Annotated in this window: 116 protein-coding genes and 3 riboswitches (1 of these 119 cut by a window edge); of the genes, 50 read left to right on the top strand and 66 right to left on the bottom strand. The window is 62.9% G+C overall.

Features of this window, described 5'->3' with window-relative positions; genetic code table 11:
- Positions 1-193: 193 nt before the first annotated feature.
- The 3 genes from M1L53_RS20410 to thiO form a co-directional block, all read right to left on the bottom strand.
- Entirely contained in the window at positions 194-946 is a 753-nt protein-coding gene (locus M1L53_RS20410; RefSeq protein ID WP_007726857.1) for a thiazole synthase, read from the bottom strand.
- Positions 939-1,154 (bottom strand): sulfur carrier protein ThiS, encoded by a 216-nt coding sequence (gene thiS / locus M1L53_RS20415; protein ID WP_003944402.1) that lies wholly within the window; start codon positions 1,152-1,154, stop codon positions 939-941. The genes M1L53_RS20410 and thiS overlap by 8 nt, the downstream gene beginning before the upstream one ends.
- Positions 1,151-2,230, bottom strand: a complete 1,080-nt coding sequence (thiO, locus tag M1L53_RS20420) for a glycine oxidase ThiO (RefSeq protein WP_003944311.1) — start codon at positions 2,228-2,230, stop codon at positions 1,151-1,153. The genes thiS and thiO overlap by 4 nt, the downstream gene beginning before the upstream one ends.
- Positions 2,230-2,376: riboswitch (TPP riboswitch) on the bottom strand. Its footprint overlaps the gene before it by 1 nt.
- Before the next feature lie 26 nt (positions 2,377-2,402).
- Between thiO and thiE the strand changes: the two genes are divergently transcribed.
- Together thiE and M1L53_RS20430 are read left to right on the top strand one after the other, a co-directional pair.
- On the top strand, positions 2,403-3,098 hold the full coding sequence (gene thiE / locus M1L53_RS20425) for a thiamine phosphate synthase (protein ID WP_003944422.1): 696 nt from the start codon (positions 2,403-2,405) through the stop codon (positions 3,096-3,098).
- Positions 3,099-3,346: 248 nt separating this feature from the next.
- Positions 3,347-3,478 carry a hypothetical protein gene (locus M1L53_RS20430; protein ID WP_003944354.1) on the top strand — a complete coding sequence of 44 codons (132 nt, stop codon included), beginning with the start codon at positions 3,347-3,349 and terminating at the stop codon, positions 3,476-3,478.
- 92 nt (positions 3,479-3,570) lie between these two features.
- Here M1L53_RS20430 and M1L53_RS20435 read toward each other — a convergent pair whose 3' ends face one another.
- On the bottom strand, positions 3,571-4,170 hold the full coding sequence (locus tag M1L53_RS20435) for an NUDIX hydrolase (protein WP_042925897.1): 600 nt from the start codon (positions 4,168-4,170) through the stop codon (positions 3,571-3,573).
- 156 nt (positions 4,171-4,326) lie between these two features.
- Between M1L53_RS20435 and M1L53_RS20440 the strand changes: the two genes are divergently transcribed.
- The 3 genes from M1L53_RS20440 to M1L53_RS20450 are packed head-to-tail and all read left to right on the top strand — an operon-like array spanning position 4,327 to position 9,057.
- Positions 4,327-5,688 carry a hypothetical protein gene (locus M1L53_RS20440; RefSeq protein ID WP_042452116.1) on the top strand — a complete coding sequence of 454 codons (1,362 nt, stop codon included), beginning with the start codon at positions 4,327-4,329 and terminating at the stop codon, positions 5,686-5,688.
- Positions 5,689-5,702: 14 nt separating this feature from the next.
- Positions 5,703-6,689, top strand: coding sequence for a glutamate ABC transporter substrate-binding protein (locus M1L53_RS20445; RefSeq protein WP_003944406.1), 987 nt, complete (start codon positions 5,703-5,705; stop codon positions 6,687-6,689).
- A gap of 7 nt (positions 6,690-6,696) precedes the next feature.
- Positions 6,697-9,057, top strand: a complete 2,361-nt coding sequence (locus M1L53_RS20450; RefSeq protein WP_054186926.1) for a serine/threonine-protein kinase — start codon at positions 6,697-6,699, stop codon at positions 9,055-9,057.
- A 33-nt stretch (positions 9,058-9,090) separates the two neighbouring features.
- Here the strand turns inward: M1L53_RS20450 and M1L53_RS20455 are convergent, their stop codons facing one another.
- From M1L53_RS20455 to M1L53_RS20480, 6 genes are all read right to left on the bottom strand, one after another.
- Complete coding sequence (locus M1L53_RS20455; RefSeq protein ID WP_054186925.1) at positions 9,091-10,290, bottom strand: acetate kinase; 1,200 nt, start codon at positions 10,288-10,290, stop codon at positions 9,091-9,093.
- Positions 10,287-12,371 carry a phosphate acetyltransferase gene (pta, locus tag M1L53_RS20460; RefSeq protein ID WP_042452123.1) on the bottom strand — a complete coding sequence of 695 codons (2,085 nt, stop codon included), beginning with the start codon at positions 12,369-12,371 and terminating at the stop codon, positions 10,287-10,289. The genes M1L53_RS20455 and pta overlap by 4 nt, the downstream gene beginning before the upstream one ends.
- Positions 12,372-12,517: 146 nt before the next feature.
- Entirely contained in the window at positions 12,518-13,531 is a 1,014-nt protein-coding gene (gene fgd, locus M1L53_RS20465) for a glucose-6-phosphate dehydrogenase (coenzyme-F420) (protein ID WP_054186924.1), read from the bottom strand.
- 95 nt (positions 13,532-13,626) lie between these two features.
- Positions 13,627-13,974 carry a YidH family protein gene (locus M1L53_RS20470; protein WP_003944317.1) on the bottom strand — a complete coding sequence of 116 codons (348 nt, stop codon included), beginning with the start codon at positions 13,972-13,974 and terminating at the stop codon, positions 13,627-13,629.
- Entirely contained in the window at positions 13,971-14,444 is a 474-nt protein-coding gene (locus M1L53_RS20475) for an RDD family protein (protein WP_003944375.1), read from the bottom strand. The genes M1L53_RS20470 and M1L53_RS20475 overlap by 4 nt, the downstream gene beginning before the upstream one ends.
- Positions 14,444-15,193, bottom strand: a complete 750-nt coding sequence (locus M1L53_RS20480; protein WP_042452124.1) for a hypothetical protein — start codon at positions 15,191-15,193, stop codon at positions 14,444-14,446. The genes M1L53_RS20475 and M1L53_RS20480 overlap by 1 nt, the downstream gene beginning before the upstream one ends.
- 115 nt (positions 15,194-15,308) lie before the next feature.
- Between M1L53_RS20480 and M1L53_RS20485 the strand changes: the two genes are divergently transcribed.
- Complete coding sequence (locus M1L53_RS20485) at positions 15,309-16,250, top strand: alpha/beta hydrolase family protein (protein WP_003944347.1); 942 nt, start codon at positions 15,309-15,311, stop codon at positions 16,248-16,250.
- Positions 16,251-16,280: 30 nt separating this feature from the next.
- Here M1L53_RS20485 and M1L53_RS20490 read toward each other — a convergent pair whose 3' ends face one another.
- The 16 genes from M1L53_RS20490 to M1L53_RS34895 form a co-directional block, all read right to left on the bottom strand.
- Entirely contained in the window at positions 16,281-16,778 is a 498-nt protein-coding gene (locus M1L53_RS20490; protein ID WP_076948810.1) for a nucleoside deaminase, read from the bottom strand.
- Between the two features lie 28 nt (positions 16,779-16,806).
- A complete protein-coding gene (locus tag M1L53_RS20495) occupies positions 16,807-17,949 on the bottom strand; it encodes an LLM class flavin-dependent oxidoreductase (RefSeq protein ID WP_054186923.1) in 1,143 nt (380 codons plus the stop codon).
- Positions 17,946-18,770 carry a DUF1684 domain-containing protein gene (locus M1L53_RS20500; RefSeq protein WP_054186922.1) on the bottom strand — a complete coding sequence of 275 codons (825 nt, stop codon included), beginning with the start codon at positions 18,768-18,770 and terminating at the stop codon, positions 17,946-17,948. Before M1L53_RS20500 ends, M1L53_RS20495 begins: the two co-directional genes overlap by 4 nt.
- The gene (locus M1L53_RS20505; RefSeq protein ID WP_054186921.1) at positions 18,767-20,137 is read right to left on the bottom strand and encodes an NtaA/DmoA family FMN-dependent monooxygenase; all 1,371 of its coding nucleotides are present in this window, start codon (positions 20,135-20,137) and stop codon (positions 18,767-18,769) included. Before M1L53_RS20505 ends, M1L53_RS20500 begins: the two co-directional genes overlap by 4 nt.
- Positions 20,138-20,161: 24 nt before the next feature.
- Positions 20,162-21,280 (bottom strand): LLM class flavin-dependent oxidoreductase, encoded by a 1,119-nt coding sequence (locus M1L53_RS20510; protein WP_054186920.1) that lies wholly within the window; start codon positions 21,278-21,280, stop codon positions 20,162-20,164.
- A complete protein-coding gene (locus M1L53_RS20515) occupies positions 21,267-22,889 on the bottom strand; it encodes an ABC transporter ATP-binding protein (RefSeq protein ID WP_007726839.1) in 1,623 nt (540 codons plus the stop codon). Before M1L53_RS20515 ends, M1L53_RS20510 begins: the two co-directional genes overlap by 14 nt.
- Positions 22,886-23,776 carry an ABC transporter permease gene (locus tag M1L53_RS20520; RefSeq protein WP_047269463.1) on the bottom strand — a complete coding sequence of 297 codons (891 nt, stop codon included), beginning with the start codon at positions 23,774-23,776 and terminating at the stop codon, positions 22,886-22,888. Before M1L53_RS20520 ends, M1L53_RS20515 begins: the two co-directional genes overlap by 4 nt.
- Positions 23,769-24,767: an ABC transporter permease gene (locus M1L53_RS20525; protein WP_261949265.1), complete on the bottom strand. Its 999-nt coding sequence runs from the start codon at positions 24,765-24,767 to the stop codon at positions 23,769-23,771. Before M1L53_RS20525 ends, M1L53_RS20520 begins: the two co-directional genes overlap by 8 nt.
- Positions 24,768-24,769: 2 nt before the next feature.
- Positions 24,770-26,407, bottom strand: coding sequence for an ABC transporter substrate-binding protein (locus tag M1L53_RS20530; RefSeq protein WP_003944291.1), 1,638 nt, complete (start codon positions 26,405-26,407; stop codon positions 24,770-24,772).
- A gap of 137 nt (positions 26,408-26,544) precedes the next feature.
- The gene (locus tag M1L53_RS34890) at positions 26,545-26,649 is read right to left on the bottom strand and encodes a putative leader peptide (RefSeq protein WP_019749498.1); all 105 of its coding nucleotides are present in this window, start codon (positions 26,647-26,649) and stop codon (positions 26,545-26,547) included.
- Positions 26,643-26,737: riboswitch (SAM riboswitch) on the bottom strand. Its footprint overlaps the gene before it by 7 nt.
- Before the next feature lie 17 nt (positions 26,738-26,754).
- A complete protein-coding gene (locus M1L53_RS20535) occupies positions 26,755-27,345 on the bottom strand; it encodes a GNAT family N-acetyltransferase (protein WP_039972708.1) in 591 nt (196 codons plus the stop codon).
- Between the two features lie 8 nt (positions 27,346-27,353).
- Positions 27,354-28,463, bottom strand: coding sequence for an FAD-dependent oxidoreductase (locus M1L53_RS20540; RefSeq protein ID WP_054186918.1), 1,110 nt, complete (start codon positions 28,461-28,463; stop codon positions 27,354-27,356).
- A gap of 10 nt (positions 28,464-28,473) precedes the next feature.
- Complete coding sequence (locus tag M1L53_RS20545) at positions 28,474-29,445, bottom strand: ABC transporter substrate-binding protein (protein ID WP_007726832.1); 972 nt, start codon at positions 29,443-29,445, stop codon at positions 28,474-28,476.
- Positions 29,446-29,479: 34 nt separating this feature from the next.
- The gene (locus tag M1L53_RS20550) at positions 29,480-30,265 is read right to left on the bottom strand and encodes an amino acid ABC transporter ATP-binding protein (RefSeq protein WP_020968833.1); all 786 of its coding nucleotides are present in this window, start codon (positions 30,263-30,265) and stop codon (positions 29,480-29,482) included.
- Positions 30,262-31,236, bottom strand: a complete 975-nt coding sequence (locus M1L53_RS20555) for an amino acid ABC transporter permease (RefSeq protein ID WP_003944440.1) — start codon at positions 31,234-31,236, stop codon at positions 30,262-30,264. Before M1L53_RS20555 ends, M1L53_RS20550 begins: the two co-directional genes overlap by 4 nt.
- 110 nt (positions 31,237-31,346) lie before the next feature.
- A complete protein-coding gene (locus M1L53_RS34895; RefSeq protein WP_350318888.1) occupies positions 31,347-31,424 on the bottom strand; it encodes a putative leader peptide in 78 nt (25 codons plus the stop codon).
- Positions 31,425-31,431: 7 nt separating this feature from the next.
- Positions 31,432-31,526: riboswitch (SAM riboswitch) on the bottom strand.
- Between the two features lie 199 nt (positions 31,527-31,725).
- On the opposite strand from M1L53_RS34895, the gene M1L53_RS20560 reads away from it, so the two are divergent.
- The 8 genes from M1L53_RS20560 (at position 31,726) to M1L53_RS20595 (ending at position 38,203) form a co-directional block, all read left to right on the top strand.
- Positions 31,726-32,493, top strand: a complete 768-nt coding sequence (locus tag M1L53_RS20560; protein ID WP_003944404.1) for a sulfite exporter TauE/SafE family protein — start codon at positions 31,726-31,728, stop codon at positions 32,491-32,493.
- A gap of 37 nt (positions 32,494-32,530) precedes the next feature.
- Positions 32,531-33,346: an HAD-IIA family hydrolase gene (locus M1L53_RS20565; protein WP_003944345.1), complete on the top strand. Its 816-nt coding sequence runs from the start codon at positions 32,531-32,533 to the stop codon at positions 33,344-33,346.
- 289 nt (positions 33,347-33,635) lie between these two features.
- Positions 33,636-34,193: an alternate-type signal peptide domain-containing protein gene (locus M1L53_RS20570; protein WP_047269467.1), complete on the top strand. Its 558-nt coding sequence runs from the start codon at positions 33,636-33,638 to the stop codon at positions 34,191-34,193.
- A gap of 4 nt (positions 34,194-34,197) precedes the next feature.
- On the top strand, positions 34,198-34,764 hold the full coding sequence (locus tag M1L53_RS20575) for a hypothetical protein (RefSeq protein ID WP_054186917.1): 567 nt from the start codon (positions 34,198-34,200) through the stop codon (positions 34,762-34,764).
- Positions 34,761-35,414: a signal peptidase I gene (locus M1L53_RS20580; protein WP_054186916.1), complete on the top strand. Its 654-nt coding sequence runs from the start codon at positions 34,761-34,763 to the stop codon at positions 35,412-35,414. Before M1L53_RS20575 ends, M1L53_RS20580 begins: the two co-directional genes overlap by 4 nt.
- Positions 35,398-36,000, top strand: coding sequence for a SipW-dependent-type signal peptide-containing protein (locus M1L53_RS20585; RefSeq protein ID WP_054186915.1), 603 nt, complete (start codon positions 35,398-35,400; stop codon positions 35,998-36,000). Before M1L53_RS20580 ends, M1L53_RS20585 begins: the two co-directional genes overlap by 17 nt.
- Before the next feature lie 5 nt (positions 36,001-36,005).
- On the top strand, positions 36,006-37,607 hold the full coding sequence (locus M1L53_RS20590) for a signal peptidase I (protein ID WP_198165710.1): 1,602 nt from the start codon (positions 36,006-36,008) through the stop codon (positions 37,605-37,607).
- Positions 37,607-38,203 carry an alternate-type signal peptide domain-containing protein gene (locus M1L53_RS20595; protein ID WP_047269470.1) on the top strand — a complete coding sequence of 199 codons (597 nt, stop codon included), beginning with the start codon at positions 37,607-37,609 and terminating at the stop codon, positions 38,201-38,203. Before M1L53_RS20590 ends, M1L53_RS20595 begins: the two co-directional genes overlap by 1 nt.
- A gap of 43 nt (positions 38,204-38,246) precedes the next feature.
- Here M1L53_RS20595 and M1L53_RS20600 read toward each other — a convergent pair whose 3' ends face one another.
- The 3 genes from M1L53_RS20600 to M1L53_RS20610 are packed head-to-tail and all read right to left on the bottom strand — an operon-like array spanning position 38,247 to position 40,367.
- On the bottom strand, positions 38,247-39,470 hold the full coding sequence (locus tag M1L53_RS20600; RefSeq protein WP_172403504.1) for an O-succinylhomoserine sulfhydrylase: 1,224 nt from the start codon (positions 39,468-39,470) through the stop codon (positions 38,247-38,249).
- Positions 39,467-39,895 carry a rhodanese-like domain-containing protein gene (locus tag M1L53_RS20605; RefSeq protein ID WP_007726822.1) on the bottom strand — a complete coding sequence of 143 codons (429 nt, stop codon included), beginning with the start codon at positions 39,893-39,895 and terminating at the stop codon, positions 39,467-39,469. Before M1L53_RS20605 ends, M1L53_RS20600 begins: the two co-directional genes overlap by 4 nt.
- Positions 39,896-39,941: 46 nt before the next feature.
- Positions 39,942-40,367, bottom strand: a complete 426-nt coding sequence (locus tag M1L53_RS20610) for a hypothetical protein (protein WP_007726820.1) — start codon at positions 40,365-40,367, stop codon at positions 39,942-39,944.
- 230 nt (positions 40,368-40,597) lie between these two features.
- Between M1L53_RS20610 and M1L53_RS20615 the strand changes: the two genes are divergently transcribed.
- Both M1L53_RS20615 and M1L53_RS20620 read left to right on the top strand, forming a co-directional pair.
- A complete protein-coding gene (locus M1L53_RS20615) occupies positions 40,598-41,995 on the top strand; it encodes an FAD-dependent oxidoreductase (protein WP_003944405.1) in 1,398 nt (465 codons plus the stop codon).
- 109 nt (positions 41,996-42,104) lie between these two features.
- Positions 42,105-42,944: an amidohydrolase family protein gene (locus tag M1L53_RS20620; protein ID WP_223304639.1), complete on the top strand. Its 840-nt coding sequence runs from the start codon at positions 42,105-42,107 to the stop codon at positions 42,942-42,944.
- On the opposite strand, the gene M1L53_RS20625 is transcribed toward M1L53_RS20620, so the two are convergent.
- The 6 genes from M1L53_RS20625 to M1L53_RS20650 form a co-directional block, all read right to left on the bottom strand.
- On the bottom strand, positions 42,848-43,330 hold the full coding sequence (locus M1L53_RS20625; RefSeq protein WP_007726816.1) for a DUF456 domain-containing protein: 483 nt from the start codon (positions 43,328-43,330) through the stop codon (positions 42,848-42,850). The two genes, M1L53_RS20620 and M1L53_RS20625, sit on opposite strands and share 97 nt — an antisense overlap.
- Complete coding sequence (gene purT / locus M1L53_RS20630) at positions 43,327-44,562, bottom strand: formate-dependent phosphoribosylglycinamide formyltransferase (protein WP_003944342.1); 1,236 nt, start codon at positions 44,560-44,562, stop codon at positions 43,327-43,329. Before purT ends, M1L53_RS20625 begins: the two co-directional genes overlap by 4 nt.
- Before the next feature lie 40 nt (positions 44,563-44,602).
- Positions 44,603-46,108, bottom strand: a complete 1,506-nt coding sequence (locus M1L53_RS20635; RefSeq protein ID WP_218960350.1) for a GGDEF domain-containing protein — start codon at positions 46,106-46,108, stop codon at positions 44,603-44,605.
- Positions 46,109-46,348: 240 nt separating this feature from the next.
- Positions 46,349-46,495, bottom strand: a complete 147-nt coding sequence (locus tag M1L53_RS20640; RefSeq protein WP_007726811.1) for a hypothetical protein — start codon at positions 46,493-46,495, stop codon at positions 46,349-46,351.
- 362 nt (positions 46,496-46,857) lie between these two features.
- Positions 46,858-46,980, bottom strand: a complete 123-nt coding sequence (locus M1L53_RS20645; protein ID WP_019749478.1) for a hypothetical protein — start codon at positions 46,978-46,980, stop codon at positions 46,858-46,860.
- A 210-nt stretch (positions 46,981-47,190) separates the two neighbouring features.
- A complete protein-coding gene (locus M1L53_RS20650; RefSeq protein WP_003944443.1) occupies positions 47,191-47,313 on the bottom strand; it encodes a hypothetical protein in 123 nt (40 codons plus the stop codon).
- 320 nt (positions 47,314-47,633) lie between these two features.
- On the opposite strand from M1L53_RS20650, the gene M1L53_RS20655 reads away from it, so the two are divergent.
- The 3 genes from M1L53_RS20655 to M1L53_RS20665 all read left to right on the top strand — a co-directional run bounded on the left by M1L53_RS20655 (position 47,634) and on the right by M1L53_RS20665 (position 52,638).
- Complete coding sequence (locus tag M1L53_RS20655; protein ID WP_021333951.1) at positions 47,634-49,367, top strand: ABC transporter ATP-binding protein; 1,734 nt, start codon at positions 47,634-47,636, stop codon at positions 49,365-49,367.
- Positions 49,364-51,430, top strand: coding sequence for an ABC transporter ATP-binding protein (locus M1L53_RS20660; protein WP_003944426.1), 2,067 nt, complete (start codon positions 49,364-49,366; stop codon positions 51,428-51,430). The genes M1L53_RS20655 and M1L53_RS20660 overlap by 4 nt, the downstream gene beginning before the upstream one ends.
- Positions 51,431-51,537: 107 nt before the next feature.
- Positions 51,538-52,638 (top strand): CaiB/BaiF CoA-transferase family protein, encoded by a 1,101-nt coding sequence (locus M1L53_RS20665; protein WP_042924245.1) that lies wholly within the window; start codon positions 51,538-51,540, stop codon positions 52,636-52,638.
- A 60-nt stretch (positions 52,639-52,698) separates the two neighbouring features.
- Here M1L53_RS20665 and M1L53_RS20670 read toward each other — a convergent pair whose 3' ends face one another.
- Both M1L53_RS20670 and M1L53_RS20675 read right to left on the bottom strand, forming a co-directional pair.
- Positions 52,699-53,802 carry a bifunctional 2-polyprenyl-6-hydroxyphenol methylase/3-demethylubiquinol 3-O-methyltransferase UbiG gene (locus M1L53_RS20670; protein WP_003944389.1) on the bottom strand — a complete coding sequence of 368 codons (1,104 nt, stop codon included), beginning with the start codon at positions 53,800-53,802 and terminating at the stop codon, positions 52,699-52,701.
- A 47-nt stretch (positions 53,803-53,849) separates the two neighbouring features.
- Entirely contained in the window at positions 53,850-55,325 is a 1,476-nt protein-coding gene (locus M1L53_RS20675; RefSeq protein ID WP_019749471.1) for a PLP-dependent aminotransferase family protein, read from the bottom strand.
- Between the two features lie 61 nt (positions 55,326-55,386).
- On the opposite strand from M1L53_RS20675, the gene M1L53_RS20680 reads away from it, so the two are divergent.
- Positions 55,387-55,617 (top strand): hypothetical protein, encoded by a 231-nt coding sequence (locus M1L53_RS20680; protein ID WP_003944349.1) that lies wholly within the window; start codon positions 55,387-55,389, stop codon positions 55,615-55,617.
- Positions 55,618-55,662: 45 nt separating this feature from the next.
- Positions 55,663-56,133 carry a 5' nucleotidase, NT5C type gene (locus M1L53_RS20685; protein ID WP_054186913.1) on the top strand — a complete coding sequence of 157 codons (471 nt, stop codon included), beginning with the start codon at positions 55,663-55,665 and terminating at the stop codon, positions 56,131-56,133.
- Positions 56,134-56,184: 51 nt separating this feature from the next.
- On the opposite strand, the gene M1L53_RS20690 is transcribed toward M1L53_RS20685, so the two are convergent.
- On the bottom strand, positions 56,185-57,474 hold the full coding sequence (locus M1L53_RS20690; RefSeq protein WP_003944351.1) for an adenylosuccinate synthase: 1,290 nt from the start codon (positions 57,472-57,474) through the stop codon (positions 56,185-56,187).
- Positions 57,475-57,757: 283 nt separating this feature from the next.
- On the opposite strand from M1L53_RS20690, the gene M1L53_RS20695 reads away from it, so the two are divergent.
- The 3 genes from M1L53_RS20695 (at position 57,758) to M1L53_RS20705 (ending at position 59,758) form a co-directional block, all read left to right on the top strand.
- A complete protein-coding gene (locus tag M1L53_RS20695) occupies positions 57,758-58,432 on the top strand; it encodes a hypothetical protein (protein WP_080726714.1) in 675 nt (224 codons plus the stop codon).
- Positions 58,429-59,199: a site-2 protease family protein gene (locus M1L53_RS20700; RefSeq protein WP_054186912.1), complete on the top strand. Its 771-nt coding sequence runs from the start codon at positions 58,429-58,431 to the stop codon at positions 59,197-59,199. Before M1L53_RS20695 ends, M1L53_RS20700 begins: the two co-directional genes overlap by 4 nt.
- Positions 59,200-59,269: 70 nt before the next feature.
- Positions 59,270-59,758 (top strand): GNAT family N-acetyltransferase, encoded by a 489-nt coding sequence (locus M1L53_RS20705; protein WP_007726792.1) that lies wholly within the window; start codon positions 59,270-59,272, stop codon positions 59,756-59,758.
- A gap of 100 nt (positions 59,759-59,858) precedes the next feature.
- On the opposite strand, the gene M1L53_RS20710 is transcribed toward M1L53_RS20705, so the two are convergent.
- Together M1L53_RS20710 and M1L53_RS20715 are read right to left on the bottom strand one after the other, a co-directional pair.
- Entirely contained in the window at positions 59,859-61,097 is a 1,239-nt protein-coding gene (locus M1L53_RS20710) for an HNH endonuclease signature motif containing protein (protein ID WP_256520474.1), read from the bottom strand.
- A 92-nt stretch (positions 61,098-61,189) separates the two neighbouring features.
- Positions 61,190-61,687, bottom strand: a complete 498-nt coding sequence (locus M1L53_RS20715; RefSeq protein ID WP_003944415.1) for a helix-turn-helix domain-containing protein — start codon at positions 61,685-61,687, stop codon at positions 61,190-61,192.
- Between the two features lie 58 nt (positions 61,688-61,745).
- Between M1L53_RS20715 and M1L53_RS20720 the strand changes: the two genes are divergently transcribed.
- Entirely contained in the window at positions 61,746-63,161 is a 1,416-nt protein-coding gene (locus M1L53_RS20720) for an MFS transporter (RefSeq protein ID WP_054187141.1), read from the top strand.
- The gene (locus M1L53_RS20725; RefSeq protein WP_054187140.1) at positions 63,158-64,327 is read left to right on the top strand and encodes a thiolase family protein; all 1,170 of its coding nucleotides are present in this window, start codon (positions 63,158-63,160) and stop codon (positions 64,325-64,327) included. Before M1L53_RS20720 ends, M1L53_RS20725 begins: the two co-directional genes overlap by 4 nt.
- A gap of 28 nt (positions 64,328-64,355) precedes the next feature.
- Here the strand turns inward: M1L53_RS20725 and M1L53_RS20730 are convergent, their stop codons facing one another.
- Positions 64,356-65,012 carry a class I SAM-dependent methyltransferase gene (locus M1L53_RS20730; RefSeq protein WP_042452162.1) on the bottom strand — a complete coding sequence of 219 codons (657 nt, stop codon included), beginning with the start codon at positions 65,010-65,012 and terminating at the stop codon, positions 64,356-64,358.
- Positions 65,013-65,253: 241 nt separating this feature from the next.
- Between M1L53_RS20730 and M1L53_RS20735 the strand changes: the two genes are divergently transcribed.
- Entirely contained in the window at positions 65,254-66,195 is a 942-nt protein-coding gene (locus tag M1L53_RS20735) for a DUF808 domain-containing protein (RefSeq protein WP_007726787.1), read from the top strand.
- On the opposite strand, the gene M1L53_RS20740 is transcribed toward M1L53_RS20735, so the two are convergent.
- Entirely contained in the window at positions 66,192-67,145 is a 954-nt protein-coding gene (locus M1L53_RS20740; RefSeq protein WP_054187139.1) for a YafY family protein, read from the bottom strand. The genes M1L53_RS20735 and M1L53_RS20740 overlap by 4 nt on opposite strands.
- A 64-nt stretch (positions 67,146-67,209) precedes the next feature.
- On the opposite strand from M1L53_RS20740, the gene M1L53_RS20745 reads away from it, so the two are divergent.
- On the top strand, positions 67,210-67,674 hold the full coding sequence (locus M1L53_RS20745; RefSeq protein WP_054187145.1) for a pyridoxamine 5'-phosphate oxidase family protein: 465 nt from the start codon (positions 67,210-67,212) through the stop codon (positions 67,672-67,674).
- Here the strand turns inward: M1L53_RS20745 and M1L53_RS20750 are convergent.
- The 3 genes from M1L53_RS20750 to M1L53_RS20760 form a co-directional block, all read right to left on the bottom strand.
- A complete protein-coding gene (locus tag M1L53_RS20750) occupies positions 67,664-68,593 on the bottom strand; it encodes a cation diffusion facilitator family transporter (protein WP_054187138.1) in 930 nt (309 codons plus the stop codon). The genes M1L53_RS20745 and M1L53_RS20750 overlap by 11 nt on opposite strands.
- A gap of 91 nt (positions 68,594-68,684) precedes the next feature.
- Positions 68,685-69,830 (bottom strand): aromatic acid exporter family protein, encoded by a 1,146-nt coding sequence (locus tag M1L53_RS20755; protein ID WP_003944297.1) that lies wholly within the window; start codon positions 69,828-69,830, stop codon positions 68,685-68,687.
- Positions 69,817-70,233, bottom strand: coding sequence for a DUF3151 domain-containing protein (locus M1L53_RS20760; RefSeq protein WP_042452165.1), 417 nt, complete (start codon positions 70,231-70,233; stop codon positions 69,817-69,819). Before M1L53_RS20760 ends, M1L53_RS20755 begins: the two co-directional genes overlap by 14 nt.
- A 125-nt stretch (positions 70,234-70,358) precedes the next feature.
- Here M1L53_RS20760 and M1L53_RS20765 point away from each other — a divergent pair, with 125 nt between their 5' ends.
- Positions 70,359-71,213: a nuclear transport factor 2 family protein gene (locus M1L53_RS20765; protein WP_054187137.1), complete on the top strand. Its 855-nt coding sequence runs from the start codon at positions 70,359-70,361 to the stop codon at positions 71,211-71,213.
- 79 nt (positions 71,214-71,292) lie between these two features.
- On the opposite strand, the gene fbaA is transcribed toward M1L53_RS20765, so the two are convergent.
- Complete coding sequence (gene fbaA, locus M1L53_RS20770) at positions 71,293-72,330, bottom strand: class II fructose-bisphosphate aldolase (protein WP_007726777.1); 1,038 nt, start codon at positions 72,328-72,330, stop codon at positions 71,293-71,295.
- Between the two features lie 181 nt (positions 72,331-72,511).
- Between fbaA and M1L53_RS20775 the strand changes: the two genes are divergently transcribed.
- Entirely contained in the window at positions 72,512-73,249 is a 738-nt protein-coding gene (locus M1L53_RS20775) for a VTT domain-containing protein (protein ID WP_003944390.1), read from the top strand.
- Between the two features lie 29 nt (positions 73,250-73,278).
- Positions 73,279-73,941: a DedA family protein gene (locus tag M1L53_RS20780; RefSeq protein ID WP_003944306.1), complete on the top strand. Its 663-nt coding sequence runs from the start codon at positions 73,279-73,281 to the stop codon at positions 73,939-73,941.
- Between the two features lie 11 nt (positions 73,942-73,952).
- On the opposite strand, the gene M1L53_RS20785 is transcribed toward M1L53_RS20780, so the two are convergent.
- A complete protein-coding gene (locus tag M1L53_RS20785; protein ID WP_054187136.1) occupies positions 73,953-75,080 on the bottom strand; it encodes a GTP-binding protein in 1,128 nt (375 codons plus the stop codon).
- Between the two features lie 44 nt (positions 75,081-75,124).
- On the bottom strand, positions 75,125-76,477 hold the full coding sequence (locus M1L53_RS20790; protein WP_007726771.1) for an LLM class flavin-dependent oxidoreductase: 1,353 nt from the start codon (positions 76,475-76,477) through the stop codon (positions 75,125-75,127).
- A gap of 91 nt (positions 76,478-76,568) precedes the next feature.
- Here M1L53_RS20790 and M1L53_RS20795 point away from each other — a divergent pair, with 91 nt between their 5' ends.
- Positions 76,569-77,567, top strand: coding sequence for a GNAT family N-acetyltransferase (locus M1L53_RS20795; protein ID WP_232319004.1), 999 nt, complete (start codon positions 76,569-76,571; stop codon positions 77,565-77,567).
- Here the strand turns inward: M1L53_RS20795 and M1L53_RS20800 are convergent.
- The 5 genes from M1L53_RS20800 to M1L53_RS20820 form a co-directional block, all read right to left on the bottom strand.
- Positions 77,530-78,237 (bottom strand): alpha/beta fold hydrolase, encoded by a 708-nt coding sequence (locus M1L53_RS20800; protein WP_054187134.1) that lies wholly within the window; start codon positions 78,235-78,237, stop codon positions 77,530-77,532. The two genes, M1L53_RS20795 and M1L53_RS20800, sit on opposite strands and share 38 nt — an antisense overlap.
- 11 nt (positions 78,238-78,248) lie before the next feature.
- On the bottom strand, positions 78,249-79,370 hold the full coding sequence (locus tag M1L53_RS20805) for a glycoside hydrolase family 76 protein (protein ID WP_003944321.1): 1,122 nt from the start codon (positions 79,368-79,370) through the stop codon (positions 78,249-78,251).
- Positions 79,371-79,427: 57 nt separating this feature from the next.
- Positions 79,428-80,120 (bottom strand): TrmH family RNA methyltransferase, encoded by a 693-nt coding sequence (locus M1L53_RS20810; protein WP_042452183.1) that lies wholly within the window; start codon positions 80,118-80,120, stop codon positions 79,428-79,430.
- On the bottom strand, positions 80,120-80,719 hold the full coding sequence (locus M1L53_RS20815) for a DUF6636 domain-containing protein (protein WP_003944380.1): 600 nt from the start codon (positions 80,717-80,719) through the stop codon (positions 80,120-80,122). The genes M1L53_RS20810 and M1L53_RS20815 overlap by 1 nt, the downstream gene beginning before the upstream one ends.
- 67 nt (positions 80,720-80,786) lie before the next feature.
- Complete coding sequence (locus M1L53_RS20820; RefSeq protein WP_054187133.1) at positions 80,787-81,569, bottom strand: SDR family oxidoreductase; 783 nt, start codon at positions 81,567-81,569, stop codon at positions 80,787-80,789.
- A gap of 34 nt (positions 81,570-81,603) precedes the next feature.
- Here M1L53_RS20820 and M1L53_RS20825 point away from each other — a divergent pair, with 34 nt between their 5' ends.
- Complete coding sequence (locus M1L53_RS20825) at positions 81,604-82,047, top strand: hypothetical protein (RefSeq protein ID WP_007726759.1); 444 nt, start codon at positions 81,604-81,606, stop codon at positions 82,045-82,047.
- A 4-nt stretch (positions 82,048-82,051) separates the two neighbouring features.
- Here the strand turns inward: M1L53_RS20825 and M1L53_RS20830 are convergent, their stop codons facing one another.
- The gene (locus M1L53_RS20830) at positions 82,052-82,765 is read right to left on the bottom strand and encodes a lysoplasmalogenase (protein WP_007726757.1); all 714 of its coding nucleotides are present in this window, start codon (positions 82,763-82,765) and stop codon (positions 82,052-82,054) included.
- 49 nt (positions 82,766-82,814) lie between these two features.
- Positions 82,815-83,495 carry a 1-acyl-sn-glycerol-3-phosphate acyltransferase gene (locus tag M1L53_RS20835; RefSeq protein ID WP_003944312.1) on the bottom strand — a complete coding sequence of 227 codons (681 nt, stop codon included), beginning with the start codon at positions 83,493-83,495 and terminating at the stop codon, positions 82,815-82,817.
- A 63-nt stretch (positions 83,496-83,558) separates the two neighbouring features.
- Here M1L53_RS20835 and M1L53_RS20840 point away from each other — a divergent pair, with 63 nt between their 5' ends.
- Genes M1L53_RS20840 through M1L53_RS20850 form a run of 3 tightly spaced genes read left to right on the top strand, consistent with a single transcriptional unit; the run spans position 83,559 to position 85,879 of the window.
- A complete protein-coding gene (locus M1L53_RS20840) occupies positions 83,559-84,122 on the top strand; it encodes a TetR/AcrR family transcriptional regulator (RefSeq protein ID WP_054187132.1) in 564 nt (187 codons plus the stop codon).
- Positions 84,123-84,155: 33 nt separating this feature from the next.
- Positions 84,156-84,599: a MarR family winged helix-turn-helix transcriptional regulator gene (locus tag M1L53_RS20845; RefSeq protein ID WP_003944339.1), complete on the top strand. Its 444-nt coding sequence runs from the start codon at positions 84,156-84,158 to the stop codon at positions 84,597-84,599.
- Positions 84,600-84,622: 23 nt separating this feature from the next.
- A complete protein-coding gene (locus tag M1L53_RS20850) occupies positions 84,623-85,879 on the top strand; it encodes an MFS transporter (protein WP_047269490.1) in 1,257 nt (418 codons plus the stop codon).
- 51 nt (positions 85,880-85,930) lie between these two features.
- Here the strand turns inward: M1L53_RS20850 and pyrE are convergent, their stop codons facing one another.
- The 5 genes from pyrE to clpB form a co-directional block, all read right to left on the bottom strand.
- On the bottom strand, positions 85,931-86,464 hold the full coding sequence (gene pyrE / locus M1L53_RS20855; protein WP_003944385.1) for an orotate phosphoribosyltransferase: 534 nt from the start codon (positions 86,462-86,464) through the stop codon (positions 85,931-85,933).
- Positions 86,465-86,538: 74 nt separating this feature from the next.
- Complete coding sequence (locus tag M1L53_RS20860) at positions 86,539-87,339, bottom strand: SDR family oxidoreductase (protein WP_037131478.1); 801 nt, start codon at positions 87,337-87,339, stop codon at positions 86,539-86,541.
- 46 nt (positions 87,340-87,385) lie between these two features.
- Positions 87,386-88,273, bottom strand: a complete 888-nt coding sequence (locus tag M1L53_RS20865; protein WP_054187144.1) for a hypothetical protein — start codon at positions 88,271-88,273, stop codon at positions 87,386-87,388.
- Positions 88,274-88,359: 86 nt separating this feature from the next.
- Positions 88,360-89,331: a hypothetical protein gene (locus M1L53_RS20870; RefSeq protein ID WP_042452195.1), complete on the bottom strand. Its 972-nt coding sequence runs from the start codon at positions 89,329-89,331 to the stop codon at positions 88,360-88,362.
- A 158-nt stretch (positions 89,332-89,489) separates the two neighbouring features.
- Entirely contained in the window at positions 89,490-92,042 is a 2,553-nt protein-coding gene (gene clpB, locus M1L53_RS20875; protein WP_007726750.1) for an ATP-dependent chaperone ClpB, read from the bottom strand.
- A 182-nt stretch (positions 92,043-92,224) separates the two neighbouring features.
- On the opposite strand from clpB, the gene M1L53_RS20880 reads away from it, so the two are divergent.
- Positions 92,225-93,421, top strand: a complete 1,197-nt coding sequence (locus M1L53_RS20880; protein WP_007726748.1) for an FAD-binding oxidoreductase — start codon at positions 92,225-92,227, stop codon at positions 93,419-93,421.
- 16 nt (positions 93,422-93,437) lie between these two features.
- Positions 93,438-94,184, top strand: a complete 747-nt coding sequence (locus tag M1L53_RS20885; RefSeq protein ID WP_003944435.1) for an FAD-binding oxidoreductase — start codon at positions 93,438-93,440, stop codon at positions 94,182-94,184.
- 3 nt (positions 94,185-94,187) lie between these two features.
- On the opposite strand, the gene M1L53_RS20890 is transcribed toward M1L53_RS20885, so the two are convergent.
- Positions 94,188-95,348 (bottom strand): globin domain-containing protein, encoded by a 1,161-nt coding sequence (locus M1L53_RS20890; RefSeq protein WP_003944359.1) that lies wholly within the window; start codon positions 95,346-95,348, stop codon positions 94,188-94,190.
- Between the two features lie 235 nt (positions 95,349-95,583).
- Here M1L53_RS20890 and M1L53_RS20895 point away from each other — a divergent pair, with 235 nt between their 5' ends.
- Positions 95,584-96,771 carry a nitric oxide synthase oxygenase gene (locus M1L53_RS20895; protein ID WP_042924169.1) on the top strand — a complete coding sequence of 396 codons (1,188 nt, stop codon included), beginning with the start codon at positions 95,584-95,586 and terminating at the stop codon, positions 96,769-96,771.
- Between the two features lie 6 nt (positions 96,772-96,777).
- Here M1L53_RS20895 and M1L53_RS20900 read toward each other — a convergent pair whose 3' ends face one another.
- Both M1L53_RS20900 and M1L53_RS20905 read right to left on the bottom strand, forming a co-directional pair.
- Positions 96,778-98,163: a CitMHS family transporter gene (locus tag M1L53_RS20900; RefSeq protein ID WP_003944372.1), complete on the bottom strand. Its 1,386-nt coding sequence runs from the start codon at positions 98,161-98,163 to the stop codon at positions 96,778-96,780.
- 93 nt (positions 98,164-98,256) lie between these two features.
- Complete coding sequence (locus tag M1L53_RS20905; RefSeq protein ID WP_007726742.1) at positions 98,257-99,309, bottom strand: tripartite tricarboxylate transporter substrate binding protein; 1,053 nt, start codon at positions 99,307-99,309, stop codon at positions 98,257-98,259.
- Between the two features lie 112 nt (positions 99,310-99,421).
- Between M1L53_RS20905 and M1L53_RS20910 the strand changes: the two genes are divergently transcribed.
- Both M1L53_RS20910 and M1L53_RS20915 read left to right on the top strand, forming a co-directional pair.
- A complete protein-coding gene (locus M1L53_RS20910; protein ID WP_232319003.1) occupies positions 99,422-101,074 on the top strand; it encodes an ATP-binding protein in 1,653 nt (550 codons plus the stop codon).
- Entirely contained in the window at positions 101,071-101,754 is a 684-nt protein-coding gene (locus tag M1L53_RS20915; RefSeq protein WP_042452198.1) for a response regulator, read from the top strand. The genes M1L53_RS20910 and M1L53_RS20915 overlap by 4 nt, the downstream gene beginning before the upstream one ends.
- A 24-nt stretch (positions 101,755-101,778) precedes the next feature.
- Here the strand turns inward: M1L53_RS20915 and M1L53_RS20920 are convergent, their stop codons facing one another.
- The gene (locus tag M1L53_RS20920; protein WP_042453457.1) at positions 101,779-103,353 is read right to left on the bottom strand and encodes an AMP-binding protein; all 1,575 of its coding nucleotides are present in this window, start codon (positions 103,351-103,353) and stop codon (positions 101,779-101,781) included.
- Between the two features lie 222 nt (positions 103,354-103,575).
- Here M1L53_RS20920 and M1L53_RS20925 point away from each other — a divergent pair, with 222 nt between their 5' ends.
- The 5 genes from M1L53_RS20925 (at position 103,576) to M1L53_RS20945 (ending at position 108,641) form a co-directional block, all read left to right on the top strand.
- Positions 103,576-104,121: a hypothetical protein gene (locus M1L53_RS20925; protein ID WP_003944299.1), complete on the top strand. Its 546-nt coding sequence runs from the start codon at positions 103,576-103,578 to the stop codon at positions 104,119-104,121.
- 126 nt (positions 104,122-104,247) lie between these two features.
- Positions 104,248-105,444, top strand: a complete 1,197-nt coding sequence (locus tag M1L53_RS20930; RefSeq protein ID WP_003944428.1) for a Rieske 2Fe-2S domain-containing protein — start codon at positions 104,248-104,250, stop codon at positions 105,442-105,444.
- A 51-nt stretch (positions 105,445-105,495) separates the two neighbouring features.
- Entirely contained in the window at positions 105,496-106,677 is a 1,182-nt protein-coding gene (locus tag M1L53_RS20935) for an acyl-CoA dehydrogenase family protein (RefSeq protein ID WP_003944352.1), read from the top strand.
- 39 nt (positions 106,678-106,716) lie between these two features.
- Entirely contained in the window at positions 106,717-107,628 is a 912-nt protein-coding gene (gene bphC / locus M1L53_RS20940) for a biphenyl-2,3-diol 1,2-dioxygenase (RefSeq protein WP_007726736.1), read from the top strand.
- Between the two features lie 230 nt (positions 107,629-107,858).
- Entirely contained in the window at positions 107,859-108,641 is a 783-nt protein-coding gene (locus tag M1L53_RS20945; RefSeq protein WP_007726735.1) for an IclR family transcriptional regulator, read from the top strand.
- A 1-nt stretch (position 108,642) separates the two neighbouring features.
- Here M1L53_RS20945 and M1L53_RS20950 read toward each other — a convergent pair whose 3' ends face one another.
- Entirely contained in the window at positions 108,643-109,344 is a 702-nt protein-coding gene (locus M1L53_RS20950; protein WP_003944324.1) for a PadR family transcriptional regulator, read from the bottom strand.
- 240 nt (positions 109,345-109,584) lie between these two features.
- Here M1L53_RS20950 and M1L53_RS20955 point away from each other — a divergent pair, with 240 nt between their 5' ends.
- From M1L53_RS20955 to M1L53_RS20965, 3 genes are all read left to right on the top strand, one after another.
- Entirely contained in the window at positions 109,585-110,085 is a 501-nt protein-coding gene (locus M1L53_RS20955; protein WP_007726733.1) for a flavin reductase family protein, read from the top strand.
- 112 nt (positions 110,086-110,197) lie between these two features.
- Positions 110,198-110,584 carry a nuclear transport factor 2 family protein gene (locus M1L53_RS20960; protein WP_003944423.1) on the top strand — a complete coding sequence of 129 codons (387 nt, stop codon included), beginning with the start codon at positions 110,198-110,200 and terminating at the stop codon, positions 110,582-110,584.
- Complete coding sequence (locus M1L53_RS20965; RefSeq protein ID WP_007726731.1) at positions 110,584-110,829, top strand: hypothetical protein; 246 nt, start codon at positions 110,584-110,586, stop codon at positions 110,827-110,829. The genes M1L53_RS20960 and M1L53_RS20965 overlap by 1 nt, the downstream gene beginning before the upstream one ends.
- On the opposite strand, the gene M1L53_RS20970 is transcribed toward M1L53_RS20965, so the two are convergent.
- Positions 110,802-111,287: a flavodoxin family protein gene (locus tag M1L53_RS20970; protein WP_003944338.1), complete on the bottom strand. Its 486-nt coding sequence runs from the start codon at positions 111,285-111,287 to the stop codon at positions 110,802-110,804. The two genes, M1L53_RS20965 and M1L53_RS20970, sit on opposite strands and share 28 nt — an antisense overlap.
- A gap of 119 nt (positions 111,288-111,406) precedes the next feature.
- Here M1L53_RS20970 and M1L53_RS20975 point away from each other — a divergent pair, with 119 nt between their 5' ends.
- Positions 111,407-111,775, top strand: partial view of a nucleotidyltransferase domain-containing protein gene (locus M1L53_RS20975; RefSeq protein ID WP_039972698.1) — the 5' portion only. The gene runs 66 nt beyond the window's last position; the window shows 369 of its 435 coding nt (coding positions 1-369); it begins with the start codon at positions 111,407-111,409; its stop codon lies off the right edge, out of view.

A 111,775-nucleotide genomic window follows, 5' to 3' on the forward strand; every position in this document is an offset into this window, starting at 1 on the left:
ACGACAAATCGTCCACCGCTTTCGTCGGTCCGTAAACCTTGGTCAATCCCCTCAGTTCAATCATGAGGAGAACTTTGCCCTACCGGCAATGACCAGCACATCGGCCACAGGTCTAGTTCCGAGTGGTACTCAGGTAGGACACGAAGCCGGACAATCTGGGCATAACCCTGAGAAAACACCCGGAAATGGTCCGTCAGGACGATGCTTGGGCCCAGAACCGCTTGGGAATCCGGCCGGCGTGACGCGCTTCGAAACCTGCTACCACTGCGTGCCGCATCGCCGACGCCATCAACGCGGGATTCTTGGCCCGCGTCACCGCTGTCGCAAGTAGGACGGCGTCGCAGCCCAACTCCATGGCAAGGGTGGCGTCGCTGGCCGTTCCGATTCCGGCGTCGAGGATGACGGGCACGCCGGCGCGCTCGACGATCATCTCGATATTGTGCGGATTCGCGATACCCAGCCCTGTCCCGATGGGTGAACCGAGCGGCATGACTGCCGCGCAGCCGACCTCTTCGAGGCGAAGCGCCAGCACCGGATCGTCCGTCGTGTACGGCAGGACGGTGAATCCGTCGTCCACCAATTGTTCTGCGGCGGAGACGAGTTCGATTGCGTCGGGCAGCAGAGTCCGCTCGTCGGCGATGACTTCGAGTTTGACCCAGTTCGTCTCGAGCGCTTCGCGTGCCAACTGCGCCGTCAGGACCGCTTCGGCGGCGCCCCGACACCCGGCGGTGTTCGGCAACGGTTCGATTCCGAGGCGACGAAGCAGGTCCAGAACGCCGGTGCCGCCTGCCGCGTCGACTCGCCGCATCGCGACGGTGGTCAGTTCGGTACCGGAGGCGACAAGCGCTTCCTCGAGCACCGCAAGGTTGGCGGCGCCGCCTGTCCCCGTGATGAGCCGGGAACCGAAACTGCGGCCCGCGATAGTGAGAAGGTCCTGCTCAGCCACCCTGCACCGCCGTGAGGATCTCGATTTCCCAACCACGTCCGACGGATTCGTCCCAACGCCCGCGAGGAAAGAGCGCACCGTCGACGGCGACGGCGATGCCTTTGCTCGGCAACTCGAGGTGCGTCAGAAGTTCGGTCACCGTGACTGCTCGATCGAACTCGAGATCTTCGCCGTTGACGGTGATCCCGATCGGGACCTGCTCACTCATGAATTTTCCTTAGCTACTGCGAACCGCTCGGGTTCGGTTCCTTTTACCTCGACCAAAGATGTGCCGTTCAGCAACGCGACCGTCGCATCGGCGGTGACGGGCGTCAGCAGGACCCCGTTGCGGCCGTGCCCGGTGGAGACGACAACACGATCGGACACGCGCCCGATCAACGGCAGGTTGTCCGGCGTCATGGGACGCAGACCTGCCGCGCACTCGTACAGTTCGTATTCGCCGATCGCCGGCATCAGTGCCTCGGCGTCGTTGATCAGGTCCCGTACTCCGGCCATCGTGACCTGTGTGTCCTCACCAGACTCGTATTGTGTTGCGCCGACGACGATTCCGTCACCGCGCGGGACGAGGTAGGCGGGCCGCCCGTGGACGCTTCCGCGGATGGTGCGGCTGGGCGCCGGGGTGACTCCAGGCCTACTGCGCAAGCGAAGGATTTCGCCCTTGACCGGGCGTACCGGTAGCCCGGGCCACAGCTTGGGTGACGCGATACCGGCGGTGAGCACTATCTGATCGGTATCGAGTTCGGCGAGGTCGTCGACGGCCCGCGCGATCAATTCGACGCCGGATTCCGCACAGGCCTTCTGCAACGCCGCCAGCAGAAGTCTGTTGTCGACGGCGGACTCACCAACAGCCATCAACCCCGACCGGATGCCCCGGCCCAGCATCGGTTCGAGTTCACGGATGCGCGCGCGACCGAGAACTTCGAGTTCGTGCCCCTGCGAGCTCACCCACTCGGCGATGGTCTGCAGGTCCTGCGCGTCGGCAGCGTCGAGTGCAACCGTCAGCGAGCTGTCCGCGGTGAAGACCGATTGCCCGAATTTTCCGAGCTCCTCACCGAACGTCGGCCACCGTTCCAGGGACGCTGCACCGATTGTCAACGCGGTTTCTTCACCCGGCCAGCCTTCGGAAAGCGGGGCAAGCATTCCGCCCGCCACCCACGAAGCACCTGATCCAATGGACGGGTCGTACAACCGAACGGCCCACCCGTCGCGGGCTGCTCGCCACGCGATAGCGAGACCGATGACACCGCCGCCGACAACCGACACCGTACGAGCGTGTGTACTCACGAAACTCCACCTCCACTTCCTGCGCCGGCATGATCCGGGTCAGGTCTGACGGTCGGGATCTGGTCGCGATCCCCTCTCAGCCCTACGAACCTCGCAGTCACGACAAAAAGTGACGACGACGTTTCAGGACTCCCGTGTCGAACCTTGCTCCCTAGAGGCTACCGTTTGCTCCGTGCACCCCACACATCCCAGTAACGACATCGACCGGCGCGAGCGCCTGGCAGCAGCACGGCTGTACCTGTGCACCGACGCGCGCCGCGAGAAAGGCGACCTCGCGCAGTTCGCCGAGGCAGCATTGTCCGGCGGAGTCGACATCATCCAATTGCGTGACAAAGGCTCTGCCGGTGAGCGCGAGTTCGGCCCGCTCGAGGCCAAGGACGAACTGGTGGCGCTGGGCATTCTCGCGACCGCAGCGCGACGCCACGGCGCATTGTTGGCCGTCAACGATCGCGCGGATCTCGCGATGGCTTCCGGCGCCGACATCCTCCACCTCGGCCAGAACGACATTCCCGTCCCCTACGCGCGAACCGTTGTCGGTGAAGACGTAGTCATCGGCCGTTCGACGAGCAGTCGCGCGCAGGCGAGTCTGGCCGCCATCGAAGAGGGCGTCGACTACTTCTGTACCGGGCCGGTCTGGGCGACACCGACCAAACCGAATCGAAGTGCGTCCGGTTTGGAACTGGTTCGATCGACCGCCGACGCCGCACCGCCGCGGCCCTGGTTCGCGATCGGCGGCATCGACGAGGAACGTCTGCCAGAGCTGCTCGACGCCGGCGCCACGCGCATCGTCGTCGTGCGTGCAATCACGCAAGCATCGGATCCCCAGGCGGCCGCGCAACGCCTCGCCGCAGCCGTCGCTGGGCGCTGAAAGCCGGTAACTGGCGTTCGTCAAGTGTTTGCCGGGCGATTTCCGCACAGTTACGGGTCAGCACGCCTGACTCGAATTATGAACGGAAGTTGTCCGATCAGACAACAAACTCCCAGTTCCTAGGTGCGATTGGATGTCCGAAAAGTCGGATTAAGTGATCTTACTCACAGTTGCTTCGATTGCGTGTCACATCCCATTCGGTTTGTTGTAGTTTACCTCCAGTTACTAACTGAACCTAGGAGCACTAAATGGGATCCCTCGACACCGGCTCGCTCAGCACCGAATCGCTCGAAGACCTGAACCTCGGCAAGATCAGCGAGCTGCTCAAGCTCGGTATCACCGCGGTCAGCTTCATCACGGCGCTGAACTCGCTCAGCTGAGCCTCGTTTCGGTCGACGACCGAAACACCGAAGGGCCGGACTCCCGCGGAGTCCGGCCCTTCTGCTGTGTATGAACTGTGAAGACTCGAGTGCTACGACTGCGTACTCGACGCCTCGGACAGGTTCTGGTCACTGCCTGACTGCTCACTGCCTTGGTGGGAACTACCCGACAACCATCCGAATCCGCCGTCCTCGAGCACGACGGTGTGCGGATCGCCGTCCACGGCCACAACAGGCTCGGTCCGGAGGTCGGGCCATGAGGAACCGAAGCCCGGATGCAGCGGCAGTGAGTCGACGTCGGCTTCGCGTACCCACCGCAACTCGGTGCTCTCACCATTGGCAACCGTCGACAGTGGATGCGCCGCGTCAGCCACGACGGTGGTGTAAGTCCACCCGCTCTCGGCGCGCATCGTCACTACTTCCCCGCGGACACGGACGGCGTCCTCGGCGATACCTGCTTCTTCGTGTGCTTCCCGGACGGCAGCGTGCGTCGTGCTCTCGTGTGAGTCCCGCGCACCGCCGGGCAGTGCCCACGTTCCGCCCTGATGGCTCCACGCCGCACGATGCTGCAGCAAGACCATGGGTGATCCGTCCGAATCGGGGGCACGCAGAAGCAGTCCTGCGGCTCCGTGTTTACCCCAATGCCGAGTACCGTCCGATCCGATGGACCAACCGTCACCGTCACCACGCATCGACTACCTCGCTCCGCCTGCTCTCGCCGTTGTCCCACACTAACCGTTTCAATCTGCTCCAGGTGTAGGTGATGCTTATATGCTCGCGAAGATGCCCTGAATCATTTCTCGGCGGCATCATTTCTCGGTCCCGCCTACAGCGAAGTGAGGTGCTCGATGGTCGACCGTGTCGTCCCGTCCATCGAACCCCGGTCGCTGCCGCCCTCCGAGGCCACATCAGTGTCGGCGGAGGACGAGCAGGCACTTCTGCGGCGCGAACTGCAGGCCTTCATGTCCTCGACGCCTGGCCGGTTGACCGTCGTCGGACTGATCCTGATCGCGATCACTTTGATCGCCGGACTCCTCGCCACCGCAGCGATCGAGAACCGCCAGGCGAACCTCGACCTCCTCCTCGTCGAAACCGAGCCTCTCGCCAACTCGGCCCAGAATCTCTACAGTGCGTTGTCCTTGGCAGACGCCGCCGCGGCCACCGCCTTCATCTCCGGCGGCCTCGAACCCGCCGAAGTCCGCGACCGATACACGCAGTCGATCGGTGAGGCCTCTGCGGAGATCGTCCAGGCGTCGGCCGGTCTCGACTCGACCGATCTTGCCGGTCACAGCGCGTTGACCACCATCTCGACCGACCTCTCCGTCTACACCGGGCTGGTCGAAACTGCACGGGCGAACAATCGCGTCGGAAACCCGGTCGGGGCAGCATATTTGAGCGAGGCCTCGCAGTTGATGCAGACCTCGCTGCTGCCGATGGCCCAGCAACTGCACGCCTCGCAGGAGACGCTGGTCTCCCAAGTACAGCGCGATTTCGAGACTCCACCGTGGTGGCCGATCGTGGCGTTCGTCTTCGTGCTGTGCGCGCTGGTGGCGACACAGATGTACTTCTCCCGCAAGAGTCGCCGACGCTTCAATCTCGGGTTGATCCTTGCCTCGCTCGCGGTCGCTGCAGCTCTGCTGTGGCTGCTCACGGTCGGACTGGTCTCCGCACTGGCCACCGGGCGCGCGCTCGACGCCGGGGCCGAGCCACTGCACGAACTGACCGAGGCACGAATCATGGCGCAGCAAGCACGCACCGTGGAAACCCTCACGCTGGCGAGGCGGGATTCGACCGCCGAGGACAACGTGACGTTCACCCGCAAGGTCGATGCTCTGCGGGACATCCTCGAGGGCCTGCAAAGCGACGAACGCGCCCGAGTGAACAGCGAAGTGCTGACCGCCGCACTCGACTCGCGCCAGCAGTGGGTGGCTGCGCACACGCGCATGTACGACCGTCTCGGAAACGGCGACTTCACGTCCGCCGCAGCCATCACCATCGGCGCCGGAGAACAGGATTCGGCCGCGGAGTACGGAAAGCTCGATCACGAACTCTGGCAGGGAATCGTGGATTCGCGCACGAATCTTCGGTCCGACGTCTCGTACGCCTCCCGGGTGTTGGCTGCCTCTGCACCGGGCATGTCTGTATTGGCAGTTCTCGGAGTTGCCGGAATCTTCATCGGATTCTGGCCTCGACTGCGGGAGTATCAGTGACGGGAGTACCGGTGATGCGGAGGAAGAGCCCGGCCGTATGTGTCGCGGTTCTGGCAGCGGCCATGCTGGTGCTCGCCGGTTGCGGTGCGGATCGAGCCGAAGACTTGGACAACGCAGGCGCCACGTCGTACACGGAACCGCCGCTGCCTGCCGAGGCCACCATCGCTCCCAGCCCGACACCGACGACTACCGCGTCGTGCACCAACCTCACCGCGAGCCTGCGGCCCACCCCCGCAGACGCATCTCCGCAGCCACCCACGCCGAGCCTCGACGCCATCCGCGCCCGCGGGCGGCTGATCGTGGGCCTGGACACCGGTTCCAACCTCATGAGCTTTCGCGATCCGGCCACCGGGCGCCTCGAGGGTTTCGACGTGGACATCGCCCGCGAAATCGCCCGAGATCTGCTCGGTGACCCGGAGAAGATCGAGTACCGAATCCTGACGTCGGACGATCGGATCGCCGCACTCCAGGAATCGATGGTCGACGTGGTCGTCAAGACCATGACCATCACGTGCGAGCGGCGCGAGAAGGTCGACTTCTCGACGCAGTACTTCTCCGCTGAACAACGAATTCAGGTCTTGCAGGGGTCATCCGTCCGCGGCATCGACGACCTCGCAGGCAAGCGGGTCTGCGCTGCCCGGGGAACGACCTCGGCGACTCGAATCCAGCAACTCCAACCCGAAGCCACCGTCGTCACCGTCCCGATGTGGTCCGACTGCCTCGTCGTCCTCCAGCAGGGGCAGGTGGACGCGATCAGCACCGACGACACGATCCTCGCGGGCCTCGCCTCGCAAGACCCGTATCTGATGATGGTCGGTGGCTCACTGGGCGTCGAACCGTACGGAATCGGAGTGAACAAGGACAACCCCGACTTGGTCCGATTCGTCAACGGAACACTGGATCGGATCCGGAGCGACGGGACCTGGAACCGTATCTACGACCGCTGGCTCAGCGTCCTCGGTCCTTCGCCCGGTCCCCCGCCGGCCGTCTACCGGGATTGAGGCTGACATGACCGAAGAAACCGGCCCCGAGCCCGACGCCACGCAGGCTTCCATGCGTCCCGAACCCGAAGCCACCGGCGCCTACGAGCGGCCCGAGCCCGAAGCCACCGGCGCCTACGAGCGGCCCGAGCCCGAAGCCACGGGCGCCTACGAGCGTCTCGAACCGACCTCGGCCCAGATACGAGCAACCACGCCGTCCGCGTCCTCCTCCCCTACCGGCCGCTCCACTCGATCCCGCCGCAGCCGGTCGGGGCGAAAGCTGCGCCTCGGCGGCGGCCTGGTCGAGGTTCCCCCCGTCCCGCAGATCGACCCCGCATCTGCGGTGATGAGTGACCCGACCGTCCCCGAGCGGAAACGCTTCTGTTGGAAATGCAACGAACCAGTCGGTCGTAAGAGCGCAAGCACCAAGGCAACTCAGCACGGCACCTGCCCCAAGTGCGGTTCCACTTTCGACTTCCGCCCACTTCTCGAAGAGGGCGAATTGGTGTCCGGTCAGTACGAGGTTCAAGGGCCCATCGCGCACGGCGGCCTGGGATGGATCTACCTCGCGATCGATCGCAATGTCAGCGACAGGTGGGTAGTTCTCAAGGGGCTCTTGCATTTCGGTGATTCCGAAGCGCAAGCCGTTGCGGTGGCCGAGCGTCAGTTCCTCGCCGAGGTCGCCAACCCCAGCATCGTCAAGATCTTCAACTTCGTCGAGCATCCGCGCCCGGACGGCACACCCATGGGGTACATCGTCATGGAGTACGTGGGTGGGCGATCATTGCGCGAGGTGCTGGCCGAATTCCCGGACGGCAAGCACATGCCGATCGAGCAGGCAATCGGCTATGTACTGGAAATCCTTCCGGCGCTGAGCTATCTGCATTCCACCGGCCTGGCCTACAACGACCTCAAACCCGAGAACGTGATGGTCACCGAGGATCAGTTGAAGCTGATCGATCTCGGCGCCGTGTCCGGAATCGAAGACTACGGGTACCTGTACGGTACCGCCGGCTATCAAGCACCCGAGATCATCGAGACCGGTCCGACCATCGCCTCCGACATCTTCACCGTCGGAAGAACACTCGCGGTTCTCACCCTCGACATGCCTTCGAAGCACGGACGGTACCTCGACGGCCTTCCCGAACCCGAGGACGAGCCACTACTGCGCGACCACGAGTTCTTTCACCGTCTCCTGCTACGCGCTACCGACCCGGATCCGAAGAAGCGATTCCAGTCCGCCGAGGAAATCGCGGGACAACTCACCGGCGTTCTGCGAGAAATCCTCGCCGAGCAGACCGGGCAGGAGAATCCCGGACTCTCGCTCGTGTTCAGCAGGCAGCGAACGTCTTTCGGCACCGATGAATTGGTCGGGCAAACCGATGTGTACGTCGACGGTATCAGCCACGACGCCGCTCTCGATCCGCGCGAAGTTGCGCACGCACTTCCCATTCCGTTGGTCGACCCCACCGATCCCAGCGCGCCGTTGCTGGCAGCGGCGGTGCACAGCGAACCGTCTCAGACTCTCGATGCTCTCAAGCATGCCCGCGAGAACGGAATCGACCGAACGTCGGGCACACCCGCGGCCGCCGTCTCGGGCGAAGTTCGACTGGCCGAGGCCAAGGCTCATCTCGATCTCGGTGATCCGGAAACCGCACTGACAGTTCTGGGCGAACTCCAGCAGAACATCGGGGACCACTGGAAGATCGAGTGGTATCGAGGACTTGCGGCGTTACAACTGGACCGATTCGAGCCCGCTTTCAGTCACTTCGAGACAGTTCTCACCGCACTGCCCGGCGAGGCTGCACCCAAGCTGGCGTTGGCAGCGACGGCAGAACTGATTCTCCAGCACTGGGAGAGCGACGACCCGGACCAATGGTGCCGCTTCTCCGAGAAGTACTACCGCACCGTCTGGCGGACCGAACGGAACTACGTCAGCGCAGCATTCGGGCTCGCCCGACAACTCGCCGATCACGGCAACAAGAAGGCAGCCATCGCCGCCCTCGACGAAGTACCCACGTCTTCCCGGCACTACAACGTCGCACGGATGTCCAGCGCTCTGACGATGCTGTCCGGCGTTCCGATCGCCGAACTCGACGAATCGACTCTGCGGGAAGCCGCCCGTCGTGTTCGGGCGCTGCCTGCTGAAGAGAGCCGAAGCCTGCAGATGCGAACCCTGGTGTTGGGCACGGCACTCGATTGGATTCGCTACGGCAATCGCTCGCACACCGAACTCGAACCCATCCTCGACCTGCCCTTCACCGAGCAAGGTCTGCGCACCGGAGCCGAAGCCTGCCTTCGAGCCCTCGCTCGCGCCACGACCTCCCGCACGCACCGCTACGCCCTCGTGGACCGGGCGAATGCGGTGCGTCCGCGCAGCAATTTCTGACGGACGCCCCGAGGTTTACAGTGCTGCAGAAACCTACAGTGCGGCCACCAAAGCCTTCGCCGCGCGGGCGATCGCCAACTCCTCGTTGGTGGGGACCACCAGCACCTCGACGGCCGACGAGGATGCGGAGATACGACGCTCGTCGCGATTCTTCGCCTCGTTGAGAGCCGGATCGACCTCGATACCGAGACGGGAAAGCCCGGCCAGGCTGTCGCGTCGCACGTCGATGTTGTTCTCCCCGACGCCACCGGTGAAGGTGATGACGTCGACGCCACCGAGTTGAACGATGAAGGCACCGATGTACTTACGGAGCATGTGTACGTAAACGTCGTACGCAAGTTGTGCGTCTTGGTCGCCGCCCTCGATCAGTGCGAGCAGGGCACGGAAATCGTTGACTCCCGACAGTCCCTTCAAACCGGAGCGCCGGTTGAGGAGGTCGTCGATCTCGTCGACCTTCATTCCCGAGTTGCGGTTGAGGTGCAAGATGATGCCTGGATCGATGTCGCCGCTGCGGGTGCCCATGACAAGACCCTCGAGCGGGGTGAGGCCCATCGTGGTGTCGATGGCCTTGCCGCCCTTGATTGCCGAGGCCGAAGCGCCGTTTCCGAGGTGCAGGACTATCTGATTCAGCTCGGCCGGATCCTTGCCGAGGAACTCCGCGACCCGTCCAGACACGTATTCGTGTGAGGTCCCGTGGAAGCCGTACCGGCGAATCTGGTTGGCCTTGGCCACATCCCGATCGATCGCATAGGTGGACGCCGCCGCGGGCAGTGTGTGAAAGAAGGCGGTGTCGAACACTGCGACGTGCGGAACGTCTGGCAGTTCTTCGCGCGCCACCTCGATACCGATCACGTTGGCCGGATTGTGCAGCGGCGCAAGGTTCGACAAATCCGCGATGGCTTTCACGACGCCGTCGTCGATGAGAGTCGGCGAATAGAAGATGTCACCACCGTGCACGACTCGGTGACCGACTGCGATGATTCCGGCCTCACTCAGCGGCCGCCCGACCTCGGCGACGATGTCGAGCACCATCTTCAGACCTGCGCGGTGATCGGCGATCGGAAGGCTCCGGTCTTCGACTCCGGTGCGGTGGTTGTAGACGATGTGGCCGTCGGGCTCACCGATGCGCTCGATGAGACCGTGCGCCACCGATTCCGCCGTATCCGGATGCACGAGTTGAAATTTGATGGATGACGAGCCGGAATTGATGACCAGTACGGTGCCGTCGCTCACGCTTGCGCTCCCTGTGCCTGTATTGCCGTGATAGCCACGGTGTTGACGATGTCCTGGACCAACGCTCCACGCGAGAGGTCGTTGACCGGCTTGTTCAGTCCCTGCAGAACCGGCCCGACGGCGATAGCACCGGCGCTACGCTGCACTGCCTTGTACGTGTTGTTGCCGGTGTTCAGGTCCGGGAACACGAACACCGTTGCTTTGCCCGCCACCAGCGAATCCGGCATCTTCTTGTCGGCGACACTCTGCTCGACGGCGGCGTCGTACTGAATGGGCCCTTCCACCAACAGATCCGGTCGACGCTCGCGCACCAAAGCGGTCGCGGTGCGAACCTTGTCGACGTCGGCTCCGCTGCCCGAATCGCCGGTGGAGTACGAGAGCATCGCGATGCGCGGATCGATCCCGAACTGCGACGCCGTCTGTGCGGACGAGATCGCGATGTCCGCCAACTGCTCCGACGTCGGGTCCGGAACCACGGCGCAGTCACCGTAGGAGAGAACGCGGTCGGCCAGGCACATCAGGAAGATGCTCGAGACCGTCGAGACACCGGGGGCGGTCTTGATGATCTCGAACGAGGGTCGAATCGTGTGAGCGGTGGTGTGGGCGGCACCGGAGACCATGCCGTCGGCAATTCCCAAGTGCACCATCATCGTTCCGAAGTACGAGATGTCGGCGATCACCTCGCGGGCCCGCTCGATGGTCATGCCCTTGTGAGCACGCAGCGCGGTGTATTCCTGTGCGAAGCGCTCGGTGTACTCGGACTGCGCGGGTGCGAGTACCTGCGCGCCGCTGATGTCGACGCCGAGTTCCGCTGCGCGTCGACGCACACTGGGTTCGTCACCGAGGATCGTCAGGTCGGCAACCTGGCGCTGCAGCAGCCGGCCGGCCGCGCGCAGGATCCGGTCGTCGTCACCCTCAGGCAGGACGATGTGCTTGCGATCGCGTCGAGCACGATCGATCAGCTTGTACTCGAACATCTGTGGGGTCACGACGGACGGGATCGGCAGTGCCAGTCGGTCCATCAGGACGTCGGCGTCGACGCGCTGTTCCATCAAGCTCAACGCGGTGTCGACCTTGCGCTGCGAACCGACTGCCACGCGTCCGCGGGTTTGGGCTGCGGCGCTTGCGGTGTCGAAGGTACCGAGGGTTGTCGTCAGGATCGGAAGACGCTGTTTGAGGCCGGCCATCAACGCCGCGATGGCCGGGTGCGGCGTGATCCCGCCATTCATGATGATGCCCGCGAGCGACGGAAATCCCTCCGCCTCATGCGCATTGAGCAACGCGAGCAGTACGTCCGAGCGATCGCCCGGTGCGATGACGACCATGCCCTCGACCAGACGCTCGAGGATGTGCTCGGCGGTCATGCCGCCCACCATCACCTTGAGCGCTTCGCGGTGCAGCAGTTCCGGGTCACCCGAATACAACTCGCCGCCGGTGGCCTCCATCAACTCGGCCATCGTGGGTGAGACGAGCAACGGAATCTCCGGCAGGCTCCACGTCGGAACACCGATGTCGGACAGCGCTGCGGTGACCTCGTCGAGCTTGTCGGGATCGCAACGATTGGCGACGACCGCGAGCAGATGAGCGTGGTTGGCGGCCAACTCGGCGGCGCATAGATGCGCGAGCTGGGCGACCTCCTCGACACTGCGCCGAGCGCCGCGTACCGCCAGCAGAACCGGCGCGCCGAGGTTCACGGCGATGCGGGCGTTGAAGCTCAGCTCGCTCGGGCTTGCTACGTCGGTGTAGTCACTTCCGATGATGACGACGGCGTCGCACTGCTCGGCCACGGTGTGGTACTTCGCGACGATGTCGGCCAGCGCGGCTTCAGGATCGGCGTGAACCTGCTCGTAGGTGACGCCGAGTGCGTCGGCGTAGGAGAGATCGGCGGTGGTGTGCTCGAGCAGCAGTTCGAGGATGTAGTCGGTTTCCTCGGTAGAGCGGGCGATCGGGCGGAAGACACCGACCCGGGCGACGGTCGCGCACAGCATCTGTAGCACGCCAAGCGCGATGGTGGATTTTCCGGTATCACCTTCAGGAGAGGCGACGTAGACACTCGACACGGCAGCGGGCGCTTCTGGCATGCCCAACAGCCTAGTGTGGGCCGCCGCCCACCTTGCCACTGATCGTGGTCACGCTCACGCTCGTGCCGACAACCGGCGGCTACGAGAAAGACGAACGGTGCCTGCCACACGTCGAGTGGCAGACACCGTTCAGTTGATCTCGAGGATCAGCCCAGAGCACGCAAGCGAGGCGCGAGGTCACGCTCGAACAGTTCGAGGAACCGGCGCTGATCATGGCCCGGTGCGTGGAACACCAGGTGATTGAGACCGGCATCGACGTAGGCCTTGACCTGCTCGACGGCGTCGTCCGGATCGGAAGCGACGATCCAGCGCTTGGCCACCTGCTCGATGGGCAGAGCGTCGGCAGCGGCTTCCATTTCGATCGGATCCTCGATGCTGTGCTTCTGCTCCGGCGTCAGGGACAGCGGAGCCCAGAAGCGGGTGTTCTCGAGTGCAGCCTCCGGATCGGTGTCGTAGCTGATCTTGATCTCGATCATCTTGTCGATGTCGGCGACGTCGCGCTCGGCCTTGGCTGCGCCCTCGGTAACGGCTGGAAGCAGCTTCTCGGTGTAGAGCTCCATGCCCTTTCCGGAGGTGCAGATGAAGCCGTCACCGGCACGTCCCGCGTACCGGGCGACAACGGGTCCGCCGGCCGCGATGTACACGGGAATGCCACCCTCGGGAACGTCGTAGATCGACGCGCCACGAGTGGTGAAGTACTCGCCTTCGAAGTCGACACGATCGCCCAGCCACAGCTCACGCATCAACCGCACGGACTCACGCAGCCGCGCGAAGCGTTCCTTGAACTCGGGCCACTCGCCCTGGAAGCCGGTGGCGATCTCGTTGAGAGCCTCACCGCTGCCGACGCCGAGCATGATGCGTCCCGGGTAGAGACATCCCATCGTCGCGAACGCCTGAGCGATGACTGCCGGGTTGTAGCGGAACGTCGGCGTCATCACGGACGTGCCGATCTGCACGCGCTCGGTGCGCTCACCGACGGCGGTCATCCAGGCGAGCGAGAACGGTGCGTGGCCACCGTTGTGGCGCCACGGCTGGAAATGATCGCTCACCGCAACGGAATCCATGCCGTGCTGCTCTGCCAGAACTGCCAGCTCTACCAGTTCGCGAGGGCCGAATTGCTCAGCCGATGCCTTGTATCCGAGCTTGAGTTCCTGCGCCACCGTGCACTCCCTTGTCGTCTGTTTCGTTTACTTCTCTGACATGCTTCACGTTCTTTGCAGACTATCCAGACACCGCTGGGACTTCTCTGCGTATCTCAGCGAGCGAGGCTGGTGACCACCGTTGCCACGCCGGCTGCGACGGCAACCCCGGCCAGTGCCAGTGCAAACAGCCACAATGCGTGCGGTTCCGGCATCGCCGCTCCGTCCTCGAGCGCCTTCTTCACCTGTAGCCAGCGTCGCATACCTACCAGTGCGGCTGCCGCCGCGAGTGCGATAAGGGTCAGACCGAGAGTCGTGCGAACCCACCCGGTACTCCATTCCGGTACCAACTGGACGACGGCGATGCCTCCGGCCAGCAGGGCGAGTGAGCTACGCATCCAGGCGAGGAAGGTGCGCTCGCTGGCAAGGGTGAAGCGCTCGTCCGGGCGGTTCGGTTCACTCATGCGTGCTCACCTCCGTGCGGTGCCACCAGATCCGGGTCCTGACGCCAGTCGTAGACGACCTCGGTGCGCAGAACGATGTCCTGCAACGAACGTCGTCGTCGATCGACCGCCGACCACAGCAATCCGAAGGCGAAGAGCACGCAGAGCACCGCACGGATGAAGGCCAACGGCCAGCGCACGAGGCGATGCCCGGACGTGATCACCCGCAGCCCCATCACGAGGGACCCGACGGTCCGACCGGTGGTCGCCCAGCAGGCGGTCAGATACGCCACCGAGACACCGAGAAATGCCGTCGTGGACAGGAAGATTCCCGGTTCCGAGAAAGTGAAACTCTGTGGCGAGAAGAGCAGTCGGACGAAGGCGAAGCCCACGTACACGGAACCCATCAGGAGCAGGACGACGCCCAGATCGATCAGTCCGGCGAGTCCACGGGTGACGATGCCGGCTGGGCCGGAACTCTCCTGGGCCACTAGCGTTCGCCTGCGTTCGTCTTCGGATCGGTCTCTGTCGACGGTTTTTCTGGTGACGGTTTATCTGATGACGGTTTATCTGATGACGGTGCGTTGTCGCGGCCGAAGAGTCGCCCGACGAAGCCGGCGACAGCGTCGTCCGCCTGCATGCCCTGCACTCGAGCTCCGTGCACGGCTTCCGTGGAGAGTGAACCGGTCGATTCACGAATCATCTGGGGCAGGTCGACGCCCTCGATGACCTGGTCGGCGATCTTGACGAGGTCGATGCGGTTGACCTGGCGTTCGAGGTCGACCGTGTCGACTATCCCGTCGAGATCGAGGCGATCGATCACCGCTTTGACGTCGAGGCGGCTTGCGATCTCGTCCACGTCGACCCGGTCGATGATCGGTTCGAGCGAGACCCGTTCGGCAATCTTGTCCACGTCGATGTTCTCGGCGATCTTGTCGATGTCCACGTGGTCGACGACGATCTTGGTGATGTCGACTTCGGACAGAGCAGCGTCGACGACAGCTTTGATCACCGTCCGCAAGGTCGAGTCGGCGAACTCCACGGTCGAGTGCATCGCTTCCGTGCCGCGAGTGGTGACCTGGGTGATCGCGCCGTCGAGTGCGTCACCGACGACAGGGATCCGCTGCACGGAATCAAGTGCGAGACCAGCGGTTCTGCGCGCCGCACCAGCCGTGATCGCGGCCAGCCCGAAGGCCAGCCGAATCACGTCGGATTCGGGGTGGTGCGACTGCGATCCCACGCAATTGTCTCCATCTTCTTATACGACTGTTACCCGGACATTCGTCACTCCTCTTCGCATTGTGCCACTGTTGGAAGGCACAAATACGCTGTCCGGCTTGCGCCTGGGGGGAAATATGAAGACACGTCGTTTCACGGTTCGGCTGACGATGGCGGTGGCCATGGCCGCCGGCTTTCTCGGCCTCAGCGCGCCGACCGCGAGCGCGGATTCCGTGGTCAGTCGCATCGACGTCTACTCCCCCTCGATGGACCGCTGGATCGCCAACGACGTGATTTCGCCGGCCGGAGGAGGCCCGGCCCCGACCTTCTATCTGTTGACCGGTGTCGGCGGCGGCGAGGACGGGATCTCGTGGTTCAACAACACCGGAGTTCGTGACTTCTTCGACGACAAACACGTCAACGTGGTCATGCCGGTCGGCGGCAAGTTCAGCATGTACACCGACTGGAACGCCGACGATCCGGTGCTGGGCCGTAACAAGTGGCAGACGTACCTCACCAAGGAACTACCGGCGGCGGTCAACGCTCGGTACAACACGACCGGTGTCAACGCACTCGGCGGTGTGTCGATGGCCGGCGGACCGGTTCTGGACCTCGCGATCCAGTCGCCGGGCACCTACCGCGCAGTCGGCTCGTACAGCGGCTGTCCGCGCGCCGGCGACCCGCTCGGCCAGGCAGCGGTGCGCTCGATGGTCGAGATACTCGGCGGCGGCAACGCGGCCAACATGTGGGGGCCGTGGGGTAGCCCGCAGTGGGCGGCGCACGACCCGTTGATCAACGCCGAGAAACTGCGTGGCACAGCGCTGTTCATCTCGACCGGCAACGGCCTCCCCGGCCCGGTGGACGGAATCAACTCGCTGGCTATGGCCGCCGGCGTCGTTCCCGGCGCGGTCCTCGAAGGCATCACCAACATGTGCACCGCTGCCCTGCAGGGGCGATTCGGTCAGCTCGGCATTCCCGCGACGTTCAGCTTCCGACCCGAAGGCACCCACACCTGGGGGCTCTTCGAAGCCGACATGCGCGCGTCGTGGCCGATGATCGCGGGCGCTATCGGGGCGTGAGCCTCACGGCCCTCCTTACAAGCCATGGCGTCAGGTGAGACTGCGCGCCCAGTCCCGCATCCCGGCGGGGCCAGTGCCGGTGGCGTATTCAGCGAACAGATTTCGCGCTTCGTCACGGCGGATGCCGCCGAGGACTTCACGCGGCTTACAGAAAAACGGAAGTTCCACAGGCGGCGCCCACAGCTGCACGAGTTCCGCCGCACCGTCGTTCGGGGATTCGAGAGCGAACCACACCCGGGTCACACCGAGCGTGATCGCGGCACCCATACACATGAGACATGGTTCGAGATTGACCGCCAATGTCAATTCACCGGACGCTCGAGTGAATCCGAGAGCCTCGTCGGCCTGCAAGAGCGCTTGAAGGTCCGCATGGACTACCCGTCGGCCGAGTGCCCGTTCTTGCGTATACGCCCGCCCGAGCACACGGTCGTCGTCGAACACGACTGCGCCGATCGGCATTTCCCCGAGCTCCATGCCCTCACGCGCTACGTCAAGAGCAACCGCAAGGGCATCTCGAGGTGAAAACATCACTCGACACTAATGGACCAAGGCAAACTCACGCTGCCAGTAGTGCGGGTAGTCCCCATTCCTTGGCAAGCAGCTCGTACGAGCGCAGACGATCCTCGTGCCGATGGGTCACCCCGGTGATTACCAATTCGTCCGCTCCGGTGAGCTTCTGCAAACTGTCGAGCCTGTCGGCGACGGTAGACGGTGAACCGACGAACTGCGTGATCAGCCGATCCTCCACCACTGCTTCGTCGGCGTCGGAAAGTGGGAGCGCTGTCGCGGGATCGGGGTACGGGATGGCGCCGTGCCCGCTGCGAATGCTGTGCGTCCAGTGCCCGAACGTAGACGCCAACTCTCTCGCCGTCGCATCGTCTTCCGCAGCAACAACATCCGCGGAGACGACGACATACGGCTCCGACAGAACTGCCGACGGTCGGAATGCTACACGGTATGCCTCGACGGCATCGAGCGTACTCGAGGGCGCCACATGGTAATTCGCACCGAACGGCAATCCGAGTCGTCCGGCGAGCTCGGCACTCGGGCCCGCACTGCTTCCGAACACCCACAGTTCGACGTCGGCATTCTCGCCGGGACTGGCGTGCAATTCGATGCCGTCGCGGGTTCTGTAGGTACCGTTCAGGAGCGAGCGTATGTCGTCGACCTGCTGCTCGAAATCGGGCGCCTGCGCGCCCGGAAACGCCAATGCCTCGAACGACGCCTGCAATCGCGGTGACGTGAGAAGACCGGTTGGATCGAAGGGCGCCGGGATCACGACGCCGTCGCGTACGACGTTCTCTCGCTTCGATTCTGCCGGCGCAGGCGTTCCGGCAGCGACCGCGCGAAGTGCCTCCACCCGACGCTGTCCGCTGCGCCCGATGCCGAGATCGATACGACCCGGATACAACGCTTCGACGGTACCGAAGGCCTCGACCACCTGAGCCGCCGTGTTGTTGCCCAGCAGCACGGCGGCCGAGCCGACGCGAATGGTGTTGGTGGCGGCCGCGATCAGCCCGACAAGCACTGCTGGCGACGAAGAGGCAACACCGACGAAGTGGTGTTCGGCGACCCAGTAACGCTTGTATCCCCACGCTTCGGCAGAACGAGCGAGGTCCAGCGAGTTCCGCAAAGCCTGGCGGGCCGTTCCGCCCTCACTGATCGGCGAGAGGTCGAGTACGGACAGCGGCGCGCTCACCTCGGTCCGCTTTCGGAGCGGGTGTCCGGTGTCTTCTCGCCGGCTTCCACCGCGAACGCCAGGCGGTTCTCGGCGGGGGCCACCGGGCACGTCGCGTAATCGGTGAACGCGCAGGGCAGGTTCGACGCCCGATTGAAATCGAGGACTACCGCGCCACCGGGTTCAGGTGCGCTCACGTGCAGCGAGCGGGCGGCCGGGTAGGTGGACACACCACTGGTCGCGTCGGTGAACAGGATGTGAAAGCCGTTGTCCCTGCCCGCGAACGCAATCAGCGTATGCGTTGCACCGTCGTGTTCGAAGCTGATGGTTCCTCGGGCGTCGTGATGATGCTCGAGGCGCTCGACGACCGCGCCCGTCGTCACCGTGCGAGCCTCCTCGAAAGCTGTGAAGACACCCTCGATGCGCCACTGCGGGTTCGGCTCGAAGGTCGGGATACCACTGAATTGCGCCAATGCCGGGGCCGACGAATCGTGGATCCGCAGAGCCACCTCGCCAGTGCGGCGGATGACCTCGACCAACCGCGCGCCCTGCTTGACGATCAGTCCCGGCGCCCCCTCGATCGGATTCAGAGTGGCCGCACCGTCCACTGCGACGCCGTCGATCGACAAGTCGTCTGCGGGCGTCGCGGTGACGACAACGGCATTCGCGTCGGCGCGCCATGCACCGGGCAGGTCGGCGAAGGTGGAATCGGTGTCCACCAGCCAATGCAACGCAGTCAGGCTCAGCCAGCCGAGGGGTTCGCCGAAGGTGGCGTCGCGCGAGGCGTGCCAGGCATTCCAATCGCCGGTGAAGGTGCTGGTGGAAGTGTCGGTAACGGTCATGATGCGCGGACTCCTTCAGCCTGCTCGTGCGGGTGGCGCAGCCCGAGATGGCTGCGCAGGGTGGTTCCTGAGTACTCGGTCCGGAAACTGCCGCGGTCCTGAAGTTCCGGTACGACGGTGTCGATGAACTCGTCGAGGCCCGCGGGGGTGATGTGGGGAACGAGGATGAATCCGTCGCTCGCGTCGCCCTGGACGTAGGTGTCGATCTCGGCAGCCACCTCCGCTGCACTACCCACGAACTGTTGGCGGGCAGTCACTTCGATGATGAGTTCACGGATGCTGAGGTTTTCGGCCTCGGCCTTGGCACGCCACTGATCTGCGACCGCTCGCGGATCCTTGACGTGGCGGACGCGTCCGCGAGTGATGTTGACGTCGTCCGACGGATCTTCCTTCGGCAACGGGCCGTCGGCGTCGTACTGCGAAAGGTCTCTGCCCCAAACCTGTTCGAGAAAAGCGATGGCAGTCTGGGGTCCGACCTGCTGCCGCCGGATGTGATATGCCTTCTCCTGTGCGTCCGCGGCGTTGTCACCGAGGACGAAGGTGGCGGCGGGGAGAATCTTGAGGTCTGCGTGCGTGCGTCCGTACTTGGCCAGGCGTCCCTTCACGTCGGCGTAGAAGGCCTTGCCTGCTTCGAGGGTTCCGTGTCCGGTGAAGATGGCGTCAGCCTTGGCGGCGCCGAACTCGCGTCCTTCGTCGGAGTCACCTGCCTGCAACAGAACTGGGTGCCCTTGTGGACTCCGAGGAACTTCGAAGCGCCCGGTGATGTCGAACTGCCTGCCGGAGTGTTGGAACTGGCCGACCTGTTGGTCGGTGACAAAAATACCGCGCTCACGGTCGACGATCGGACGATCGATGCTCCAGCTGTCCCACAGCGTCCGTACTGCGTCGACCAACTCGTTTGCGCGTGCATACCGCTCGGAATGCTCCAGATACCCACCGCGGCGGAAGTTCTCACCGGTGAATGCGTCCGAGGAGGTGACCAGGTTCCAGGCGGCGCGGCCGTCGGAGAGATGATCGAGCGTCGAGAACTGCTTGGCCAACTCGTACGGTTCGTTGAACGTGGTGTTGATCGTCCCGGCCAGGCCGAGATGCGTTGTCACACCGGCAACCGCATTGAGAATGCTGAAGGTGTCCGGGCGACCGACTACGTCGAGGTCGTGAATTTTGCCCTGATGCTCGCGTAGGCGCAAACCCTCTGCGAGGAAGAAGAAGTCGAACAATCCGCGTTCGGCACTGCGGGCGAGATGCTCGAACGAGCTGAACTCGATCTGGCTCTTGGACGCCGGATCGGTCCACACCGTGGTGTTGTTCACGCCGGGGAAGTGAGCGCCCAGATGAACTTGCTTGCGAATCCTGTTCTGTGTCATCGGTGTTCCTGTTCTCTGCTCGCGCTACGCGAACTGATTGACGGGCAACTCGAAACCCAACCGCTCGCGCAGCGTCGGGCCGGTAGTCGGTCGCGGATTGAGATTCGGCACCACGTCCGCCGCGATCTTCTCCACTGCGGCAGCCAAAGCCAAGGGACGCAGGACAACACCGTCGACCCCGGCCAGCCCACCGATCTCGCGAAGGAGGACAGTCAGGCCGGCACTGTCACCGCGATAGAACAGCGAGTGCGGGGCGTACGGCGCTCCCGCCCATTCCTCGAGTTCGGCCAGAGCGTCGTCGGCGGCACCGCGATCAGCGCCGAGAAGCACGTCGACGTCGAGGAGAACCCTGACGCTGCGCCCGAGGGCGGCGGCACTCGCGTGGACCAGCTTGGCCGTAGTTTTGGCCTCGGCGAGATCGGTTGCCGAGATCCGAATCAGATCTCCGCGCGCAACCGCGAGTTCGCGTGCCTCCGGCCTGCTCGCGTCGACGGCGATCAGCGGCTGCCCCTGCGGGGAGCGCGGCGTGATGGACGGCCCTTTGACGGAAAAGTTCTTTCCCTCGAAGTCGATGTAGTGCAGCTTGTCTCGATCGATGAATCGTCCGCTCGCAGCGTCCCGTATCTCGGCGTCGTCCTCCCAGCTGTCCCACAGCCGACTGACCACCTCGACAGCCTCGGACGCTTCCTCCCACGCGGACTCGGGGCCCTGCACTGCCTTTCGGCCGAACAACGACGCCTGCTCAGCGGTGTCGGACACCGCGACCTGCCAGCCGGCCCGCCCCGCTGACGAGTAGTCGATACTCGCGACGGCCTTGGAGATGTGGAACGGCTCGGTGTGCGTGACTGTCGCAGTGGGGATCAGGCCGATACGCGAGGTCACAGCACTCAGCCGCGCCGCAGTTGCAACCGCCTCCAATCTGCCCCGCACTGCGTGCTGGCCCTCGGATTGCAGTCCGAACGAGTCAGGGAGGAACGCCAGATCCACCCCACCCCGATCCGCGGTGGCCACCAGGTCCACCCAGTACGACGGTGTGAACAGATCTTCGGCGCGTGAGTCCTCGCGTCGCCAGGAGTACGGATGAGCTCCGGTGCCCTCGAATTCGAGACCGACCAGGAATGCTCCGGAACTACGCTCGGACATGTTCGGCCTTTCGTGTCGAATGATCCCGCCCGGGGATCGCGTCGAGAAGTGTGCGTGTGTACTCGTTTCGGGGATTGTCGAAAATCTCGGTGGTAGTACCGATTTCGAGCAATCGCCCGGCCTGCATGACGCCGACGACGTCGCTGATCTGGCGAACAACCGCAAGATCGTGGGAGATGAAGAGATAGGTCAGGCCCAGTTCGCGCTGCAACTCGTCGAGTAGCGCCAGAATCTGCGCTTGCACCGAGACGTCGAGAGCGGACACAGGTTCGTCGAGAACGAGCAGGTCCGGCTTCAAAGCGAGCGCACGAGCGATCGCCACCCGTTGACGCTGGCCGCCCGAGAGTTCGGCCGGTTTGCGGCTCAGAAACTGCTCGGGAAGTGCAACCTGATCGAGCAACTCTGCCGCACGAGTCTGCTGCTGGCTGCGTCCACCAACCTTGAAGGCCCGCAGCGGCTCCGCAACGATGTCCTGGACGGACAATTTCGGGTCTAGTGATGCATAGGGGTTCTGGTACACGAGCTGGATCTTTCGGCGCAGCTCGCGCAGATCGCTGCCCTTGACCTTCGTGATGTCGTGTCCGTCGAAGGAGATGGTGCCGGCATCCGCCTGCTCCAACCGCACGGCGATGCGCGCCGTGGTCGACTTGCCGGAGCCCGACTCCCCCACCAGCGACACCGTCTGACCCCTCGGAACAGTCAGCGACACTTCGTTCACCGCGGTGATCGAACTCCCGCGTCCGACGTTGAAGTGCTTGGTGATTCCCGTCAGGGTCAGCAGCGGGCTGGTGTCCTGGCGGACCGGGCGAACGACTGGTCCCGAGGACAGGCTCGGCGCAGAGCTCAGAAGTTTCTTCGTGTACTCGTCTCGCGGGTTGTCCAGAATATCTGCGGTGCGGCCGGATTCGACGATCCTGCCGCCCTGCATCACCAGGATCCGGTCCGCGCGGTCTGCGGCCACACCCAGGTCGTGCGTGATCAGGAGCACGGCGGCACCGGATTCGGCGATTCGCTCGTCCAAGTGGTCGAGGATGCGTCGTTGAACCGTGACGTCCAGAGCACTGGTCGGCTCGTCGGCGATGACGAGGGCCGGGTTCGCGACAAGCGCGATACCGATCAGAACTCGTTGCCGCATACCGCCGGAGAGCTCGTGTGGGTACTGGCGTGCTCGGATTTCCGGCCGGTCGATACCCGCACGCTCGAGCACCTCGACGGCGTCCAACCGGGCTTTGCGGCGGTCTGCGAGGCCATGGATCCGCAGGACTTCTGCAACCTGGTCGCCGATCCGGGTCACCGGGTTGAGCGAGGTCGTCGGATCCTGCGGCACCAAACCGATACGCGCGCCGCGGATTCGCTGCCACGCACGGTCGGAATACGAGTCGATCTGTTCACCCTCGAACTCGACGGTCCCGCCGGTGACGTGGCCACTGCCGGCGAGCAGACCCAATATCGCGTGGGCCGTGGTCGACTTACCGGAACCCGATTCCCCGACCACCGCAACTACTTCGCCCCGACCGACGGTGAAGCTCACACCGGATACCGCGGGCTCGGCGCCGTAGGCGATCTGTAAGTCGGTGACGGAAAGCAGCTGTTCTTCGGTCGTGCTCATCGCCGGTTGTTCCTTTCGATCTCGTGGCCGATACGGTGTGCCGAGATGACCACGGCGACAATCGCGAGACCGGGAAGTGTTGTCATCCACCAGGCATTGGCGAGGAAGTTACGCCCCTCGGATACCAGCGATCCCCATTCCGGGGTAGGCGGTACCGCGCCGAATCCCAAGAAGCTCAGTGCCGACACTGCAAGAACTGCCTGCCCGAACTCGACTGCGGACAGCGCGACCACGGGCGCGTACGAGTTGGGAAGCACGTGCCGACGCAGGACACCGAGCCACCGCACACCCGAACCGAACGCGGCCTCGACGTACTGAGCGCCGCGCACCCGCATCACTTCGGCACGCATCACTCGCGCAAAGTTCGCGACCATGCTGACGCCGACCGCGATGGCGACGTTGATGGTGCCGAAGCCGAGTGCGGTCACCAGTGCCAACGAGAGCAGCAGCGCCGGAATGGACAGCAGCACGTCGACGATACGCATCAGCACGGCGTCGACGACGCCACCGACAAAGCCCGCGAGCAAACCGATTATCGATCCCGCCACCAATGCGATTCCGACCGCCACCAAGGTTGCGGTCAGGGACAGCGCGGCGCCGTGCACGAACCGTGTGTACAGGTCACGTCCGAGATTGTCGGTTCCGAACCAGTGAGCCAGGCTCGGGCCCTGCAGTTTGTCCGCCGGGACACCGGACAACGGATCGCCGCTGGCAAAGAATCCGGGTGCGACGGCAAAGCCGATGGCAAGCAACACGATCAACACCGGAATCACCAAGCCGGGCTTTCGGATCCAGCCGATGGCCGTGGACTTTCGGCGCGAAACAACAGGTGCCTTCGCCTCGACGCTCGGATCGAGGAGTAGGGGTTCGATCAATGTGTCAGACATGAGCCGGCTCCAGATCGGTCGAGCTTTCGGTATTCGACTTTTCGGTGTGACTCTTCTTCGTCTGGATGATCCGTGGATCTATCAAGGGGTAGAAGAGGTCGACCGCGAGGTTGACGAGCACGAACACGAGAGAGGCGAACACAACGACTCCCTGCACCACCGGGATGTCCTGCGCCATCACCGACGTCTGTGTCAGACGGCCGACGCCCGCGCGGGAGAACACCGTTTCCACAACCACCGAGCCCGCCAGCAGCGTGCCGACCAGCACACCGGCAATGGTGAATGCCGGAATGCTCGCCAGTCGCAACGCGTGACGGGTCTGCACGCGCCAACGGCTTGCGCCCTTGGCGTACGCAGTCTCCACGTGCGGCGAACGTAGCGTCGACTGCAGGCTGGTCGTGAGCACCTGCGCGATCACCGCGCCGGTCGGGATCGCCAAGGTGATCACCGGAAGAATCACCGTTGCGAATCCCTTGTCTCCGAATGCCGGGAAGATGTGCAGACGGAACGAGAAGAGTTGCAGAAGAATCAGGCCCACCCAGAAAGTGGGCACTGCCACACCCAGCGGCGGCAGCGAGAACAACAGGTTCGCGAGCCACCGCCTGCGGGTGTAGGTAGCGAAGAACGCGATCGCCACTCCGAACAACACGGCCAGAACCAAAGCGGTGGTTGCCAAGACCAGAGTGCTCGGCAGCGCCGAGAAGATGGCATCCGTCACCGACTGACCGGTGGAGATGGACGTTCCGAAATCGCCGCGAAGAGCATTCGTCAGCGATGTCCAGTACTGCACCCACACCGACTGGTCCAAGCCGTACCGTGCCCGAAGCTGATCGAGCGCAGCCTGATCCACTGCAACACCCTGACCGGACGAGTCGGCAGCCATGCTGACGGGATCACTGGGCAGGAGGAACAGAATCACGAACGAGATGGTGAAGGCGGCCCACAGAACCACTGCGGCCTGGCCCAGTCGGGTGAGTACGTATCGAGTCATGATTACTTACCCGACAACCATGCGTCGTAGAACTGCAGGCGCGAGGAGGCTTCGAAGTTCAGGTCCTGCACACTCGATCCGGCGCCGATGGCCTGCGAGAGCTCGATGGTGGGGATGGAGAGTCCACGGTCGAGGATCAATTCCTGTGCGGTGGATACCAGTTCGCCGCGTTGGCCGTTGTCCGTGGCTGCAAGCTGGTCTGTGAGTACCTTGTCGAGCTCCGGATCTGCGCCGCGACGGTTCAGGTTGCGGCCTTCGGTGCTGAACGATGCCCGCAAGATGTCGGCGTCCGCGCGAGTGCTGTTGTAATACAGCGAATCGTAATCACCCGATACTCCCTTCTCGGTCCATTCACCGTTCGAGACCAAGTTGAGCTGCAGGTCGACGCCGACCTTCTTGAGCTGCTGCTGCACGAGCTCGAGGATGGCCTGGTTACCCGAGAACACCGGACTGAAGGTGACGCTGAAAGTGAGCTTCTGCCCGTCCTTCTCGCGGATACCGTCGCTGCCGGTCTTCCAACCAGCCGCGTCGAGGAGTTTCGCCGACTTGTCGGCGTCGTACGTCACGACACTGGATTCGTCGCTGTAGAGCGGAGTGGTGTGAGCCAGCGGGCTCGTGGCCGGGAAGAACGACGGATCCAGAACGGTGTCGACGAGTTCTTGGCGGTTGATCGCGGGAATGATGGCCTGACGAACAGCCTGATCAGCGAGAACGCCGCGACTGACGTTGGGCTGGAAGAAGAAGCTCACACCCGGGTTCGGCCTTGTGAGGATTCGTCCACCCGCGCCCTCGATTTGCGGCGCATCCTGCGGAAGCGCATCGCTGACCGCATCGAGCTGGCCGGAGGCCACGCTGCCCGCCCGCACACCGGATTCGGGAACCACCGTGAAGTCGACGCCATCGAGGTACGCCTCGCCCTGATGCGCGACCGCATCCGAGGCCCAGTTGTATCCCGCACGCTTGGCGATCTTGACGCTCTTGTCCTGCTGCCAGTCGGTGTACACGAACGGTCCGGAGGCGATCACCGCTGCACCGGGGCAGCGCTGCTCGGATGCCAGCGCGGTGGTGGAATCGGCGAGGATTCCGAGCTGTGGCGTCGAAGTTGCTTGCAGGAACTGAACATTGGGTCCGGAGAAATTGATCTTCGCCGTGTGAGCATCTACGACGTCGGTACCGGTGTACGAGGACAGGTAACTCTTCGCCAACGACGCGTTCGGTCCCAGGTTCTTGACCGAGTCGAAGGTCTTCTTCACCGAATCCGCCGTCACCGGTGTGCCGTCACTGAAGGTGGCGTCGTCGCGAAGGACGAACGTGAAGCTCGCGGCGTCGGGGCTGATCTCCCAGCTCTTGGCGAGCCACGGGGTGATCTCTCCGGTGTCGGGATTTTGATCGGTAAGCGAATCCACCACTGTCCGAGTGACATACACGGTCTGGTTACTGCCGGCCTGGGCCGGATCGGCGCACGTCGGCGCCTGCGACAGACCGTAGCGAAGGGTTCCGCCGGACTGGGCGGGGCCTGCGTCGGCAGCACTGTCACTCCCGCTGCTGCAGCCGGCGAGGACGGTGCCGAGAACCGAGACAGCACCGATACCGGCGATTACGGTCGCGCGTTTGCGGGCACCGAATGAGGGCGAAGACACCAAGAACTCCTAAAGAGGCATGCCGAAGAGCGCACCCGTCGCCTGAGACGAGAAAGGCGATCGAGCACGAATCACTTGTGAGAGAAGAGAAAACAGACTTGTCGACGACTCGCCTGAGTGTGAATGACTGACCGAGGTCAGTTGGTACAGAAAGATCCCGCGGTGCGGCACAGGTCTACGTGACGACGCGACCAGGCGGTATCGAAACCGCCTTCGACTGCCTTCATTTCGTGTTCCTCCATCGGTCCTGGCGGTAGCACCCGCACCCGATCACTCGGGGGGTTGCTGCGACTTCAATGAGCCAGGTCTCTCGGTCGCTCTGGATGGTCGTTCGCAAGTCTACGAGGTTAAACCCGGGTGTTGTCAACCCGGTCGGTAGGAATTGCTGCTCGAGTCACATTTTCGAGGACCCGAAGTTGTTTCTCGAACGGGTGGATGCCCACCTCTTCGGGCGAGAGTGACGCGTCGTAAAGCGGTGTGTATCCACTGGACAGATACAGCGCGACGGCCTCGGGTTGCCGAGGACCCGTCGTGAGAAACACCCGGTTGTATCCACGAAGTTCGATCTCTCGTTCCAACTCGCGAACGACGGCCTTGCCGAGGCCGCGCTTCCGATGGTCGACCGATGTCCAGATTCTCTTCAGTTCGGCAGTGGTGGAATCGAATTGACGAAACGCACCACCGGCGATCGGCAGACCGTCGTGGGTGAGCACCAGAAGCGCACCCTGCGGGTAGGCAAATTCTTCTGCCGGATACGTCGTGAGATCCTCGAGCATCGCTTCGTGAGTCCCGCCGTAACGCGAACTGTATTCGAGTGCCAACTCCGCGATCAGTGGAGCTGCCAAGGGATCGTCCTGCGATACCGAATAGACCTCTACCGCTCCGACACCCTCGAGCTGTCGAGTTCCGAGCTCCAGTGCCACAACACTTTCCTCCATGAATCTGGTCAACGCTCCCCCAGCCTGAAAACTTCCGGAGCGAGGGTGGTTCCGTCGACGAGGTCCGCCACAAGTTCACCCAGGGCCGGACCGAACTTGAACCCATGCCCCGAGAATCCCGCTGCCACCGTGACGGCGCCGACTCGGTCGATGACGAAGTTACTGTCCGGCGTGCTCGTGTACAGGCAGGTGAGCGACTCGACACGGGTGGTGTCGACACCGGGTAACCACGACTCGGCGTACTCCACCAATCGCTGCTCTCCGTCGACACCAGGGGTGTAGTCACGGGTCTGCGGAGTCACCACCGGCCCGGTCGCGTGTTCGCCGATCTTGATCCCGTCCTCGGAACCGAGCCCGTAGATCCCCGCGGTCTCCAATTCTGCGCCGGTGTGGTGAACGAAACTCGGCCACTCGACTCCGGGATCGAGCGGTGCGAAGTGTGCCGGTTGTTCCTGTGTCGTGCGCAATGTCGGCAGTACGATCTCGGAGCCGAGACCGCTGTCTGCGATCAGATCTGCAGTCCACGCACCGGCCGCGATCACGACCTGACGAGCTGCGAGCGTTCCACTGTCCGTCACCACGTCCACGCCGTAGGACGCCCGCGCGAGTGCCAACACCCGAACATCGTGACGGACCTCGGCGCCCGCAAACACCGCTCCTGCCTTCAGAGCGGTCACTGCGCGGTCCGCGTGCAACCGGCCTGCGTCGGGATGATGGAGCACCGTGGTGTCGAATCGCAGCCCCGGCCAACGGGCGGACGCCTCGGCAGGAGTGAGGATCTCACCCTTGATGCCCGCCTCGCGAAGTATCTTCGCCTTGGACTGCACTGCCTGCGGCAGGCCGTGATCAACGGCACCGGTGAGTTCCAGGAACCCGATGTCCGTCGTGGTCTCCAACTCCCGCCACAGCGGCAGCGCGCCGGCCGCCAAACCTGTGTACCGGTGATTGTCGTAGGCCTGCCGGTAGATACGCGAAGTACCGTGCGACGCACCGTGCTTGTGACTCGGCCCGAACTGTTCCAACTGAATGACGCTACGTCCGCGTGCCGCGAGCCGCCATGCGGCGGAGGACCCGACGAGTCCTCCGCCGATGACGATCACATCGAGAATCTCACTCATGGACGAGAGCTCACTTGGTCTTCGGAAGGCCGGGCGGGTTGATCAGGGACGTGTCGACGGCTTCGCTGGTGATGTTCCAGCGCTCGAGGATCTGCTGGTACGTGCCGTTCTCGATCGTGTGGTTGATCGCGTCGTTGATCGCCTTGATCAGGCCGTTGTCCTTCTTCACCAGCACCGCGATCTGCCCCTGCAGGGTGTCGCCGGCCCCGGAGAACTCACCGACAACCTCGGTCTCCCCCGACTGCTTGGCGTGGAACTGCGATGACGGGTTCGGGCCGAAGTAGGCGTCGATCCGGCCGGACTGCAGCGGGAGGTAGTAGTCGGTGGTGTTCTGGTAGTAGGAGATGTCGGTAGGCGCCAGGCCGGCCGCGACGTTCTGCTCACTCCACTTGACCAGCAGCGCTTCCTGATTGGTGCCCGAGGAGACGGCGATCTTCTTGCCCGCGACGTCCTTGGGTTCCTTGATGGAGATTCCGGCACCCTTCTTGGCTTCGAAGGCGAGGGTGTCGAGACGGTAAGTCGCGAAGTCGTACTTCTCCTTACGCTCTTCTGTGACAGTCACATTGGAGAGGAAGGCGTCGGCCTCACCGGAGTCGATCCGGACGAAGTTCTGTGCCCAATCTGCTGTCTGCAGGTCGACCTTCAAGCCGAGAACGTCACCGATCAGATAGGCGAAGTCGGTCTCGGAACCGATGAGGGTGGTGTCGTCGTCGGCGTAGAAACGGAGCGGCGGAGCGGAACCGGCACTACCGGTGACGCGCAGCGTGCCACGATCGCGGATGTCCTGAGGTAGCTCGGCGGCGATGGAATCCACCTTGTCGGTGGTGATGCGGTTCTGATCGGCCGTGAGGTTGTAACCCGCAGCAGCCGTGACCTGGGCGCCGTCGGACTCGGCGTCCGCGCTGCTGCATGCAGCGCTGAGCAATCCGACGGTGGCAAGCGCCGAGATCAGAAAAGTCGCGCGACGGGATGTGGAGAACATCAATTTTTCCTTCCGGGAATGAGTCTGGGTCGCGTCAGAGGACGCGGGAGAGAAAGGCTTTGGTCCGTTCGTGGACCGGATTGTCGATCACCTGCGAAGGCGGGCCCTGTTCGACGATGACGCCGCCGTCCATGAAGACCGCAGTGTCCGCCACTTCCCGAGCAAATCCGACCTCGTGTGTGACGATCACCAAGGTGGCGCCGTCACGGGCCAGCTGAGCGAGGACTTCGAGAACCTCGCCCACCAGTTCCGGGTCGAGCGCCGACGTCGGCTCGTCGAAGAGAATGACCGCCGGCCGCAGTGCCAGCGCTCGCGCTATCGCGACGCGCTGTTGCTGGCCACCGGAGAGTTGGCGCGGATACTCGTCCGCCTTGTCGCCTACCCCCACTCGCTCGAGCAGCGCGCGGGCCTCGCGGTACACCTCGTCACGATCACGCTTCTGGGCCGAGAGCGGCGCTTCCACCACGTTTTCCAACGCGGTCAGGTGCGGAAACAGGTTGAAGTTCTGGAACACGAATCCGATGTGCGAACGCTGTTTCAGGATCTCGCGGTCACGCAGTTCGTGGAGTCGATTTCCCTTGCGCCGGTATCCGATCAGCTCTCCGTCGATCCGTACGGTTCCGCGGTCGACCTTCTCGAGGTGATTGAGGGTTCGCAGCAAGGTGGACTTACCGGAACCCGACGGACCGAGAATGACGGTCACTTCGCCCTTGCGGACCAGGAGATCAACGCCGGCAAGTACTTCCAGCGTGCCGAAGGACTTGTGAATTCCGCGCGCTTCGACGGCATACACCGTCTCTTCGGCCAGTTCTGCGGTCATCGGGTCGCACCTCTCGGAATATCGAGACGCGCATCGCGAATCTCTTCGAACTTCTTGCGCGCCTTCTGTACCGGAGTCAACGGAAGCGCACGGGCGGATCCTCGTGCATAGTGGCGCTCCACGTAGTACTGACCGATCGAGAGCAACGTCGTGAGGATGATGTACCAGATCGTGGCGACCATCAGCAGGGGCACGACTCGTCCGTTGCGGCCGAAGATGACCTGCACCTGGTAGAACAGTTCGGCGATTGCCATGGTGGAGACGATCGACGTTCCCTTGAAGAGTCCGATGACCTCGTTGGCGGCGTTGGGGAGGATCGCTCGCATTGCCTGCGGGAGAACGATCTTGAAGAACTGGCGACTGCGCGGAATACCGAGCGAGTGAGCAGCTTCGATCTGACCGTGATCCACCGAGATGATTCCGGAGCGGATGATCTCGGCCGAGTATGCAGCCTGGTGCAGCGCCAAACCGATGACTGCCGCGGTGAATCCGCCGATCACACCGCTGACCTGGAAGGTGAAGAACTCGGGCCCGAAAGGTATTCCGAGAGAAAGCGTCTGGTACAGGTATGTGATGTTGAACCAGAAGAGCAGCTGCACGATGAGTGGAATCGAGCGGAAGGCCCAGATGTAGGTCCAGGCGATCACCTGCAGGACCGGGTTTTTCGACAACCGACCGAGTGCCAGGAAAACACCGAGACCGAATCCGAGGATCGTCCCCCACAGGGTCAGTTTGATCGTCATCCACAGCGCGGCGAGCACTGATTTCGCGGTGAAGTACTGCGCGAACGTCGGCCAGTCCCAGCCGGGGTTGACGACGAGCCCGTGGATGAACTGAGCAAGCAGGACCAGCACGACCGCACTGATCACCCAGCGCAGCGGGTGCCAGGTGCGAGCGACGACAAGCTCCGAGTCGGGTAGTTGCGACTCGGACACCGACTTTTCGGGGCGGACATCGGTGGGCGCGCTCACGGCGCGCTACCTGACGGAGTGGACATCACGAATAGACCTTTCGGGGAAATGGGAACGCAGCTGTGTCCTCGAGTTGGTGTGCTCGAGTTGCGAAGACGACGAGAGTTCGGTCAGCGACAGTGACACGAAGCGGTGCGGCACAGATCGATGTGACGTCGCTTGTGCGCAGCGTGCGAAGTGGTACCCATGTGATGCCTTCCATCGGTCCTGGCGGTAGCACCCGCTCCCGATCACTCGGGGGGTTGCTGCGACGTCGACGAGCCAGGTCTCTCGGTCGCTCTGGATGGTGAGCAAAGACTAGACGCGAAATGTCGAGTCGTCAAATGTTGTATTTCCCTGCACTGCAAGGGAAATGAAGGGTCCACGATGTTGAAATCGCATTGATTCCAACGGTGTCCGAAGCCGCGTTCGGCGTGTTGAATGGAGCGTTCGAATGAAGACCGGGACCGCCGTCCGGACTGACTTTTCCTCTGCCGTACCGTCTGCGGAGTGAGTGGACTCGACGCTTTCTTCATCTTGTTGGCCGGTATCGGCGCGGGCGCGATCAACGCCGTGGTCGGCAGTGGAACGCTGATCACGTTTCCCACCCTGGTCGCCTTCGGCATGCCGCCCGTGACCGCAACCATGTCCAACGCGGTCGGGCTCGTCGCCGGCGGAGTTTCGGGTACCTGGGGCTACCGACGTGAGCTGTCCGGACAGTGGGACCGACTGAAGTGGCAGATTCCGGCGTCCCTCGCCGGAGCACTACTCGGTTCGTGGTTGCTCATGCACCTACCCGAGAAACTGTTCGAGACCATCGTTCCGGTGCTCTTGGTCCTCGCTCTCGCGCTCGTCCTCCTCCAACCACGCATCCAGGCGTGGGCCAAGAAGCGTTCCACCGAAGAAACGACGCTGTCCACCAAGAGGCTGATGCTCCTGACCGCCGGCACTTTTGCAGTCGGCATCTACGGCGGATACTTCACTGCCGCGCAGGGCATCCTTCTCATCGGTGTGATGGGTGCCATCCTCCCGGAAACCCTCCAGCGCATGAACGGCGCGAAGAACCTGCTGTCGCTGCTCGTCAACATCGTTGCAGCAGGGATGTACATCACTCTGGCATTCGATCAGATCAATTGGGCAGCAGCCGGTTTGATCGCCGTCGGCTCACTCGGTGGTGGCGTCCTCGGCGCCCGCTACGGACGGCGCCTGTCCCCCACTGCATTGCGCTACACGATTGTCGTCGTCGGCCTGATCGGCCTGTGGCGCCTTCTCGCTTGACCGCCCACATCGGGCGCCACCCGCACATACTGGAGTAATGACCAGTACAGAAGATCAGACCGGTTGGACCTACCTCATGGACATGGACGGGGTTCTCGTCCACGAGGAGCACTTGATACCTGGAGCGGACACGTTCCTGGCAGAGCTGGCGTCGAACGACATCCCGTACATGGTGCTCACCAACAACTCCATCCGCACCCCGCGTGACCTGCGAGCACGCCTGCTCAATTCGGGACTCGACATCCCGGAGAAGTCGATCTGGACGTCAGCGCTCGCAACCGCGACGTTCCTGGCCAACCAGCGGCCAGGCGGCAGCGCCTACGTGGTCGGCGAATCGGGCCTGACCACTGCCCTGCACGACATCGGTTACGTCCTGACGGACAGCGACCCCGACTACGTCGTCCTCGGCGAGACGCGAACGTACTCCTTCGAGGCAATCACCACCGCCATTCGCCTGGTCGAGCGTGGATCGCGGTTCATCGCCACCAACCCGGACGCCACCGGGCCGTCGCGTGACGGCTCGCTGCCGGCCACCGGCTCGGTCGCGGCACTCATCACCAAGGCAACCGGACGCGATCCCTACTACGTCGGCAAGCCCAACGCCTTGATGATGCGCTCAGCCCTGCGGTCCATCGGCGCTCATTCCGCCAATACGTTGATGATCGGCGACCGCATGGACACCGACATCGTCTGTGGCCTCGAAGCCGGACTGCAGACGATTCTGGTGATGACCGGGATCTCGACCCGCGCGTCGGTAGAGCTCTATCCCTACCGCCCGACCATCGTCCTCGAGTCGGTCGCCGATCTTGTGGGAACAACAACCGATCCATTCCGTAGCAACACAAACAATTGATTCAAATTGCAAAACAAAACCGAAACTCGGTAATTAACTGGTAAAAACAGCAGATTTGCCAAGTTCCGACTCGTCCGCTTTGTCCAACTGAACAAACCAACGGTTTTATTCGCACCAAACTTACAAACGAGTAGTTAGACGCAGGTCAAAGATCATTTCGACACCGAGTGACAGTTGGACTCCAGTCGTAAAATTGATTTTTCGAAAAGTGGTAACGAATCGTTTGCCGTGTCTGATACTCATGTCTGAATGGCCCCATTTCGGGTCCCAGACATGAAATGAGATTTTCATGAAGAAGCAGACCAAGGGTGCGATCGCTGCTGCGGCGGCCGGTGCCCTCCTCCTCGGCGGTGCCGGCTCGCTCGCAGTCTGGAGCGATTCGGCCGACGTCAGTGGCGGCGGGCCCGTCACGTCCGGCGCCCTCGACCTGAGCTCTTGCGCACCGGTCGGTGGCGGGTGGAACTCCCTCAACCCGACGAAGACCGCGATCACCAACATCTCGGCTTACCGAATAGTCACCACCGAGAGCATCGAATACACCTGCGACGTCACTGTGACCGCAGTGGGCGATCGTCTCGCGGCTGTTCTGACCGCTGATACGGCCGGAATCGTTCCGGGTGCGAACAGCGCCGAGCTTGCCGCTGCTGTCGTGCCCGTGACGACAATCAAGGACACTGGCGGCAACCCGATTTCGCAGATCACCAAAGCCCAGAACGGAACGATCGTCCACGTCGGAGTCCGGCTGAACTTCAACGAGGTGGCCAATCAGGTCGCGCAGAACCAGTCGCTGAACTTGTCGGCGATGAAGTTGGTCGTCACTCAGACAGCACTGACACCGGCCCCGTAATTTCATGAGGAAAAAGGTCTGGGGAGCGATCGCAGTCGCGGTGGCTGCTGTAGCGGTGTTTGCATCGTCACAGCAGTCGCTCGCGCTGTGGTCCGATTCGGCGAGCGCGAATGGCGGTACGGCGACAGCCGCCAGCGTCAACCTCACGGTTGGTACATCTGCCGGAACCAGTGCGGCGTACACCCTGGCGAACTTGACGACGGCCGCGACGCCCGTTGTCCCGGGAAACACGGTGCAAGCACCGCTCACCGTCAAGAATTCGGGGGCTGATCCTCTGCAATGGCGAATGCAGTCGACGACCGCATTTACGGGATTCACGTTGACCACGTACGGAGTCGCCAACGAAGGCGCCTGCCCTGCCGGCGTCAACACCGCGGCTCCGGCAGTGACCCCACTGACGTCCGGATCGATGAATGCATCGCTGCAGTACCCGGTTTCACCGGCGTACATGCCGAGTCCGCTGGTCTCAGGCGGTACGTACATTCTGTGCTTGCGACTCACGGTAGGCGTCGGGGCGGTCTCAGGTGCAACAAGCACCACGACCTTGACCTTCCAGGCAGGTCCGGTATGACAAAACACTCCACGAAGCGCACCGATCGCACCGATCGCACCGGCCCACTCTGGTGGATCACCTCTATCGTCAGTTGGACACTGCTGCTGGCAATTTCGGCAGTCATCGTCGCAACCATTGTCGTTCCCTTCTTTGCCGGAGCACAGCGCTTCACGATTCTGACCGGTTCGATGCGCCCGACGTACAACCCTGGATCACTGGTAGTCGTCAAACCTGTCGATCCGTCCGAACTGGGGATCGGTACACCTATTACGTACCAGCTGGAATCGGGTCAGCCGACCGTCGTCACGCACCGGATCATCGCCACAAGTGAAAACCAGAAGGGTGAAAGAACTTTCATCACCCAGGGCGATGCGAACGGTGAGCCTGACGAGAAGGAAGTACGGCCGGTGCAGATCCGGGGAAAGGTCTGGTACAGCCTGCCTTATCTCGGTTACGTGAACACCTGGCTGACGGGAGAGCAGCGCACCGTGATCGTGGTGATCGTAGTGACCGCTCTACTGCTGTACGCGTCGTACATGATGATCAGCGGCATCCGTGACGGCCGGAAGGAGCGAGCTCGAGCCCGATTCGCTCCTGACCCTGCAACTTTCGCGCCCGCAGACTCCGCCCAGATCGAGAAAGGCCAGCACGATGCCCTCGCGCCCTGACCGTCCGGCCCACCGGATTCGTCACCTGTTGACCAGCACGCGTTTTCGCGCGCTGCTCGCACTGGGGATGGTGCTTGGCGTCGGCGGTGTGACCACGCTCGCGGCCTGGACGTCTTCCGCCACGGCAACCTCGGGCAACATCACGACGGGTTCCATCAATCTGCAGTTGAACAGCATTGCCCAGCCCATTCTGACCAGGTCTCTGAATTTCAGTGAGCTTGGCAAGTCCGGAATGATTCCCGGCGATTCGAATACCGCTCTGATCAAGGTCAACAACCTGGGCACAGGGACAACTGTCCCGCTGAAGTACACGATCACGTCTACGAGTAGTGGTGCGTTGACGACCTCTCTACGAATGACGGTTTCCTCCAACGGAACTGTTGCCAACAAGTGCACTGACGGCGCCAACGTGGTGTCCTCGCTCGCGCTGACACTCACCGCGAATCAAGCCATCGGTAGCCCCGACCGCCCACTGGTGGTCGGGGCTACCGAGAATTTATGTGTCTCGGTGCAGCTTCCGACAACACCGACACCGCCGACGAACAGCACGTCGAACATCGTCCTGACCTTCGCGGCAAAGGTGTGATGGCAATGGCCCGACACACGAAAAAACATGCAAAGGCCTCGATGCCGAACCGGGTACGGGAAGTCCTACTCAGTCTGGGAGCCCTCGCAGGCTTGGTATCCATCATCATTTTCATCGCCGGTCTGGCTTTCGGTATCACCCCGCTGATCTTTCGGAGTGGATCGATGTCACCCACGATCGATACCGGTGCTCTCGCATTCGCGCGCACCGTGCCTGCTTCGGAAGTGCTGGTCGGTGACATCGTCAGCGTCTCCGACAGCCAAGGCACGCGCATCACCCATCGTGTGGAATCAATAGATCAGCAGGGCAACAACCTTGCCGTCGCACAACTGCGTGGTGATGCAAATCCGATCGCCGATCCCGATCCCTACGTCATCACCGAAGCCGATCGCGTCTTCTTCAGCATCAACCGCCTCGGCTACGTGGCAGTCTGGCTGTCCGGACCGAGTGGGCTTGTGCTTGGTGCGATTGCCGTCGGCGGGCTCCTGTACATCGCGTTCCGTCGACGTGAGGCTTCCGACGCGGAGGAACCTCAGCGGGATCGTCAGGACATACGCGGCGACTCCCATGCCCTCAAGGCCATCGTCGCCTTGGCTACGGTCGGTCTCACGGTGGTCGGTGTGTCCCAGATCGGTGGTACCAAGGCGGGGTACACCGACACAGCCACGGCAACAAGCATTCAGTTCGGCACTGCTGCAACCTTTCCCACGTCGCCAAGCACAGCCAGTTGCGCGGTGAATTTTGCGCTCGTTGTTCCGGTCGCGGTGACAATCACCTGGCCCGCGACTGTCGGAAGCTCATACCGTCTAATTGCCCGCGATAGCAACGGATCCTTGTTGGGATCGAATGACTACACCGCAACGTCTACTACAGGCTCCATGAGATACGGCTCGGGCGGTACAACAGTCGCGTTCCCGCTCATAGTCGGCACCTACAACATCGAAATCCATGGACTGAGCGGCACGTCGGTCACGCCGTCGTACTCCGGCTACCAATTCAGCATTCTCGTCGGCCTGCTCTACTCGTGTGGCGGTCCGATCAGCGGGACATCTGCTCTCAGTCGATCGGCAGCGCCGGCACTGGCGGCAGACGCTCCGAGCACTCCTACTACGGCCGTCACTTCCACGACCGCCTCATCCACCACGCCCACCACGACATTGGCGCCGGCTGTGACAACCACCAGCACAACTGCACCGTCGACAACCACCAGCACAACTGCACCGTCGACAACCACCTCGTCACCGGCTACAACTACGGCGCCCCAGACGACGACCGCTACAACGACAACGACAACGACAACGGTGCCACCAACTACGACCACCCCGAGCGAGGTTCCCGTCGACGCCCCGGCGACCACGACCGGTCTCAGCGCCCAGAAGCTCTCGACTTCCACTGGAACCGTTGTGTCCGTGTCGAATTCATCAGGTACTGAAGTCTATCGAGGTACCGTCGACAGCGACGCTGTCCTGCATTGGCTCACCGGTACCGATCAGCTATACGTAATCACCCCTTCCGGAGTCGCCGTCATCGACACGTCAACGGGAGTCTGGGCCGAATCTCCTACCCCGAGCGAACTGCCGGACGAGATCAAGGCGCTGGTGCCGTGATGAGAAAGACAACGAAAGCTGCCATGGCAGTTGCCGCGGCCGGAGCCGTATTGCTCGGCGGTTCGGGCACATTGGCGAAGTGGACCGACAGTGCGACCCTGACAAGCGCCGCTGTCCAGTCCGGGACCCTGGATCTGGGAGCGTGCGTGACCACGAGCGGCGGGGGCTGGTATTCGCAGGTCTACGTCAACGCGCCCACCAATCCGAATCCACTCGTATATATCCCGGACATCACTACCTACCGGCTCAAGCCCGGATTCAACTACACGTATTTCTGCGATTCGAAGGTGATGGCCACCGGCCCACGTCTGAAAGCGAACGTGACAGTCGACAAGACCAAGTTGAGCGGCGGGCTCGCAGCCGCCAACATCGACCTTCGCACGTACGTCACGGATCAGAGCAACAATCTGCTGTACGACAGCACAGCACCGACGCCGAACCTCATCGCGGTCACGTCGGCGCTGAACAACACCAATCTGACGGCGCAGGTGTTGTTCACGATCTACCCCACCGACACGACAAGCTCAGGTCTCACACTGAATACGACGGCGTTGACGATCGACGTCAAACAACTGGGTCTCACGCCCGCACCGTAGAACGCCTTGCCGTCGGAAGTTCGAGGCAAGGCGCTCCAGCGATTCAGCCGAGTGCTCGCTTCAGATCAGCCAACAGATCAGCCGTGTCTTCGAGCCCGACGGACAGACGGACAACGCCGTCTGTAAGACCCACTGCTGCACGGCCTTCCGGACCCATGGCCCGGTGCGTTGTCGTGGCGGGGTGAGTGATCAACGACTTGGAATCTCCCAAGTTGTTGGAGATGTCGATGACGCGCAGACCGTTGAGAACCTCGAACGCCCGCTTCTTGCCCTCTCCGTCAGGCGCATCGAGCTCGAACGTGACAACCGTTCCGCCACCGCTCATCTGAGACTTCGCGAGCTCGTGCTGCGGATGCGACGTCAGGTACGGATACTTGACCCACTTGACGCCGGAGTGTCCTTCGAGGAATTCGGCGATCTCGAGTGCCGAAGCCACGGAGTGCCGAATACGGACCGGCATCGTCTCCAGGCCCTTGAGCAGAGTCCACGCATTGAATGGACTGAGCGCAGGACCGGTGTGCCGCATCAGTTCTCGAACGGGACCGCTGATGTATTCTTCGGTACCGAGGATCGCGCCACCAAGCACGCGGCCCTGACCGTCGATGTGCTTGGTGCCGGAGTACACCACGACGTCGGCGCCCAGATCGAGGCTGCGCTGCAGAAGCGGCGTCGCGAAGACGTTGTCCAGCACTACCTTTGCACCGGCTGCATGAGCAAGCTCCGACACCCGTCGAACGTCGACGAGAGATTGCATCGGGTTGGACGGAGTCTCGAAGAACACTGCCGTGGTAGGCACGGACAGCGCCTCTTCCCACTGCGCGTTGTCCTCACCGTCGACGAAAACAACCTCGACCCCCCAGCGCGGAAGGATCTCGTTGCACACCACGAAGCAGGATCCGAAGAGGCTGCGCGCGGCAACCAATCGGTCGCCGTTCGCCAACAGTGCGCCCAACGCCGTGAAGACTGCCGACATTCCGCTGGCCGTCGCAAAGCACGCTTCTGCACCTTCGATGAGACGCAGACGCTCTTCGAACATCTTGACGGTCGGGTTGCCGTAGCGGGAGTAGACAAAATGATCCACCTCGCCGGTGAAGGCTTGTTCGGCGGCTTCTGCACTCTCGTAGACGAATCCGGAGTTGAGGAACAGCGCTTCGGAAGTCTCCTCGAACCCGGTACGCATCAGTCCGCCGCGAACACCGAGAGTGCCGAGACCGACGTCGTCCGGCAGCGCCCGTTGAAATGCGCCACCCTGGGGAATTCCGCTCACTGCTGCCTCCACGGCAAGCCGATGGCCCGCCAACCTACAAGTCCGCGATGTCCGTCGGCACCCAATGCGCCTTCGAACCCGTCGAGCACGTTGTACGACGGGCCGATGCCCGCCGCAGTCGCAGCTTCCGCCGCACCGATGGAACGCTGTCCGGATCGACACAGGAAAATCACCGGACGCTCCGACCCGGAGGAATCAGCAGTGATGCCGGCTTCCTTCAACTGGTCGACGAAGTTGTCATTGCGCGCGCCGGTCGGGTGGCTCACCCATTCGATCAGTGCGGCCTGCTTGCCGAGGGAGGACACATCGGGGACACCGACGTACTTCCACTCCGCATCGGTCCGCACGTCGACCAGCACGGCGTCGGGGTTTTCGCGGAGCAGCTCCCAGGCTTGCTCCGGCGTCAGATCGCCTGCGTAACTCACGTAGTCCATGTTTTCACAAGACTGCCGTGAGCGCCTGAGCGGGCCGTCAGTTGCAGACGACCCAACGGTTGCCGTCACGGGTCAGGGCCCAGGTCGAGACTCGCTCGCCCGCTCCGCCACCGGTGATCGTCACGTCGGCCCGGGCGCGATCGCCGTTGACCGCGACCCCGTCCACACCCTTCAGCTCGACCGTCCCGTCGACGCCGGCCATAGGACCGTTGCTCGAATTGAAGCTCGCGCAGGTCAGGGTCTTGATCGTCTCCGCGTCATTCCGATTCTCGGCATCGACGTAGTCGGTGACGGAGCGGCTCACGCGGTCCGACTCGGTGACGTTCTCCTCGGCCGGCGAGATCCACGATGCGACGAAGATTCCACCCAGGATCAAGGCGACGATGGCGACAGCCAAGAGGAACGGCCCCGCAGACGCCTTCTTGCCATCGATGTTGTCGGATTCGCGCAGCTCGTCACTCATAACGCCAATAGTCCCCCACAACTTGAAATTGTGGCCCGTCAAGGATCAGGCCCCTACCCCGGATACCCGAGACAACAGGAGAATGGGAGGAAAGAATAGGTTTACCCACAACCGATCGAGTGAGAGTGTGGATCCGTTCGGCCGCAACCGAGGCACTGTGCTTAGGTTCGGCTAAATTGGATACTTGTCGATATGTTGTCCGAACTTCGAAGAAGGTAGCTGTCCTCACGATGACTGACTCCAACCGCCCACTCCGGGTCGCGATCGTCGGCGCCGGCCCCGCCGGCATCTACGCCGCCGACGCCCTCATGAAATCCGACACCGCAGTTTCCGGCCGCGGCGTCAGCATCGACCTCTTCGAGCGCATGCCCGCGCCCTTCGGCCTGATTCGTTACGGCGTCGCGCCTGATCATCCGCGCATCAAGGGCATCATCACCGCCCTGCACAAGGTGCTCGACAAGCCTCAGGTACGCCTGCTCGGCAACATCGACTACGGCACCGACATCACCCTCGACGACCTGCAGTCGTTCTACGACGCGGTCATCTTCTCCACCGGCGCCAACGCCGACCGTGCGCTCGGCATCCCGGGCATCGAACTCGACGGCAGCTACGGCGCGGCCGACTTCGTCTCCTGGTACGACGGCCACCCCGACGTACCGCGTACGTGGCCGCTCGAAGCCGAGAAGGTCGCCGTCCTCGGCGTCGGCAACGTTGCCCTCGACATCGCCCGCGTTCTCGCCAAGACCGGCGACGAACTGCTGCCGACCGAGATCCCCGCCAACGTCTACGAGGGCCTCAAGAACAACAAGGCCGTCGAGGTTCACGTCTTCGGACGCCGCGGCCCGGCCCAGGCCAAGTTCACCCCTCTCGAACTGCGCGAACTCGACCACTCGCCGACCATCGAGGTCATCGTCGACCCCGAGGACATCGACTACGACGAGGGTTCCGAGCAGGCTCGCCGCAACTCCAAGCAGGTCGACATGGTTGCGAATACGCTGCAGGACTGGGCAATTCGCGACGTCGGAGCCCGTCCTCACAAGCTGTTCCTGCACTTCTTCGAATCTCCCACGGAGATCCTCGGTGAAGACGGTAAAGTCGTCGGCCTGCGCACCGAGCGCACTCAGCTCGACGGCACCGGCAACGTCAAGGGCACCGGCACGTACAAGGACTGGGATGTCCAGGCCGTGTACCGCGCCGTCGGTTACCTCTCGCAGAACATCACGCAGTTGCCGTTCGACGACCAGGCCGGCACCGTCCCCAACGACGCCGGACGCGTCGTCGCCGACGACAACGCCGAGGGCGCAGCCCGGTTCATGCCGGCCACCTACGTCACCGGCTGGATCAAGCGCGGCCCCGTCGGCCTCATCGGCCACACCAAGGGTGACGCCAACGAAACCGTCGCGAATCTTCTCGAGGATTCCGTCGACTTCGCGGGCGCCGCGAACCCCGACGAGAACGCAGTCATCGAGTTCCTCGAAGGCAAGCAGGTTCCGTACACGACCTGGCAGGGCTGGTACCGCCTCGACGCGCACGAGCGCAGCCTGGGCGAGCCCGAGGGCCGTGAGCGCATCAAGGTCGTCGAGCGTCACGACATGCTGAAGGCATCCGAGCCCGACCGCGCGAACTGAGTGCGCGGAAGTAACTGAACAGAAGCCCTCCACCGGCCCGACGCGACCCAGGTCACATCGGGCCGGTGGTGTGTGCAGGGACCCAGGGCAACAGGGCAAAATAGACCCCGTGTTTGACGCCCATGTGCATATCATCGACCCGCGCTTCCCGCTGGTCGAGAATCACGGGTACCTGCCTGAGCCCTTCACCGTGGCCGATTACCGGGCCCGGATTGCCTCGCTGAAGGGCCTCAGCGTTGACGGCGGCGCGGTGGTGACCGCGTCGTACCAGGGCAATGACCAGGAATACCTGAAAGCTGCCTTGTCCGAACTCGGTGAAGGCTGGGTGGGCGTCACTGCTTTGCCGCTCGATGCGACGGATGAAGACATCGTTGCTCTGGACGCACTGGGAGTACGTGCCGTCCGGTTCAACCTGCGCCGCGGCGCCACCGACCTGCGTCTGCTCGCCGATCTCGCCAACCGCGCTTTCGATCTGGTCGGCTGGCACGCCGAGTTCTACGTCGATGCCACGCTGTTGCTGTCGTTGGAACCGGTCTTCGCCAAATTGCCCGCGGTGAGCATCGACCATTTGGGAATGTCCACCCGCGGACTGCCGTATCTCCTCAACCTCGTCGACCGCGGAGTGCGCGTCAAAGCCACCGGGTTCGGCCGCACCACCATCTCCGACGTCAGCGATGTGCTGCGCCAGATCCACGCGGTCAATCCCGCTGCGCTGATGTTCGGCACCGATCTACCCGGCACACGGGCACGTCGAGCGTTCGAGGTCCACGACCTGGACGTGATCGCCGACGCTGTCGGCGACGACCTGCCCGCGGTCATGTGCGACAACGCCCGCTCCTGGTACCGCTGCGCTCAGGTGAACGCAACGGCTCCCAGCCACAGCCCCGCCGCGATCAGCGCTCCGAACAGTTCCACCAGCATGGACAATCCGACTGCCTTCACCGCGTGAAGCGTCGACGACCAAGCGATGTCGTAACGGCGCAGCCGCGCTAGTTCCGCGAAATACGTTCCGACGATGAATCCGAGGAACAACCCCACGACCGGAATCACGAAGAACCCGATGATGCCGACGACGCCGCCGACCACCACCGACAGGTTGGGCACTCCCCCGGACTTCATCCGCTTGCCCGGCCACGTGTACTTCACGATCCCGGTGACCACCAGTGCCAGCGTGGACAGCGCGAACACCGTCCACGCCGTGGCACCACCGGTCATGATCGCCCACACCAGAATTGCACCGAAAACGAGAAGCGTCCCCGGGAGAATCGGAACGACGACACCGATCAGACCGACCAGGATGACCAGCCCGACGAGGACCTCGGCCGCTGGACTCATCCGACGGGACGCACCTTCGACGCAGCCTCGCGAGCACGGTCGCGTGCAGTAGGCACATCGGCGGCCGTCGACACTGCAACACCCATGCGACGACGCGTGAAGCTCTCCGGCTTGCCGAAGAGCCGCAGGTCCGTCTCGGGAACCGCGAGCGCCTCGGCGACGCCGTCGAATCCGATCCCCTTTGCCTCCACTCCGCCGTAGATCACTGCCGATGCTCCCGGAGACGTGAGCGTCGTGTCGACCGGCAAGCCCAGGATCGCGCGGGCATGCAGTTCGAACTCCGAAAGTCGCTGCGTCCGCAGAGTCACCAATCCGGTGTCGTGCGGCCGTGGGCTCACTTCGGAGAAGAAGACGTCGTCGCCCTTCACGAATAGCTCGACGCCGAAGATGCCTCGCCCGCCCAGAGCCGTGGTCACCTTCTCGGCGACGTCTCGGGCCGAGGCGAGGGCAACCGCGGACATCTGCTGCGGCTGCCACGATTCGATGTAGTCTCCGGCCTCCTGCAGGTGCCCGATCGGTTCGCAGAACGACGTCTCGACCTGACCGCTCTCACCGACGGCTCGAACTGTCAATTGCGTTATCTCGTAATCGAAATCGACAAAGCCTTCGACGATCACCCGGCCGTGATTCACACGACCTCCGGCCATCGCGTAATCCCATGCGGCGTCGAGATCTTCGGCGGATCGAACCGTCGACTGTCCCTTCCCCGACGAGGACATGACTGGCTTGATGACGCACGGGAAACCGATTCGGTCTGTCGCTGCCTGCACTTCGGCAAGCGAGTCCGCGAAAGCGTACGGCGAAGTGGGCAGGCCCAACTCCTCGGCCGCGAGCCGACGGATTCCCTCACGGTTCATCGTGAGCTGGGTGGCTCGGGCGGTCGGAATGACCACCGCACCCCCGCGTTCTTCGACGAGTGCAAGCGCATCCGTCGCGATGGCCTCGATCTCGGGAACCACGAAGTGAGGCTTTTCCAACTCGATGACGGCAAGCAGTGCTTCCGGATCGGTCATGTCGACAGTATGAGCACGATGAGCCACCTGGTGCCCAGGGGCATCGGGATACCGATCCACCGCAATCACTTCGACGCCCAGACGCTGCAGCGCGATGACAACTTCCTTACCCAACTCGCCTGATCCCAACATCATCACGCGGATGGAGTTCTCGGTCAGTGGGGTTCCGAATCGGAGCGGAAGCGTCGGCAAGGGCGAAGGCGTCGAATCAAGCTGCATGGGTGCGACTATATGCCAATCCCGATGCAGGTCAGCGCGGTTATCGGCCGTCCACCACACCTTCGTGGCCAAATCCTCGCCGGATCGTTCGGGGTACCGCAGGTTTGCGATAGGTGCGGGTGGCAGTATCCGGCTCGGAATTCCGTTGCGGCACGGTGTCGTTGCCGACGCGGTGCACTTTCACGAGGTTGCGCCCAGCACGCTTGGCGTCGTACAGAGCCTCGTCTGCGACGCTCATGAGGGTCGACAGCGCCGGCGTCGCATGATCGACCCACGCGACGCCGACGCTGACGGTGCTCGTCACATCTGATTCGGCCGAGTACTCGACTTGCGCGCCGCGGACCGCCTCGGCGACATCGATTGCTCGCGCGTAGCTGCAGTCCGGAAGCAGAACGGCGAACTCCTCGCCGCCGAGCCTTCCGATCAGATCGCCGTCCGACAATCGGTCAGCGGCCCGCTCGGCGAAGTTCGCGAGAACGCTGTCACCGGTCATATGTCCATGCGTGTCGTTGATGCTCTTGAAGTGGTCCAGGTCGAGCATCAGCAGGCCGACCGGAGATTGTGTGCGAGTCGCGTCGGCAAGTTCCGCTTCCGCGTGGCCGAGGAACGCACCACGCGAGAGGACCCCGGTCAGATGGTCGAATTCGACGGCAAGGAAGAGCTCACGCTCGGCAGCACGGCGTTCCTCGGTCGCACAGGCAACCGCTATCGGCCCCAACGCGATCAGTGTGACCGCTATGGATGTGATGACGTCCTCGTTCCACGTCGAGGCGGCTTGATCTCCGATGTCGAGTCGACCGCTACCCGCCATCATGAGTGACCACACCGACCAGACCACTGAAACGAAGGCAGTGCTCGGAACCGAGATGCGAGTGGCACACCAGAGGAGAGCTGGAATCGGCAAGACCAGCGCAATCGGCCCTTCGATACTGAGGGCGATCGGCACGCAGGCTGCAGTGGCGAGTAGCGGAACGCTCAGAGCGGCGACAGTTCTGGCGGTCAGTTTCCTGCGGAACTCGGCAAGGCTCGACGGGATGGTGAGAGTGAGAATGAGAGGAAGGATCAGCAGGTACGCCATGACCTCGGTGGCACCCCAGTGGAAAAACGTGTCGGCAAAGGACTGACCGCGTAAGAGCCGGTCCAAGGCGCCGGCCGTGGCCGCGGTACCAGTCGCCGCGACGAACGAAACGAAGACCATCCATACCAGCGACTGCGAATCGACCAATCGGAACGGTGTGCGCTTCAAGTAGTACAGAACGAGAACACCGAGCGTCACTCCGGCGAGGTTGGCCCCGTTCAGCTGCAGGGCAAGCGACAGCGAGTTGCCCGTAATCAGGTCAGCGCAGACGTATCCGACGGCCGCGGCGATCCACGTCCGCCATTCGATCAGGACCGGCCATCTGACCATCATTCCCAGCAGAATGGCGTTGGCGCACCAGAAAGTCGCGAGCAAACCTGGTGGGCGCGTGAGGATGCCGATCAACGATGCCGCAAGTACGACGGCCAGCACTAGGAGAAGGCGCAGAAAGCGACTCGTCCCTACCATGCGTCACCTCGCGGTCGGCTACCTCTGAATTCGGGAGCACCGGACGTCGCGGTGACCGTATGCCGATGTCGTCGAACCATCGTACGCAGGTGCTGCCACTCGCAGTTCTGTGTTCACATGCCAAAACGGCAGCTGCGACCATCTCCGCAAACGCGAGTGCCCTCCGGCCACGACAGTGGACAGAGGGCACCTGCATGCAATCCGATCGGCAGAGCCGAATGGACCTGCCGGAAGGGATGACTACTCGGCGGATCCGCTGGACAGACCCGAGAGTGAACCGGTGGACGAGCCCTCGCCCTTGCCGGACAGCGATTCGGTGGGAACGGACTTGAGGAAAGCTCCGAGCGCGGTGAGCAGGGGTCCGAGGGTGCTGAGTGATCCGAACATAGGAGGTTCTCCTGTATGTGAGGTGGTGTGATGTTCCAGCGCCATTCCGGCCGCAGGCGGTGGCCGAGATGGTTCGGGAACTTCTGCCGCACGGATGGCTGAACCGCCCCCCGAACAACATCCCGAGCTGTGATGTAGCGCACTTACTTGGCGCTGCCTGCATTTATAGACCGGCTTTCCACACTTGTCTAGCTACCTAATAGCTATCAATGCAGACTTTCAGGCACACCTTTACGGATAATTGCAGTTCAAAGCGCAAATCCACCCTCTATAATGTCCCATAATGTGATTTAGCTCACAGTGAAAAGCCGAAAAGTGTGACCCGCAGACAACTGCGAGCCACACTTTCGGACAAACTGGACTTACTTATCGGCCGCCGATCCCGTCCCAGGGGTGAGAGAGCCACCACCGAGTGCCGTGAACAGGTCCTTGAGCACCGGAATGAACGTCTTGACGACGCCGCTGAAGTCTTCGAATGAACCCATGTCGGGCCTCCTTTTGTCGGAATGCAGTTGAGATGAAGTGAGGACCGAGAACTACTCGGCGGCCGAACCGGCCGAACCCGAGCCGTCTGCCGATCCCGCGTTCAACTTGGTCACGAATGCAAGAACGCTCTTGAGGAAGGCGTCGAGATTCTGAATCGAGGTCATGCGACTACTCCTGTGTTGTTTCGGAAGATTTCTCGAGGTCGAACGTCAGGAGTTCGAGCTCGCGGTGTCCAGCCCCTGAAGGGTTTTGAGCATGTTGACCAGGGGCAGAAGCTGGAGAATGCCCCAGCCCATACCGTTGGCCTTGAGGAGGTTTCCGAGGGATCCCATATGTGACTCCTTGCATGAATATCTATGACGCGGCGCACGTTTTGTTCGCTGCACGTCTTTGTAGCCAAGCTAAATACGTACGTCCAGTTTGTTTCTGTTCAATCGAAAACGTGACACATTGGATGAATATGTAAACCTGCAGTTCAGGTGCTGTGACCTGAATCCAATCTCGAATTCGAGTGTGTTCGAGATCACAGTCAATTAGGACAAAAGGATGCAATCGTCAGAGTCGGTGCCAACCTCGACCGCGATCTGTCATACCGTGTGCGTGTGATCAATCGCGAACGAGCGGCAACCGAGGCAACTCACCGGGAACCGTCGTGCTAGCAAAACTCCTCAAGACGTACCTGCCGCCGTACCGCTGGTTGCTTGCCGGGGTCCTCGCACTGCAACTCTTCGGGGCCATCGCGTCGTTGGTCCTCCCCACACTCAACGCGCGGATCATCGACGACGGCGTCGCCCGAGGCGACACCGGATTCATCATGTCCACCGGCGGGATCATGCTCCTGGTCTCGCTTGCGTCGATCATCGCGTCGGTCGCATCGACCTATCTGGCTGCAAAATCGTCGATGGGCTTCGGCCACGACGTTCGAGGCGCCTTTTACAAGGCAGTCGGCAGTTTCTCGGATCGCGAATTCAACAGTTTCGGTGCGCCGACGCTGATCACACGCAACACCAACGACGTCCTGCAGATCCAGGCCCTGGTCATGCTGACGTCCTCGATGCTCGTCAGCGCCCCACTTATGTGCATCGGCGGCATCATCATGGCTCTGCGCGAGAACCTGCAGATGTCCTGGCTCCTGACGATTTCGGTACCACTGCTCGGCATCACCGTCTCGGTCGTGGTGGCCAAGCTGATCCCGCATTTCCGGACGATGCAGACGCGGATCGACAACATCAATCGATCACTGCGCGAACAGCTCACCGGTATGCGTGTCATTCGCGCCTTCGTTCGCGAACCCGACGAAACGATCCGCTTCGACAAGGCCAACAAGGAACTGACCGACACTTCGCTCCTCATCGGCCGGTACCAGGCGGTTCTGCTGCCCACCGTCATGTTGATCGCCAACCTGTCGAGCGTCGCGGTGCTGTGGTTCGGCGCGCATCTGGTCGATACCGGAGACATGCAGATCGGCCAGATCAGCGCCTTCCTCGCCTACGTCATGCAGATCCTGATGTCCGTGGTCATGGCGACCATGTTGGCCGTCGTGATCCCCCGCGCGGCCGTGTGTGCCGACCGCATCACCGAAGTGCTCGACACCGAGCCAACCGTGCCCGCGCCGGCCCAGCCCCTTCGCCCGACCAGCCCCTACGGCGTTGTCGAGTTCGGTGGAGCCGGATTCACGTATCCGGGAGCTGAAACGCCGGTCCTGTCGAATGTCTCGATGCGATGCATGCCAGGAACGGTCACCGCGATCGTCGGCAGTACCGGTAGTGGCAAATCGACCCTCGTCTCACTCATCCCCCGACTGTTCGACGTCACGGCCGGCGCCGTCTTGGTCGACGGCTTGGACGTCCGTGGCTGGGATCAGGACGAACTCTTCGCCAACTTCGGATACGTGCCCCAGAAGGCCTATCTGTTCGCCGGCACGATCGCGAGCAATATCCGCTACGGAAACCCGACCGCCACCGACGACGACATCTGGGCAGCCCTCACCATCGCCCAGGCAGACGACTTCGTCCGGGAGCTGTCCGACGGTCTCGAGTCACCGATCGCCCAGGGCGGCGGCAATCTCTCGGGCGGACAAAAACAACGTCTCGCCATCGCCAGAGCGGTGGTCCGCAGACCCCGGATCTTCGTCTTCGACGATTCGTTCTCCGCTCTCGACATGCATACGGACGCCGCGGTCCGACGCGAACTCCGGACGGTTTCGACTCATTCGACGGTCATCATCGTGGCTCAGCGCGTCGCATCCATCATCGATGCCGACCAGATCATGGTCCTCGAAGACGGTGCGCCGGTCGGCCTCGGCGACCATCAGTTCCTTCTGGCCAACTGTCCGACGTACCAAGAGATCGTGGCTTCCCAGATTCCCGCGGAGATGAGCGCATGACCAGCCCGCAGGACCCGACATGGGGCGGCCCCAACAGCCAGTACTTCGACGATGCCCCGACGGTGGTGTTCGCCAAGATCCCGAGCGAACCTGAATCCGCGGACGGGGATGCGAAGTCGAGTAACCCCGAGACCCCCGACAAAGAGCCGAAGCCCGCGCTGACCGCGACTGACACCAAACCTCGCCACTTCAAGGCGACGATGAAACGGCTTCTCTCGCTTCTGCAGCCGCACAAGTTTGCGGTCTTCTGTGTCGTCGTTGCGACGATCGCCAGCATCGCGCTGTCGGTCGCAGTGCCGAAAATCCTCGGTCACGCGACAGACCTCATCTTCGCCGGGTTCATCGGCAAGAGCCTGCCCGCCGGACTGACCCGCGAGCAGGCCGCAGACGCCATCCGGGCATCAGGGAATTCGACGTTCGCCGATCTTGTCGCCAACTCGACCGACGTCGTTCCCGGTGTGGGTCTGAACTTCGACGCCATCGGCAAAGTCGTCATGCTCGCGATCGGCGTGTACTTGCTCTCGTCGCTGCTTGCCTGGTTGGAAGCATTCCTCCTCAACATCATCGTCCAGAAGACCATCTACAACCTGCGTGCCTCGGTCGAGGCGAAGCTTCACCGTCTCCCCCTTCCATACTTCGACAAGACGCCGCGTGGCGAGATCCTCAGCCGCGTCACCAACGACATCGACAACATCTCGTCGACGCTGTCGTCGACGTTGACCTCGCTCCTGACGTCGGTGCTCACCGTCCTCGGCGTCCTGACGATGATGTTCGTCATCTCTCCGATGCTCGCCCTGATCGCACTGATCGCGGTGCCGGTATCGGTGCTCCTCGTTGCCAGGGTCGCCAAGCGAGCACAGGTGTTGTACAAGGCTCAGTGGACCGAGACGGGCAAGATCAACGCGCAGATCGAGGAGAACTACAGCGGTCGCGACCTGGTACGCGTGTACGGGCATCAGGCCGAAGCCGAGCGTGAATTCGCCGAGCAGAACAAGAAGCTCCTCGACGCGTCCTTCGGCGCACAGTTCCTCTCCAGCCTGATCATGCCGGTCATGAACTTCGTCGGAAACATCACCTACGTGCTGCTCGCTGTGGTCGGCGCTCTCAAGGTCGCCAGCGGCAACATGTCACTCGGTGACGTTCAGGCCTTCATCGTCTATTCGCGCCAGTTCAGCCAGCCACTGACGCAGATCGCGTCCATGTCGACCAGCCTGCAGTCCGGAGCCGCGTCGGCGGAGCGGGTCTTCGAGCTTCTCGACGAACCCGAGCAGTCGCCCGACATCGACGTGCCGCTTCTCCCCGAGCCCGCCGGACGTCATCGCAACGTCGGTCACATCGAGTTCGAGAACGTCTCGTTCCGGTACGAGCCGGACAAGCCGTTGATCGAGAACGTGTACCTCACGGCCCGGCCCGGGCAGATGGTCGCCATCGTCGGGCCCACCGGTGCCGGCAAGACCACCTTGGTCAACCTGCTCATGCGCTTCTACGAAGTCGACTCCGGCCGAATCACTCTCGACGACGTCGACATCTCGCAGATGCGCCGCTCCGACTTGCGCAAGCACGTCGGCATGGTTCTGCAGGACACCTGGCTCTTCGGCGGCACGATCCGCGACAACATCGCATACGGCCGACTCGACGCCAGCGAATACGAGATTCACGAAGCCGCACGCGCTGCCTTCGTCGACCGCTTCATCCACACGCTCCCGGACGGGTACGACACCGTGCTGGACGAGGAGGCGTCGAACATCAGCTCCGGCGAGAAGCAGCTCATCACGATCGCTCGTGCATTCCTGTCGGAGCCGTCGCTGCTGATTCTCGACGAGGCGACGAGCTCGGTCGACACACGTACGGAACAGCTTGTGCAGCAAGCAATGTCCGCGTTGCGCGTCGGGCGGACCAGCTTCATCATCGCGCACCGGCTTTCGACCATCCGTAACGCCGATCTGATCGTCGTGATGGAGGCGGGCAAGATCGTCGAGCAGGGCACACACGACGAACTCATCGCAGCGGCGGGCGCGTACTTCCGTCTCTACAACGCTCAGTTCGAGGGTGCCGCCGTCTAGTGATCGGCGCCTCCCTCGGTGGACACAGTGCCCCGGAGCACACCTGATCGATTCGACACGTTACCGTCGGGTCAGAAGTGTTGTCACCGTCTGAATTGGGAGTGCGTGTGTCTGCAGAAGCTGTGGAGAAGAAGGGCCCGCTCGCGGGCATTCGGATCGTGGAATTCGCTGGATTGGGACCGGGCCCGCACGCCGCGACACTGTTGGCGGACATGGGCGCCGACATCGTCATCGTGCAGCGCGCAGGGCAGATTCCGCAGGACTCGAACGCAACCGACCAGATCAAGCGTGGCCGCCGCATCGTCGAGGCCAACCTGAAGGACCCGGCCGACGTCGCGAAAGTGCTCGATCTCCTGGGCCGCGCCGACGTCCTCATCGAGGGTTTCCGCCCCGGCGTCATGGAACGCATGGGACTCGGACCCGACGTGGTCTCGGAGCGCAATCCGCGCCTCGTCTACGCCCGTATGACGGGCTGGGGACAGGAAGGACCGCTCGCCAACGCCGCCGGTCACGATATCAACTACATCTCACTGACCGGTGTCCTCAACGCCATCGGACGCAAGGGTGAACGTCCCGTGCCGCCGCTCAACATGGTCGGCGATTTCGGCGGCGGTTCCATGTTCCTGATCTTCGGCATTCTGTCGGCTCTCGTCGAGCGCTCGACGTCCGGTAAGGGCCAGGTCGTCGACGCGGCAATGGTCGACGGAACCCTCGCGCTCTCCCACATGATGTGGGCATTCCGCGGTCGCGGCGTCTGGTCCGACGAGCGCGGCGTCAATCTCCTCGACACCGGCGCTCCGTTCTACGACACCTACGAGACCTCCGACGGCAAGTACATGGCCGTCGGATCCATCGAACCGCAGTTCTACGCATTGCTGCTCGAGGGCCTCGAACTCGATCCCGCGACGCTCCCTCACCAGATGGACACGTCCAAGTGGGACGACATGAAGAAGCTCTTCACCGAAAAGTTCCTGTCCAAGACTCGCGACGAGTGGGCCAAGATCTTCCTCGGCACCGACGCCTGCGTCTCCCCTGTCCTGACTTTCGCCGAGGCTCCGTCCAACGAACACATCGCAGCCCGCGGTTCGCTCATCGAACTGGACGGCGTCACCCAGCATGCTCCCGCACCGCGCTTCTCGCGCACGCCCACCACGACGCCTGCTGCGCCGGCGCGTGAGGCGACGGATATCGATACGGTCTGGACCTAGGGCCTTCGGCCCCTGTGCGCCTTTTTGGTAGTTACTGCAACCAAAAAGGCGCACGGGGCGTCAGCCCAACCTGTAGAACCTGAACATCTCGTGCTCGATCGGCAGCACGTCCACCCGCTCGAAACCTGCCGCCTTGGCATAGCTTTCGAGTGTCGAGTGCCTCATCACCGTCCCGGTGGCAATGCTTCCCGGATGCGAAAGACTGTCCGGTAGGCAGCAGGTCAGCGAAAATCCGTACAGCAATTGCTCGATCGGACCCGCCTCGGGATCGAACTCATCCGCCGTTCGTTCGTCCATCACGATCACCGGAGCGCCCGGCTGGGCAATCGCCCGAGCCGTGGAAAGAAAACCCACCGGATCCGGAACGTCGTGAAGGCACTCGAAAGCGAAGACGGCGTCGTAGGTCCCGGCATCGGCTCGCCCGGCCTCAGGAGCCTGTCCGGCGACGTCGACCAACGAGAAATGCACGCGGTCGTCCACCCCCCGATCATGAGCGTTACGACGGGCAGCGTTCACCGACGCCGCGTCGACGTCGAAGCCGTGCACTTCGATCTTCGGGTATCCGAGGGCGAGCGCGATCGACGACCAGCCCTCCCCCATCCCGAGATCAGCGACCTGCCCGCCGTCCGAAAGTGTGGCGTGCAGGTCGGTGACTACCGGCAGAAACTGCTGACAGAGCTGATGGAGATACATCGGCCGATTCAGTAGCGCCTGACCCTCGCGAGCATCGGGGCCCATCGATTCCCACGTGACTCCCCCACCGTGACGATAAGCGTCGAGTAGACGTGGCATCGACGACGTCGTCGCGACGAACAGCCTCGCCAGCGGCGCCAGGAAAAGTAGGTTCTCGTCGTCGACCAGAACATCGGCGTGAGCCTGCGGCAGGCTGTACCGGCGATCGGCATCCGAATTGACGTCCACATAACCGGCGACGGCCTGCTGCTCGAGCCACTCCCGCGCATATCTTTCGACGGTCCCTGTCCGGTCCGCCAGCTCCGTCGACGTGAGCGGGCCGTGATCGCTCAGCGCGCGGTACCAGCCCAACCGGTCGCCCAGATACACGGCCTGCAGCTCCGATGCCCCGAGCGTGGCCGCGAACAATCGTTCTGCGAGCGCTTCCGCCGCACTGGTTCCCGCTGCGCCTGTACCGTCTACCGCCGTCATGCCCTACCTCCTGGTTTCACACCACTTTCAGGGTGTGTACCCAGTTCTCAGACGACGACCATTCGTTGGTCTGCCGTGTCGCGATCCGTCGCGAGAGTGTCGTACGCAGCGGCGATGGATGCAACGCCGCGAATGAGGTCCTCGGGAGAACGTGCGTACGGCACGCGGATGAATCGTTCGAACGCACCTTCTACGCCGAAACGGGGGCCGGCGGCAAGGAGTACGCCGAAGTTGGGTGCCACCGCCGCCAACGCCGTCGAGACGGGCGCGGACATTCGCATCCAGACCGACATTCCGCCGGAACCGATGGTGGGACGCCAGTCCGGCAGATGCTCGGCCACCGCACCGAGGAGTACCGCACGCTGTTCTCGCAGAACTTCGCGACGCTGTTCGAGCAACGAGCGGTCGTCGGCGAGCAAGTAAGCGGCTGCCAACTGATCCATGACGGGAGTACCGAGGTCGACCGCGGCACGCGCCCCCACCAACTGGGTGATGAGCGCGGCATCGGCGCGAATCCAACCGACACGTAGCCCGCCCCACAGCGACTTCGCGGTCGAACCGAGCGTCACCACTTCGGTTTTCGCTGCGCCTCGCCCATGTGAGGCGACCGGCGCCGGCGGTGGTGCGTCGAGCCACAGATCCACCATCGTCTCGTCGACGACCAGAGTCATTCGCGTTTCGTGCGCAATCTTCGCAAGCTCGGCGCGGCCGGAAGAGTCCATGCAGAGGCCGGTCGGGTTGTGAAAGTCGGGGATCAGGTATGCCATTCTGGCAGCGGTTTGCCTTGCTGCACTACGAATCCCGTCGAGATCCCAGGCTCCGGCGGCCGCGAACTCCGGTCGGACCGGAACCGGTACGGGCCGAGCGCCGTTTCGCCGAATCGCTTCCAGCGCATTGGGGTACGTCGGATGATCGACCAGCACTCGCTCGCCGGGTGAGGTGAGCACCGACAGCAACAATCGAAGCGCGTGCTGCGCACCCGAGGTCACCATGATCTGTTCGGCGGTGGTGGGAAGACCCCGCGCCGTGTAGCGCTGCGCGATCACGTCACGCAAGTCGGCGATCCCGACCGGTTCCATCCCGTGTGTGGGAAGGAAGTTCGGAAGTTCCTGCAGCGCAGACGCATACGCCAGTTCGACCTGAGCGGCGGGAGCTGCCATCGCCGCGTAACTGAGGTCGACGACGGGTCCACTCGGCCCGGGTTGATGGGAGCGGAACATCAACCCGTTCGGCCGCGCGCCGGCAGGTAATGCCACGGTGCTTCGCGAACCCTGCCGGCTGATCAGGTACCCCTCGTCTCGCAGCACCGAGTACGACGACGTGATCGTGGTTCGACTGAGTTCGAGTACCGCCGCAAGTTCACGCTCACTCGGCAGTGCGACTCCCAGCGGAACGCGACCGTCGTGCACGAGCAGGCGGATACCGTCGGCAAGCGCACGGTACGCGGGCCTGCGTCCGGACTCTTCCTGCCAGGATCCCAGATCGCGCGCAAGCGAACGGGCACCGAGAACTCGAGTCATCATGCAGTCCAGTATCGACAACTTGGCTATGTAACTCAATACCAGTCGAGTTGATCATATGTCCATGACTACCTTCGCAACCCTGATCGGAATCGGACTCTTCGTGGCACTCGTCTACTTCTTCGCGCCCGCCGAAGGTGAAGGTACATACATTCGTTTGGAGCAGTTTCGCCTGGCAGCACCCCTCGGCGGCATCTTCCACGACAAGACTTCAGACCGCGAGAATGACGCTGTCAGACCCCCGTGCGATTGTGATCAGGGGGAAGAATTCACTGATCTCAGTCCAGTTGCGTGAAACTGGACTCTTTTCGCACTCAGAAAGTCTCCAGAGAGGGTTCCCATGCCGGCTTCCAAAAGGATTCTCTACGTCGATCTCGACAACACCTTGGTCAACTTCCAGTCGGGCATCGATCGCCTGACCGACGGCGTCCGAGAGAAGTACAAGAACGACCTCGATGAAGCGCCGCACATCTTCTCTCGCATGGATCCTCTCGACGGCGCTATCGACGCCTACCACCAACTGGCACAGCAGTTCGACACCTACATCCTCTCGACAGCGCCGTGGAAGAACGCCACAGCCTGGCACGACAAGGTTCTGTGGGTCCAAGAGCACCTCGGCATGGAGGAGGGCAGCGTCGCGTACAAACGTCTGATCCTCTCGCACCACAAGCACCTCAATCGAGGCGATTACCTCGTCGACGACCGCGGAGCAAACGGCGCAGATCGTTTCGAGGGCGAGTGGATCAAGTTCGGCAGCACCAAGTTTCCCGACTGGAAGACCGTCACCGCGCACTTGTCGAAGCTGGCTTGAAACACGAATCCCCGCTCCTGCTTGCAGGAGCGGGGATTTCGAGGAAACGAACTAGCGGACGATCTCGCGCCGGACGATCGTCTCGTCGCGGCCGGGACCGACACCGATGCAGGAGATGAATGCACCCGAAAGCTCTTCGAGCCTAAGCACGTAGTTCTGCGCATTCTGCGGCAGTTCCTCGAAGGTGCGAGCCTCCGAGATGTCTTCCCACCAGCCGGGCATCTCTTCGTAGATGGGCTTGGCGTGGTGAATATCGCTCTGTGACATCGGCATTTCGTCGTGGCGGACACCGTCCACCTCGTACGCGACACAGATCGGCACGGTGTCGAGGCTGCTCAGCACGTCCAGCTTGGTGAGGAAGTAGTCGGTGATGCCGTTGACGCGCGTCGCGTAACGCGCGATGACAGCGTCGAACCATCCCGTACGACGAGCGCGTCCGGTGGTGACACCGACCTCGCCGCCCTGCTTCGCCAGGTATGCGCCGTGATCGTCGAACAGCTCCGTCGGGAACGGACCGGAACCGACACGCGTCGTGTACGCCTTCAGGATGCCCAGCACTGTGGTGATCTTGGTGGGACCGATTCCCGAACCGACCGCCGCACCACCCGAAGTGGGGTTGGACGAGGTCACGTACGGGTACGTGCCGTGGTCGACGTCCAGCAGAGTGCCCTGCGAACCTTCGAGCAGAACGGTCTCGCCGCGCTCGAGGGCGAGGTTGAGTTCCAGGCGCGTGTCCGAGATGCGGTGCTTGAAACCCTCGGCCTGCGTCAGTACTTCTTCGACGACCTGCTGCGGGTCGAGTGCCTTGCGGTTGTAGATCTTGACCAGCACCTGGTTCTTGAATTCGAGTGCTGCTTCGACCTTCTGGGTCAGGATCTTCTCGTCAAGGACGTCCGCGGCACGAACACCGACACGGGCGATCTTGTCCTGGTAGCACGGGCCGATACCGCGGCCGGTCGTGCCGATCTTCTTCGCTCCCAGGAAGCGTTCGGTGACCTTGTCGATGGCCACGTGGTACGGCATGATCAGGTGCGCATCAGCAGAAAGCAGCAGGCGGGACGTGTCCACGCCGCGCTCTTCCAGGCCTGCCAATTCGGTCAACAACACACCCGGGTCGACGACGACACCGTTACCGATGACGTTGTTGACGGCGGGGGTGAGGATTCCGGACGGGATGAGGTGCAGTGCGAACTTGTCACCGTTCGGCAGAACCACGGTGTGTCCGGCGTTGTTACCGCCCTGGTATCGCACGACCCACTGAAGCTGCTCGCCCAGTAGATCTGTAGCTTTGCCCTTACCTTCGTCGCCCCACTGGGCGCCGATCAGGACGATTGCCGGCATGACGTTGTCTCCTACGGTCGACGTGCAGCAGTTGTCCCGCCGCATTGGTACTGCCTGGCTTCCGCGCACATGATGCAGCGCCGAACTGTTGCAGTGACCGAAGGAGCAGTCTAGCCCAGAGCATCAGACCAGACCTGACGGTCCAGAATTTGGCCGGTGACCATCACGATTGCGAGTCGACACAGAGACTCGCACTAAGATCGTCGGCAGTGATTCGGACGGCCATTTCGGGGAAGGGTGGCGAGGTCCCACTACCCGTGAAGAAGTCTTGATCGAGCTAGGAGTGGCTTTGACCCCTGTGGTGCTCAAATGTGGCGATTCGCCGGTTCCACTCCCCCTGGGTGAACTCACGTCGTTCACCGTCCCTGAACTTCCGGAGAAGCAAGACTTCGACGAGGCCCTGTCCCAACTGCAGGTCGTCACGGAACCTCGCTTGATCGTCGTGGGTAACGACGGCGCGTTTGCCGCGGCATTGACGCGGTTGATGCGATTGGAGCGACTCAACGTCGAACTCGCCTACGTCACCGAGAACAGGTCCGACGCAACCGACGCGTACAAACTCGCGACCGGTGCAAGAGCTGCGCGCGCGGCCTTGAAAGGCACAGTCCACACCGTGCCGCTCATTCGCGACGACGCTGGAATCGCGCTGGTAGGCGCAGCAACTGTCACGGGTCCGGCGGATGCAGACGAACTGATCGGCGAGGCCTACGTCGACGACAACAAGCTGTTCTCCGGCACAGTCCCCGGCATCCGGATAGTGCCGAGCCCCAAGCTCCCCGGGATCAAGGCATCAGTCGACCGCAAGAGCCGCTGGAGCGGGCGACGCTGGCTGGAAGGCCGAGCCATTCAACTGGGCTCGCCGGCAGCGCGACTGGTTCGCGACGGGGTGGCCAACCCACGCGATCTCAAGCGTTCGACCTTCTACCGGCACGACAAGACTTGGTTGTTGGTCAGGTGAGAACCGGAGCAGCACGGTCGGCGGTTCGGCCGAGCCCTGTCTTCCTCGGCGTAGTTGCGATCACTGTCATCGCCGGAATCGTCGCTTGGAACTCGACGTGGGGTTCCATCGCGGGCCGCGCGGGTGTTTTTGTCCTCGTGGTTGCCGGCTGGGTGGTCACGCTCTGCTTGCACGAATTCGCGCATGCCTATCTGGCGTGGCGTCATGGAGACACCGACGTCGAGGCTCGTGGCTACCTGACGCTCAACCCGCTCAAGTACAGCCATCCGATGCTCTCGATCGGTCTGCCGGTGCTGTTCATCGCATTGGGCGGCATCGGGCTTCCCGGCGGCGCCGTGTACCTGCGCACCGGGATGTTCCCGCCCAAGGTGCAGGCCCGAATATCGCTCGCCGGTCCGTTCACGAATGCCGTCGCCGCCGTGATCCTCCTCGTCGTCATACGTACGTACGGCTCATCGGCCGAGAATCTGACGTTCTGGGCCGGCCTCAGTTTCCTGGCTTTCTTGCAGGTCATGGCAACAGTTTTGAACCTGCTCCCAGTCCCGGGTCTGGACGGTTACAACGCGCTGGAGCCCTACCTCGCACCCAATACACGGCACCAACTCGACCAGTTCAAGCCGTACGGACTGCTCCTGCTGGTTGCGCTCCTGTTCGTCCCACAGATCAATGTCGTCTTCTTCGACGCGATCTACTGGATCTTCGAATTGAGCGGTGTGTCCGACTACTACGCCATGCTCGGTAACGCCCTCATGCGTTTTTGGACGTGATCGAGTGCGCTGGAGGAGACTCGTGAGAGTCTGACATTTCAGACATTCATTCTTCTTCAGGGGAGCATCGATGATTGCGACGTCATTTCAGTCCGGCGGAGTGGAGTACACCCTCACGCGGGCCGAGATTCGACACGTGGAGGCACTGATCGACTTGCTCGCCGACGACCCGATCGGCAGCACCCGGGAGACGACCAACCCCGAAGCCCGAACGATCTACGAGGACGCGTTCAAGCGAATCGACGAGGATCCGGCTCAACTTCTCGTCACCGTTCTGGTCGGCGACGCGGTAATCGGCACAATGCAATTGACCTTCATTCCGGGTATGAGCCGGATGGGTGCCACGCGACTGCAGATCGAAGCTGTTCGCGTCCACGAGGACTACCGAAGTAAAGGCATCGGCAGTTCGATGATCCGATGGGCCTGCGAAGAAGGTGCCCGGCGCGGCGCGTTTCTGGCGCAGCTCACTTCGGATCAAACTCGCAAGGAAGCTCACGACTTCTACGAGCGACTCGGATTTGTGGCCTCCCATGTCGGGTTCAAGAAGTCACTGAGCTGACGCCCTGCCACAAAACTCCCAAACGCGGGGACTCCCAAACGCGAGCTCGAGCACCGGGGCGTAGAGGTGCCCCGGTGCTCACGTCTTCAGTTGTCGCGATTCACGCCGCTGTGGGTGGGCTGTTCCCGCCGATCGGATGCTGATACGGATCCACCGACATCGGCGGATAGAACACCGTCTTCCGATCCGGACCGATCTCCACCCGCCACTCCGTGTGATGCAGCGTCCGATGATGATGACCGCACAACAGAATCAGATTATCGAGATCCGTTGGGCCACCATCGTTCCAGTGAACAATATGATGGGCATCGCACCACCCCGACGGAGTCCCGCACCCCGGAAACGCACACCCACCATCCCGAACCGCCAACGCCCGCCGCTGCGGCACCGTCGCCGTTCTCGCTTCCTTACCGCAGTCGAGCGGAACACCACTCTCATCCAACAAGATCCGGGTGACCGTGCAGTCGCACGCCAACATCCGGGCAGTATCGATACTGATCGGACCCACCCAATCCGCCCACGCAAACCCGAGTTCCTCCGTCGACGGCAGGAGGTCTTTCAAAGCCTGCAGATCCGTCATGTCTTTCGCGGACGCAGTCACCGTGATGTGCGGTTTCACCCCGCCTTCGATCGGACCCAACCCCGCCCGCTCGTACCGCCGCAGTAGTTCGCAGAACCCGTCCGCCCGCCGCAGCGCCGGCGTACGGGTGTCCTTCACACCGTCCTTCTCCGGTATCGGCGCAGACAGACTCGACAACAACGTGATCAGACGCGCCCCGTTCACCGCATCCAAATCACCCTTCACCCACACGCGCCCGTACAAGCCTTTCGAGGCATAGAACTCGTTACGCTCCGAATCCTCACCCACCGGAACCCCGTCCTCACGCTTGCCGTACTGCTTCTCGATCCGCCGGATCGCCGCCCGCACCGCATCACAATCCGCAATGTTCTTCGACGCCAACGACAACAAAATCCCGCGAGCCTTGTCCACATCCGCCGGCGTCATGTTCTTCGGTGGATGCTGACAAAACGACGCCACCTGCCGCGCTTTCAACGCATCAACATCCCCGCGGTGGAACGCATCCGCGACAACAGGTTCGAGCATCAACAACCGCGCCAACCCGACCAGCAGACTGCACTCACCGATCTTCAAATTCGTCGAACCATGCAACCACTGAGCGATCGCCCGAAAACCCTTTCCACCGAGAACGTCCCGGGAAAACATCTCCACGATCAGCAACACCATCCGCGACTGCAACTCGTGTCGGGCGCGCACCAGATCCAGAACCTCACCCTTGAGGTCCTCGCTATCCAGTTGCCATGCTTCCCGACTGTCCATGCTCAAAGTTTAATCGAACATACTTTCGATAACCAGAGACAAACCGGACAACTTCAAGAAGACCTACACTCGAGAGCTGTTGAGATGCATCGCTATTCGCGCAACCGCCGACGCGATTCGTTGACAGAGACTCGCAACTCCCCCAAAGGCACTTCACGACCCGACTCACTGCGCACCTCGACGCGAACGCGCTCACCAGTAGCGTCGTCGGCCACCTCCAACGGTCCACCTTTTCCGCCGTGCAGATACTTGTCGCCCCACTGCATCAGCGCGAGAACCGCCGGCAGCAGGTCACGGCCCTTCTCGGTGAGCACGTACTCGTGCCGCGTCCGCTTTCCAGGCTCCTTGTACGGCACACGCTCGAACAGTCCCGCCTCAGTGAGTTCTTTCAGCCTCGCCGACGCAACCGCCTCGGTGATGCCGACTCGCGACGCGAAGTCGTCGAAACGCGTTGTGCCGTAATAGGCCTCTCGCAGAATGAGCATCGCGGATCGAGTGCCGACCACTTCCATGGCCCGCCCGATCGAACAGTGCGTGGCCCGCCAGGCGTCGCGATCTTCGAGCACTCCGGTCAGTCGTACAGCGTCCATGCATTTCACCATACCCCCTGGCTTGCCATAACCATAGCCAGAGTCTAGATTGCTGACTATGGAACTTCATAGCCAGCCGGTGCGGATCGGACCCCTGCTCGCGATACTGTCGGGGGCGCCGTTTGTCGCCAGCCTCGATCTTTTTGTGGTCAACGTGGCCTTCGGCGACATCGCCAAGAGCTACCCGGGTCACTCGCTCGGCGAGTTCAGTTGGATCCTCAACAGCTACGCGATCGTCTACGCCGCACTGTTGATACCCCTCGGACGCTGGGCGGACAGGATCGGGCACAAGCGCGCCTTCATCGCCGGCCTCGCACTGTTCACCCTCGCCAGCGCCGCCTGTGCCTTCAGCCCGTCCTTGTGGGCACTGGTGGTCTTCCGTATCGTCCAGGCAGTCGGCGCCGCAGCGCTCACCCCGGCCAGCCTCGGGCTTCTGATCAATGCGCTTCCCGCCGCGAAACGTCAATCCGGCGTTCGCATCTGGGCAGCCGCCGGCGCTGCAGCAGCTGCATTCGGCCCTGTCGTGGGCGGCATCCTCGTAGAGGCCTCGTGGCGCTGGGTCTTCCTGATCAATGTTCCAGTGGGCATCGTGTTGCTCTACTTCGCAGTCCGACTCGTACCGGATACAACACACAAGGATCCCGATGCCGGTATCGACTTCGTCGGCGCTGCCCTCCTCACCGTCGGAATCGGCTCTCTCGCCCTGGCACTCGTCCAGGGTCCGGACTGGGGATGGACCGACAATCGCGTTCTGATCGCCTTCGCCGTGGCTGCCGTGACACTACTCTCGTTCTGGTGGAGCAACTCTCGTCACCGGACTCCGTTGATTGCTCCGGATCTTCTGAAGATCCGCTCGTTTGCCTGGTCCAACGTCACCGCCATCCTGTTCAGCGCAGCATTCGCCGCGGGTCTTCTCTCGAACATCCTGTGGCTCCAGGAAGCCTGGGGATACTCCGCTCTGCGAACCGGTTTCGCCGTCTCACCGGGTCCGCTTCTCGTTCCGCTGTTCGCCATCGCCGGCGGATCGCTGACGCGCAGGTACTCGGCGGGACGCGTCGCCGCACTCGGCAGCCTTCTGTGGGCAGTCGGAACCGTACTCGTTCTCGTCTCGGTTGATACGACGCCCAACTACGCGACCGGACTCCTACCAGGCTGGATCATCGCCGGGATCGGTGTCGGCCTTGCCCTGCCGACCATTCTGTCGCAGGCCACGGCGGATCTGGCACCTGCCAGATCGGCCACCGGTAGCGCAATCGTCAGCATGAGCCGACAGATCGGAACCGTTCTCGGCGTGAGCGTTCTGATCGCGGTTCTCGGCTCTGCTGTCGACTACGACACCTTCCGCCAGGCCTGGTGGGTGATCTTTGGCGTCGCGCTTGTGTCTGCCCTGGCATCACTGGGAATGACGCCTGCGACCACACCCACCCCGGTTGTCCCTGCTGAATCCGCCATCCCTGAAAGGAATTTGTCATGAGAGACGCAGTTATCGTCGAAGCCGTTCGCACTCCGATCGGCAAGGGAAAGGCGAACGGCGCCCTGCACGGCATCAACGCCGTCGACCTCCTCGCCCACAGCCTCAAGGCGGTAGTCGAACGCACTGGAATCGATGCAGCATTGATCGACGACGTCATCGGTGGAGCGGTAAGCCAAGTCGGTGAACAGAGCCAGAATGTCACTCGCACTGCCCTTCTCGCCGCAGGCTACCCTGAGTCGGTACCGGGAACCACCGTCGACCGACAGTGTGGAAGTAGCCAACAAGCAGTTCATTTTGCCGCTCAGGGCGTCATTGCCGGTGCGTACGACATCGTTGTCGCTGCCGGAGTCGAGTCGATGAGCCGAGTCCCTATGGGCTCGAGCAGCATCGGGCGCGAATCACTCGGCGTGGGTTTCGAAGAGCGCTATCCGGACGGTCTGGTACCGCAGGGCATCAGCGCCGAATTGATCGCCGCCAAGTGGGGACTGAGCCGCACCCAACTCGACGAGTTCTCGGCGTCGAGTCATCGGAAAGCCGCGCTGGCAAGCGAGAGTGGTTACTTCACCAAGGAACTCGCCACGCTCCCGCAGCTGTCGGTCGACGAGGCCATCCGCCCCGGCACCACGGTCGAGACCCTGGCCGGCCTACGGACCGCCTTCGAATCCGACTACTACGCACAGCGATTCCCACAGATCGACTGGTCCATCACCGCGGGCAACAGCAGCCCGCTTTCGGACGGCAGTTCGGCGGTGATGATCACGACCAGTGAGATCGCCGCGAAACTCGGCCTCACCCCGAAGGCACGATTGCACAGCTTCGCAGTTGCCGGCGACGATCCGCTCTACATGCTCACCGCGGTCATCCCGGCTACGCAGAAGGTCCTGGCCCGTGCGGGGTTGACGGTCTCGGACATCGATCTGTTCGAGGTCAACGAGGCCTTTGCCCCCGTCATCCTGTCGTGGGCAGCGGACACCGGCGTCGACCTGTCCAAGGTCAACGTCCACGGCGGCGCCATCGCGCTCGGCCACCCACTGGGCGGCAGCGGAACGCGGATCATGACCACCCTGGTCAACGCGATGGAGCAGCGCGGCGCGCGCTACGGACTCCAGACCATGTGCGAGGCAGGTGGGTTGGCAAACGCGACCATCCTGGAGCGCCTGGGCTGAGCGATCCCCGATGGACGGCATTCCGACATCAGTGACCGAGTGCCGTCCATTCGGGATCCGGCTTGCGCGCAACGACCCGAAACACGATTCCGCCCCGGCCGCTGCGCTGCACCTCGTCGATCAGGAAACCGGCGTTTTCGAGGTATTCAACCGGTTCACGGGTGAGATGATCGGCACCGAACCGAACAAAAAGCGGTTCGACGACCTTCATCAACGTACGAGCAACAACGTTCTTGCTCGGTCCGTGCTCGGCGAGGACGAATCGACCACCGGGTACCAGGACTCGAAATGCTTCGTTCGCAACTCGGTCCGGATCGGGGATCGTGCAAAAGGCGTAGGTCGAGACCAACGTGTCCACGCACTCGTCGGGAACATCGAGTGCTTGCACGTCTCCGAGTCGTAGGTCGACTTCGGTCTTCACTCCTTCGGAGACCTTGAGCCTGGCCTGATCGAGCATCGCAGTCGAGATGTCCACGCCGATGACGTAATCGACGTCGTCTCCGTAGAGAGGCAGGTTCAGTCCGGTACCCACGGCGATCTCGACCACGCGGCCATGCGCCTGGTCCACGGCCCATTTCCGGGCGTCACCGAGCACAAAGCGTTCGAAGCGCCCGATCTGTCGGTCGTAGTGCGCCGCCATTGCGTCGAAAGTCTTGGCGACCTGTGCAGTGTCTGGTTCACGCATAGTGCCCCGTTTCGATCGATCTTCTGTGCAGTCTTACACGCGAGCACCGGGTCGGGAAGACCTTTCGTGACGAAGGGCAACCGACCTCGCGAGGTCGTCCCTGACGGATGCCCCCGGTATCGTTCCAGGTGACCCTGACCTCACCTACGACGATCATGGATAGAGACCTCGTGCGATCAAGTAACTGCGTCACCGGTTCGGTCCGGCCACCTTTTTCCACTGATTCCACTGGAGGTCTGTGATGGCCGGCGGACTCTTCGCCCTGCTCGACGACGTCGCAGCCCTGGCTCGCATGGCTGCCGCCTCGATCGACGACGTTGCCGCCGCAACCGGTAAGGCGACCGCCAAAGCGGCCGGCGTGGTGATCGACGACGCAGCCGTCACGCCGCAGTACGTCCGTGGGCTCGCAGCCGAACGCGAGTTGCCCATCATCAAGCGCATCGCCATCGGATCGCTGCGCAACAAGCTGCTGATCATCCTTCCGATCGCTCTGCTGCTGAGTCAGTTCCTCCCCTGGCTGCTGACGCCACTGTTGATGGTCGGCGGCTGTTACCTCAGCTACGAAGCGGTTCACAAGATCTGGGGTGCAATCTTCGGCCACGGTGACCACCACGAGGCCGCTGACGAGCATCCTCGCGACGAAGAAGCAGTGGTTTCGGGCGCCGTCCGCACCGACCTGATCCTGTCCGCCGAGATCATGGTGATCGCACTCAACACCATCGCAGGCGAAGGCTTCTGGAGCCGATTGGTGATCCTTGCCGTCGTGGCGGTCGTCATCACCGTGGTCGTCTACGGCGTCGTCGGACTGATCGTGAAGATGGACGACATCGGATTGAAGATCGCCGAGACGTCGTCTGGCTTCACCCACAAGGTCGGCCGAGGCCTCGTTCGCGGCATGCCTCACGTGATGTCAGTGCTCTCGGTCGTGGGTACCGCCGCGATGCTGTGGGTCGGTGGCCACATCCTGTTGGTCGGCATCGACGAACTGGGCTTCCACCCGCTCTACGACGCCGTTCATCACGGCGAAGAAGCAGTCAGTGACATCGCTGGAGTCGGTGGCGTGCTGGCGTGGATCGTCAACACACTTGCCTCGGCAGCACTGGGCCTGGTGGTTGGCGCCGTTATCGTCGCCGCTCAACTGGGTATCACCCGCATGCTCGCAAAGCGTTCTGCGACGGCTTAGCTGTCGTGCCCGTGGCGGAGCACCATCTGCTCCGCCACGGTGCGTATCCCTTCACGCAAAGACGAGGGTTCGAGCACCTCGACGTCGGCTCCCAGCCCGATCAGCTGCGAGAGCGCGACAGCTTCGCTCTCGAGTTTCAGCTCGGCACTGACCCATCCGTCGTTGTCCTCTGGCCCCACTTCGACTGCAGCGGCAAGCTCGCCCACCACATCGGGGAGCCGGCGCCTGCCCTCTGGTGTCAATCGCACGCGACACTCGAAGCGAAGCAGCGACCGGTCGAACTCGGCCATCGACGCTGCCCACCACGACGGCAGGTCGAAATCCGCCGGGCGGGCGAACGAATCATCCTCTACGACGGCGTTTTTGATGCGGCCGACCCGGAACGAGAGCGTACGTCCGTTCAAACCTGCCACGAGATACCAAATTCCGGCTTTGATGACCAGACCCAGCGGTTCGACCGTCCGCTCGCGATCGCGATAGGCGAAGCGCAGTCGACGCGAGTCCAGCACAGCGGATGTGACGATCGGAAGCGCAGAGATGTCGTCGACGCCGCCGAACCAACCCGGAACGTCCACGAGAATGCGGTCCTGCCACAACCGTGCGCTCTCGCGCAGCGGACCGGGCAGGGAGCGGAGCAGTTTGGCCCCCGCCGAACCGGCGGCGTCTGATCGTCCGAGATCTGCAGCGATGGACGGCACACCCAACAGCATGAGTGCGGACGTCTCGTCGTCCGTCATGCCGGACAACTTGGACTGCCATCCGTCGAGCAGACGGATGCCACCACCGGGGCCGCTCTCGGTCCAGATCGGCACACCGGCAGCCGACAACGAGGCCACGTCGCGGTAGATCGTCCGCACTGACACACCGAACTCGTCGGCCAACTGCTCGGCGACGACGCCGCGACTCCCCTGCAAACGCAGCATGAGTTGGAGTAACCGCGCGGATCTCATGGACCGAACATTACCGAGAATCACTGACAGAAGTTGTCAGGAATAGGGGTGCACAATGACCGTCATGGTCACCTGGAAGCAGTTCTCCGAAGAAGTACCCGCTCTTGCCGACGCGGTCCTAGCGCGGTTCAAAGCCCACAAGCATCACGTCCTCGCAACGCTGCGCAAGGACGGCTCACCACGGGTCAGCGGCACCGAAGTCGAAATCCTCGACGGGCGTCTGGTGCTCGGTTCGATGTTCGGCGCACTCAAGGCGAAGGATCTCATCCGTGACGGGCGCTACGCCCTCCACAGCAATCCCGGCGAGCACACCATGGAGGGCGGTGACGCGAAGATCGCCGGAATCGCACGCGAGGTGACCGGCGACGAGTTCGAAGCCGTGCTCGCAAGCTACACCTACGAGGTTCCGAAACCCCTGCACCTCTTTGTGCTCGACATCGATGAGGTGGTGCACACGACGGTCGACGACGAGCACATGTACGTCGATCTCTGGAAGCCGGGCAAGGAGATCACCCGCTTCACCAAGTGACGTTCTTCTCGCAATGCTCGCCGTTGGCGCACGATTCCACCTGAACGGTGGCGTGGGAAAGACCGTGACTCTCGAGGACGGTGCGCGCGGATTCCAGAACGTTCGACGAATTCGCGTCACTGGTCAGGTGGACCGTCGCGACATCCATGCCGGTGGTGAGCGTCCAGACGTGTAGGTCGTGAACACCCACCACGCTCGGCAGCGCCGCCAGGTCGGCCTCGACCGCTTCGACGTCGACGTCGGCCGGCGACGCCTGCGTCAGAATGCGCAGCGATGCTGCGGCCAGTTTGATCGCACGCGGCACCACCCACAGCGAGATGAGAACACCGACGACGACGTCTGCCCACGTCCAGTTGAACAGCAGGACAAGGCCACCGGCGATCAGAACGCCGACGCTACCGACGGCGTCGGCAAGCACTTCGAGGTAGGCACCACGCACGGCCAGGCTGTCCTTGGAATCGCCGCGCAGCATCAGCATCACGACGATGTTCGCGGCCAGGCCGGCGGCCGCCGTGATGATCAGGGCGCCGCCCGGGATCTCGGGTTCGTTACCGATGCGGCCGATTGCCTCGTAGAAGACCCAGGCGGCGACGGCCAGCAGCATCACCGCATTGGCCATGGCGGTCAGCACTTCGGCGCGGTGCCAACCGAAGGTCCTGGCAGCGGTGGTGCTGCCCCTCTTCGCGAGCAGCAGCGCCGTCAGTCCCATGGCCATACCCACCACGTCTGTGAGCATGTGACCGGCGTCGGCAAGCAGAGCCAACGAGTTGATCAGGATGCCGACCGTGGCCTCGAGTACGAGGAACGCAACGAGGATCGCAAGCGCGATCGCCATTTTTCTGATGCGTTGCGGTGACGGTCCTACGCCGACCGAATCTGCTGCCGAGTGGCCATGTGAATGACCGTGCCCTGCTCCCATTTGTCCTGTTCCCTCCCAAGTCCTTCTCAGAGCATATGCATACATTCGCATACATACAATGAGTTGCTCAGTGAGCGGGAAACGGCAGAGGTCAGTGATCCGGCTCGTAGGCGGGATGAGGCACGGTGGGCGGCAGAGTTGCGATCGACGAGATTCGCTTCATGCCCGCGACCTGCAACAGGTCGACGACCAGCGATCGAATCTGGGCGAACACCACCGTCGAGGACAAGCCCGCATTCTCCACTATCGCCGGTTTCAGTTCCTTCGCGACCGAGCGCAGGACGCGCGCTGCTTCGGCCTGATCAGGCTGCTCCCCCGGCTCCGCCAGGATCATGTCCTCGAGAACTTCGACGGCTTTCGACAAGCGCTCGACCTGAGCCACCAGGCGCGGATCGAGGATCTCGTCGTCCCTGACCAACGTCAACGAACGACGCGCGAGCACTCGAATGTTGCGCATCGCGTTGTCGATGGGATCGGCTGTCGCCATGAGCCTTTCGAGGCGAGGCCGACTGTTCCAGTACAGCGGGGAGATTCGGCTGATCTCCCTCCCGCCGAGAAGGTTACTGCGCAACCCGTCGATGGCACCCTGAGTTGCGCGCGCCTTCTGCAGTGCCTTCACGATCGGGTCCGGGTCATTCGCGACGAGGCCGTCTGCCACCAATTGCAGTACCTCGGAAGCGGTTCCGAGGATCGATGCAGCATCCTTGCGCGCCCGTCGTACCGGGTGGGTGGGGATGATCGCGACCACCGCGATACCCACCAGACCACCGACAAGGGCATCGATCATGCGATCGGGACCGCCGCTGCCGCCCGGCGGGATCAGCGTCGCCACCAGCACAGCCGAGTTTCCCGCCTGCATGGAGAAGATCGGCCCGCTGTTGAGAAGCACCGCGACGGACATCGCCAGCACGACAACCAAACTGATCTGCCACGGTCCACTCCCGATACCGGAGATGATCAGATCACCGATTCCGATACCGACCGTGACTCCCGCAACCAACTCGAACGAGCGTCGTAGTCGTGCACCCAACGACAGACCGAGCGAGACCACAGCGGCAATCGGCGCGAAGAACGGCGCGTGGTGCCCGATCACCGTGGTGGCAACCCACCACGCCAATCCGGCCGCCAAGGCGCATTGAATGATCGGTAGCGCCGACGTCTGAAGCCGACGCACCGATTTGCGAGCCCGGTCCTTGATGCCGGCCCGGCTCGGACGGAAACTGCTAACCGAGGCCAAGCGCTTCGGCGGCGTTGGGATCGCAGTCTTCGAGCAGATCGAGGCAACGCGCATACTCGTCGGCTTCACCGATCGTCTTCGCGGCCTTGGCCAGGACTGCGACGCAACGCAGGAAACCACGGTTCGGTTCATGGCTGTACGGCACGGGACCGAAACCCTTCCAACCGTTGCGACGCAGTTGGTCGAGTCCGCGGTGGTATCCGGTACGCGCGTAGGCGTAGGCCGTGATGGTTTCGCCCTTGTCCAGGGCAGCCTCGGCCAGGTAGGCCCACGCAATGGAGGCAGTGGGGTGGTCGGCCGCCACCTGGGCCGGATCAGCGTGGTTGAGCAGTGCCGATTCCGCGTCGTCGTCGCCGGGAAGCAGAGTGGGCTTGGGTCCGAGCAGGTCACCGAATTGGGTCATGCGCTCATTGTGCCCGCTACGCCTTTCTGCCACAGGACCGCCTCGCCGACGGTCGGAGTTATGCAGGCTACATACCGGTCGTTACCCTGACATGGTCATTGCTGCATAAGACCGAAGGGTTACCCGTGCCGGACTCGAAAGACGACAACTCGAAAAAGAGCGCAGCACCGAAGGGTGCGCCCGAGAAGTCGGCCCCGACCGAACCTGCGACTGTGGCGATCCAGAAGACAGACAAGGCCTCGAAAGCGGACGGCGACGCCAAAGCTGCCAGCGCACCAACCGTCGCGATCCCCAAGGCAACTCAGGCACCCACAGCAGCACCGACACCCCAGCCCAAGCCGGAGCCCGCCACCGTCGCGATTCCGAAAGCCACGCAGCCGACACCACCACCCCGGCAGGCTCCGACCCCACCACCACCGCAGCGCGCTGCGCCTCAACCGCAGCAGCGCGCCGCGCCTCAACGTGTGGGTGTCGCAGCGACCCCACCGCCGGCTCAGCCGATGCCGACTCGCATCGAGCCCGCCGCGCCGGAGAAGACCAAGCGCAGCGGCAAGGGCTGGTACATCGCGGCAGCAGCGGCCGGCGTCGCCGTCCTCGCGGCGATCGGCGTCGCCGTATTCGTCTCGTCCAACAGCGGTAGCGGTGAAAGCTCACCCGAAGCTCAGGTCCAGACCGCCATCTCGACGTACGTCGACGCTCTGCAGACCGGCGATCTGGCAACGCTGCGAACGTCGACCTGTGGGGCGTTGGGCGAGTACTACCGCACCATTCCCGACGCAGCGTTCGCGCAGGTCCACGACAATGCCGTCGCGCAGAAGACGATCCCGCAGGTCGGAGCCGTCGACGCGGTGCGCATCACCGACGACACCGCGATCGCTCAGGTCCAGGCGAGTTTGCCGAGCACGGGCGAGCAGTCGTGGCGCACGTTCGACCTCGAGCGCCAGGACGGCACGTGGAAGGTCTGCGATCCCAGCAAGTAGGTACCTGAACAGAAAATGCGCGCCGGCGAGAATTTCGCCGGCGCGCATTTTGTTCTGTGAAGCGCAGTTGTGAAACCGATCAGCCTGCCGACACCGAGCGTCCGGCCGACTTCAGGTCGTTGCACGCCTCGACGACGCGAGCCGTCATGCCGGCTTCGGCCTTCTTGAGGTAGCTGCGCGGGTCGTATGCCTTCTTGTTTCCGACCTCGCCGTCGACCTTGAGGACGCCGTCGTAGTTGGTGAAGAAGTGTCCGGCGATCGGACGGGAGAACGCGTACTGGGTGTCGGTGTCGACGTTCATCTTGACGACGCCGAAGTTCAGCGAGTCCTCGATCTCCGACTTCAACGATCCCGATCCACCGTGGAAGACGAAGTCGAAGGGCTGCGAACCGGAAGCCAGGCCGAGCTTGGCAGCGGCGACCTTCTGGCCCTCTTCGAGAACCTCGGGCTTGAGCTTGACGTTGCCCGGCTTGTAGACGCCGTGGACGTTGCCGAAGGTGGCGGCAAGGAGGTACTTGCCCTGTTCGCCGATGCCCAGAGCATCGACCGTCTTCTCGAAGTCTTCGCTCGAGGTGTAGAGCTTGTCGTTGATCTCGGCTTCGACGCCGTCTTCTTCACCGCCGACGACACCGATCTCGACCTCGAGGATGATGCGTGCAGCCTTCGAGAGGGCGAGCAGTTCCTTGGCGATGGCCAGGTTCTCGTCGATCGGGATAGCCGAGCCGTCCCACATGTGCGACTGGAACAGCGGGTTACGACCGGCGTCGACGCGCTCCTGCGAGATCGCGAGCAGCGGACGCACGTAGGTGTCCAGCTTGTCCTTCGGGCAGTGATCGGTGTGCAGCGCGATGGTGACGTCGTACTTTGCCGCGATCACGTGTGCGAACTCGGCGAGCGCAACAGCGCCGGTGACCATGTCCTTGACGCCCAAACCGGAACCGAACTCGGCGCCGCCCGTCGAGAACTGGATGATGCCGTCACTGCCGGCGTCCGCGAAGCCCTTGATGGCTGCGTTGATGGATTCGGAGCCGACACAGTTGATGGCGGGGAAGGCAAAGGAATGCTCCTTGGCCCGACCAAGCATCTCGGCATAGACCTCGGGAGTTGCGATAGGCACGGCGGGAGTCCTCCATATAAGTGTCGTTCGGAGCGCTCGGCGATGTGAAAGCGCTTCGTGTGGTCCTAGCAGTATGGCAAGTCCGACTCGTCACGTCTCTTTGCGGTCTCGGCCCGCCGCCACCGACGCGATGACCTGCGGTGGTGGGAAACACTCAGATTCGGCCGGTACTCTGGCCACCGTGAATGTGCAGGCAGCAACTGAATCCGTGACGAACCTGGCCTTGCTGCCCGGCTTCCTCGATCCCGTGAACCTCTTGAATTCCTTCGGAACGTGGGTTCTGGTGGGATTGCTTCTGGTGGTCTTCATCGAATCAGGCCTGCTGTTTCCGCTCTTGCCCGGCGATTCGCTCCTCTTCACCGCAGGGCTGATCGCGGCGTCCAAGTCCACCGAGATCGAACCGTTCGCGCCACTGTGGGTGCTCCTGGTGACGATTCCGATCGCCGCGATTCTGGGTGACCAAGTCGGGTTCTACATCGGCGCCAAGGGCGGAACTGCCCTGTTCAAGACGGACGACGCGCGGTTCTTCAAGAAGAAGTACATCGACGAGTCACACGCCTTCTTCGAAAAGCACGGCCCGATCACCATTATCCTGGCTCGGTTCGTGCCGATCGTGCGTACTTTTGCTCCGGTTGTCGCCGGCGCGTCGAAGATGAAGTACTCACTGTTCCTGACGTACAACATCGTCGGCGGCATCCTGTGGGGTGCCGGCGTGACTTTGCTCGGCTACCTCCTGGGGCAGATCGAATTCATCCGCGACAATGTCGACTACATCTTCATCTTGATCGTCCTGGTGTCGGTTCTGCCGATCGTCTTCGAAATCGGGAAGCGAATTCTGGCGTCGAGACGTGGTGAAACGGCGAATACTTCCACTACGGACAATTCGACGGTGACAGTCCCCGAAGACCCCACCCCCTGATTGCAGAACGAGGCGAAGAACTGACGACGATGACGCTCGCATCCGGCAGTTTCTCCCCGCTCGAGACTGCCGGGCCTCTGTTGGTCTGGATCATCGTCGTCACGTTCGTCTTCATCGAGTGCGCGATCATCCTCGGGTTGTTTCTCCCCGGTGATTCGCTTCTGATCACAGCCGGAATCGTTCTTGCCGGCCACGAATCCGGCGCGGGCCACGTGTGGGCGTTGTCTGTCGGTGCGATGATCGCGGCCATTGCCGGCAACCAGGTCGGGTACGTCATCGGCCACCGGACCGGCAATCACATCAAAGCCCGTAAGGGCGGCAAGTACTTCACCGAGAAGAACCTGCACCGCGTGAACATCCTGTTGGAAAAACACGGGTTCTGGGCGGTCCTGATTGCTCGCTGGGTTCCGTGGGTGCGCACCCTGTGCCCGATGGTCGCGGGCGCAGCCAAGATGAACCACACGCGCTACACCATCGCGAGCACCATCGGCGCGATCATCTGGGCGCCCGTGCTCCTGCTACTCGGTTTCTACGGTGGCTCGTTCCTCGATCGCGTGCCGTGGTTGCTGCCCGCCGTGCTGATCGTGATGATGGTCAGCTTGGTCATCGGTACTGCGCTGGGAATCTGGCAGTACCGCAAGGAGATGGCCCGACCGGCCGAAGACGTCGAGGTCGAAGAAGTCCTCGACTAGAAGCTGACTGCTCAGTGCAGGTGGCCCTGGTCCCACGCCGGCAGCGGGTCCTCGTAGCGAGTCCATGCCCGCGGCCCTTCGCGTAGTTCGTCATCGGTCAGCAGAGCCGGATCGAGGATTCGTGACGGCGCCGCCGGGTCCAGTTTCACTCCGATGAACACGATCTCCTGCCCTGGCACCTCCGCCGCCGACGCCCACAGTTGAGCCGGTTCGATGACGAGGTTGGGGCCTGCCTGCGACCAGATCGCGGCGAACTCGGGCCGACTGGCGATCCAGCAGAAGCCTTTGCTTCGCAAGAGTCCCGCGAACTGACCGAGCGCAGCCTCGAGTCGCGCCGGATGAAAGGGTCGCGAGGCTCGATACGTGACGCTGCGTATTCCGTATTCCTCGGTTTCCGGGGTGTGCCCGCCGGCCAGCTCCTCGTCCCAACCGGGTACTTGCGCAGCCAGTTCCGGGTTGTAGAGACCGGTTTCGAGGACGCGATCGAGGGTGACTTTTCCGTGGTCGGTCCGAATCAGCTGAGCAGTGGGGTTGAGCCTTCGAAGCGTCGCCTCGACGGTTCCCGCCGCCCGCGGGCTCACCAGGTCGGTTTTGTTCAGCAAGATGACGTCGGCGAACTCCACCTGATCGACCAGGAGATCGGAGATGCTGCGTCCGTCCCCCTCCCCTGCTTCGAGGTTGCGCTCGTCCAGTCGTTCGCCTTTTGCCAGTTCGCCGAGGAAGGTCGACGCGTCCACCACGGTCACCATGGTGTCGAGCTTCGCGAGCGAGCCGAGGCTGAATCCGTCCTCGAATTCCCAGTCGAAGGTGGCCGCCACCGGCATCGGTTCGGAGATGCCGGTGGACTCGATCACCAACTGATCGAATCGCCCCTCTCGGGCCAGGGCGCCGACGGCGTCGATCAGATCCTCACGCAGCGTGCAGCAGATGCATCCGTTGGTCAGCTCGACCAACTTCTCTTCCGTGCGGTCGAGATGACCCTGGCCCGCGACGAGGGCCGCGTCGATGTTGATCTCGCTCATGTCGTTGACGATGACGGCGACCCTCCGGCCATCGCGATTGGCGAGAATGTGGTTGAGGAGTGTGGTCTTGCCTGCGCCCAGAAATCCGGACAGCACGGTTACCGGTAGCTGCTTCATTCCTTAATGGTAACCATTGTCATTATCGACAACAGCGGGCGGGCCTACTGCACTGCAGAGGCACTACCCGAGAACTGGCTCTCGGGCCTCGGCAAACCGAAATGATCACGAAGGGTCGTACCCGTGTATTCAGTCCGGAAAAGACCGCGATCCTGCAGGATCGGGACCACACGCTCGGTGAAGATCTCGAGCCCACCCGGGTAGTACGGCGGCATGACGTTGAAGCCGTCAGCAGCACCGCTGGTGAACCATTCCTCGATCGTGTCAGCTACTTGCTCGGCGGTTCCGGCAAACACCCGGTGCCCGCGCGCACCCGCCAATCGATGAAGGAGGCCACGAACCGTCGGACGCTCGCGCTCGACGATGCCGGCGATCACCTGCAATCTACTTTGCTTGTTGTCGGTGACATCACCTGCCGCCGCGAACAATTCGACGGGAACCGGTGCATCCAGTTCCAGATTCCGAACATCGGTCCCGGTGAGTGCACCGAGTTGCGCGAGCCCGTACTCCGGCGAAGTCAACTCGTTGAATTCTCGCTCGAGCGCCTTGGCTTGTTCCTCGGTGTCACCGATGAACGGGCTGATTCCCGGCAGAATCTTGACATGATCGGGGTTGCGCCCGAACTGCGCAGCCCTCGACTTGATGTCGGTGTAGAACGCCTGCGCATCGGAAAGTCTCTGGTGCGCTGTGAAAATCGCCTCCGCGTACTGACCGGCAAACGCGCGACCGTCGTTGGACGCACCGGCCTGCACCAGCACCGGGTATCCCTGCGGAGTTCGCGGTGCGTTGAACGGTCCCCGCACCCGCAGATGCCGGCCGACGTAGTTGATCTCGTGAATCTTGTTTCTGTCCGCGTAGATTCCGTTCTCCCGGTCCAGACTGATCGCGTCGTCCTCCCAGCTGTCCCACAACCGCACCACCGCGTCGACGAATTCCCGTGCGCGCGAATACCGGTCCCCGTGATCCGGGTGCTTGGCCAGCCCGAAGTTGGCTGCCGCCAGATCCGTACCCGTGGTGACGATGTTCCACCCCGCGCGTCCGTTCGAGATGTGGTCGAGCGAGGCGAACAGCCGAGCCAGGTTGTACGGCTCGTAGTACGTGGTCGACGCCGTCGCGATCAATCCGATTCGCTCGGTCGCCACTGCAATGGCCGTCAACAAGGTGATCGGCTCCAATGTCCCTGCGGGACCGTGCTCGACGTCGCTGCGCAACGCGGGACCGTCGGCGAAGAAGATTCCGTCGAACTTCGCCGCCTCAGCAGTGCGAGCGATCTCCTGGAAATACGTGACGTCGAACAGACGTTCCGGGGTTGTCCACGGATGACGCCACGCCGCTTCGTGATGACCGGCGGGGTGGATGAACGCGTTGAGGCTCAGTTGGCGCGGAGAATCAGACATGCCTGAATGCTGGCAACTGCCGCCGCAGTCCGACAGGGTTAGGGTTCGCGTGATTCCAACTCAGGGTGGGCAGGTCGGTATCGTCACATGGGTGAGCCGCGTAGTTGTAGCCGAGTTCGTACCGTCCGGAGCGACAGCAACTGTTCTTCATCAGTGGTGTGAGGTGTTCGCCGAAGGCCAACGTCACCTGTCCGGGACTGCGCCGACAGCGACCGCGCTGATGGAAATGATCGAGGCCGAGGACAATTCGGCCGATGTACGGCGTTGGATTGCACGCGACGCCGGCACCGACGAGGTCCTCGGCATCGCCCAGGCACGACGCAACTCGGCCGAAGCCGATCTCGCAGAGTTTCGGATGTACGTGACACCCCACGCGCAGCGACAAGGGGTGGGACGAGCGCTTGCCGAACTCGTCGAGATCGACATCGCCGGGTTCGGCGTGCGAAGAATCAGAGTGACGGCGCTCGTCGGAAGCGCAGCCGAGCATTTCCTGCGATCGTTCGACGGTCACCGCGTGTTGCTTCGGTTGGCCAACCAGGTCCAGCACCTCAGTGCTCCCACCGCACACAGCGCTCGCCCCGGCTATCGAATCGTCAGTTGGCGCAACCGAACCCCGGACGAGCTGATCCACTCCTTCTCGGAGGCTTTGAATCGACTCCTCGACGCGCCGGGCGCTGAACTGCAGGTGCCCGAACGTAATTGGGGAGCCGACGAGGTCAGATCGTGGGAACAGAAGATGACGGGTGGCTCTCAAGTACTCCTGGTGTGCTGCGCGGTCGACGACAGCGTCGGCGAAGTAGCCGCAGCGACAGTGGTGACGGTGGACGAACATGACAGCACCCACGCATCGCAGCACGACACCGTGGTACTTCCCCAGCACCGCGGGCACGGTCTCGCTCAGTGGGTCAAGGAGCAACAAGCGTCTGTATTGGCAACTGAATTTCCCTCCCTGCGAAAGATTTACACAACGGTGAACGCGGAGAATCACCCGATGCTGACCGTCAATCGGAGCCTGGGATACCAGACCGTCGCGGAGCGGATCCTGGTGGAAATCAGGAGAGCCGAGAGTGCGCCGCACAAGCCTCGGTGACGATCTTCCTCCACAGGAGCGGGTGAGACTGCCAGAAGTTGTGCGCGACACCGTCGACGACCTCGAAACTACCGTTAGGCACGAGTTCGGCCAGTTGCTGCAACGGCCACGACGGGCGAATGTCGTCGGCCGCCGCGAGAAATGTCATGGGCACTGGTGAGTCGGCCAACTGCCGAAACAGCTGTGGTTCATGGATCCATTCGATGAACGATTCTTGAAGCGATTGCCAGACAACAGGTTCCCAAGGTATCTGCGGGTCCGGCTCGATTCCCGCTTCGTACTGCTTCGACCATGTCCGGTCCTTGTGGAGGCCGTGCCCAGCGATGCCGACGACGCCGGACACCGATTCCGGACAGTCGAGTGCGTACCGCACCGCCAAGTCGGATCCCCACGAGTGCCCCAGCACGACCCAGCTGTCGATCTCGAACGTGCGTCGGACGAGTTCGAGGTCCGCAACGGCCTGCGCCATCGTATGAGCGCCGCCACCGGACCGGCCGACTCCGCGTGGCTCAGGGCACCACGCGCGCATTCCTTCCGGAACCAGCTCGTCGTGAGCAAGATAGTGAACGCATCCCGGGCCGCCGGAGAGAACCAGAACGTCCGCCCCTGCCCCACCGACATCGACGTGAAGACGTACGCCGTCCGTGTCGACCACGTGCCGGGATTCCATGAGGAAAAAGCCTAACGCTTACGCGGGTATCCAGCCGCCGAGACGACAAAGGCCGCCTCCATGAGCATCCACCCACCCACCTGCACCGAGAGGTCTCGCTCGGGCACGCTCGACGAGCGCACCGTTCCGGCGGCGAAGGTGGCGATGTCGCCGGACAGACTCGGCAACTGAGCATCCTTGGTCCAGTCGTGCCCGAACAGCGGCAGGCCTTCGATCTGCAGTCTGTTGTTCCAGGCAGCTTCCGCGGAGGAGAGAACGATCTGCGCTGCGAGTTCGCGCGCTCGCAGGTCCTCGTGAGTCTCCCAGGACAGGTTCACCACCACGAACGCGAGGTAGCGAGCCAGGATTGCGTTGAACAGTCCGCCGTCGCCTCCGCCACCGCCCGTGATAACTCCGTACTCGGTCATGCCGTCGTACACCGCGTCGACGAGTTTGTGGACTCGCTCGCGGTGGCGCGGTTCGCCCAATCGCGTCGACAACTCGGTTTCCAACCCCAGCGTGACGCCTTGACAGTACGAGTAGATCGCGCGCTCGAGGGTGCCGTCGCGGCGGATACCGTCGAAGATCAGTCCGGAGTCCGGATCCCGCAGCGTCTCGTCGATCCAGTCGGCCGTTGCCTGCGCACGCCAGAGTTTTCCGGTGCGCGCCAGCATGATTCCGGCGGGTCCGTTTGCCGGTGTGTTGTAGAAATCGGAGCCTTTGCACCACGGAATACCGCCGCCGTCGGCCGGGGACCACGAATCGAAGAGCTGCGATTCGAGCGCCTGGACCGCGGTCCGGTGATCGACCGAGAACATGCGTTGAGCACGTTCGAGCGAGAGGCCCAGCCACGCCATGTCGTCGTAATAGTTGTTGGTCCACGCCGAGACGTTGCGGACCCGCACACTGCGGGCAACCTTCGCCACCCGGCGACGACGCTTGGGCGTCGGGTCACGTTCGAGCGCGTCGATTGCAGTGTCGAGCAGGTGTGCTTGCCACCAGTAGTGCCACGGCTTGAACATCCGCTCGCGCCGAACAGCAGGCCAGGCAACCACGCCGAGTGCTGTCCGGGGCATTCCCCACAGGCGCCGAAGGTGACGACTGACTATCGCGCCCTCAGCCGCATCGGCCCGCTCTGCCCACACTTCCTGCATAACTACCTATCCTGTCTGGTCGAGGCGCTACACGCTAGCCGGAATTCGCGAGCGAGATCAGCGGGAATCGGCGAGATCGGCATGCTCACGTACCCACGCGTGCATCGCGATGCCGGCCGCGACACCGGCGTTGATGCTGCGAGTCGAACCGAATTGTGCGATCGAGACCGTCATGGACGCAACCTCTTTCGCATGATCGGTCACTCCGGGGCCTTCTTGACCGAACAGCAGGATGCACTCCCGCGGCAGGCTTGCCGTTTCCAGCGGCACCGACCCCGGGGTGTTGTCGACGGCCACGATCGTGAGTGAATTCTCACGGGCGTACTCGACGAGTTCGCCGATGTCTGCATGGTGAACGATGTGTTGGTATCGATCGGTCACCATGGCGCCCCGCCGATTCCAGCGCCGACGCCCCACGATGTGGACCGCGGCCGCGGCAAACGCGTTGGCCGTGCGGACCACCGTGCCGATGTTGGCGTCGTGCGCGAAGTTCTCGATGGCGACATGCATCGTGTGACGGCGCGAGTCGATATCCGCGACTATCGCTTCCCGCGTCCAGTACCGATACTCGTCCAAGACGTTTCGACGATCACCCTCGGCCAGAAGTACCGGGTCGTAGCGCTCGTCGGTCGGCGGTTCCGTGTCGTGCTCCTCGGCCCAGGGTCCGACGCCGTTGGGATTCTCGCCCCACTCGGTGGGTCCCGGTTCACCGGCTCCGCCGGACACGTCGTCGGCTGCGACTTCGGTCATCAGAACACCTCGTTGGAATCTGCAGCCACGGTGAAGCCGTGCGTGGTCTGATCGTTGACACACGAGACGTCTGTCGCGGTGGTCGTACAGGTGAAACCCAGTTTGCTCAGCGGTTGACCGGCCGCCAACACCGGATCGGCGTCGGGGCCGCCAGAGGTGTACACCTCTCCGCCCGAACACATGAAAGCACCCTCACCCTCGTCGGTGACGCGAATACCGTTGCCCCAGTTGACCATGCAGCTCTCCGGCCGCGGCGGAACGGGAGTGGTCGTTCCCTCGCACCCGGCTTCGATTCTGGTGGGCAACTTGATGATGCCGCACTGGAAGTTTCCGTCGGGAGTGGTGAAGTAGTACGACTCGTTGCGCTCGAACTGCACGTCCGTGAGTGTCGTCGTCGGTGGCAGCGTCGTGGTCGGTGGTTCGGTGGTCGTGGGGACGACGGGCGCGACGGTGGTGGTTGTCGTCGGCACTGCGGTAGTGGTGGACGAACTGGGCTGCGCCGCTACGGTCGGCGCTGAATCCGCCTCCCCGCTGCACCCTGCGAGCACGAGCGCCGACCCGACGCCCAACAAGACGAACCCCACCCGAACACGAACCACCCGACTACCTCCACACACGTCATCTTGGCCCAGCAACAGCCGACAGTGCACTCTATCGTGTGGTCGACTAAGTGCTGGTGACGCGCTTGTTCATCAGCCGTGAGAGCCACGCGGGCGAGAAGCGCGACGCGCTGAGGAAGAGCTTCGCCTGAGTTCCGACCGGGTAGTGAACCTTGTGCATCCGTCCGGCGCCGCGTGTGGCCGCCCACAGTTCCTGCGCGACGTCGGTTGCAGTCAGCTTGATACCCAACGATCTGGTGGCTCCGGTGTCCATTCCAGTGACCATCGCGGTCTGGACGAACAACGGCCAGAGCGCGAGAACACGGATGTCGTGCTGTGCCCATTCCAGATCGAGCGCCTCGGTCAGGCCGCGGATCGCGAACTTGGTTGCACCGTACGTCGCCAGTTCGGGCTGGCCGTAGATCGCCGAAGCGGAGCACAGATTGACCACCTGAGCGCCGACGGTATCGCGAAGGTACGGGAAAGCCGTGTGCGTGCCGTTGAGGGTGCCGGTGATGTTGATGTCGACCATTCGGCGATGCGCCGCAAGAGAAATATCCTCGAACCGTCCCGAGGAGAGCACGCCCGCATTGTTGATCAGGATGTCCAGACGCCCGGACTCCCCGGCAAAATCGGCCAGACACTGCGCCCATCCCGCCGGATCGGTGACATCCAGGACACCCGTCACGACACTGCCGCCGAAACCGTCGATCTCGGCCTTCAAGGAGGCAAGGCCGGCGTCGTCGATGTCGAACGCGCCGACGCGGTATCTGTTGCGCGCGAACAACAGCGACGTCTCCCGCCCGATTCCAGCCGCAGCACCGGTGATGAAGACGTTCGGTTCGCTCATCCGGTCAGGCTATCCTGGATGTGGAGGAAATCTGATGAATCACCGTCGCGTCGTACACACCGTGTGTTTCATCGCGGTGGGGTATCTGATCGTGCTCGCCGTGTGGCTCGGATGGCTGGTCGAGCACACTCCGCCTGGCACGCTGCCCTATCAGATCGGCGGGCTGCTCGCCGCTTTCGGCTCGGTTCTCGGATTCGGAATGGCATGGGCCAACCGCCCGACCCGCGCCGAGCGCAAACTCGAAAAGCACGGCCTCGAAGGGTGGGCACGAATCGACACCGTCACACCCCTGCGCCGAACCGTCGACGGCGAATTGGCCAAGCTCGCACTCCACCTCACGGTTCCAGGTTCCGATTCGTACTCGGGCCGGATCGAGTACGAGATCCGACCCGAGTACAAAGACAAGATCACTCCCGGATCCACGGTCACCGTCATGGTGGACCCGAAGAACCGAGACCGAATCATGCTGTGCCCGTGAAAGACTAGACGCTCTTCTTGCGCCCCAGCGCCAACATGCCCTCCACCAGCATCAGCTGCGCTCCCGCGTACGACGCCAGGATCACACCCTCGGCAGCAGCGCGGCCGGCGGTCCCGCGGATGAACAGACGACGCACCACGATCAGTCCGTCGGATGCGGTGAAGAGCACTCCGCCCAATCCGAGCCAGGAGCGTCGATCCTTGTTCGGGACGACCACGTCGAGCACGGCCTTGGACTGCGGTGCCAGAGCGGGGTCCGCCGACAACGTCGAGGTGGTTCCCAACATCAATCCGTATCCGGTGAGCGGCGTCGACACGCTCGGGGCCTTGGCACGGAGCAGTCCGGACGCCGTCGACCAACCGCTGATGCGGGGCCGCAGGGCAGCGCGGGTCGGCCGAGCGCCGCGCCGCAGCAGGAGCGCCGAGTAACTGGCCTGCATCACCGCGAACGAGGACGCGCCCTTGATCAGACGAGCATCGTTGTCCGGGTCGATCATGAACACGTCGCCGACAGTTGCAGCGGCGAGACCGGCCAGAAGCAGTGCGGTATCGGCAGTTTCCGTCTCCGAGCGCTTGCGCAGCACTCGGGCGGCCAGAGCGGGTGCGATCAACGGCTTCGCGATCTGCTGAACCCGCTCGTTACCGACTACTGCCCCGACCACTGTCGCTGCCGTCGCCGCCGCAAAAACTGCGTGCTCGATGCCCCACTTGCCCGCCATCACAATCCTCCTGTTGGTTACACGTCCAACAGCGACCGTACTGTGTCACTCAGGCGGCATCGCCGGATTTGACGTCCGCGCCGTAGACATCGACGTATTCCTGCCCCGACTGGTCACAGAGCACTGCCATCAATTCGTCCGTCGCCGCACGCACGACAGCCTGGTAGCCACGAAGTTCGCGGTACCGAGAGAAGTCGATCGGCTCCCCTACCGTGATCCGGACCTTGCTGAAGCGCCACATCCGCGTACCCGGCGGGTTGACTGCGTCGCCGCCGTGTACGACGACGGGAATGACCGGCGCCCCGGTTTCCAAGGCGACTCGAATCGCTCCGGTCTTTCCCTTGTACAGGCAACCGTCGGGTGATCGTGTTCCCTCGGGGTAGATCCCCCAGACACCACCCTTGTCGAGAATCCCGATGGCCGTGTCCAACGCCGCACGGGAGGCGTCGGCGCCGCTACGGTCGATCGGCACCTGACCGGCCCCACCGAAGAACCAGCGCTGCATCGCGCCCTTCACACCGGTCCCGGTGAAATATTCACTCTTCGCGACGAAGGTGATGCGTCGGCGCACCATGAGAACCAGGAAGAACGAGTCGACGACTGCCCGATGGTTGCCGGCGAGAATCACCGGCCCTTTCTTGGGGATGTGGTGCTGACCCTCGATCGTCGGCCGCCCGAACAGCCAGAGGACCGGGCCGATCAGGACGTATTTGAACAGCCAATAGAGCACAGGGCATCACCTTTTCCGTCTAGTAGACAGTGTCTACGACGAGAATAGTAGACACTGTCTTCCATGACTGTCAGCAGCCTTCGCGAAACACTCGTCGCCACCGGCGTCGAGATTCTCGATGCCGACGGCGCCACAGAACTGACGCTACGGGAGATAGCGCGTCGGGCGGGCGTGTCGCACGGCGCCCCGCGGAGATACTTTCCGACCCACAACAGCCTGCTAGCCGCAATTGCCTCATACGGCCTGCGCGATCTCGCCGACAGACTCGATCCCGTCCTCGCCGGCAAACAACCCGCTCGTAGCCGATTGATCTCGGCAGCAATCGAATACGTGTCATTCGCCCAGGAGCGACCGGCGATGTTCGAGTTGATGTTTCGCCACGACCTCCTCGAGGGCGCAGGCAGCAACCTCCGAGAGTCTTCACTCCCGCTCTTCGCCGCCCTGCAATCCCTGACCGAAGAGGCCGACGCCTCCGATCCCACCACATCTGCGTTGAACATCTGGACCGGAACCCACGGCATCGCAGTGCTGGCGGCAAATCGAAGCCTCGCACTCGTCGCACCCGACCTCGATGTGCCGTCGCTGGTAGCCACCGCCGTGACGGACCACCTTCCACGGACTCGTTGATTTACATAGTTAACCTATGCAATAATATTCTTCGTGACAGACGAAGAACAGCAACTGCACGAACTACTCGTCGACCTCGTGAGCAATACGCACCGCTTCGCGAAGCTGGCAGGCTCCTTCGCGTCCGATCAGTACCCACGCGCCTGGCTGCGCGCACTCTCGTTACTCGAGGAATACGGCGAAATGCGGATCAGCGACTTCGCTCGACTCGACAGAAGCTCGCAGCCCTCTGCCACTGCACTACTGCGCAAACTCGGCGAGAACGGTTACGTCGAACGCCGCGCCGACCCCGAAGACGCCCGGGCAGTTCGAGTGGCCATGACGGACAAGGGCCGAAAGATCTTGAACGACGGTCGAAACGAGATCGCCGACGCTCTAGTCCCCCACTTCGTCGAACTCGGGCCCGAGCAGATCAAGAAACTGGCCGACGGATTGGCCGAATTGCGTTCCATCATCAAGACTTCCGATCCCAGCTGAAACACCCACCACTGAAAAAGGAGGTGGCCGTGAGCAACACGACCGCGACATCAACGCACCAGAACGAGGCTCCGCCGAGCCTCCTGAAACAACCGAAAGCGGTGTGGGCGGTAGCCTTTGCCAGCGTCATCGCCTTCATGGGCATCGGATTGGTCGATCCGATCCTCAAACCGATCGGCGAACAACTCGACGCCACACCGTCGCAGGTTTCGCTGCTGTTCACCAGCTACATGCTCGTCACCGGCGTGGCCATGCTCATCACCGGTGTGGTGTCCAGCCGCATCGGCGCCAAGAAAACACTTCTTGCAGGCCTTGCTATCATCATCGTGTTCGCTTCTCTGGCAGGCGCTTCCAGCACCATCGGCCAGATCGTCGGATTCCGTGCGGGCTGGGGACTCGGCAATGCACTGTTCATCGCAACGGCGCTCGCGGCAATCGTCGGCGCGGCCAGCGGCGGCGTGGCACGGGCGATCATCCTGTACGAGGCTGCACTGGGCATCGGTATCGCAGTCGGACCGCTGGTCGGCGGAGTTCTCGGTGACATCAGCTGGCGCGCACCGTTCTTCGGCGTCGCAGCCCTGATGGCGGTCGCCTTCATTCTCATCGTCGTGATGCTTCCGAGCGCACCCAAGCCCGAACACCACACATCCATCGCTGCGCCCTTCCAGGCGTTGCGGCACCGCGGGCTACTCACCGTTGCCATCACCGCGCTGCTCTACAACTACGGATTCTTCACGCTGCTCGCGTACACGCCGTTCCCCCTCGACATGGGGGCGTACCCGATCGGATTCATCTTCTTCGGTTGGGGCCTGATGCTGGCGATCTCGTCGGTTTTCCTCGCCCCTCGCCTGCAACGACGCTTCGGCACCCTGCGGATGATGATGCTGGCACTGACCCTGTTCGCACTCGACCTGGGCATGATGGCGCTGTTCACCGAGAACAAGATCGTATTGATCGTCGGTGTCGTCCTCGCCGGTTTGTTCCTCGGCGTGAACAACACACTCATCACCGAAACCGTCATGATCTCAGCTCCCGTGGAGCGGTCGACCGCCTCGGCTGCTTACAGCTTCGTTCGATTCGTCGGCGGCGCCGCTGCTCCGTGGGTAGCCGGCAAGCTCGGCGAATCCAACGTCCACATGCCGTTCTGGGTCGGCGCGGTGCTCACCCTCGCCGCCGTATTCGTCCTGTCGAGCGGACGTAAGGTTCTCGCTCACGTCGACGACCACGATCCCGCGCCGCACAGCGTCGACGAAGCACTCGCCGTCACCGTAGGCGACTGACCCCTGTGAGTGGTTGAGGAGTGCAGGGACTCCTTAACCACTCACGGGGCGTCAGCTCAGGTTCAGATCTTCCAGGCCCAGCAGCGAGCGGTACTCGACGCCCTCGGCACCGATCACCGCATCCGCACCCGTCGCGCGATCGACGACCGTAGCGACTCCGACCACGGTGGCCCCTGCCTCGCGCAGGGCCTTCACTGCTGTCAACGGCGAATTGCCCGTCGTGGTCGTGTCCTCGACAACCAGGACACGCTTGCCGACGATGTCCGGGCCCTCGATCTGGCGCTGCATCCCGTGGGCCTTCGCGGCCTTGCGGACGACAAACGCATCGATCGGTCGGCCGGGAGCGTGCATCACTGCCATAGCGACCGGATCGGCGCCCATCGTCAAACCGCCGACGGCGTCGAAATCCCAGTCCGCGACCAGTTCACGCAGCAGCGAGCCGATCAGCGGCGCTGCCTTGTGGTGAAGTGTCGCGCGGCGAAGGTCGACGTAGTAATCGGCTTCCTTGCCCGAGGACAACGTCACCTTTCCGTGTACAACAGCCAATTCGCGCACCAGCGCAGCCAAATCCTCACGATCGCTCATGAGTGCTCAGCCTACCGACCACTGCCTTGTGTTCGGCTTCTGCCTCTGGGCTACGTCCGGCTTCCGCCTCTGGGCTACGTCCGCCCGCGGCCACGTCCGACGATGTTGGTCAGCCGGCGAACCAGCCCCTTGGGAACGAGACGCCCGGCCGTCGTGAGGACCTTGTACTGGAATCCCGGAATACTGATGACCTTGTCGTCACCGAGATCCTTCATCGACGCCGCAACCACCTGGTCGACGCTCAGCCACATCGGCTTGGGGATCGTGGACATCTCGATGCCCGCGCGCTCGTGGAACTCGGTGCGAATGAAGCCCGGGCACAGCGCCTGCACGCGCACTCCCGTCCCGGCCAACCCGCCGGACAGCCCTTCGGTGAACGAGATGACATAGGCCTTGCTTGCCGAATACGTCGAACCCCGCCCGGACAGCAGGCCCGCGACGCTCGCCACGTTGACAATCGTTCCGTGCGCCGACGCGATCATGCTGGGCAGCGCCGCACGGGTCAGCCGCATCACGGCGGTGACGTTGACGTCGAGTTGAGACTGAAGAAGCGCCGGATCGGCGGTCCAGAACTCGCCGGAGGTACCGAATCCGGCGTTGTTCACCAACACCTCGACGCCCTTCTCCAAACGAAGCGCGACCGTGTCGCGTCCGGCCTCCGATGCGAGATCGGCAACCAGAATCTCCGACTCGGTGCCGAACATCGTCTTCAACTCGGACGCGAGGTCGTGCAATCTGACCTCGTCACGTGCGACGAGAACCAGGTCGTATCCGAGGGAGGCGTATTTCTTGGCGAAACCGGCGCCGAGACCAGAGGTGGGTCCGGTCACCAGGGCAACGGGACGCACAGGGCGATCCGAGTGGGAAGTCGACATACCGGCCACGCTAGTGGTTATCGCGCCTGGACGGGAACCTTAAAGGTCAGTCGACCGGGCGAATTGTGCCCGAGCGCTGCGACGCCGGGCGCTGAGCCGGCTTGTCAGCCGCCTCGGGCTTGCGCAGCGGTTGATCCGGACGTGGCGCAGATTCCCGCGGTGCGGGCTCACGCGGTGCGGACTCACGCGGGGCAAATTCACGCGGCGGAGCGTCACGGGGCGGCTGCTCTTGACGCGAACGGGGCTGTTCTACCGGATCCGGAGTTGGGCGAGACTTCTCGGCGCCCGGCCGCGGGCGGCTCGGATCGTGATCGACCTCGAGTTCGTTGGGATCGGTGACGGGAGGCAGGACATGCAGAATGCCGGACAGGCGCGCAACCGACTCGATTGCCGCGTCCCAGTCCCGGCCGTTACTGGTCACCGGAAGCGAACCGAGCGTCCACTGCCCTTCGCTCCACAGCATGCTGATCGACGGCGGAACCGATTCGGTGAACGCCACCATGCGCTGATCACAGACACGACGTGCGATCTCGAGATCGGTCGCGAAGACGACTCGTGAACCGATCGCACCCAACAGGTTCAGGTCGCCGTCCTTGGGCGGAGCCGTCGACTTCAACCGAAGATCGATGTCGACGTCCGACCCGATCTCGCGGCGAACAGCCACGATGGTTGCGGTCTCCTCCAGGTCGAACAGCACGAACTGCTCTCCGCGACGGCGGCCGCGGACGACGTCGGTAGCAGTGAGATAGTCCTGCTTGGCCATGACCGCGCGGTGCCATTCGCCTGCCAGCTGATCGTCAGTGGCCGTGTACGTGTAACCCTGCGCCTTGGCCCAGATCTGACGCACTCGCCCGGATTGATCTCGCCTCGTCCTGTCGACGTACAGAAGCGCACCCGCGCCTGCGAGTGCAATTGCTGCCAGTCCGAACCACATTCCAGTCATCACCCTCCAGGGTAGCGACTCGCGGCCTCAACCTCCCGCGACACCCTGGTGGACTCGCCCGATGTGTCGTGAACGACTCAGTTGCCGAACTTCGGCAGCGACGTACTCAGAATCGTGTTGGCGGTCATCGTGCCGTTCTCCACCGGCGTTCCGTCGACGACGATGTTGTCTCCCGGTTGCAGATCGGCGATGGTGGCGCGGTTGAGCGCGATGAGCGTGGTGTCCGCGGTGGTCAGAATCGTCACCTGCGAACCCCCGATCGAATCGATGACCAACGTGCCGCCGTCGTTCGACTTCACGGTGCCGACGGCTCCCCCGGCGTCACCGATGACTTCGCCGAGCCCGCCTGGAAGCTGGCTGAGCGGAGAATCCGTCGTCGGAGTCGGCGCCGTGGTGCTGGCCTTCGGCGGTGTCGTGGTCGGCGCCTGCGTCGTGGTGGTCGGGGGAACGAAAGCGGTCTGGGTGCCCTTGTCGTTCGAGCCGAACGCCGAGAACGCGATGATCGCGATCACGGCGACCAGGATCCCGACCACACCGGCGGCCACCCACGTCGCGAGCTTGCGCTTCTTACCGCCGCCCGACGATCCATCGTCGATGAACGGCTGTTCCGGCGGAACTCCACCGCCACCACCGGCAACCGGATACTGCTGTGTATTTCCGTACTGCTGCGTGTTCCCGTACTGATCCGGGTTCCCGTACTGCTGAGCGGTGTACGGCGGATAGGCCTGCGTCGCACCAGGCGGCGGCGCCTGCGGATCGAACTGCGGGTTGTAGGCAGGGAACGCCTGAGTGGGATTCGGCTGCTGCCCCTGCTGCCCCAAGTACTCCGTGTTCTGATCCGGTCCGCCGTAGGGATACTGCTGTGCCCCCGGATACTGCTGTGCCCCCGGCTGCTGACCGAAATACTCCGTCGGCTGGTTCGGATTCTGGCCGGACACCGTCCCGTACTGCTCCGTCGGCTGGTCGGGCGTACGCCCCCACACCTCGGTCGCCTCGGGATCCTCACGGCGCGGCCCACCCGAGTTACGCGGATCGTTCTGATCGGTCATGCCTGGCTCACCTTCGGTTGGGACGAAAGAGCGTCGAAGTCGTTCGGAGAGGCGCGGGTGCAATCGTCCCCGGTTCGAGCATCCAGCCATCCAGGGTAGAACAAAATGCGAATGCCCCGCCGATCCAAGTGGCTCGACGGGGCATTCCGCTTACCGAATCAGGAGAGAACCAACTGATCCGCGTCCTCGCTGACACCGACGTGTACGGTGTCGCCGTCCTGGACCTTGCCGGCCAGGAGCAGCTTGGCGAGCTGGTCGCCGATCGACTGCTGAACGAGTCGACGCAATGGCCGAGCGCCGTACAGCGGGTCGTAGCCGCGCACTGCGAGCCACATCCGAGCCGCACCGTTCACCTCGAGGGTGAGACGACGCGCAGCCAGACGCTTCTGCAACTGCTCGAGCTGGATGTCCACGATGTGCTCCAACTGCTCCTCGGAGAGCGAGTCGAAGATGACCACGTCGTCGAGACGGTTGATGAACTCCGGCTTGAACGCGTGGCGTACCGCATCCATGACCTGCTCCCGCGTGCCACCGGATCCCAGGTTGGAGGTCAGGATCAAGATGGTGTTGCGGAAGTCCACCGTGCGGCCTTGACCGTCGGTCAGTCGGCCTTCGTCGAGTACTGCGAGCAAGACGTCGAACACGTCGGGGTGTGCCTTCTCGACCTCGTCGAAGAGGACCACCGAGTACGGGCGTCGTCGAACTGCTTCGGTGAGCTGGCCACCGGCTTCGTAGCCGACGTATCCCGGAGGAGCACCGACGAGTCGGGCCACCGAGTGCTTCTCACCGTATTCGCTCATGTCGATGCGGATCATCGCGCGCTCGTCGTCGAAGAGGAAGTCCGCCAAGGCTTTGGCGAGCTCCGTCTTGCCGACGCCGGTCGGGCCGAGGAACAGGAACGAACCGGTGGGCCGATTGGGGTCGGCGACACCTGCTCGGGCGCGGCGAACCGCATCCGAGACGGCGACGACGGCGTCGGTCTGGCCGACGACACGCTTGCCGAGTTCGGACTCCATGCGGAGCAGCTTCTCGGTTTCGCCTTCCATCATCCGGCCGGCGGGGATTCCGGTCCAGGCTGCGACCACGTCTGCGACGTCGTCGGGCCCGACCTCTTCCTTGAGCATCACGTCACCGTCGGAGGCAGCTCCGGAAGCGGCTGCTGCCTCTTCCAGTTCCTTCTCGAGCGCCGGGATACGGCCGTAGCGCAACTCGGCTGCCTTGCCCAGATCGCCGTCACGCTCAGCGCGTTCGGACTCTCCTCGCAGGGTTTCGAGCTGTTCCTTCAGCACGCGCACCGAGTCGATGGCCTGCTTTTCGTTCTGCCAGCGGGTGCTGAGCTGATTGAGCTTTTCGCGGTCGTCCGCGAGTTCCTGACGCAGCTTCTCGAGCCGCGCCTTGGACGCGTCGTCGGTTTCCTTCTCGAGTGCCACTTCTTCGATTTCGAGTCGGCGAACCGTGCGTTCCACCTCGTCGATCTCGACGGGACGCGAGTCGATCTCCATACGAAGTCGCGATGCGGCTTCGTCCACGAGGTCGATGGCCTTGTCCGGCAGGAACCGCGACGTGATGTAGCGGTCCGACAGCGCGGCAGCCGCCACCAACGCGGAGTCGGTGATGCGCACGCCGTGGTGCACCTCGTAGCGCTCCTTGAGGCCGCGCAGGATACCGATGGTGTCCTCGACCGAGGGCTCACCGACGAGCACCTGCTGGAAACGACGCTCGAGTGCTGCGTCCTTCTCGATGTACTTGCGGTACTCCTCGAGTGTGGTCGCACCGACCAGCCGCAGCTCACCACGGGCGAGCATCGGCTTGATCATGTTGCCTGCGTCCATCGCGGATTCACCGGTGGCTCCGGCGCCGACGATGGTGTGCAACTCGTCGATGAAGGTGATGACCTGTCCGGCACTGTTCTTGATGTCGTCGAGGACAGCCTTGAGGCGTTCTTCGAATTCACCGCGGAACTTGGCACCGGCGACCATGGACCCGAGATCCAGGGACACGACGGTCTTGCCTCGCAGCGATTCCGGGACGTCACCCGCGACGATGCGTTGGGCAAGGCCCTCCACGATCGCGGTCTTGCCGACGCCGGGCTCACCGATGAGTACCGGGTTGTTCTTGGTACGACGCGAGAGCACCTGCACGACACGGCGAATCTCGGTGTCGCGACCGATCACCGGGTCGAGCTTGCCGCTACGTGCAGCTTCGGTGAGGTCGGTGGAGTACTTTTCCAGCGCTTGGTAGGTGCCTTCGGGCTCCGGGCTGGTGACGCGAGCGCTACCGCGGACGGTGGTGAAGGCTTCACGCAATGCGTCCTGGGTGGCGCCGTGCCGTACGAGCAACTGTGCGACGTCGGAGTCGCCGCCGGCCAGTCCGTAGAGGACGTGCTCGGTGGAGACGTATTCGTCGTCCATCTCGGTGGCGAGGTGCTGAGCAGCAGTGAGTGCCGCGAGTGCCTCACGCCCGAGTTGCGGGGTGGAGCTTGCGCCGGTTGTCTTGGGCAGGCGATCGACGATTGCCTGTGCTTCACGGTGTACGACCGTGGGGTCGACGCCTACAGCTTTGAGTAGTGGGGCAGCGATGCCGTCGGTCTGGTCGAGCAATGCGACCAGCAGATGGGCAGGCCGGATATCGGGGTTACCCGCCGACGACGCCGACTGCAGTGCAGCCGTCATCGCAGCCTGGGTCTTGGTTGTTGGTGTGAACGAGTCCACTTGTCACCTTTCTGGCGAAGTCGAACGGGAAGAGCCGCGACCGGTTGGTATTGCGACTGTGTCAATATGCTCAACGCGGACAAACTTGAGTCTATTCCGCTCAAGTTTGTTTTCGCCAGGCCGAGTTGGTTTCGTAGGTCACATTTTCAGCCGTACTAGAATTGTGGCGAGAGTTGCAGCTGGTGCGAAAGGGGGATGGATTGGATCCGACAGTGATCGCCCGTCTGCAATCCAGCCTCGATTCTCTGACCGACGACGAAGAGAGCCGTGCGCACTTCTCGGCAGTGTTCTACACCGGCCTCTTTGCGGAACATCCTCTGTACCGCTCATTGTTCCCCGCCGGGATGGAATCGCAGGGCCACCGTTTCTTCAGAGCCATCGAGTTCGTCGTGAAGAATCTGCCCCAGCATCGCCGAATCCGGAAGTTCCTCACCCAACTCGGCCGCGACCACCGTCGCTACGGCGTCGAGCGTGAGCACTACGAGGCCGCCGGCGTCGCTCTGAAGCGCGCGGTTCGGTCGATGTACGGCACGAGCGCGCACAGCCGCTACAAGTGGACGCCGGAGCTGGACGAGGCCTGGTCTCAGTTCACCGACCTCGTCGTCGGCACGATGGCCGACGGCGCCGAATCCGATACGACCCCGGCGCTCTGGGGCGCAACCGTGGTCAGCCACGAACGAGTCCTCGACGATCTGGCGATTGTTCGCCTCGAAGCCGACCCACCCATTCCGTACGGGGCGGGGCAATACGTAGGTGTTCAGATTCCCCAGCGCCCGAAAATGTGGCGGTATTACTCACCGGCGATTCCGACCAACCCTTTCGGTCAGCTCGAGTTCCACATCCGCAAGGTGTCGGGAGGATGGGTCAGCCCCGCGATCGTCAGCGAAACCAACGTCGGTGACCGCTGGGTCATGTCCACTCCCCTCGGCGGCCTCGAGGTCGACTTCACCAGCGACCGTGACGTTCTCATGATCGGGTCCGGCACCGGTATCGCTCCACTGCGGGCACAGGTGATGGAAATGTCTCAACGCGCGCACAACCCGCGCGTGCACCTGTTCGTCGGCGGCCGCTATCCCTGCGATCTCTACGACCTCGAAACCCTCTGGCACATCTCGCTCAGCAACCCGTGGTTGACCGTCGTACCGGTTTCCGAAGAACCCGAAAACCCTTGGTGGCACAACGGACCGGTGCTCGAACCACCGTTCGGAATGCACAGCCGGCTGATCGGACCGATCGGAAAAGTGGTCGCGCAGTTCGGTTCGTGGGCCGACCGTCAGGTGCAGATCTCGGGGTCACCGTCGATGATCAAGACAACCGTCTACGCCTTGCGTGCCGGCGGAACTCCGCTCGACCAGATCCGGCACGACCCGCTCTACTGACTACAGGAGTACTTTCATGGCCCAGCGAACCTGGTCGAGCACAGTCGTCGAACATCACCGTCTCCGTGAGGATCTGGCGGTTGTTCGTCTTGTCGGCGACGTCGTCCCGTTCCGACCGGGCCAGTACGTCGACGTCAGCGTCCCGCAGAATTCGCGGTTGCTCCGTCGACTCTCCCCCGCACTGCCTCCCTCACACGACGGGAAGTTGGAGTTTCACGTCAAGACGGTTCCCGGTGGTTGGGTCAGCGGTTCGATAGTCAAGGACACCCAGCCTGGTGACGTCTGGCAGATCCTCGACCCGCGCGGCAACCTGTCCGTCGACGAGAACGGCCCCACCGTCATCATGGTCGCGGGCGGAACCGGTTTGGCCCCACTCCGGTCGATCATTCTCGATCTGGCTCAGACCCCGAACCCGCCGCAGGTGTACCTCTTCTTCGGTGGCCGAACGCTTCGTGATCTCTATGCTGCGGACATGCTGTGGCTGCTCGCCGACCAGTTTCCGTGGTTGCAGCCCATTCCTGTCGTCGAAGATCTCTCCGACGGCGGCCCGCCCGACGGATGGTTCGACCGGTTGAACGTCGACATCGGATTCGGCGACGATCATCTCATCGAAGGCACGCTCGCCGACGTCGTCGCGTCGTACGGTGCATTCACCGAACATCAGGTCCTGGTGTGCGGATCGGCGGCCATGGTTCGGTCGACGCGTGATCGATTGATCGAGGCCGGAACGCCGGCCGAGGTCATTCAGTTCGATCCGTACTGACGGTCAGTACGTCGGGTCGTTGCGAACGGTGTCGACGTCGATGCCCACTGCGCGAAGCCTGAATTTGGTGCTGTTGACCATGGATTCGCTGCCGACGACCTGAATGTCGTAGCCCGCCCAGTCCCCGAACGAGGTCACGACCTTACCGACCTTGCCGACGATGCGCCGCTTCATGCCGATCGGCGGCAGTGGCTCCGCTTCGGTGTGCCACCACGGATTCTCGTCTTCTTCGGAGACCGGGATGATCGTGAGCCACGGGTACTTCTCGGCCAGCTTCCACAGATGCGGAAGGTCGTAGAGATCGCACGGATGCTGTCCGGAGTAGAACAGTTGGACCTTGCGGGTGTTGCCGCGTCGGATCAGTTCGAGGATCTGAGCGCGAAGAGGCGCGACACCTGTTCCCGACGCGATCATCAAAAGGTCCTTGGAGTTCTCCGGAATCCCCAAGGCGCCGATGGGCGAACCGACCACCCAGGTGTCACCGACAGCGGTCTGGTTCACCATGACCGGGCTGACCCACCCGCCGGTGACCTGGCGGATGTGGAACTCGAGGATTCCGGTCCCGTCGTACGGCGTGGCCGGAGAGAGGTAGCGCCACATCCGTGGCCTCGCGGCGACCTGCACGCTGACGTACTGACCGGCGCGGTACTCCATCGTCTGGTCGAGTTGCAGCCGCACGACGGCGACGCCCTTGATGACCGGGCGGCATTCGATGACCGTGGCACTCCACGCGGGCGGACCGTCTTCCGCGTTGGCGGCATCCATCATCGCCGCCGAGATGATCGCGAGCGCGTTACGCCACGCGCTGTCGACCTCGTCGGTCCACATTTCGGCGCCACCGAAGGTCTCGAGTGCTTCGATCAAGGCATTGCCGACTGCCGTGTAGTGCTCGTCGGTGACGCCGTACTTACGGTGATCGCGGCCGAGCTGTGCGAGGTACTCGAGTATCGCGTCGGACTCGTCGAGGCGTTCGACGACGTGAGCGATAGCGCTGACAAGCCGGTCACGCTGCACATCCATCGCTGCCGGAAAGAACTCCCGGGTTTCGGGCGATCGAGCGAACAGGATCGAATAGAAGGTACGGGCGAGCCGTTCCGGACCATCTTCTACCGCAGCGACGGATTTGAAGCTCGACCGGACCAGAGAGATTGCTTGCGAATCCACGCTCATCCTCGTCCCGACTAGACGCGGCAAGACCCGCCGCGGAATTTCGTCTGCAGCTTATGTCACAAATGTCTGACTCGTAAATCATTCTGGACAAGTGTCACAATGCGACCCCATTTCGCGGTGTGACCGTCCCTTTCTTATTCTTGCGTGCAAGATAAACAAGAGCTTCGACACTCTCGATCGCCGAGCTAACGTTCAGCGAAATCTCAACCAGCCAAACAGGAGTCGTGCCGTGGATTTTGTTCGACAGGACGAATTGCCCACCGATAGCGGGCTTACGTCCCAGATCGCCTCCACTACCCCGACGCTGACCGAGCTTCAACGTCGGGAACTCGAGTGCGTCGAATTTTTCGACTCTCCGGAACTGGGACACCTCCCGACGTCTCGGCGGCGTGAGGCCTTGCGTGAACTCCATCGGACCGGCACCTACACGCACACAGCAGAGGAATTGCTCGTCGGCGCCAAACTCGCGTGGCGAAACCACGCCAGGTGCGTCGGTCGCGCGCATTGGCGGACCCTCAAACTCATCGACGCGCGCGATGCCGTCACGGCTTCCGCTCTCGCCGAAGCATGCTGGGAGCACCTGCGACTGTCGACCAACGGCGGCGCTCTGCAGTCGGTCGTGACGGTCGGGCCACTCCCCCGCGAGGACGGTCAGGAGTACCGAATCCTCAGCCCGCAACTGATCCGCTACGCCGGCTACCGGCAGCCTGACGGCACCATCCTGGGCGACCCGTGGCACGTCGATCTGACTGCTCAGGTCACCGCCATGGGGTGGAAGGGCGCCGGTACGCCGTTCGACGTTCTCCCCGTGCTGATTTCGGTTCCCGACGAACCCCTGCAGTACTTCGACGTCCCGACCGACCTGGTTCTCGAGGTCGAGATCGAGCATCCCGAATACAGCTGGTTCGCTGATCTGGGGCTTAAATGGCATGCCGTCCCTGCGGTCTCGGACATGAACCTCGACATCGGCGGAATCGTTTATCCCTGCACGCCGTTCAGTGGTTGGTACGTCAGCACCGAGGTAGGCGCACGCAACTTCAGCGACACCGATCGCTACAACATGTTGCCCACCATCGGAGCGATGATGGAGCTCGACATGAGCCACGACCGCACGCTCTGGAAGGACCGCGCACTGGTCGAACTGAACCGTGCAGTTATCCACAGCTACCGCAAGGCCGGCGTCATCATGGTCGACCATCACACTGTCGCAAAGCAATTCATCGATCACATCGCGCGTGAGGACAAGGCCGGGCGCAAGTGCCCGACCGACTGGTCATGGGTGAACCCGCCCATGTCCAGCTCGCTCACGCCGACGTTCCACCGCCTGTACGACGAGCCCGATCTCGACATCCGGCCCAATTTCGTGACAAAAAAGAAGAAGGGCACCGACCAAGGCCGGTGCCCCTTCCACAACTGATCGCGCTCAGAAGGGGATCTGCCCCAATCCGACGCCGACCACGAGCATCGTGATCGAGATCAGGCCCGCTCGCCACAGAACCTTCTTGTGGTGATCCGCCAGAGAAACACCGGCGAGTGTGACCAGTAGCAGGATCGCCGGGACCAGCGGGCTCTGCATGTGCACGGCCTGCCCGGTGATCGAGGCGCGCGCCATCTCCACCGGCTCGATGCCGTACTGCGCTGCAGTCTCGGACAGCACCGGCAGCACACCGAAGTAGAACGCGTCGTTGGTCATGAAGAACGTGAGCGGGATACTCAGGACGCCCGTGATGACGGCGAGGTGCGGGCCCATCGCGTCGGGGATGACCTGCAGCAGCCACTCTGCCATCGCCTCGACCATGCCGGTTCCCTGGAAAACGCCGGTCAGCACCGCTGCTGCCAGCACCATCGCGACCACCGAGACGATGCTCGACGAATGGCGTGCGATTGCTTCACCCTGATCCTTGACCGCCGGGAAGTTCACCGCGAGGGCGATCGACGACGCGATCATGAACAGCACCGGGATGGGCAGGATGTCCATCACGAGTACGACGAGAAGGATCGTCGTCAGCGCAGCGTTGAACCAGAGCAATTTCGGCCGCAAGGTGTCCCGCTTGGGGTCGAGGCCGTCGATGAATCGTCCGGTGTCGCCGCCGTCGTCCTCGGAGTCGTTCGAGCCGCCGGTGCCGGCGCTACCGGTGCTGGAACTTCCACCGTTTCCGACCTTTTCAAGGATGCGCTCAGAAGTCAGGACCAAAGTCCCGATCCTGCGGCGCTCCATGATCCCGAGGTGAATCGCGAATCCGAGCACCATGATCAGGCCGACGATCAACGACGGCACCATCGGCACGAACACGTCGGAGGGTGAGAGTCCCAGCGCGCTCGCGGCCCGGACGGTCGGGCCGCCCCACGGAATGATGTTCATCGTCGCGTTGGACAGGCCGGCGATCACCGTCAGAACGACGGGACTGACACCGAGTTTGAGGTAGAGCGGAAGCAGCGCCGAGGTCACGATGATGAAGGTCGTCGAACCGTCTCCGTCCAGCGAGACCACCATCGCGAGCACTGCGGTTCCGACCACGAGCCTCATCGGATCGTCTCGCACCATCCGCAGGATGAGCTTGACCAGCGGATCGAAGAGGCCGACGTCGATCATGATTCCGAAGAAGATGATCGCGAAGAACAACAGCGCCGCGGTGGGTGCGAGCGACTTGATGCCGTCGGTGATCATGTCGCCGATTCCGAGGCCGGCCCCGGCAAGTAGTCCGAAGGCCACCGGAACCAGAGTCAGTCCCACCACCGGGGTCGCGCGTTTGGTGAGAATCAGGAACATGAACACCGCAACCATGAGGAAGCCGAGTGTGACGAGCATGATGAACTCCTTTAGTGCTGAATTGCCGAGAAAAACGGCACGGCAAATCGAGCCGGTGACCTTCGTGGAGGTGAAACGAAACTTCGGTAGTGCTCAGTTGATGCCGGGCGGATCGAGTGTTGCGTCGACGAACCGGGATTGATCGGTGAGGAATGCGGAGAACTCGGGTTCGGTGAGAACTGCACTGTTCCAACCGTTTCGGCGAGACAGCTCGTTCCAGCGCGGACTTGCCGCCAGATCCCGCACCAAATTCTGCAAGTGCTGACGCTGATCGTCCGTCAGGCCCGGCGGCGCCATGAGGCCGCGCCAATTGGTGAACGTGACGTCGACGCCAGACTCCGCCATCGTGGGCGCATCCACCGCCGGGGTACGGGCCGGCGAGCTGACCGCAAGGACCCGAACCGTGCCTGCCGCAATCTGATCGAGGTACTCACCGATACCGGTGGCGGCTACGTCGACCTGCCTCGTGAGCAGTGCGGGAAGCAGTTCGCCGCCGCCGTCGTAGATGCGGTACGGGGAGCGCGACGGATCGACGCCGACCGCCCGTGCGAACAGAAGGCGGAACAACCCGTCCGGTCCACCTTCACTCGAACCACCGCCGATCGAGATCGACGACGGATCCGCCACCCAGGCCTGCGTCAGATCGGCGAGAGTTTTGTACGGTGAATCTGCTGGAACCAGTAGCGCTTCCGGTTCTTCGACGAGTCTCGCAATCGGTGTCACGTCGGCAAGTGTGTGCTCGGACGGCAGTATCTCGAGCGAACCGAGAACTCCGAGCCCCATGACCATGAGTAGGTCGGGATTCCCGCTTTCGAGAGCCAACCGGTTGAGTCCGACGATGCCGCCCGATCCGGGCAGCACAACGACGTCGGCGTCGACGGTCCCTTCGTCGGCCAGTGCTTGCACCATGGTCCGGGCGGTCAGGTCGTAACCACCACCGGCCACCGAGGGCACCAGCACGCGCAGTTCTTCGGAACTCTCACCCGCTCGGCCACCGGCGACGAAGGACTCGACCGGAGTGCATCCGGTCGAGAGCACGAGAGTCATCGCGCAGGCACCGAGCAGGGCGATATGCCTGCTCAGCCGCTTCGATGTGCTCATGGCTTCGTCCTTGTCTGCCGGTACCGATGTGTGAACAGGTTTCATACTGACGCACTTTGTGACTGGGGTCACCATTGGGAAAGCAAATTGATTTGTGCTCATTGTGCTCACGAACGGCCGCTTTCCCGGCATCGAACTGAAGGCTAGGGTCTGGCTGGTGTCCTCAGGAAACGAGCAGGCGGAGCGAGAGAGCAAGTCGTCTCTGTTTGCCCGGCTGGTTCGCCGCCGGCACACTCTGGCGACACAACTTCTCGAACTGCAACTTCTGATCGTCGTTGCAGTTCTCGTGTGCGTCACCGCCCTCTCCCTCGCGCAGTCGTCCGCGAGTTTCCAACGCGAGGAGGGACGTCGCGCACTCTCGGCAGCGGAATCGCTCGCAGCCAATCCGGCAGTACGCGAGCTACTCCCCCAGGCGCAGACCCGTCTCCGCTCCGGACTACAAGGTTCGGTCGACTCGGTACGCGCCATCTCGGGCGTCACCTACGTCTCGCTTGCCGACGCCGACGGCAGTGTCGTCATTTCGACGCGTCCCGGTGATGTCGGCATCGACGCACGTCAGACGGAGGATCGGTCGTGGACGGGTTTGGTCGACACGCCCTCCGGCAAGGCCGTGGAGGCGCACGTTCCGATTCTCGGCAGCGAAGGAGCGATTACCGGAACCGCGATCGTCGGCATCGAGTACCCCTCGATCTGGACACGGCTGCTGCAGTCTGCACCGAATCTCCTGGTATACCTCGCGGTGGCATCCCTTCTCGGCGGCGTCGGGTCGATCCTGTTGGCCCGCAGGGTAAAACGGCAAACCCTCGGCATGGAAGCCGGCGAGATCCTGGACCTGGTTCGCCAACGTGAAGCAATGCTGCGCGGTCTCAAGGAAGGCGTCATCGCATTCGACGCGCAGGGAAAGGTGGTGCTGATGAGCGACAGTGCCCACCAACTCCTCGACATCCCACGCGGCAGCGCCGGTAGATCGGTGCGGGACCTCGGTCTCGACGACCGCCTCCAGAGTGTACTGACCTTCGGCACAACCGAATCCGATCAGTTGGTTCTTGTCGGCGATCGCCTGCTCGTCCTCAACACCGTCTTGATCGAATCGAAAGGCCGCACCATCGGGTCGGTCACCACTTTCCGCGACCGCACCGAATTGCGCTCCGTGGAAGAAGAACTCGACGTGACCAAAACCAGCACCGACGCACTACGCGCCCACATCCACGAGTTCGACAATCAACTGCACACCATCTCCGGCCTCATCCAGCTCGGCGAATACGACGAGGTGGTCGGCTACGTCGAGGGTCTGACCATGGAGCGCGCGCAGGTCAGCGCGACCGTGACCGAGAAGATCGCCGACGTCGGCACCGCCGCACTCGTGATCGCCAAGATAGGTGCTGCTGCACAGGGGTTGGTCACGGTCGAGCTGGCGGCGGACACGCATCTGGAGACGGTGGACCGCAGACTCGGACGAGATCTCGTGACGGTGGTCGGAAACCTCGTCGACAATGCCGTCGACGCCGTCGGTGAGATGCCGGAAGCCGCGCGCCGCAAGGTTCGGTTGTCGATTCGGGGCCGTGGCACCGCGGTCGAAGTTCGGGTCGAGGACGCCGGCCCCGGTATCGCGCCGGAGAATCGCGACAGGGTGTTCGGCCAGGGTTGGAGCACCAAGGGACAATCGAGTGACGGACACGGTTTCGGTTTGGCGCTGGTGCGCCTGACGTGTCGTCGGCGGGGCGGCGACGTCACCGTGAGCACTCGTTCGGCAGAGGACATCGAGTGGACTGTCTTCAGCGCAGTCCTACACGACGGAGAGGGCGCATGATCCGGGTACTGGTGGTCGACGACGACTTCATGGTGGCGAAGGTGCACAGCGGATTCGTCTCACGGATAGACGGTTTCGAAGTGTGCGGCGTTGCCCATTCGGCCGAGACCGCACTGGCCGCAGTCGGTGAGTTGCAACCCGACCTGGTTCTTCTCGACGTCCACCTGCCCGGCACCACCGGACTCGATCTGATCGCCCCGTTTCGCGAGCTGGCACCGGAGCTGGATGTTCTAGTCATCACTAGTGAGCGTGAGGCCGGCTCGGTCAAGAAAGCGCTGCGCAGCGGCGTCGTGCATTACCTGATGAAGCCCTTCACGTTCGAGGTTCTCCGTGAGCGTCTCGAGCGGTACCGATCGACATATGCGAATCTCGACAGCTCCGGCGAAGCAGAACAGACAGCAGTGGACGAGGCCTTCGGTGTGGCAGGTGGCGCGCCCGGGGCGTCGTCCCACAAAGGTTTGCCCAAAGGACTCAGTCCTGAGACCCTTCAGCTGGTCGAGGCAGCACTACGAGACGAAACCGAACCCGCCTCGGCCACAGATATTTCCGAGAGGGTCGGCATCTCACGTGCGAGCGCGAGGCGCTACCTCGAATACCTCTACGAAACCGGGCGGTCCACCACTTCGCTGAAATACGGAGTGGTGGGCCGCCCGGAACGTCGTTACGTCTGGAAACGCTGACCCTTCGCTACACGACGCTGGTTCCTAGACCGCGCGGGCGCTGGTCTCCCAGTACCGCGCGCGCAGCGCCTTCTTGTCCAGCTTGCCCAGCGGCGTCAGCGGAAGGGAATCCACGAAGTCGATGCTCTTGGGCGCGTGAACCGAACCCTTGGCCGCCTTCACCTTCTCGACCAGTTCCTCGGTGTCGACGGTCAGTCCGGCACGAAGTACGACACAGGCCTTGACGGCTTCGCCCCACTTGTCGTCGGGCACACCGACTACCGCCACCGACGCGACAGACGGATGCGCCGAGATCACGTCCTCGATTTCGCGGGGGAACACGTTGAAACCACCGGTCACGATCATGTCCTTCTTGCGATCGACGATGGACATGAACCCGTCCTTGTCCTTGCGCGCGATGTCGCCGGTGTGCAGCCAACCACCCCGGAACGCCTCGGCGGTTTCGGCCGGCTTCTTCCAGTAGCCCTTCATGATCAGCGGGCCACGGACGCAGATCTCACCGAGTTCTCCCTGCGGCACCTCGTTGAGGTCGTCGTCGAGCAACCGGACGTCGAGCCACGGCACCGGACGCCCACACGTGGCGAGGCGGGCCGGATCGTCGGCGAGGTGTTCTTCCTTGCGCAGCACCGAAATAGTCATGCCGCACTCGGTCTGACCGTAGAACTGGAAGAAGATCTGACCGAACTTCTTGATGCCCTCCTGCAGTCTGGCGGGAGACATCGCGGACGCTCCGTAAAACAGCGTCTGCAAACTCGAGACGTCCCGCTTGGGCAGATCGGGGTGGTCCATGAGCATGTAGATCATGGTGGGCACCAACATGGTTGCCGTGATCTTGTGCTTCTCGATCGCTTCGAGCACAGCACCTGGCTCGAAGGCAGGCAGGACGATCAAGGCACCGCCGCGCAGCAAGGTCGGGATGAAGAACGCTGCACCCGCGTGCGAGAGTGGCGTGCAGATGAGGAAGCGGTTGTCCTCGGGCCACTGCCACTCCGACATCTGGATCTGATTGAGCGCAGCACCCGAACGGAAGGATCCGACAACACCTTTGGGCTTGCCGGTCGTTCCACCGGTGTACACCATGCTGCTGGCGTCTTCTGCGTCGACGTGCGCTGCCTTCAGCGGCGCGGGCTCGAACGTGGCAGCCAGCGCGAGGATGTCGATTCCCACCTCGGACGGCCCCATCGAGAGCACGTTGGTCAACGAGGGTGACGACGCCTTCAACTCGGCGGCACGCTCTTCGAAGGCATTGGGATCGAAGATCAGCGTCTCGATCTCGGCGTCGTCGACGATGTACTTGTGGTCGTCGAGCGATCCCATCGGGTTCAAGGCGCTCGCCCGGCAGCCGGTGATCATGGTCGCGCCCATACTGATCAGAACCTCGGGGCGATTCTTCGACAGCATCGCGGTGCTGGTGCCCTGAGTGATTCCCAAAGACGCGAGCGCCTGGGCGAAGCAGCTGATCTGATCGCGCATCTGACCGCCGGTGAGGATCACGTCGCCGAGGTACAGCGCGGGCTTGTCGTGATTGCGTTCCAGAGCGGTGATGAGCAGGTCCGGACCGTATACCGGTCGGTGCAGGTCAGCGAACTCGTCTGTCATCTGGTCTTCCTTCTGCTCGGCGCGTGCAGTCATCGAGATGTGCTCCCGGTCACGGATACGATATCCAGAATTGCACAAAACTGGAACAGGTTCCACCTCTTCGATTGAATCCGAGAATGCTCCCGATCAGCGGGAAGCCCGTCGTCACCCGCGAGAGCGGTGGTTAGCGTCGATGTACCCACCGAGACGACAGCGTCTCGGTCGCGTCCAACGGAGAGTGTCATGACTACCAACCTCGGTACCGCCCACTTCACGGCAACTGCTCCGCGTACTGCCACCACGCTCCTCTCCGATTTCGACTCGTTGTACGGCACCGTGCGCTCGGCACCCGACGGGGCCGTCGTCGAGCAGGACGTCGTGTTCTTCGGACGCCCCGATCCCGGCGCACTGCTCACCGGATCCGTGAGGGCGTTGAGTTCGACACTCGAGCGGATCACCGAATACCACGACCAGACCGGACATCTGGTGGCCGAGGTCTTCGTCCGGGAAGCCCCGACAGCGGGCACCGGAACCGATTCCGTTGCCGCCCTTGCTGATTTCGCTGCTCGTCGTTACGGCTCGGCGTCACTACGACGCTTCCGCGGACGTTGCACCGCGACTTCCACGGGAACAGATCTGCACTGCTCCGTGACAGTGCTCGCGACGTACGAGAAGGACCACGAGAGCGTGGCCGACGTAGCTCTGGTCGCCACCGATCCCGCTGGGGTGGTCACTGCCCGGGCCTGGGCGACTTACGCGATCGACGATGTGGCGACACTCGCGAGCTGAATCTCTGCAGGTCACCGAGTAGGCGTTCCATCCAGCGGGAACTGCCGTATCTCCAGCGGACGCTTCGTCGTTGTATGAGACGGATCACATCACTGGAGCGTCGCAAGACGCGGCTCGGAGGAAGACATGGCACTCGGAACCGGCCCACTCACCACTACGGACACCCCGACGCAGACGGGCGCCGGCGAGGAAATTCGAGAAATCGAAGCGGCAGCGCCTCCCGCACGGTTCGCACGTGGATGGCACTGCCTCGGACTGAGCAATACCTATCGCGACGGTCAGCCCCACCAGATCGAGGCATTCGGCACCAGCCTTGTCGTCTTCGCCGACAGCAAGGGCGACATCAAGATTCTCGACGCATACTGCCGCCACATGGGTGGCAACCTTGCTCACGGAACCGTCAAAGGCGATTCGATCGCCTGCCCGTTCCACGACTGGCGTTGGGGTGGTAACGGAAAATGTACGGCGATCCCCTACGCACGACGCGTTCCGCCGCTGGCCAAGACGCGGGCATGGATCACTCTCGAGAAGAACGGTCAGCTGTTCGTCTGGCACGATCCCCAGGGAAATCCCCCGCCCGCCGAGGTCACGATCCCCGACATCGAGGGCTTCGGAAGCGATGAGTGGAGCGACTGGAGCTGGAACACGCTCACCATCGAAGGCTCTCATTGCCGCGAGATCGTCGACAACGTCGTGGACATGGCCCACTTCTTCTACGTTCACTACTCGTTCCCCAAGTACTTCAAGAACATCTTCGAAGGTCATGTCGCGAGCCAGTACATGGAATCGGTGGGACGTGAGGACGTCATCAGCGGCACCAACTACGGCGATCCCAACGCTGTGCTCCGTTCGGATGCTTCATATTTCGGACCGTCGTACATGATCGACTGGATCAAGAGCGAAGCCAACGGGCAGATCATCGAGACCGTCCTGATCAACTGCCACTACCCGATCTCGAACAATGCGTTCGTCCTGCAGTACGGCGCGATGGTCAAGAAGCTACCCGGCATGGACGACGAGTCCACTGCCGCGATGGCCGCGCAGTTCACCGAGGGCGTCGAGATGGGATTCCTTCAGGACGTGGAGATCTGGAAGAACAAAGCTCCGATCGACAACCCACTGCTCTCCGAGGAGGACGGCCCGGTTTACCAGTTGCGTCGCTGGTACAACCAGTTCTACACCGACGTCGAGAATGTCACGGAAGACATGACGAAGCGCTTCGAATTCGAGATCGACACCACCCGCGCAGTGGAGAGCTGGAAGCGGGAAGTCGCCGAAAACGTTGCCGCACGCGACGCCCAGGCACTCGAGACAACCTCCTGATCCGCAGTCGAAAACACTGCTGAGACAACCAGACTGGATGCAAGGAACAACATGACGTACGAAGTGCTCGAACAGATCAACGCGATGGCCGACGACATCTTCGCCGAAGGCATCGAGGCCGAGCGGATCGGCCGGGTAGCCGACGACACTGCCAAGAAGATGAAGGCAATCGGTTCCATCCGCATGCTGCAGCCCAAGGAGCATGGCGGCATGGAGGCGCATCCGCGCGAATTCGCCGAAACCGTCATGCGCATGGCTTCACTGAACCCGTCGGCCGGCTGGGTCCACGGGATCGTCGGAGTTCACCCGTGGCAACTCGCGTTCGCGGATCCCAAGGTGCAGCAGGAGATCTGGGGATCCGATCCCGACACCTGGATGGCATCGCCGTACATGCCCGGCGGAATGTGTATCCCCACCGACGGCGGCTACAAGTTCTCCGGTCGCTGGCAGTTCTCCTCCGGTACCGACCATTGCGACTGGGCATTCCTCGGCGCGATGGCGTGCGACAAGGACGGCAACATGGAGATGCCGCCGCGCATGCTCCATGTGATCATTCCGCGCACCGACTACGAGATCATCGAAGACTCGTGGGATGTCATGGGACTTCGCGGCACCGGCTCCAAGGATCTCGTAGTCAAGGATGCGTATGTCCCCGATTACCGCGTCATGGACTGCGACGAGGTCATCGACGGCACGGCAGTGCGCAAGTACGGGCGCACCGAGACGCTGTACCTCATGCCGTGGTCGAACATTTTCCCCCTCGGAATCACCGCCGCCACGATCGGCATCTGCGAGGGAATGCTCTTCCACGCCAACGAGTACCAAGCCGATCGCATCAACGCGCAGGGCACGGCGATCAAGGACGACCCGTACACCTTGTTCGCCATCGGTCAGGCAACCGCCGACATCCGGGCTGCGCGCGACACCCTGCTTGCCAACGTCGACCGCATGTGGGATCGAGTGGACGCTGGCAAGGAAGTGACCTTCGAGCAGCGCGCGGAGGGACGTCAGACTCAGGTACAGGCCGCCTGGCGCGCCGTCAACGCAATCGATCAGGTCTACCCACGCTGCGGTGGCAACGCATTGCGGATGGACAAGCCGCTTCAGCGATTCTGGCGCGATGCTCATGCTGGACAGCATCACGCAATTCACGTGCCGAGCACCGTTTTCCACGCCGCATCACTGAGCCGTCTCGGCGCAGACCCGCAGGGTCCGCTGCGGGCGATGATCTGATCAGACTTCGACACAAGAAATCGACAGGAAAAAGACACGATGACACGCACTGACATCAAGGGACTTGGCTACGTCAAGATCTCGACCAACGACATGGCACGTTGGCGCACTTTCGCTTTCGACGTTCTCGGCTTCGCCAAGGGCAGTGGGCCGGACGAGAACGCGCTCTACCTACGACTCGACGAGCGTGCTGCTCGCATCGTCGTCGTCGAGGGTGAGCGCGACGAGATCGTCAACATCGGTTGGGAGGTCGCCGACCACGCCGCACTGCGCCGCGTTCAAGAAGCACTCGAGAAGAACGGCACCGAGGTCGAGCAGCTTTCGCTCGCCGAAGCAGATGCTCGACGGGTCGAAGAGGTCATCGCCTTCACCGATCCCGGCGGAGCAGCCATCGAGGTCTTCCACGGAGCGATCCTCGACCACAGCCCCGTGGTGACGCCCTTCGGCGCTCGATTCGTCACCGGCTCACAGGGCCTCGGCCACGTCGTACTCCCCGTCATGGACAGTGCTGCGAGCTTCGACTTCTACACCGAGGTGCTCGGCTTCTACCCGCGCGGCGCCTTCCGCCTGCCGGCCCCGCCTGAATTCGGGCCGCTGCGAATCCGTTTCATGGGCGTCAACGAGCGTCACCACAGCTTGGCCCTGTGCCCGGCACCGCACGGCGGCGCACCCGGCCTGATTCACATCATGGTCGAGGTGGACACCCTCGACGCCGTCGGCCAGGCACTCGACCGCGTGATGAAGGACGGATTCTCCGTGTCGTCGACCCTGGGTCGTCACACCAACGACAAGATGATCTCCTTCTACGTCCGCGCACCCGGCGGCTGGGACATCGAGTTCGGCACCGAGGGCGCGAGGGTGGATCAGGACTCGTACTCCTCCGAGGAGATCACCGCTGACAGCTACTGGGGCCACGACTGGTCCGGAAGCGAACCACTGGCAGCTATGTAGTACCCGCCGGTGGCGATCAATACCTGCCGGTGGCGATGTAATACCTGCCAGTAGTTAAACGACGAGGGGGTTTGCGCGAGCATTCGCGCAAACCCCCTCGTCGTTTCCACCGCGACGCGCCCGAAAACAGACCGGTGATCCACTTCACAAATCCGTAACTTTATGACACTATTTCTAATTGAAATAGCCAGTTCACTGGTTGTGGAGCTCTAAGAGAAGTGAGGTACACGATGACACTGCAGGCTGTGGATGCTTTAGGCGCCGATTCGGCCCCGACAGCAATTCTCGATCGCGTCTCGCTGGTTCTCGACGCCTTCGACGGTCCCGGCAGGTTGACGCTCGCTCAAGTCGTTCGGAGCACAGGCCTTCCCCGCTCGTCTGCCCACCGCATGCTCGAACGTCTCGTCTCGATGCGTTGGCTGCGTCGCGACGGCCGTGACTACGAACTCGGTATGCGCCTCGTCGAACTGGGATCGCTCGCGGTTCATCAGGACCGCCTCCACGCTGCAGCCATGCCCCTTCTCCACGAGCTCTACCGAGTCACCGGATTCGTGGTTCACCTCGGCATCCTCGACGGGCCCGATGTGGTCTACATGGAGAAGATCGGCGGACGCCTCGCCGCCGCAGTGCCGACGCGTGTCGGTGGTCGACGCCGCGCCGAGACCACTGCGATCGGTCAGGCACTGCTCGCGTTCGGTTCGCCGAAGTCCTCGGGCTACGCACTGCCCCACCTCGCCAGAATCCGCGAGTCCGGGGTGGCCTTCGAATCCGGAAACGGCCTACCGGGATTCAGCTGTCTTGCGGCACCGATCGGCCCCATCGGCCGCGCCGTCGCCGCGGTATCCATCTGCGCGCCGTCGAAGGCCCTCCGCCTCGACCACGTCAGCGCAGCGCCGGTACGTATGGCGGCCGCTGCAATTTGGCGAGGCATCGACGGCGGATCGCTGAGCGTCACTCCGACTTTGCAACGTCGTCATCTGCTGCGCAACATGCCGACCGCAGCCGGGGCCTGACTCAGATACTCGAACCGTTGCCGGTGAGCCCGGCTTGCTCGAGCGCCAACACGTACTCCTCGACGTTCTTCCATTTGCCAGGCGTCGAGGGCAACGGTGATCCCAGTCGGTCGTGCTCGGCGACGTTCGCGAACTCGGCGGTCGCACGATCGATGTCGTCGAGCAGTTCGCGAGCAAGTTCGATCTCGGCTCGGAAGTACCGTTCCGACCATCGCAACGTCATGACCGGGAACGACCAGGCCGGCTCGTTCTCGGCATGATCTGCGTGGAGTTTCGCGCGTCGAATCTGCTCTTCGACATTGGCGATGTGGGCTTCCACCAGCGCCTTCAGTCGCTCGGGCTCGTTGAGGTGTCCCATCCACAGACGCAACATCACACCGTGCTTGAGCACCGGAACTTCCACCGGTGCCTCCCGTGACCACGTCCGGACGGCGTCGGTTCCTGACTGAGTAATGGAGTAAAGGCGCTTGCCTCGCACCCCTGGTTCGGAGACGACCCGGGACTCCACGAACCCAATGCTTTCGAGCTTCTTCAGTTCTGCGTACACCTGGCTGATGGACGGGCTCCAATAGAAGAAGCCGACACTCCAGTCAGCCCACTTCTTCAAATCGTTTCCGGTCAGCTCCTCCCCGAACGTCAGCATCCCGAGCACTGCCCAGCTGGTAGCGGGAAGTCCTCGGGACACGTCATCAGGTTCGGACATGCCCGAAGTCTAACAATCACTGGTCATTTGCTGGTTTCGTAGAATCCGAACGGACCGCTGAGCGGGATCAAATTTGCTCGAAACCCCTCCACCTGCCACTCGGTCGGTCCTGACCCGTGCCGAGAAGCCATTGCTGCCATTGAGTGGGACTGCCGCTGGATTACGGCCGCGGCGCCACACATCGTTGCTTCTGAAGCTGTTTGCAGAGTTTTGAACAAAAGATTTGAACAAGGAGACGACATGACCGTGGAAAACGCCGAGCCGCCAGTTCTGGACGGACGCACACTTCGCAACGTGATGAGCAATTTCTGCACCGGCGTCACCGTCATCACCGCTCACGACGGAAATTCACCCCTCGGTTTCACCTGCCAGTCCCTGGTCTCGGTATCGCTTGATCCCCCGTTGCTCTCGTTCTGCCCGGCGAAGACGTCGACAAGTTGGCCGAAGCTTCGCGAAACGGGAACTCTCTGCATCAATGTTCTCGCCCACGATCAGCAGGACATGTGTTCGGCGTTCGCTCGCGGCGGGACGGACAAGTTCCTCGGCGTCGAGTGGGATGCCGCCGGCAACGGTGCTCCGGCGCTGAGCGGCGCGCTCGCCCGCATCGAAGCAACGGTCGAGCAGGAGCACGACGCCGGTGATCACACCATCGTCGTCGCACGCATCACCGATCTGAACGTGCTGCGCCACGACGGTCCGCTTCTGTTCTACCGCGGCGGGTTCGGACGCTTCGACGCCTGAGTGCTCAGGCTGTCCCGCTGCGTGGGAGATGCCGGCGCCGAATCGAGCCCGCACCGATAGCGTCCGAAGTAGTTGTCAGACCCTGAACTTCTCGACTGATCGGACTAACTCGATGACCACTCTCGAACCAGACACCACGGCCGCGATCACGGCGACGGTTACCACCTACCTCGACGCCGTGGCTCGCGGATCGTCAGCGGACATCGCCGCCCTCTACGCCGAGAACGCGACGCTCGAAGACCCGGTCGGCAGCGAACCCCGCGTCGGCAAGGCCGCGATCACCGAGTTCTACGGCGCTCTCGAGGGCGGTTCGCAAGAGACGGAACTGCTTACCTTGCGGGTGAGCGGATCCAGCGCGGCCTTCCACTTCCGCGTCGTCACACCGGTGGGCGATCAGGTCTACGAGGTCGAACCGATCGACGTCATGACTTTCGACGAGGACGCCAAGATCACGAGCATGCGCGCCTTCTGGTCACCGGCCGATCTGATTGCACGCTGATGCGTCAGGTCAGTTGCCGCAACTGCGGAAACCGTGTCCTCGTCGAGAAGTACAGCGAAGCGCACACCAGCGTCCAATGGCTCGAAGAGTCGCAGGAAGTGTGCCCGGAGTTGGGTCGCGCGAACAGCCGTGCCAACGCTCAGCGGACGTGTGGCGCTCTGCGCCAGACGATCAACGACCTTGCCGACGCCGGTGAGCTGGAGATGAGCCTGCGCAGCTACCCGGTGCCGGGCAAGCTGTCCTGAACGCTTCCGCGTAGCATTTCGGCGAACATGCGCGCCGATTCCAAGTCGTCGGCGTTCGGCCGCCCCTTCCGGATACCGCCGAAAGGCTTGAACGGGAGATAGGTATCCCACGCACGGGACGAGAAGGCTGCGACCACATCGAAGCCCTTCTGTTCGAGCAACTGAACCAGTGGACGCGAGAAGCGATGAATCCCCTTGTCAGGAAAACCACTGGTGGCGAAGACAAAAGCCTTGGATCGCCGTTCTTCGGGGAGTGCCTCGACGAACGAGCGTAAATCTGCGTGGTACGAGCGTAGGTAGATGCCGGAGCCGAACCCCACCAGGTCGTAGTCGGCGAGCTGCGCGGCGTCGATGTCACCGGGCTCGACCACGCGAGCATCGAGAACTTCTCCGATGACGTCGGCGATCAGCTTCGTATTGCCATGGGAGACAGAGGTACACACGATGATTGCTTTCATCGGCTGAGTTCTCTCATTTTGGACATACGCATCCCTCCGCCTGGTTTGTCACTGACAGTTCCAGGATAGAGGCCCCGGCGAAGCTACGGAGAAGGGTGGCGATGGGGAATGATGCCGGTATGTCAGCAAGGTTGAAGGGGCGAAGACGTGCGGTGAACGCGCTGCTCGTCGACGTCGAACGATGGGCCGCTGAGCACGATGACGTCAAAGCTGTAGCGCTGGTCGGGTCCTACGCGCGCGGCGCGGAGCGTATGGCGAGTGATCTTGATCTGATGATCCTGGCCGACGACGCGAACGCGCTCGCAAATGAAGACTGGTTCGACCGGCTCCGCCCCGACGCGCGATTCATCAGAGCCGCCAACTGGGGGCCAGTCCGAGAACGACGCTTCCGCCTACGGTCCGGTCTTCTCGTCGAACTGAATTTCGCGAGCGAGAGCTGGGCCGACCTTCCGCTCGACGCGGGCACTCGACGCGTCCTCGAAGACGGC

The organism is Rhodococcus sp. T9N (assembly GCF_024436645.1).
GTDB lineage: Bacteria > Actinomycetota > Actinomycetes > Mycobacteriales > Mycobacteriaceae > Rhodococcus_F > Rhodococcus_F qingshengii.

Bases quoted from the DNA above. Each gene is read 5' to 3' on its own strand.
- thiS (WP_003944402.1), bottom strand. From the start codon at position 1,154: ATGAGTGAGCAGGTCCCGATCGGGATCACCGTCAACGGCGAAGATCTC.
- M1L53_RS20430 (WP_003944354.1), top strand. From the start codon at position 3,347: ATGGGATCCCTCGACACCGGCTCGCTCAGCACCGAATCGCTCGAAGAC.
- M1L53_RS20435 (WP_042925897.1), bottom strand. From the start codon at position 4,170: ATGCGTGGTGACGGTGACGGTTGGTCCATCGGATCGGACGGTACTCGG.
- M1L53_RS20440 (WP_042452116.1), top strand. From the start codon at position 4,327: ATGGTCGACCGTGTCGTCCCGTCCATCGAACCCCGGTCGCTGCCGCCC.
- M1L53_RS20445 (WP_003944406.1), top strand. From the start codon at position 5,703: ATGCGGAGGAAGAGCCCGGCCGTATGTGTCGCGGTTCTGGCAGCGGCC.
- M1L53_RS20450 (WP_054186926.1), top strand. From the start codon at position 6,697: ATGACCGAAGAAACCGGCCCCGAGCCCGACGCCACGCAGGCTTCCATG.
- pta (WP_042452123.1), bottom strand. From the start codon at position 12,371: ATGCCAGAAGCGCCCGCTGCCGTGTCGAGTGTCTACGTCGCCTCTCCT.
- M1L53_RS20470 (WP_003944317.1), bottom strand. From the start codon at position 13,974: ATGAGTGAACCGAACCGCCCGGACGAGCGCTTCACCCTTGCCAGCGAG.
- M1L53_RS20485 (WP_003944347.1), top strand. From the start codon at position 15,309: ATGAAGACACGTCGTTTCACGGTTCGGCTGACGATGGCGGTGGCCATG.
- M1L53_RS20490 (WP_076948810.1), bottom strand. From the start codon at position 16,778: ATGTTTTCACCTCGAGATGCCCTTGCGGTTGCTCTTGACGTAGCGCGT.
- M1L53_RS20500 (WP_054186922.1), bottom strand. From the start codon at position 18,770: ATGACCGTTACCGACACTTCCACCAGCACCTTCACCGGCGATTGGAAT.
- M1L53_RS20505 (WP_054186921.1), bottom strand. From the start codon at position 20,137: ATGACACAGAACAGGATTCGCAAGCAAGTTCATCTGGGCGCTCACTTC.
- M1L53_RS20510 (WP_054186920.1), bottom strand. From the start codon at position 21,280: ATGTCCGAGCGTAGTTCCGGAGCATTCCTGGTCGGTCTCGAATTCGAG.
- M1L53_RS20515 (WP_007726839.1), bottom strand. From the start codon at position 22,889: ATGAGCACGACCGAAGAACAGCTGCTTTCCGTCACCGACTTACAGATC.
- M1L53_RS20520 (WP_047269463.1), bottom strand. From the start codon at position 23,776: ATGTCTGACACATTGATCGAACCCCTACTCCTCGATCCGAGCGTCGAG.
- M1L53_RS20525 (WP_261949265.1), bottom strand. From the start codon at position 24,767: ATGACTCGATACGTACTCACCCGACTGGGCCAGGCCGCAGTGGTTCTG.
- M1L53_RS34890 (WP_019749498.1), bottom strand. From the start codon at position 26,649: ATGGAGGAACACGAAATGAAGGCAGTCGAAGGCGGTTTCGATACCGCC.
- M1L53_RS20535 (WP_039972708.1), bottom strand. From the start codon at position 27,345: ATGGAGGAAAGTGTTGTGGCACTGGAGCTCGGAACTCGACAGCTCGAG.
- M1L53_RS20540 (WP_054186918.1), bottom strand. From the start codon at position 28,463: ATGAGTGAGATTCTCGATGTGATCGTCATCGGCGGAGGACTCGTCGGG.
- M1L53_RS20545 (WP_007726832.1), bottom strand. From the start codon at position 29,445: ATGTTCTCCACATCCCGTCGCGCGACTTTTCTGATCTCGGCGCTTGCC.
- M1L53_RS20550 (WP_020968833.1), bottom strand. From the start codon at position 30,265: ATGACCGCAGAACTGGCCGAAGAGACGGTGTATGCCGTCGAAGCGCGC.
- M1L53_RS34895 (WP_350318888.1), bottom strand. From the start codon at position 31,424: ATGGGTACCACTTCGCACGCTGCGCACAAGCGACGTCACATCGATCTG.
- M1L53_RS20565 (WP_003944345.1), top strand. From the start codon at position 32,531: ATGACCAGTACAGAAGATCAGACCGGTTGGACCTACCTCATGGACATG.
- M1L53_RS20570 (WP_047269467.1), top strand. From the start codon at position 33,636: ATGAAGAAGCAGACCAAGGGTGCGATCGCTGCTGCGGCGGCCGGTGCC.
- M1L53_RS20575 (WP_054186917.1), top strand. From the start codon at position 34,198: ATGAGGAAAAAGGTCTGGGGAGCGATCGCAGTCGCGGTGGCTGCTGTA.
- M1L53_RS20580 (WP_054186916.1), top strand. From the start codon at position 34,761: ATGACAAAACACTCCACGAAGCGCACCGATCGCACCGATCGCACCGGC.
- M1L53_RS20585 (WP_054186915.1), top strand. From the start codon at position 35,398: ATGCCCTCGCGCCCTGACCGTCCGGCCCACCGGATTCGTCACCTGTTG.
- M1L53_RS20590 (WP_198165710.1), top strand. From the start codon at position 36,006: ATGGCCCGACACACGAAAAAACATGCAAAGGCCTCGATGCCGAACCGG.
- M1L53_RS20595 (WP_047269470.1), top strand. From the start codon at position 37,607: ATGAGAAAGACAACGAAAGCTGCCATGGCAGTTGCCGCGGCCGGAGCC.
- M1L53_RS20610 (WP_007726820.1), bottom strand. From the start codon at position 40,367: ATGAGTGACGAGCTGCGCGAATCCGACAACATCGATGGCAAGAAGGCG.
- M1L53_RS20615 (WP_003944405.1), top strand. From the start codon at position 40,598: ATGACTGACTCCAACCGCCCACTCCGGGTCGCGATCGTCGGCGCCGGC.
- M1L53_RS20625 (WP_007726816.1), bottom strand. From the start codon at position 43,330: ATGAGTCCAGCGGCCGAGGTCCTCGTCGGGCTGGTCATCCTGGTCGGT.
- purT (WP_003944342.1), bottom strand. From the start codon at position 44,562: ATGCAGCTTGATTCGACGCCTTCGCCCTTGCCGACGCTTCCGCTCCGA.
- M1L53_RS20635 (WP_218960350.1), bottom strand. From the start codon at position 46,108: ATGGTAGGGACGAGTCGCTTTCTGCGCCTTCTCCTAGTGCTGGCCGTC.
- M1L53_RS20640 (WP_007726811.1), bottom strand. From the start codon at position 46,495: ATGTTCGGATCACTCAGCACCCTCGGACCCCTGCTCACCGCGCTCGGA.
- M1L53_RS20645 (WP_019749478.1), bottom strand. From the start codon at position 46,980: ATGGGTTCATTCGAAGACTTCAGCGGCGTCGTCAAGACGTTCATTCCG.
- M1L53_RS20650 (WP_003944443.1), bottom strand. From the start codon at position 47,313: ATGGGATCCCTCGGAAACCTCCTCAAGGCCAACGGTATGGGCTGGGGC.
- M1L53_RS20660 (WP_003944426.1), top strand. From the start codon at position 49,364: ATGACCAGCCCGCAGGACCCGACATGGGGCGGCCCCAACAGCCAGTAC.
- M1L53_RS20670 (WP_003944389.1), bottom strand. From the start codon at position 53,802: ATGACGGCGGTAGACGGTACAGGCGCAGCGGGAACCAGTGCGGCGGAA.
- M1L53_RS20675 (WP_019749471.1), bottom strand. From the start codon at position 55,325: ATGATGACTCGAGTTCTCGGTGCCCGTTCGCTTGCGCGCGATCTGGGA.
- M1L53_RS20680 (WP_003944349.1), top strand. From the start codon at position 55,387: ATGACTACCTTCGCAACCCTGATCGGAATCGGACTCTTCGTGGCACTC.
- M1L53_RS20685 (WP_054186913.1), top strand. From the start codon at position 55,663: ATGCCGGCTTCCAAAAGGATTCTCTACGTCGATCTCGACAACACCTTG.
- M1L53_RS20690 (WP_003944351.1), bottom strand. From the start codon at position 57,474: ATGCCGGCAATCGTCCTGATCGGCGCCCAGTGGGGCGACGAAGGTAAG.
- M1L53_RS20705 (WP_007726792.1), top strand. From the start codon at position 59,270: ATGATTGCGACGTCATTTCAGTCCGGCGGAGTGGAGTACACCCTCACG.
- M1L53_RS20710 (WP_256520474.1), bottom strand. From the start codon at position 61,097: ATGGACAGTCGGGAAGCATGGCAACTGGATAGCGAGGACCTCAAGGGT.
- M1L53_RS20715 (WP_003944415.1), bottom strand. From the start codon at position 61,687: ATGGACGCTGTACGACTGACCGGAGTGCTCGAAGATCGCGACGCCTGG.
- M1L53_RS20720 (WP_054187141.1), top strand. From the start codon at position 61,746: ATGGAACTTCATAGCCAGCCGGTGCGGATCGGACCCCTGCTCGCGATA.
- M1L53_RS20725 (WP_054187140.1), top strand. From the start codon at position 63,158: ATGAGAGACGCAGTTATCGTCGAAGCCGTTCGCACTCCGATCGGCAAG.
- M1L53_RS20730 (WP_042452162.1), bottom strand. From the start codon at position 65,012: ATGCGTGAACCAGACACTGCACAGGTCGCCAAGACTTTCGACGCAATG.
- M1L53_RS20735 (WP_007726787.1), top strand. From the start codon at position 65,254: ATGGCCGGCGGACTCTTCGCCCTGCTCGACGACGTCGCAGCCCTGGCT.
- M1L53_RS20740 (WP_054187139.1), bottom strand. From the start codon at position 67,145: ATGAGATCCGCGCGGTTACTCCAACTCATGCTGCGTTTGCAGGGGAGT.
- M1L53_RS20745 (WP_054187145.1), top strand. From the start codon at position 67,210: ATGGTCACCTGGAAGCAGTTCTCCGAAGAAGTACCCGCTCTTGCCGAC.
- M1L53_RS20750 (WP_054187138.1), bottom strand. From the start codon at position 68,593: ATGGGAGCAGGGCACGGTCATTCACATGGCCACTCGGCAGCAGATTCG.
- M1L53_RS20760 (WP_042452165.1), bottom strand. From the start codon at position 70,233: ATGACCCAATTCGGTGACCTGCTCGGACCCAAGCCCACTCTGCTTCCC.
- M1L53_RS20780 (WP_003944306.1), top strand. From the start codon at position 73,279: ATGACGCTCGCATCCGGCAGTTTCTCCCCGCTCGAGACTGCCGGGCCT.
- M1L53_RS20785 (WP_054187136.1), bottom strand. From the start codon at position 75,080: ATGAAGCAGCTACCGGTAACCGTGCTGTCCGGATTTCTGGGCGCAGGC.
- M1L53_RS20790 (WP_007726771.1), bottom strand. From the start codon at position 76,477: ATGTCTGATTCTCCGCGCCAACTGAGCCTCAACGCGTTCATCCACCCC.
- M1L53_RS20800 (WP_054187134.1), bottom strand. From the start codon at position 78,237: ATGGAATCCCGGCACGTGGTCGACACGGACGGCGTACGTCTTCACGTC.
- M1L53_RS20805 (WP_003944321.1), bottom strand. From the start codon at position 79,370: ATGCAGGAAGTGTGGGCAGAGCGGGCCGATGCGGCTGAGGGCGCGATA.
- M1L53_RS20810 (WP_042452183.1), bottom strand. From the start codon at position 80,120: ATGACCGAAGTCGCAGCCGACGACGTGTCCGGCGGAGCCGGTGAACCG.
- M1L53_RS20820 (WP_054187133.1), bottom strand. From the start codon at position 81,569: ATGAGCGAACCGAACGTCTTCATCACCGGTGCTGCGGCTGGAATCGGG.
- M1L53_RS20825 (WP_007726759.1), top strand. From the start codon at position 81,604: ATGAATCACCGTCGCGTCGTACACACCGTGTGTTTCATCGCGGTGGGG.
- M1L53_RS20830 (WP_007726757.1), bottom strand. From the start codon at position 82,765: ATGGCGGGCAAGTGGGGCATCGAGCACGCAGTTTTTGCGGCGGCGACG.
- M1L53_RS20840 (WP_054187132.1), top strand. From the start codon at position 83,559: ATGACTGTCAGCAGCCTTCGCGAAACACTCGTCGCCACCGGCGTCGAG.
- pyrE (WP_003944385.1), bottom strand. From the start codon at position 86,464: ATGAGCGATCGTGAGGATTTGGCTGCGCTGGTGCGCGAATTGGCTGTT.
- M1L53_RS20860 (WP_037131478.1), bottom strand. From the start codon at position 87,339: ATGTCGACTTCCCACTCGGATCGCCCTGTGCGTCCCGTTGCCCTGGTG.
- M1L53_RS20865 (WP_054187144.1), bottom strand. From the start codon at position 88,273: ATGTGGTTCGGACTGGCAGCAATTGCACTCGCAGGCGCGGGTGCGCTT.
- M1L53_RS20870 (WP_042452195.1), bottom strand. From the start codon at position 89,331: ATGACCGATCAGAACGATCCGCGTAACTCGGGTGGGCCGCGCCGTGAG.
- M1L53_RS20885 (WP_003944435.1), top strand. From the start codon at position 93,438: ATGGCCCAGCGAACCTGGTCGAGCACAGTCGTCGAACATCACCGTCTC.
- M1L53_RS20900 (WP_003944372.1), bottom strand. From the start codon at position 98,163: ATGCTCGTCACACTCGGCTTCCTCATGGTTGCGGTGTTCATGTTCCTG.
- M1L53_RS20905 (WP_007726742.1), bottom strand. From the start codon at position 99,309: ATGAAACCTGTTCACACATCGGTACCGGCAGACAAGGACGAAGCCATG.
- M1L53_RS20915 (WP_042452198.1), top strand. From the start codon at position 101,071: ATGATCCGGGTACTGGTGGTCGACGACGACTTCATGGTGGCGAAGGTG.
- M1L53_RS20920 (WP_042453457.1), bottom strand. From the start codon at position 103,353: ATGACAGACGAGTTCGCTGACCTGCACCGACCGGTATACGGTCCGGAC.
- M1L53_RS20925 (WP_003944299.1), top strand. From the start codon at position 103,576: ATGACTACCAACCTCGGTACCGCCCACTTCACGGCAACTGCTCCGCGT.
- M1L53_RS20930 (WP_003944428.1), top strand. From the start codon at position 104,248: ATGGCACTCGGAACCGGCCCACTCACCACTACGGACACCCCGACGCAG.
- M1L53_RS20935 (WP_003944352.1), top strand. From the start codon at position 105,496: ATGACGTACGAAGTGCTCGAACAGATCAACGCGATGGCCGACGACATC.
- bphC (WP_007726736.1), top strand. From the start codon at position 106,717: ATGACACGCACTGACATCAAGGGACTTGGCTACGTCAAGATCTCGACC.
- M1L53_RS20945 (WP_007726735.1), top strand. From the start codon at position 107,859: ATGACACTGCAGGCTGTGGATGCTTTAGGCGCCGATTCGGCCCCGACA.
- M1L53_RS20950 (WP_003944324.1), bottom strand. From the start codon at position 109,344: ATGTCCGAACCTGATGACGTGTCCCGAGGACTTCCCGCTACCAGCTGG.
- M1L53_RS20955 (WP_007726733.1), top strand. From the start codon at position 109,585: ATGACCGTGGAAAACGCCGAGCCGCCAGTTCTGGACGGACGCACACTT.
- M1L53_RS20960 (WP_003944423.1), top strand. From the start codon at position 110,198: ATGACCACTCTCGAACCAGACACCACGGCCGCGATCACGGCGACGGTT.
- M1L53_RS20965 (WP_007726731.1), top strand. From the start codon at position 110,584: ATGCGTCAGGTCAGTTGCCGCAACTGCGGAAACCGTGTCCTCGTCGAG.
- M1L53_RS20970 (WP_003944338.1), bottom strand. From the start codon at position 111,287: ATGAAAGCAATCATCGTGTGTACCTCTGTCTCCCATGGCAATACGAAG.